111 protein-coding genes, 2 tRNA genes and 3 pseudogenes (2 of these 116 running past the window's edge) are annotated in these 111,483 nt (G+C 62.6%); 71 read left to right on the plus strand and 45 right to left on the minus strand.

Annotated features, from left to right (window positions below; translation table 11 throughout):
* On the minus strand, positions 1-363 hold the 5' portion of the coding sequence (locus EKH55_RS01585) for a response regulator (RefSeq protein ID WP_151610854.1). The gene continues 435 nt to the left of window position 1, outside the view; only the first 363 of its 798 coding nucleotides appear in the window; the start codon lies at positions 361-363; its stop codon lies beyond the left edge, outside the window.
* Positions 364-532: 169 nt separating this feature from the next.
* Here EKH55_RS01585 and EKH55_RS29280 point away from each other — a divergent pair, with 169 nt between their 5' ends.
* On the plus strand, positions 533-709 hold the full coding sequence (locus EKH55_RS29280; protein WP_165614726.1) for a NepR family anti-sigma factor: 177 nt from the start codon (positions 533-535) through the stop codon (positions 707-709).
* A 252-nt stretch (positions 710-961) separates the two neighbouring features.
* On the opposite strand, the gene EKH55_RS01590 is transcribed toward EKH55_RS29280, so the two are convergent.
* Positions 962-1,210, minus strand: coding sequence for a YMGG-like glycine zipper-containing protein (locus EKH55_RS01590; protein WP_069459429.1), 249 nt, complete (start codon positions 1,208-1,210; stop codon positions 962-964).
* A gap of 275 nt (positions 1,211-1,485) precedes the next feature.
* Positions 1,486-1,680: a hypothetical protein gene (locus EKH55_RS01595; protein WP_069459428.1), complete on the minus strand. Its 195-nt coding sequence runs from the start codon at positions 1,678-1,680 to the stop codon at positions 1,486-1,488.
* A 212-nt stretch (positions 1,681-1,892) separates the two neighbouring features.
* Here EKH55_RS01595 and EKH55_RS01600 point away from each other — a divergent pair, with 212 nt between their 5' ends.
* The 4 genes from EKH55_RS01600 (at position 1,893) to EKH55_RS01615 (ending at position 4,336) form a co-directional block, all read left to right on the plus strand.
* The gene (locus EKH55_RS01600) at positions 1,893-2,057 is read left to right on the plus strand and encodes a DUF1328 domain-containing protein (protein WP_069459427.1); all 165 of its coding nucleotides are present in this window, start codon (positions 1,893-1,895) and stop codon (positions 2,055-2,057) included.
* 178 nt (positions 2,058-2,235) lie between these two features.
* Positions 2,236-2,517: a YqhA family protein gene (locus EKH55_RS01605; protein ID WP_151610855.1), complete on the plus strand. Its 282-nt coding sequence runs from the start codon at positions 2,236-2,238 to the stop codon at positions 2,515-2,517.
* Positions 2,518-2,549: 32 nt separating this feature from the next.
* The gene (locus tag EKH55_RS01610) at positions 2,550-3,803 is read left to right on the plus strand and encodes an NAD(P)/FAD-dependent oxidoreductase (protein WP_069459425.1); all 1,254 of its coding nucleotides are present in this window, start codon (positions 2,550-2,552) and stop codon (positions 3,801-3,803) included.
* 251 nt (positions 3,804-4,054) lie between these two features.
* Complete coding sequence (locus EKH55_RS01615) at positions 4,055-4,336, plus strand: hypothetical protein (RefSeq protein WP_069459424.1); 282 nt, start codon at positions 4,055-4,057, stop codon at positions 4,334-4,336.
* A gap of 16 nt (positions 4,337-4,352) precedes the next feature.
* On the opposite strand, the gene EKH55_RS01620 is transcribed toward EKH55_RS01615, so the two are convergent.
* Together EKH55_RS01620 and EKH55_RS01625 are read right to left on the minus strand one after the other, a co-directional pair.
* The gene (locus EKH55_RS01620; RefSeq protein WP_069459423.1) at positions 4,353-4,907 is read right to left on the minus strand and encodes an MgtC/SapB family protein; all 555 of its coding nucleotides are present in this window, start codon (positions 4,905-4,907) and stop codon (positions 4,353-4,355) included.
* A gap of 100 nt (positions 4,908-5,007) precedes the next feature.
* On the minus strand, positions 5,008-5,310 hold the full coding sequence (locus EKH55_RS01625; RefSeq protein WP_151610856.1) for a hypothetical protein: 303 nt from the start codon (positions 5,308-5,310) through the stop codon (positions 5,008-5,010).
* A gap of 251 nt (positions 5,311-5,561) precedes the next feature.
* Between EKH55_RS01625 and EKH55_RS01630 the strand changes: the two genes are divergently transcribed.
* From EKH55_RS01630 to EKH55_RS01640, 3 genes are all read left to right on the plus strand, one after another.
* Entirely contained in the window at positions 5,562-6,698 is a 1,137-nt protein-coding gene (locus tag EKH55_RS01630) for a fumarylacetoacetate hydrolase family protein (RefSeq protein WP_069459421.1), read from the plus strand.
* A gap of 81 nt (positions 6,699-6,779) precedes the next feature.
* Entirely contained in the window at positions 6,780-7,145 is a 366-nt protein-coding gene (locus EKH55_RS01635) for a hypothetical protein (RefSeq protein ID WP_069459420.1), read from the plus strand.
* Positions 7,146-7,301: 156 nt separating this feature from the next.
* The gene (locus EKH55_RS01640) at positions 7,302-7,604 is read left to right on the plus strand and encodes a cupredoxin domain-containing protein (RefSeq protein WP_151610857.1); all 303 of its coding nucleotides are present in this window, start codon (positions 7,302-7,304) and stop codon (positions 7,602-7,604) included.
* Positions 7,605-7,987: 383 nt separating this feature from the next.
* On the opposite strand, the gene chrA is transcribed toward EKH55_RS01640, so the two are convergent.
* Positions 7,988-9,388 carry a chromate efflux transporter gene (gene chrA / locus EKH55_RS01645; protein ID WP_151610858.1) on the minus strand — a complete coding sequence of 467 codons (1,401 nt, stop codon included), beginning with the start codon at positions 9,386-9,388 and terminating at the stop codon, positions 7,988-7,990.
* Positions 9,389-10,210 carry a chromate resistance protein ChrB domain-containing protein gene (locus EKH55_RS01650; protein ID WP_151610859.1) on the minus strand — a complete coding sequence of 274 codons (822 nt, stop codon included), beginning with the start codon at positions 10,208-10,210 and terminating at the stop codon, positions 9,389-9,391.
* Between the two features lie 346 nt (positions 10,211-10,556).
* Here EKH55_RS01650 and EKH55_RS01655 point away from each other — a divergent pair, with 346 nt between their 5' ends.
* Complete coding sequence (locus EKH55_RS01655) at positions 10,557-11,729, plus strand: MFS transporter (RefSeq protein ID WP_192803732.1); 1,173 nt, start codon at positions 10,557-10,559, stop codon at positions 11,727-11,729.
* 22 nt (positions 11,730-11,751) lie between these two features.
* Here the strand turns inward: EKH55_RS01655 and EKH55_RS01660 are convergent, their stop codons facing one another.
* From EKH55_RS01660 to EKH55_RS01690, 7 genes and pseudogenes are all read right to left on the minus strand, one after another.
* The gene (locus EKH55_RS01660; protein WP_069459416.1) at positions 11,752-12,471 is read right to left on the minus strand and encodes a nickel/cobalt transporter; all 720 of its coding nucleotides are present in this window, start codon (positions 12,469-12,471) and stop codon (positions 11,752-11,754) included.
* A 5-nt stretch (positions 12,472-12,476) separates the two neighbouring features.
* A pseudogene (locus EKH55_RS01665) lies at positions 12,477-12,913 on the minus strand (YqaA family protein).
* Between the two features lie 31 nt (positions 12,914-12,944).
* Entirely contained in the window at positions 12,945-14,267 is a 1,323-nt protein-coding gene (locus EKH55_RS01670) for an MFS transporter (RefSeq protein ID WP_069459415.1), read from the minus strand.
* 10 nt (positions 14,268-14,277) lie between these two features.
* Entirely contained in the window at positions 14,278-14,553 is a 276-nt protein-coding gene (locus EKH55_RS01675; RefSeq protein ID WP_069459414.1) for a metal-sensing transcriptional repressor, read from the minus strand.
* 233 nt (positions 14,554-14,786) lie between these two features.
* Positions 14,787-14,900, minus strand: a tRNA-Ser gene (locus EKH55_RS01680).
* A pseudogene (locus tag EKH55_RS01685) lies at positions 14,901-16,088 on the minus strand (tyrosine-type recombinase/integrase); the annotation flags it as partial.
* Between the two features lies 1 nt (position 16,089).
* Positions 16,090-16,395: an Arc family DNA-binding protein gene (locus EKH55_RS01690; protein WP_151610861.1), complete on the minus strand. Its 306-nt coding sequence runs from the start codon at positions 16,393-16,395 to the stop codon at positions 16,090-16,092.
* Between the two features lie 104 nt (positions 16,396-16,499).
* Here EKH55_RS01690 and EKH55_RS01695 point away from each other — a divergent pair, with 104 nt between their 5' ends.
* The 7 genes from EKH55_RS01695 (at position 16,500) to EKH55_RS01725 (ending at position 19,995) form a co-directional block, all read left to right on the plus strand.
* Positions 16,500-16,697, plus strand: coding sequence for a DNA-binding protein (locus EKH55_RS01695; protein ID WP_151610862.1), 198 nt, complete (start codon positions 16,500-16,502; stop codon positions 16,695-16,697).
* A 116-nt stretch (positions 16,698-16,813) separates the two neighbouring features.
* Positions 16,814-17,083 carry a hypothetical protein gene (locus EKH55_RS01700; RefSeq protein WP_151610863.1) on the plus strand — a complete coding sequence of 90 codons (270 nt, stop codon included), beginning with the start codon at positions 16,814-16,816 and terminating at the stop codon, positions 17,081-17,083.
* Positions 17,084-17,344: 261 nt separating this feature from the next.
* Positions 17,345-18,151 (plus strand): helix-turn-helix domain-containing protein, encoded by an 807-nt coding sequence (locus EKH55_RS01705; protein WP_151610864.1) that lies wholly within the window; start codon positions 17,345-17,347, stop codon positions 18,149-18,151.
* Positions 18,090-18,617, plus strand: a complete 528-nt coding sequence (locus EKH55_RS01710) for a hypothetical protein (RefSeq protein ID WP_151610865.1) — start codon at positions 18,090-18,092, stop codon at positions 18,615-18,617. Before EKH55_RS01705 ends, EKH55_RS01710 begins: the two co-directional genes overlap by 62 nt.
* A gap of 12 nt (positions 18,618-18,629) precedes the next feature.
* Positions 18,630-19,121 (plus strand): hypothetical protein, encoded by a 492-nt coding sequence (locus tag EKH55_RS01715; protein ID WP_151610866.1) that lies wholly within the window; start codon positions 18,630-18,632, stop codon positions 19,119-19,121.
* Positions 19,122-19,156: 35 nt separating this feature from the next.
* Entirely contained in the window at positions 19,157-19,591 is a 435-nt protein-coding gene (locus EKH55_RS01720) for a hypothetical protein (RefSeq protein WP_246231756.1), read from the plus strand.
* A complete protein-coding gene (locus tag EKH55_RS01725; protein ID WP_151610867.1) occupies positions 19,588-19,995 on the plus strand; it encodes a transposase in 408 nt (135 codons plus the stop codon). Before EKH55_RS01720 ends, EKH55_RS01725 begins: the two co-directional genes overlap by 4 nt.
* Positions 19,996-20,411: 416 nt before the next feature.
* Here EKH55_RS01725 and EKH55_RS01730 read toward each other — a convergent pair whose 3' ends face one another.
* Both EKH55_RS01730 and EKH55_RS01735 read right to left on the minus strand, forming a co-directional pair.
* Entirely contained in the window at positions 20,412-22,157 is a 1,746-nt protein-coding gene (locus EKH55_RS01730) for a P-loop NTPase fold protein (RefSeq protein ID WP_151610868.1), read from the minus strand.
* A gap of 258 nt (positions 22,158-22,415) precedes the next feature.
* A complete protein-coding gene (locus EKH55_RS01735) occupies positions 22,416-22,931 on the minus strand; it encodes a hypothetical protein (protein ID WP_151610869.1) in 516 nt (171 codons plus the stop codon).
* An 88-nt stretch (positions 22,932-23,019) separates the two neighbouring features.
* Between EKH55_RS01735 and EKH55_RS01740 the strand changes: the two genes are divergently transcribed.
* From EKH55_RS01740 to EKH55_RS01755, 4 genes are all read left to right on the plus strand, one after another.
* Positions 23,020-23,466, plus strand: a complete 447-nt coding sequence (locus EKH55_RS01740; RefSeq protein ID WP_151610870.1) for a DpnI domain-containing protein — start codon at positions 23,020-23,022, stop codon at positions 23,464-23,466.
* 216 nt (positions 23,467-23,682) lie between these two features.
* On the plus strand, positions 23,683-24,912 hold the full coding sequence (locus EKH55_RS01745) for a hypothetical protein (RefSeq protein ID WP_151610871.1): 1,230 nt from the start codon (positions 23,683-23,685) through the stop codon (positions 24,910-24,912).
* 205 nt (positions 24,913-25,117) lie between these two features.
* The gene (locus tag EKH55_RS01750; RefSeq protein ID WP_151610872.1) at positions 25,118-25,318 is read left to right on the plus strand and encodes a hypothetical protein; all 201 of its coding nucleotides are present in this window, start codon (positions 25,118-25,120) and stop codon (positions 25,316-25,318) included.
* Between the two features lie 108 nt (positions 25,319-25,426).
* On the plus strand, positions 25,427-25,663 hold the full coding sequence (locus EKH55_RS01755) for a hypothetical protein (RefSeq protein ID WP_345790216.1): 237 nt from the start codon (positions 25,427-25,429) through the stop codon (positions 25,661-25,663).
* Positions 25,664-25,830: 167 nt separating this feature from the next.
* On the opposite strand, the gene EKH55_RS01760 is transcribed toward EKH55_RS01755, so the two are convergent.
* Both EKH55_RS01760 and EKH55_RS01765 read right to left on the minus strand, forming a co-directional pair.
* On the minus strand, positions 25,831-26,163 hold the full coding sequence (locus EKH55_RS01760; RefSeq protein ID WP_151610874.1) for a hypothetical protein: 333 nt from the start codon (positions 26,161-26,163) through the stop codon (positions 25,831-25,833).
* A gap of 224 nt (positions 26,164-26,387) precedes the next feature.
* The gene (locus EKH55_RS01765) at positions 26,388-26,843 is read right to left on the minus strand and encodes a hypothetical protein (RefSeq protein ID WP_151611927.1); all 456 of its coding nucleotides are present in this window, start codon (positions 26,841-26,843) and stop codon (positions 26,388-26,390) included.
* Between the two features lie 561 nt (positions 26,844-27,404).
* On the opposite strand from EKH55_RS01765, the gene EKH55_RS01770 reads away from it, so the two are divergent.
* The 3 genes from EKH55_RS01770 (at position 27,405) to ligD (ending at position 29,397) form a co-directional block, all read left to right on the plus strand.
* Positions 27,405-27,710, plus strand: a complete 306-nt coding sequence (locus EKH55_RS01770) for a sunset domain-containing protein (protein ID WP_151610875.1) — start codon at positions 27,405-27,407, stop codon at positions 27,708-27,710.
* 27 nt (positions 27,711-27,737) lie between these two features.
* Entirely contained in the window at positions 27,738-28,280 is a 543-nt protein-coding gene (locus tag EKH55_RS01775; protein ID WP_151610876.1) for a hypothetical protein, read from the plus strand.
* A 133-nt stretch (positions 28,281-28,413) separates the two neighbouring features.
* Positions 28,414-29,397, plus strand: a complete 984-nt coding sequence (gene ligD / locus EKH55_RS01780; RefSeq protein WP_246231759.1) for a non-homologous end-joining DNA ligase — start codon at positions 28,414-28,416, stop codon at positions 29,395-29,397.
* A gap of 46 nt (positions 29,398-29,443) precedes the next feature.
* On the opposite strand, the gene EKH55_RS01785 is transcribed toward ligD, so the two are convergent.
* The 3 genes from EKH55_RS01785 to EKH55_RS01795 form a co-directional block, all read right to left on the minus strand.
* Positions 29,444-30,121 (minus strand): trypsin-like peptidase domain-containing protein, encoded by a 678-nt coding sequence (locus tag EKH55_RS01785; protein ID WP_151610877.1) that lies wholly within the window; start codon positions 30,119-30,121, stop codon positions 29,444-29,446.
* Positions 30,122-30,439: 318 nt separating this feature from the next.
* Positions 30,440-30,799: a hypothetical protein gene (locus EKH55_RS01790; protein WP_246231761.1), complete on the minus strand. Its 360-nt coding sequence runs from the start codon at positions 30,797-30,799 to the stop codon at positions 30,440-30,442.
* Between the two features lie 216 nt (positions 30,800-31,015).
* Positions 31,016-31,089, minus strand: a tRNA-Gln gene (locus EKH55_RS01795).
* Positions 31,090-31,397: 308 nt separating this feature from the next.
* On the opposite strand from EKH55_RS01795, the gene EKH55_RS01800 reads away from it, so the two are divergent.
* From EKH55_RS01800 to EKH55_RS01810, 3 genes are read left to right on the plus strand one after another with little or no spacing between them, the layout of a single operon-like run.
* The gene (locus tag EKH55_RS01800) at positions 31,398-32,999 is read left to right on the plus strand and encodes a Ppx/GppA phosphatase family protein (RefSeq protein WP_069460280.1); all 1,602 of its coding nucleotides are present in this window, start codon (positions 31,398-31,400) and stop codon (positions 32,997-32,999) included.
* On the plus strand, positions 32,996-33,727 hold the full coding sequence (locus tag EKH55_RS01805; protein ID WP_069460281.1) for an RlmE family RNA methyltransferase: 732 nt from the start codon (positions 32,996-32,998) through the stop codon (positions 33,725-33,727). The genes EKH55_RS01800 and EKH55_RS01805 overlap by 4 nt, the downstream gene beginning before the upstream one ends.
* A gap of 3 nt (positions 33,728-33,730) precedes the next feature.
* Positions 33,731-34,138 (plus strand): VOC family protein, encoded by a 408-nt coding sequence (locus EKH55_RS01810; protein WP_069460282.1) that lies wholly within the window; start codon positions 33,731-33,733, stop codon positions 34,136-34,138.
* A 24-nt stretch (positions 34,139-34,162) separates the two neighbouring features.
* Here EKH55_RS01810 and EKH55_RS01815 read toward each other — a convergent pair whose 3' ends face one another.
* The gene (locus EKH55_RS01815) at positions 34,163-35,572 is read right to left on the minus strand and encodes a DHA2 family efflux MFS transporter permease subunit (RefSeq protein WP_069460283.1); all 1,410 of its coding nucleotides are present in this window, start codon (positions 35,570-35,572) and stop codon (positions 34,163-34,165) included.
* A 500-nt stretch (positions 35,573-36,072) separates the two neighbouring features.
* Here EKH55_RS01815 and guaB point away from each other — a divergent pair, with 500 nt between their 5' ends.
* The 4 genes from guaB to EKH55_RS01835 all read left to right on the plus strand — a co-directional run bounded on the left by guaB (position 36,073) and on the right by EKH55_RS01835 (position 40,443).
* Positions 36,073-37,575 carry an IMP dehydrogenase gene (gene guaB / locus EKH55_RS01820; protein ID WP_069460284.1) on the plus strand — a complete coding sequence of 501 codons (1,503 nt, stop codon included), beginning with the start codon at positions 36,073-36,075 and terminating at the stop codon, positions 37,573-37,575.
* Positions 37,576-37,671: 96 nt separating this feature from the next.
* Positions 37,672-38,088 (plus strand): MAPEG family protein, encoded by a 417-nt coding sequence (locus EKH55_RS01825; protein ID WP_069460285.1) that lies wholly within the window; start codon positions 37,672-37,674, stop codon positions 38,086-38,088.
* A gap of 180 nt (positions 38,089-38,268) precedes the next feature.
* A complete protein-coding gene (gene adhP / locus EKH55_RS01830) occupies positions 38,269-39,291 on the plus strand; it encodes an alcohol dehydrogenase AdhP (protein ID WP_151610878.1) in 1,023 nt (340 codons plus the stop codon).
* Positions 39,292-39,561: 270 nt separating this feature from the next.
* Complete coding sequence (locus tag EKH55_RS01835; protein ID WP_069460287.1) at positions 39,562-40,443, plus strand: dienelactone hydrolase family protein; 882 nt, start codon at positions 39,562-39,564, stop codon at positions 40,441-40,443.
* 44 nt (positions 40,444-40,487) lie between these two features.
* Here the strand turns inward: EKH55_RS01835 and oxyR are convergent, their stop codons facing one another.
* Both oxyR and EKH55_RS01845 read right to left on the minus strand, forming a co-directional pair.
* Positions 40,488-41,408: a hydrogen peroxide-inducible genes activator OxyR gene (gene oxyR, locus EKH55_RS01840; protein WP_151610879.1), complete on the minus strand. Its 921-nt coding sequence runs from the start codon at positions 41,406-41,408 to the stop codon at positions 40,488-40,490.
* 170 nt (positions 41,409-41,578) lie between these two features.
* Positions 41,579-42,529: a LysR substrate-binding domain-containing protein gene (locus EKH55_RS01845; RefSeq protein ID WP_069460289.1), complete on the minus strand. Its 951-nt coding sequence runs from the start codon at positions 42,527-42,529 to the stop codon at positions 41,579-41,581.
* Positions 42,530-42,737: 208 nt separating this feature from the next.
* Between EKH55_RS01845 and EKH55_RS01850 the strand changes: the two genes are divergently transcribed.
* Positions 42,738-43,028 carry a YjiS-like domain-containing protein gene (locus tag EKH55_RS01850; RefSeq protein ID WP_069460290.1) on the plus strand — a complete coding sequence of 97 codons (291 nt, stop codon included), beginning with the start codon at positions 42,738-42,740 and terminating at the stop codon, positions 43,026-43,028.
* A gap of 367 nt (positions 43,029-43,395) precedes the next feature.
* Here the strand turns inward: EKH55_RS01850 and EKH55_RS01855 are convergent, their stop codons facing one another.
* The 6 genes from EKH55_RS01855 to EKH55_RS01880 form a co-directional block, all read right to left on the minus strand.
* Positions 43,396-44,253, minus strand: coding sequence for a DUF937 domain-containing protein (locus EKH55_RS01855; RefSeq protein ID WP_069460291.1), 858 nt, complete (start codon positions 44,251-44,253; stop codon positions 43,396-43,398).
* Positions 44,254-44,346: 93 nt separating this feature from the next.
* Positions 44,347-45,720 (minus strand): glutamate--cysteine ligase, encoded by a 1,374-nt coding sequence (locus tag EKH55_RS01860; RefSeq protein ID WP_151610880.1) that lies wholly within the window; start codon positions 45,718-45,720, stop codon positions 44,347-44,349.
* A gap of 226 nt (positions 45,721-45,946) precedes the next feature.
* Positions 45,947-46,714, minus strand: coding sequence for a 16S rRNA (uracil(1498)-N(3))-methyltransferase (locus EKH55_RS01865; protein ID WP_151610881.1), 768 nt, complete (start codon positions 46,712-46,714; stop codon positions 45,947-45,949).
* Positions 46,715-46,753: 39 nt separating this feature from the next.
* The gene (locus EKH55_RS01870; RefSeq protein ID WP_151610882.1) at positions 46,754-48,259 is read right to left on the minus strand and encodes an inorganic phosphate transporter; all 1,506 of its coding nucleotides are present in this window, start codon (positions 48,257-48,259) and stop codon (positions 46,754-46,756) included.
* A gap of 107 nt (positions 48,260-48,366) precedes the next feature.
* The gene (locus tag EKH55_RS01875) at positions 48,367-48,873 is read right to left on the minus strand and encodes an NUDIX hydrolase (RefSeq protein ID WP_083265417.1); all 507 of its coding nucleotides are present in this window, start codon (positions 48,871-48,873) and stop codon (positions 48,367-48,369) included.
* A 197-nt stretch (positions 48,874-49,070) separates the two neighbouring features.
* The gene (locus EKH55_RS01880; protein ID WP_069460296.1) at positions 49,071-49,865 is read right to left on the minus strand and encodes a FadR/GntR family transcriptional regulator; all 795 of its coding nucleotides are present in this window, start codon (positions 49,863-49,865) and stop codon (positions 49,071-49,073) included.
* 206 nt (positions 49,866-50,071) lie between these two features.
* Between EKH55_RS01880 and EKH55_RS01885 the strand changes: the two genes are divergently transcribed.
* The 5 genes from EKH55_RS01885 to glcF all read left to right on the plus strand — a co-directional run bounded on the left by EKH55_RS01885 (position 50,072) and on the right by glcF (position 55,995).
* Entirely contained in the window at positions 50,072-51,346 is a 1,275-nt protein-coding gene (locus EKH55_RS01885) for a DUF3422 family protein (RefSeq protein ID WP_151610884.1), read from the plus strand.
* Positions 51,347-51,593: 247 nt separating this feature from the next.
* On the plus strand, positions 51,594-53,033 hold the full coding sequence (locus tag EKH55_RS01890; RefSeq protein ID WP_069460297.1) for an FAD-linked oxidase C-terminal domain-containing protein: 1,440 nt from the start codon (positions 51,594-51,596) through the stop codon (positions 53,031-53,033).
* Positions 53,030-54,241: a glycolate oxidase subunit GlcE gene (gene glcE / locus EKH55_RS01895; protein WP_151610885.1), complete on the plus strand. Its 1,212-nt coding sequence runs from the start codon at positions 53,030-53,032 to the stop codon at positions 54,239-54,241. Before EKH55_RS01890 ends, glcE begins: the two co-directional genes overlap by 4 nt.
* Before the next feature lie 40 nt (positions 54,242-54,281).
* Complete coding sequence (locus EKH55_RS01900) at positions 54,282-54,662, plus strand: DUF4870 family protein (RefSeq protein ID WP_151610886.1); 381 nt, start codon at positions 54,282-54,284, stop codon at positions 54,660-54,662.
* Between the two features lie 43 nt (positions 54,663-54,705).
* Positions 54,706-55,995 carry a glycolate oxidase subunit GlcF gene (glcF, locus tag EKH55_RS01905; RefSeq protein WP_151610887.1) on the plus strand — a complete coding sequence of 430 codons (1,290 nt, stop codon included), beginning with the start codon at positions 54,706-54,708 and terminating at the stop codon, positions 55,993-55,995.
* 216 nt (positions 55,996-56,211) lie between these two features.
* On the opposite strand, the gene EKH55_RS01910 is transcribed toward glcF, so the two are convergent.
* Positions 56,212-56,907: a L,D-transpeptidase gene (locus EKH55_RS01910; protein WP_069460301.1), complete on the minus strand. Its 696-nt coding sequence runs from the start codon at positions 56,905-56,907 to the stop codon at positions 56,212-56,214.
* 184 nt (positions 56,908-57,091) lie between these two features.
* A complete protein-coding gene (locus tag EKH55_RS01915; protein WP_069460804.1) occupies positions 57,092-57,838 on the minus strand; it encodes a L,D-transpeptidase in 747 nt (248 codons plus the stop codon).
* 211 nt (positions 57,839-58,049) lie between these two features.
* Here EKH55_RS01915 and EKH55_RS01920 point away from each other — a divergent pair, with 211 nt between their 5' ends.
* The 6 genes from EKH55_RS01920 (at position 58,050) to EKH55_RS01945 (ending at position 64,331) form a co-directional block, all read left to right on the plus strand.
* Positions 58,050-58,709, plus strand: coding sequence for a DNA-3-methyladenine glycosylase I (locus EKH55_RS01920; protein ID WP_069460302.1), 660 nt, complete (start codon positions 58,050-58,052; stop codon positions 58,707-58,709).
* 151 nt (positions 58,710-58,860) lie between these two features.
* Positions 58,861-60,384: a histidine--tRNA ligase gene (hisS, locus tag EKH55_RS01925; protein WP_151610888.1), complete on the plus strand. Its 1,524-nt coding sequence runs from the start codon at positions 58,861-58,863 to the stop codon at positions 60,382-60,384.
* The gene (locus EKH55_RS01930; protein ID WP_069460304.1) at positions 60,384-61,526 is read left to right on the plus strand and encodes an ATP phosphoribosyltransferase regulatory subunit; all 1,143 of its coding nucleotides are present in this window, start codon (positions 60,384-60,386) and stop codon (positions 61,524-61,526) included. The genes hisS and EKH55_RS01930 overlap by 1 nt, the downstream gene beginning before the upstream one ends.
* Positions 61,523-62,218, plus strand: coding sequence for an ATP phosphoribosyltransferase (gene hisG, locus EKH55_RS01935; RefSeq protein WP_069460305.1), 696 nt, complete (start codon positions 61,523-61,525; stop codon positions 62,216-62,218). The genes EKH55_RS01930 and hisG overlap by 4 nt, the downstream gene beginning before the upstream one ends.
* A 106-nt stretch (positions 62,219-62,324) precedes the next feature.
* Positions 62,325-63,032 carry a glutathione binding-like protein gene (locus tag EKH55_RS01940; protein ID WP_069460306.1) on the plus strand — a complete coding sequence of 236 codons (708 nt, stop codon included), beginning with the start codon at positions 62,325-62,327 and terminating at the stop codon, positions 63,030-63,032.
* Between the two features lie 84 nt (positions 63,033-63,116).
* Positions 63,117-64,331, plus strand: coding sequence for an NAD(P)/FAD-dependent oxidoreductase (locus tag EKH55_RS01945; RefSeq protein WP_083265435.1), 1,215 nt, complete (start codon positions 63,117-63,119; stop codon positions 64,329-64,331).
* Positions 64,332-64,627: 296 nt separating this feature from the next.
* Here the strand turns inward: EKH55_RS01945 and groL are convergent, their stop codons facing one another.
* Entirely contained in the window at positions 64,628-66,265 is a 1,638-nt protein-coding gene (groL, locus tag EKH55_RS01950; RefSeq protein ID WP_069460308.1) for a chaperonin GroEL, read from the minus strand.
* Between the two features lie 80 nt (positions 66,266-66,345).
* On the minus strand, positions 66,346-66,642 hold the full coding sequence (gene groES, locus EKH55_RS01955) for a co-chaperone GroES (protein ID WP_004675403.1): 297 nt from the start codon (positions 66,640-66,642) through the stop codon (positions 66,346-66,348).
* Positions 66,643-66,906: 264 nt separating this feature from the next.
* Here groES and EKH55_RS01960 point away from each other — a divergent pair, with 264 nt between their 5' ends.
* The 7 genes and pseudogenes from EKH55_RS01960 to EKH55_RS01990 all read left to right on the plus strand — a co-directional run bounded on the left by EKH55_RS01960 (position 66,907) and on the right by EKH55_RS01990 (position 75,035).
* The gene (locus tag EKH55_RS01960; protein ID WP_151610889.1) at positions 66,907-67,734 is read left to right on the plus strand and encodes a chromate resistance protein ChrB domain-containing protein; all 828 of its coding nucleotides are present in this window, start codon (positions 66,907-66,909) and stop codon (positions 67,732-67,734) included.
* A pseudogene (locus EKH55_RS01965) lies at positions 67,731-68,669 on the plus strand (chromate transporter). The gene EKH55_RS01960 and the pseudogene EKH55_RS01965 overlap by 4 nt, the downstream one beginning before the upstream one ends.
* Positions 68,670-68,792: 123 nt before the next feature.
* Positions 68,793-69,641, plus strand: a complete 849-nt coding sequence (locus EKH55_RS01970; RefSeq protein WP_069460310.1) for a TIGR01459 family HAD-type hydrolase — start codon at positions 68,793-68,795, stop codon at positions 69,639-69,641.
* Positions 69,642-69,655: 14 nt separating this feature from the next.
* Positions 69,656-70,639: a bifunctional riboflavin kinase/FAD synthetase gene (locus EKH55_RS01975; RefSeq protein WP_069460805.1), complete on the plus strand. Its 984-nt coding sequence runs from the start codon at positions 69,656-69,658 to the stop codon at positions 70,637-70,639.
* Positions 70,640-70,896: 257 nt separating this feature from the next.
* Positions 70,897-73,806 carry an isoleucine--tRNA ligase gene (ileS, locus tag EKH55_RS01980; protein WP_151610890.1) on the plus strand — a complete coding sequence of 970 codons (2,910 nt, stop codon included), beginning with the start codon at positions 70,897-70,899 and terminating at the stop codon, positions 73,804-73,806.
* A 134-nt stretch (positions 73,807-73,940) separates the two neighbouring features.
* Complete coding sequence (locus EKH55_RS01985) at positions 73,941-74,555, plus strand: hypothetical protein (protein ID WP_069460313.1); 615 nt, start codon at positions 73,941-73,943, stop codon at positions 74,553-74,555.
* Between the two features lie 3 nt (positions 74,556-74,558).
* Positions 74,559-75,035, plus strand: a complete 477-nt coding sequence (locus EKH55_RS01990) for a GNAT family N-acetyltransferase (RefSeq protein WP_069460314.1) — start codon at positions 74,559-74,561, stop codon at positions 75,033-75,035.
* A gap of 3 nt (positions 75,036-75,038) precedes the next feature.
* On the opposite strand, the gene EKH55_RS01995 is transcribed toward EKH55_RS01990, so the two are convergent.
* A complete protein-coding gene (locus EKH55_RS01995; protein WP_069460315.1) occupies positions 75,039-75,488 on the minus strand; it encodes a nucleoside deaminase in 450 nt (149 codons plus the stop codon).
* A gap of 72 nt (positions 75,489-75,560) precedes the next feature.
* On the opposite strand from EKH55_RS01995, the gene EKH55_RS02000 reads away from it, so the two are divergent.
* From EKH55_RS02000 to EKH55_RS02010, 3 genes are all read left to right on the plus strand, one after another.
* The gene (locus EKH55_RS02000) at positions 75,561-77,231 is read left to right on the plus strand and encodes a pseudouridine synthase (RefSeq protein ID WP_069460316.1); all 1,671 of its coding nucleotides are present in this window, start codon (positions 75,561-75,563) and stop codon (positions 77,229-77,231) included.
* A 3-nt stretch (positions 77,232-77,234) separates the two neighbouring features.
* Positions 77,235-77,804, plus strand: a complete 570-nt coding sequence (gene rsmD / locus EKH55_RS02005) for a 16S rRNA (guanine(966)-N(2))-methyltransferase RsmD (RefSeq protein ID WP_069460317.1) — start codon at positions 77,235-77,237, stop codon at positions 77,802-77,804.
* Positions 77,805-78,025: 221 nt separating this feature from the next.
* On the plus strand, positions 78,026-78,907 hold the full coding sequence (locus EKH55_RS02010; RefSeq protein ID WP_069460318.1) for a patatin-like phospholipase family protein: 882 nt from the start codon (positions 78,026-78,028) through the stop codon (positions 78,905-78,907).
* A gap of 9 nt (positions 78,908-78,916) precedes the next feature.
* Here the strand turns inward: EKH55_RS02010 and EKH55_RS02015 are convergent, their stop codons facing one another.
* Complete coding sequence (locus EKH55_RS02015) at positions 78,917-80,776, minus strand: monovalent cation:proton antiporter-2 (CPA2) family protein (protein WP_151610891.1); 1,860 nt, start codon at positions 80,774-80,776, stop codon at positions 78,917-78,919.
* A gap of 151 nt (positions 80,777-80,927) precedes the next feature.
* Here EKH55_RS02015 and EKH55_RS02020 point away from each other — a divergent pair, with 151 nt between their 5' ends.
* The 6 genes from EKH55_RS02020 (at position 80,928) to lpxK (ending at position 86,848) form a co-directional block, all read left to right on the plus strand.
* Positions 80,928-82,274 (plus strand): TldD/PmbA family protein, encoded by a 1,347-nt coding sequence (locus tag EKH55_RS02020; protein WP_069460320.1) that lies wholly within the window; start codon positions 80,928-80,930, stop codon positions 82,272-82,274.
* 108 nt (positions 82,275-82,382) lie between these two features.
* Positions 82,383-83,195 (plus strand): 3'(2'),5'-bisphosphate nucleotidase CysQ, encoded by an 813-nt coding sequence (locus EKH55_RS02025; RefSeq protein ID WP_151610892.1) that lies wholly within the window; start codon positions 82,383-82,385, stop codon positions 83,193-83,195.
* A 58-nt stretch (positions 83,196-83,253) separates the two neighbouring features.
* A complete protein-coding gene (locus EKH55_RS02030) occupies positions 83,254-83,490 on the plus strand; it encodes a DUF4170 domain-containing protein (protein WP_069460806.1) in 237 nt (78 codons plus the stop codon).
* Between the two features lie 36 nt (positions 83,491-83,526).
* On the plus strand, positions 83,527-84,852 hold the full coding sequence (gene waaA / locus EKH55_RS02035; RefSeq protein WP_069460322.1) for a lipid IV(A) 3-deoxy-D-manno-octulosonic acid transferase: 1,326 nt from the start codon (positions 83,527-83,529) through the stop codon (positions 84,850-84,852).
* 111 nt (positions 84,853-84,963) lie between these two features.
* Complete coding sequence (locus EKH55_RS02040) at positions 84,964-85,665, plus strand: HAD family hydrolase (protein WP_069460323.1); 702 nt, start codon at positions 84,964-84,966, stop codon at positions 85,663-85,665.
* Positions 85,666-85,801: 136 nt separating this feature from the next.
* Positions 85,802-86,848, plus strand: coding sequence for a tetraacyldisaccharide 4'-kinase (lpxK, locus tag EKH55_RS02045; RefSeq protein WP_069460324.1), 1,047 nt, complete (start codon positions 85,802-85,804; stop codon positions 86,846-86,848).
* A gap of 17 nt (positions 86,849-86,865) precedes the next feature.
* Here the strand turns inward: lpxK and EKH55_RS02050 are convergent, their stop codons facing one another.
* Both EKH55_RS02050 and mutL read right to left on the minus strand, forming a co-directional pair.
* Entirely contained in the window at positions 86,866-87,099 is a 234-nt protein-coding gene (locus EKH55_RS02050) for a DUF2093 domain-containing protein (RefSeq protein WP_069460325.1), read from the minus strand.
* A gap of 216 nt (positions 87,100-87,315) precedes the next feature.
* Positions 87,316-89,130 carry a DNA mismatch repair endonuclease MutL gene (gene mutL, locus EKH55_RS02055; protein WP_069460326.1) on the minus strand — a complete coding sequence of 605 codons (1,815 nt, stop codon included), beginning with the start codon at positions 89,128-89,130 and terminating at the stop codon, positions 87,316-87,318.
* Between the two features lie 370 nt (positions 89,131-89,500).
* Here mutL and EKH55_RS02060 point away from each other — a divergent pair, with 370 nt between their 5' ends.
* Entirely contained in the window at positions 89,501-91,222 is a 1,722-nt protein-coding gene (locus EKH55_RS02060) for a PAS domain-containing protein (protein WP_151610893.1), read from the plus strand.
* Between the two features lie 306 nt (positions 91,223-91,528).
* Positions 91,529-92,854: a putative bifunctional diguanylate cyclase/phosphodiesterase gene (locus EKH55_RS02065; protein ID WP_069460328.1), complete on the plus strand. Its 1,326-nt coding sequence runs from the start codon at positions 91,529-91,531 to the stop codon at positions 92,852-92,854.
* Positions 92,855-93,194: 340 nt separating this feature from the next.
* Here the strand turns inward: EKH55_RS02065 and EKH55_RS02070 are convergent, their stop codons facing one another.
* The 6 genes from EKH55_RS02070 to EKH55_RS02095 form a co-directional block, all read right to left on the minus strand.
* Positions 93,195-93,857: a PRC-barrel domain-containing protein gene (locus tag EKH55_RS02070; protein ID WP_069460329.1), complete on the minus strand. Its 663-nt coding sequence runs from the start codon at positions 93,855-93,857 to the stop codon at positions 93,195-93,197.
* 334 nt (positions 93,858-94,191) lie between these two features.
* Entirely contained in the window at positions 94,192-95,916 is a 1,725-nt protein-coding gene (locus tag EKH55_RS02075; protein WP_069460330.1) for an IlvD/Edd family dehydratase, read from the minus strand.
* Positions 95,917-96,051: 135 nt separating this feature from the next.
* Entirely contained in the window at positions 96,052-96,936 is an 885-nt protein-coding gene (locus EKH55_RS02080) for an SMP-30/gluconolactonase/LRE family protein (protein ID WP_151610894.1), read from the minus strand.
* Complete coding sequence (locus tag EKH55_RS02085) at positions 96,933-97,571, minus strand: 2-dehydro-3-deoxy-6-phosphogalactonate aldolase (protein ID WP_069460332.1); 639 nt, start codon at positions 97,569-97,571, stop codon at positions 96,933-96,935. Before EKH55_RS02085 ends, EKH55_RS02080 begins: the two co-directional genes overlap by 4 nt.
* A 13-nt stretch (positions 97,572-97,584) precedes the next feature.
* Positions 97,585-98,505 carry a 2-dehydro-3-deoxygalactonokinase gene (locus EKH55_RS02090; protein ID WP_192803733.1) on the minus strand — a complete coding sequence of 307 codons (921 nt, stop codon included), beginning with the start codon at positions 98,503-98,505 and terminating at the stop codon, positions 97,585-97,587.
* Positions 98,502-99,272, minus strand: a complete 771-nt coding sequence (locus EKH55_RS02095) for an SDR family NAD(P)-dependent oxidoreductase (protein WP_069460334.1) — start codon at positions 99,270-99,272, stop codon at positions 98,502-98,504. Before EKH55_RS02095 ends, EKH55_RS02090 begins: the two co-directional genes overlap by 4 nt.
* 126 nt (positions 99,273-99,398) lie before the next feature.
* On the opposite strand from EKH55_RS02095, the gene EKH55_RS02100 reads away from it, so the two are divergent.
* The 11 genes from EKH55_RS02100 (at position 99,399) to EKH55_RS02150 (ending at position 110,889) form a co-directional block, all read left to right on the plus strand.
* Complete coding sequence (locus EKH55_RS02100) at positions 99,399-100,211, plus strand: IclR family transcriptional regulator (RefSeq protein ID WP_069460335.1); 813 nt, start codon at positions 99,399-99,401, stop codon at positions 100,209-100,211.
* 351 nt (positions 100,212-100,562) lie between these two features.
* Positions 100,563-101,303: a helix-turn-helix transcriptional regulator gene (locus EKH55_RS02105; protein WP_069460336.1), complete on the plus strand. Its 741-nt coding sequence runs from the start codon at positions 100,563-100,565 to the stop codon at positions 101,301-101,303.
* A gap of 234 nt (positions 101,304-101,537) precedes the next feature.
* Entirely contained in the window at positions 101,538-102,293 is a 756-nt protein-coding gene (locus EKH55_RS02110) for a LuxR family transcriptional regulator (RefSeq protein WP_083265418.1), read from the plus strand.
* A 501-nt stretch (positions 102,294-102,794) separates the two neighbouring features.
* Positions 102,795-103,952 carry an Mrp/NBP35 family ATP-binding protein gene (locus EKH55_RS02115; protein ID WP_151610896.1) on the plus strand — a complete coding sequence of 386 codons (1,158 nt, stop codon included), beginning with the start codon at positions 102,795-102,797 and terminating at the stop codon, positions 103,950-103,952.
* Between the two features lie 597 nt (positions 103,953-104,549).
* A complete protein-coding gene (locus tag EKH55_RS02120; RefSeq protein ID WP_151610897.1) occupies positions 104,550-106,451 on the plus strand; it encodes a potassium transporter Kup in 1,902 nt (633 codons plus the stop codon).
* A 246-nt stretch (positions 106,452-106,697) separates the two neighbouring features.
* Positions 106,698-107,840: a cell wall hydrolase gene (locus EKH55_RS02125; protein WP_083265419.1), complete on the plus strand. Its 1,143-nt coding sequence runs from the start codon at positions 106,698-106,700 to the stop codon at positions 107,838-107,840.
* Positions 107,841-108,224: 384 nt separating this feature from the next.
* On the plus strand, positions 108,225-108,578 hold the full coding sequence (locus EKH55_RS02130) for an AtpZ/AtpI family protein (RefSeq protein ID WP_069460343.1): 354 nt from the start codon (positions 108,225-108,227) through the stop codon (positions 108,576-108,578).
* Between the two features lie 60 nt (positions 108,579-108,638).
* Positions 108,639-109,391 (plus strand): F0F1 ATP synthase subunit A, encoded by a 753-nt coding sequence (locus tag EKH55_RS02135; protein ID WP_069460344.1) that lies wholly within the window; start codon positions 108,639-108,641, stop codon positions 109,389-109,391.
* Between the two features lie 84 nt (positions 109,392-109,475).
* On the plus strand, positions 109,476-109,703 hold the full coding sequence (locus tag EKH55_RS02140; protein WP_012707029.1) for a F0F1 ATP synthase subunit C: 228 nt from the start codon (positions 109,476-109,478) through the stop codon (positions 109,701-109,703).
* A gap of 72 nt (positions 109,704-109,775) precedes the next feature.
* A complete protein-coding gene (locus EKH55_RS02145; RefSeq protein WP_151610898.1) occupies positions 109,776-110,390 on the plus strand; it encodes a F0F1 ATP synthase subunit B in 615 nt (204 codons plus the stop codon).
* Between the two features lie 13 nt (positions 110,391-110,403).
* A complete protein-coding gene (locus EKH55_RS02150; protein ID WP_069460346.1) occupies positions 110,404-110,889 on the plus strand; it encodes a F0F1 ATP synthase subunit B in 486 nt (161 codons plus the stop codon).
* Positions 110,890-111,281: 392 nt separating this feature from the next.
* Here EKH55_RS02150 and EKH55_RS02155 read toward each other — a convergent pair whose 3' ends face one another.
* A protein-coding gene (locus EKH55_RS02155) for a ribonuclease HII (protein WP_069460347.1) crosses the window boundary here: on the minus strand, positions 111,282-111,483 show its 3' end. The gene runs 449 nt beyond the window's last position; the window shows 202 of its 651 coding nt (coding positions 450-651); its start codon lies beyond the right edge, outside the window — the gene reads right to left on this strand; it ends in the stop codon at positions 111,282-111,284.

Genomic DNA, 111,483 nt, shown 5'->3' on the forward strand with positions numbered 1-111,483 from the left:
GCTCTGGTCAAGAGACATGATTTCGGCCGCCTCGTCCATCGAAAACCCTTCGACCGCGACGAGCAGGAACGCCTGCCGGGGTGCGGGCGCGATCAGCGACAGATTGGCCGCGGCCCTCCGTTCCCAGGCATACGACGACACCAACTGGGATCGGTCGACCTTCAGCTTGTCGAAAAGCGAGCAGAACAGCTTGTAGAGGCCGATTCGGTCATTGGAAGCCGTTGGGAAGAGGCTGACATCGTCGATGAGTTCTTCCAGCACGGCGGCGACATAGGCATCGCCTGCCGCTTGCGAGCCGGTGACGGCCCGAGCATAGCGTCGCAGATAAGGAAGATGGGGCGCAATTCTGGTGGAAAGTGACATTTAGACCTTCCTAAACTATTGTGCGTTACGATCCCGATTTTGCAGACGGTGGGGCATGCGGCGGGATACGTCAAGGTGTCGATCACGTCTTTGGGAATGCGGAGGGAATTGAGCAATCGATGACGGCATTTATCTCGACAGCGGCCGGCACGGTGCGTGGGTTCCCGCAATGAAGGGCTCCTCGAGGGGAGGTACGCGAGGCGCCGAAAGCCGGGATCCCCATGCCCACATCGTGTCGAAGCTGAAGGCGCTCTATGGGGCGGTCGAGGACGAGCCCGTGCCGCAGCATTTCCTCGACCTTCTTCGGCGACTCGACGAGGCCGAACGGAACCACTCGGGCGACTGACGCTCCGGTGCTCCAGGGGCGGGCAGGGTCGCGTAAAACACGCGACGGGCGGGTGCCTGCCTTGCGAAAACCGCTCTGACCCACGCCAACTTCATCCTCGGTTCCGAATTCGAGTAGGCCTTTACAACTTGAACGCACAAAGGTGCTTAATAGCAGATAGTCACGGGGTTACCCATGACTATCTGCGTAGATTCCTCAGGTTTGCGGCAGGCACTGATCGCGGAACCCTGGGACGCTTTCGCGGAAATCCGCTTAGCAGCGGGCGGTGTAGCGGCGGCCGTAGCGGTCGCGATAGATACAATAGCCCGGTTCGCTCGCGCGGCCGATCAAGGCACCTGCAACGCCGCCGACCGCTGCGCCGACCGCAGCACCTTCGACATCGCCGCCCACGACTCCACCGATGATCGCGCCTGAGGTGGCACCGACTGCCGCACCCTTTTCCGTCTGGGTGCAGGCTGCCAAGGGAAGGATGAGAGCTGCAACGAGAAGCATTTTCTTCATGACACGTTCCTATCCTTTGGTTCTACTGATTTAAGAGGATTCCGGATTTGCTTCATCCGGTTTACTGCGAGTCCAAGCCTGCTGTCGCTGAGTGCACGGCGTATACCCGTGGATGTTTGAAGTGACAGCGCAGCGAAGGCTCGCATCCTCTTCTCCCATGTGGATAAAGAGCGCCGCCGCGGCGCTTGTTATCGCCGTGCAAACGCCGAATGACGCCTTTTGTTCCGCGTGTCGAGCGACAGTGGCGCATGCTTGTTGTGAAATCCCGGTCAAGACTAGTTCTGTCTTTTCCGCTCGGCTGTCTCAAGTTCCTCAAGTAGAGCCTGGATCCGCTTGTTGGGCTTTCCTTCCGTATGCGTTTCAAGGTCGCGCATCGTCCTGCCGATATGCAGATTGTGCTTGCGCAAATCCGCTCGGTATCCGGCGATGGTCGCCACTGTCTTCCAGATATGGCGCGAAGGAATCACCATTTCATTTCCAGTGCTTGGTCATGGTCAAACGTCCCGACGAGCCGAAGGTTCCTGCCGCCTGGGTATGTCCTTGGAGCCCGAGAAGGGCATGTTTTGCCGCCATTTGCCCCTGATGTTCAGAAAATCCGAAGTGTCGAGCAGGAGTTTGCTCCCGGAACAAAGATGAGATCCCGCGCGTTTCGAGTTCAGCAACGCAGGCAAGGAGATGGAATATGCTCTACTATGCACTCATCTTTCTAGTTATCGCCATCATTGCCGGTGTACTCGGTTTTGGCGGAATCGCCGGCGCTTCGGCTGGTATAGCCCAGGTTCTGTTCTTCCTGTTCCTCGTGCTCCTGGTGATCTCGCTCGTCGCAGGATTTATCCGACGAACATGATGGAAAGCGTCCGTTTGTAAAGCTGCCGTCTTTTGATAAGCCGCAGGGGCGGTAAAGAAGGGCTAAGTGTGCCACTGCCCCTTTTTGTATTTTGTCGGCGGGCCCGTTCCCTTGCCCTTACCCGCTGGCTTGGCTATTCATGCGAATACCTTTCGCACGCATCCGAATGGCGAGCCCGATGCAGTTCCTGCAAATTATTGTCGAGCGACCCATCCTTTCGAGCCGATGGTCGCTGGCCGTGTTCTATCCCGGACTTGTCGCGGCCCTCGTGCTCTACGGCGTTTCCTTCCTTTTCAAGTTCCTGAAGGCGGTGATCGTTTATGACGGTGCCGATATGATCCTCGCGGTGTCCGGGCCAGGCGACACGGCGCTTGTTGCGGGTCTCGTCGGCGTGGAGATGATGTTCGGGTACGAGAATTTCCTCAGCCGCTTCGGTGAAGCGGAAATAGCGCGGCTATAGCCAATAGTTGAATGTAAGCGGGGCAGGTGTTCATGAAGACTGACATAGTGGTCCTCGGTGCCGGGATCGTCGGCATTTCCGCGGCGATTCATCTGGCGCGGCGTGGAAAGTCGGTGGTGCTTCTCGACCGGCGCGGCCCGGGGGAGGAGACCTCCTACGGCAACGCCGGCCTCATCCAGCGCGAAGGTGTCTTTCCCTACGGCTTCCCGCATGATTTCGGCGCTCTGTTCCGCTACGCGCTGAACAATACCATCGATGCGAGCTACCATTTCCGGGCTCTGCCGGGGCTGGTGCCGTTCCTGGCGCGCTACTGGTGGCACTCGGGCTTTACCCAGCATCGGCGGATCGCCAACCTCTACGCTCCGCTCATCGAGAATTCGATCGCGGAGCATGAGGATCTGATCGCAGCCTCCGGCGCGGGCGATCTCATCTGCAAGAACGGCTGGATGAAGGTGTTTCGCACGGAAAAGGAGCGCGACGCCGCCTACAAGGACGCCGAAGCGCTCTCCGCCGGCTTCGGCGTCAGCCATCAGAAACTTTCTGCCAGCGAGTTGAAGACCATGGAGCCATCCATCCAGGTGGAACTCGCCGGCGGCCTGCGCTGGACCGATCCGTGGTCGATCCGCGACCCGCATGGCCTGAACAAGGCCTATCTCGCCTATTTCCAGTCGCTCGGCGGTCGCCTCGTCTCGGGCGACGCGGCAACCCTCGAGCACATTCTCGAGGGTGCCGGCTGGCGCGTGGCGACACCCGAGGGTCCCATGGAGAGTCGCGAGGTCGTCGTCGCCCTCGGGCCCTGGGCCGATACCGTAACTCGCAAGCTCGGCTATCACTTCCCGCTCGCGGTGAAACGCGGCTATCACATGCATTACGGCACCAGGGACGGTGCTCAGCTCAACAATTGGGTGCTCGACGAGGAGATGGGCTATTTCCTGGCGCCGATGCTGCGCGGCATCCGGCTGACGACCGGCGCCGAATTTGCCCGGCGCGATGCGCCGAAGACGCCGGTGCAATTGACCCGGGCGGAGCGGGTCGCGCGCGAGTTTTTCCCGCTGGCCGAACGCCGCGACGAGGAACCGTGGATGGGGGCACGCCCCTGCACGCCCGACATGATGCCGATCATCGGCAGGGCGCCGAGGCACGAGGGGCTCTGGTTCGCCTTCGGCCATGCCCATCACGGCATGACCCTCGGCCCGGTGACTGGTCGGGCGCTGTCCGAGGCCATGACCGGCGAGAAGACGGTGATTGATATCCTTCCCTACAGGCCCGATCGCTTCCTCGCCTGAGCTTGCAGGGGCGGAATGATCTCGCCGCGCCCGTGCGACAAGCCGATTATGCGAGCGCGAACCGGGGCTTCCCGCGCTCTCCGGCCGCGGCATATCCGCCTCGGTGCGACCGGTCGAAATTTTGTTGATTTCCATCGGAACCAACGAGCGTGTGAGGTGTTTTACCATCGCTGAAGGATAGAGGCGGACGCTAGATCTGTGCCCAGCCGACAGCCGGTACGCCTTTCGAGGCGCAGGGAGGATCTCAAGGAATGCGCAAACACACGATCGAATTCGCCGGCGAGGCTGTCGCCGCGTTGGTGCCGGCGAGCGACCAGTTTCGTTTTATCGCCGTCAAGTACAGCGTCTGGCCACTGGACGGTAAAACCTTTGCGAAGCCGGAGGACGCGGTGCGCGCGATTGCGATGCTGCACGGTCATCGCCATAGGCAGCCGATCGTCAATGCGGGCGCACGGCCCATCGGCGCGCGAGTCCCGGCAAATTCTGCTGTCGTCCTTGGGACAAGTGAACTCGCCCGACATCCAAGAGCCTGACGCCCAAGAGACGGGCTCATTTTCTCTCGTCGTCGCTCGCCGGGGTCTCCGCGTCCCCCCGTTGCCCGTCCGCGGTTCCGGCGAACTCGTCCGGCGACTTCCAGTCCAGGGCGACCTCGAGCCGGCCGAGAACCAGGAGCACGACCAGGCTCGCAAAGGCGGCGAAGGCCGCGATCCACCAGAAGCCGAAGCCGATCGCCAGTCCCACGGCGCCGGCAAGCCACATGCCGGCACCGGTGGTCAGGCCCCTGACTTCGCCCCTGGAAAAAACGATCATGCCGGCGGCGAGAAATGCGACGCCCGCCGTCACAGCCTCGAGGACTCGGATCGGATCGATGCGGACCTCGGGCCCGGAGAGGCTCGCCATGTGGACGCTCTCGATCGCCAGGATCGCGAACACAGCGGATGCCAGGCTTACGAGAATGTGTGTCCTCAGACCGGCCGGGCGCTGCCGCCTTTCCCGTTCGACGCCGATCAGCGCTCCGAGCAGGATAGCGCCGCTGAGGCGCGCGAGGACGACCTGATAGGGCGTATGGGTCGCGGAAAAGATATCGGCGACGATCTCGTTCATCGAACCGCGCCACCCTCGCCCGGGGCGGCGGCGCACTTCCGCCGCTTCTGCGACCGGAGAAGCGCGAGACACCGTCCCGCGGACGCGAAGCCCAGCTGCATCATTGGGCCGTCGGTGCCGTTTCCGGCGACTCCGGTGCCGCTTCATCGCCCGGAGGGGTAAGGGTGGCCGGCTGCGCCGGCTCGACGGTCGTGGATGAGGTGGTTTCCGGAACGTCCTCGACGCCTCTCGTCAGTTCCGCGGGTAGCCAGGCAAAGAGCGCAATCACGATTCCGACGAGCAGCGCGGACAAGAGCAGCCAGGTGCCGCGAGTGATGCCCGTTTCGCGTTCGGCGAGCGGTTGTGAAGGCTGGATCTCCCGCTCTTCCGGCGATCTGGCTCTTGATTGTTCCTCTCGGGTCATGGCACTCATCCTTTCTACCGATGCCCTGTCGGCGGCAGTATTGGCAGCCATTTCAGCGTTGGCTGACGCAGGGCACTCGACCATCAGGTACTATTGCGGCCGCCAAGGACGGGCGGCCGAATGGTAAACGTTTCAGCTATTGCAGGGTTCCGACTTGCGTCGCCTGCAACAGGCGGTTGCCGATCGAAGGTGCTCTACAGTCAGGCGGTTCCGCTGCGAAAACCGCTTTCAAATGCAAGGGGAGACGGAGAATGACGATGGCTTATGAAACCGGCGTCTTTGTCGGCCGCGTCTGGCGCCCGGATGTCGGCCCAAGCCTTGTGGTCGTCCGCAACGGCGTGTTGATCGACATCACTTCCAGTGCCGTGCCGACGATGCGCGACCTTCTCGATCTCGACGATCCCGTGGCGCACGTCCGTTCGGCGCCGGGCGAAGCCCTCGCTTCCCTTGCCGATGCCATGGCCGGGGCGGAGCGGGGGGCGGGCGAGATCCACCTGCTTGCCCCATCGGACCTGCAGGCCATCAAGGCCTGCGGTGTCACCTTCGCCCGCTCGATGATCGAGCGCGTCATCGAGGAACGTGCCGCTGGCGACGCGGGGCGCGCCGAGGCGATCCGCCAGCGGATGGCGGCGATCATCGGCGACAGCCTCCGCAACCTCAAGGCCGGCTCTGCCGAAGCCGCGGGCGTCAAGCAGGCGCTGATCGAGGAGGGCGTCTGGTCGCAATATCTGGAAGTCGGCATCGGCCCGGACGCGGAGGTCTTCACCAAGGCGCAGCCGCTCTCGGCAGTCGGCTACGGGGCTGCCGTCGGGCTCCATCCGATCTCGCGCTGGAACAATCCGGAGCCGGAGGTCGTGCTCGCGGTCTCCGCCGACGGCCGCGTCAAGGGCGCGACGCTAGGAAACGACGTGAACCTGCGCGACGTCGAGGGCCGCTCGGCCCTGCTCCTCGGAAAGGCGAAGGACAACAATGCCTCCTGCGCCATCGGTCCCTTCATCCGCCTCTTCGACGAGACCTATTCGATCGACGACGTGCGCAAGGCCGATCTCGACCTCCTGATCGAAGGCCCGGATGGCTTCCGGCTCGAGGGCACGAGCACCATGCGCGAGATCAGCCGCGATCCGCTCGATCTCGTCGCCCAGACGATTGGCCCGCATCACCAGTATCCGGACGGGCTGATGCTCTTCATGGGAACGCTCTTCGCCCCGGTCGAGGACCGCGGCGAGCCCGGCCAGGGCTTCACCCATCAGATCGGCGACGTGGTGACGATCTCGAGCCCGGCGCTCGGCAGCCTCGTCAACAGCGTGCGGCTGTCGACCGACTGCCCGCCCTGGACCTTCGGCATGGCGGCGCTGATGCGCAATCTTGCAAAGCGGGGACTGCTGTAGCTGCGTATGAGGCGCGGCGGATTGCCTCCGGGGGCAGTCCGTCGCAATCTCGGGTGCAGTGAAATCGGGGCCGATCGATAGATGAAATTGCTTGTCGCCTGCGCCATGTCCGGCGCGCTTCTCCTCTCACAAGCGGGACCTTTGTTCGCGGAGCCGCTCCGCACCGTTGGCGAGGTCAGCGATGCCCTCGGCAGATGCTGGACCCCGCCCGCTGGCATCAAGGACTCCTTCGTCACCCTCAAATTCGCCTTCCGCGCCGATGGCAGCCTCATGGGCCCGCCCCAGCCGACCGCGGTCCGCGTGACCGGCGACGAGGCGCAACGCAAGACCTTCGTCGCGGCCGCGACCGCGGCCTTGGAGGGTTGCATGCCGCTCGAGTTCTCGCAGGAAGTGGCCGACGAGATCGCGGGGGTGGTGTTTACGCTGCGGTTCAATTCGGCGGAGTGAGGGGCGGCGCCAGCGCGCCAATTTGCGCGGCCTCGGTTCTCGGTTCACAGCAGCAGGTCGGGAATAAATCATCCATCTGAAGCGTCAGTGGTAGTAATCGCCCTCGCCGCAGAGCGCCGCTGCCACGTGGCATGGGAACCGGAGGAGGAATCTCACATGCGCATTGCCCTGACAGTTGCCATCTTTGCCCTTGCCTTGCCCGCCTATGCTGCCGGTCACGCCGTCCAAATCAAGGGCATGAAATTCAATCCGGCCAAGCTGAATGTCGCCGCCGGCGACACGATCACCTTCACCAACGGCGATTCCAGACGCCATACCGCCACGGCGCTGGACGGCTCCTTCGACACCGGGCGGCTTGCCAGCGGCAAGAATGCCACCGTGCGGATCGTCACCGCTGGTAGGCATGACTTCAAATGTGTGATTCACCCGTCGATGAAAGGCACCGTCACTGCGAAATAGTGGACGGGCGGCTATACGGCATTGATGTCGCCGCGTGCCCACACACGCAAATCGCGCTGTTGGCGCCCCTGGGCGGCGGCCGGGTATCAGCGCCGGAGATGCGAAACCCCACAGCTCGGCGAGGAGGTCGAGGGGCTCCGTAACAGTCGCCGGCTCCGAGCTTTCCCTTTGCGGCCAGAACCAGTCATGTCTGCTCTACAGCTAAGTGTGGACGCGGGTCTCGCTGGCGCGGTAGGTGTCACCGCATTTGCGCTCGAGATAGCTTCTTCGCGGGTGAGCACTCCGCAACAAATGATGAAGAAGAACGGTAGGAACGCACGGGGGCTGATCGAGCCGTGAGTGAGCCCGGCAACGTCAAGCGTCAAATGGTGGGAGGCATCAACCTAAATCACAGTCCAAACGAGTCCGGCGACGGCGCAGGCAAGCAACGTCGCGATGATAGAAGCTCGGAAGCGGAAGATCGCGACCGCGGCCGCCGCCGTCAGCACGAGTGATGGCAACACCAGTGAGGATGGATCGGGGACGTCGAGCGCAAGCCATCCGAGCCTCCAAGCCACCACCTCTGCAAACAGCGTGTGCAGGCCGAACCAGACGGCAAGATTGAGGATTACGCCGACGACAGCAGCGGTAATTGCCGACATTGCGCCGGTCAGCGCCACGTTGTTGCGAAGGCGCTCAATGAAGGGCGCTCCGAGGAAAATCCAAAGGAAGCAGGGAACGAAGGTCACCCAGGTCGTCAGGATCGCCGCAAGCGTCGCCCCCGTCATCGGGTTCAGCGAGCCCGGATCACGGTAGGCTCCCATGAAACCGACGAACTGGACCACCATGATCAACGGGCCAGGCGTCGTCTCGGCCATGCCGAGACCGTCGAGCATCTCGCCGGGCTCCAGCCAGCCGTAATGCTGAACCGCCTCCTGGGCGACATAGGCGAGCACGGCATAAGCTCCGCCAAAGGTGACGACGGCCATCTGGCTGAAGAACAGCCCGATCTTCGTGAAGACATCGTCCACGCCGAGGAAGGCTGTAAGCAGCATCAAGGGAACGAGCCAGAGTGCGAAGAACACCGCCGAAACGCGAAGGGACCAGGAAAGGTTCGGACGGGCATGGGCCGGAATTTCCTCTCCGAGCAGCGAATCTTCGTCCTTCAGGACCGGACTGGACCCTGCCTTGTGGCCGCCGCCAATCCGGAAGAGCGGCGAACCAGACCGGCCGCCGACATAGCCGAATACACCCGCGGCCAAGATGATCAGCGGGAAGGGGACGCGGAAGAAGAAAATGGCGACGAAGGCGGCCGCCGCGATGCCGATCATCAGCCGGTTCTTGAGCGCCCTGCCACCGATCCGGAAGACGGCATGAACGACGACGGCGAGCACCGCCGCCTTCAGGCCGAAGAACAGCCCTTCGACGACGGTGACATTGCCGAAGGCGGCGTAGATGTAGCTCAGGCCGAGAATGGCGAGGAACCCCGGTAGCACGAACAGCGTGCCGGCGACGAGGCCGCCGGCGGTGCGGTGCAGGAGCCAGCCGATATAGACGGCAAGCTGCTGCGCCTCGGGTCCCGGTAGCAGCATGCAGTAGTTCAAGGCATGCAGAAAACGGTGCTCGCCGATCCAGCGCTTTTCGTCGACAAGGATGCGGTGCATCACCGCAATTTGGCCGGCCGGTCCGCCGAAACTCAAGGCCGCAATTCTTGCCCAGACCCGTACGGCCTCGCCGAAGGAAATCCCGTGAGCGTATTCCTGCCGCGCCGTGCCCGGCGCGGCCCTGTTTGCAGTCTCGGTCATTCACGAATCCTTTTTCGGCGATGGCCAGTTATGCGTCTCGTTGGTAGCGTCCCGGCACCAGCGGTAAAAGGCGTCATAGAGCAGCATCCCGGCCTCCAGTTGCTCAAGATCGTCGGCATACATACGCGACAGGCCGAGTGATGCCGCCAAAAGACCGGGCGCTTCTGGGGCGAGATCGAGGCGGGCGGTGTCCGCGCCGCGCACGATCGTGGCGAGCCGCTGCAGCGGTTCGGTCGAAAGACCGAATTCCTCGACCATGACGTCGAAGGTGCAAAGCTCGCCCTCGTGGCTCCAGCGGATCGGGGCATCTATGTCAAAGGGCGTCGCGCCGAAGCGCTCGCCCACCACCTCGACCTCCGACGGCGACACGTACAGGAACACTGCCTGCGGATCGACGAAGCGGCGAATGAGCCATGGACAGGCGATGCGGTCGATCTTCGGTCGCGCCCTTGTCACCCATACCGTGTGTCCGCTCGCATCCCGCTTCGGTATTGCAGAAGCGGGTACGGCTGGATAGCCCCCCTCAGCCCAGCCTTCGAAGCCGCCTTCGAGCACGTCGGCGGCAATGCCATAGTGGCGAAGCCAGGCGGCGACACCGTAGCTGAGCTTCTTGCCGCGATGGCAGATGACCACCGCTGCGTCGCGATCGAGCTCCGCAACCCACTCCTGTACGTTGCGATAATCGCGCCGCATCGAGCCTGGCACCAAACGCGGATCGGCGTCGAAATCCTCGTCGATCCGGACATCGATAAGTGCGGGGCACTTGGGTGTGCCGACAAGGCGGACAAGTTTCTCGGGGGAAATTTCAAGAAGTGACGACATGACGCGTCCTCCCGTGTGAGCGGTTGATTGGACGCGATACTTCGGCTGTCGCCTCGTGGGGTGATCGCAACCCCATGCGCCGTGTTTTCCGCTCTTTGGCCGGCGCTGTCAAGCCGCTCGGCTCGAAGGAAACGCAGAGACCTGATCACCGTGGAAGACGTCGATAATCCGCCTAGAGCGGCGACTTGGTTGGCCCGGAAGGTTGAAGCAGGAGGGCCATTGGCAACCAAGACTCTATTTCGGCATCATATCTCAATTCGACTTTTCGTAAGCCGCTAGAGCCATAAGGCCGAAGCGAGCGACCAACGATCGAGAGACCAGATCGGTGCTGCGGATTCATCCGGCGATGTTCCTTTTCGCGGCGCGCGCCCTGCGCGACATCGGCGACGGCTTCGTCGCCGTGCTGCTGCCGATCTACCTACTCACCCTCGGATTTACTCCGCTCGAAGTCGGTGTCATCGCCACCGCGTCGCTCCTCGGTTCCGCGCTGCTGACGATATGTGTCGGCTTCCTCGGAGCCCGGCACGATCACCGCCAGCTTCTGCTGGCTGGCGCGAGCTTGATGATCGCGACGGGTGTGGCCTTTGCCATTGTCCACGACTACGCGCTGCTTCTGGTCATAGCGTTTGCCGGCACGATCAATCCGTCGGCCGGCAGCGTCAGCGTGTTCGTGCCATTGGAGCACGCCGTGCTCACGCGCGAAATGACGGAGCGTGAGCGAACCAGCATGTTCGCGCGCTACAGCCTCGTCGGCGCGTTCGCCGGAGCCATAGGTGGACTCGCTGCAGCGGTGCCCGACCTTCTCGGCCCCTTTGGTCTCGAACGGCTTGGCGGCATCAGGGCCATGTTCATCCTTTACGCGTTTCTGGGCCTGCTCGGCGGCTTGCTCTACGCGCGGATCCCACGCCGCCCGGCTCCAGACGCGAGGGCCACAGCCGCGCTCGGCCCGTCGCGCCACATCGTTTTCAAGCTGGCGGCCCTATTCAGTCTCGACGCCTTCGCCGGCGGCTTCGTCGTCCAATCCCTGCTGGCTCTCTGGCTATTTGAGCGATTCGGCCTGTCGCTTTCAGAGGCCGGTGTTTTCTTCTTCTGGTCAGGCTTGCTCTCGGCTCTCTCGTTTCCTGTGGCCGCATGGATGTCGAGACGCATTGGCCTGATCAACACGATGGTGTTCACGCACGTTCCCTCCAGCATCGCTTTGATACTTGCGGCCATTTCGCCCACACTCCCCCTCGCACTGGCCTTTCTGCTTGTCCGGGCGGCACTGTCACAGATGGACGTACCGACGCGCTCATCTTACGTGATGGCCGTCGTCACAGAGGCGGAGCGGGCCGCCGCCGCAAGCTTCACCTCGGTGCCGCGCAGTCTTGCCGCCGCGGCCAGCCCCGCCCTGGCGGGCGCTCTGTTCGCCGCCTCGTCCCGAGCATGGCCGTTGCTCATCTGCGGTGCATTGAAGATCGTCTACGATCTGCTGTTGCTGATGCAGTTCCGGCGGCTGAAGCCGCCGGAGGAATCCTGACGCAATCGGCGGCGAAACCTCGTCAGCGAACGAGGATCTCCCGCATTGCGACGATCACCAGGATCAGCCCTGTGAGGGCCTCGACAGCCTTCGAGATCTTGGCCAGTAGGGTGTGCCGGGTCGCCAGCAGTTTCTCCACCCGCGTACGGAAGAAGACAGTCGCGAGTGCCACCGTGGAGAGGGTGAGGGCCACGCCCGTCATCATGACGAGTGCAAACATGATCCCGGCCACGGGCACGCCGCGCGACATGGCGAAAGTCATGACGAACAGCGTCAAGGGGCAGGGGATCAGCCCGGCCATGAATCCGACCGCGACACCTTCCCCTTCACCGTGAACATGTGGCGGGCGGAAGAAGGCGCTCCACAGCATCCAGGCTCCGATCATGCCGAGCAGGCCCCGGCTCAGATCTTCGAGCACCGGCGCCGAGCCGGCGCTCCCAAGCATCACCGACACCAGTGGCAGCGAGAACAAGGCTATGGCTACGGCCATCGTCACATGCGTTGCGGAGAGTGCCAGGGAGACCATCAGCGCACGCCGCATGCCCGCCGAAGCGCCGGTCAGGTAGGTGGCAAGCACGGCCTTGCTGTGACCGGGCGTCATCGCATGCACTGCGCCAAAAACAATACCCATGGGCAGGAAGGCGAGGAAGGCCGTCCAGCCGCCGCCGTTTGCGAAGGTTTTGATATGTTCGGCGAAGGCGAGATAGATCTCCCGCTGGATGTCCAAGATCGCTTGCAGCAATGCCTCTATGCCCAGTTCATGGAATTGGCCGCCACCGCCAGATAGCGGCCGATATTGGCGATTGAGACCAGAATCAGGAATCGCGCCAACGGCTCCCTCATGATGCCCGCCGCAATGGTGAGCGGATCGCCGATCACCGGCATCCAGCTCAGGAGCAGCGACCACTGGCCATAGCGTCTATACCACCTTCCGGCGCGATCGAGCGTCCCCCGGCCTACCGGAAACCGGCACCTGTCGCCGAAGTGCTCGACGCCGCGGCCAAGCAGCCAATTGACGGTCGACCCAAGCACATTCCCAGTGCTCGCCACGCCGATCAGTACCGCAAGCGGATAGTCGCCCGTCAGGAGAAGGCCGGCGAGGACCGCTTCCGATTGCATCGGCAGGACCGTGGCGCTGCAAAGGACACGAGAAAGAGGCCAGCGTAAACGGCGAGATCAGTCATTTCATGGTCGAGGAGGTTGCTGATCCGTATTTCATGGCCTCGATGGCCATTCGGGATGGCGGCTGTCGATGACATAGGCGTGACTATGGCGATGGCCGTTGCCGACACGTTCGGCCCCGATCAGGTGCGGATGCCCATCGGCCAGTGTCACGTGGACGTGCTCAACCTCGTCTGGATCATGCGCCGGCCAGAGCCGCATCGCAATGAAAACCGCGGCCACGGCTATTGCTCCGAGCGCTGCAAAAGTCGCCGGCAAGCCGATCGTAGCGCCGAGCCATCCCGCCAGCGGATAGGTGATCAGCCAGCAGGCATGCGACAACGCGAACTGTGCGGCAAAGAGCGCAGGCCTGTCCTCCGGATGCGACGACCGACGCAGGAGCCGGGCGGTAGGCGTCTGCGCCAGCGAATAGCCGAAGCCGATCGTTAGCCACAGCGGCAGCAGCAGCGCAAAGCTCGGCACGAAGACGCCGATGAACAGCCCGGCGACGAGAACGACCGCCCCCGCCAGCATGGCGGTACGATCAGCCGTCTTATCGAGAAGACGCGGCAGCAGAAGTGCGGCGATCATCGAGCCACCGCCAAAGGCCGCAAGCGCAAGGGCGGTCTCACGCTGAGTAAGGCCGAATTGCGCCTGGACCAGCACCACGGTGTTGACGATGACCATCGATCCGGCCGCTGCGACCGCGAGGTTGAGCGCGAAGAGGCCGCGCAGCCGCGGCGTGGCGAGATAGATGCGCAGGCCACGCGTCGTCCGCTCGTAGATGCCGCGGTGTTCTGCCGCCTTCGGACTCGGCAGAACGACCGAAACGACCAAGGCCGCCGAGGCGAGGAAGCCGACGACCGTTCCGGCAAACAGGCTGTGGAAGCTGACGACCGTCAGAAGGGCAGCCGCCAGCATGGGGCTCGCAACGCTTTCGAGATCATAGGCGAGGCGCGAGAGCGACAGGGCGCGGGTATATTCCTCCTTGTCGGGCAGGACATCTGGAATCGTCGCCTGGAAGGTCGGCGTAAAGCCGGCGGACGCGGATTGCAGAATGAAGATCAGGACATAGACCTGCCAGACCTCGCTCACGAAGGGCAGCGACAGCGCGACCGCAGCGCGCACAAGGTCGAGGTAGACGAGCATCGCACGCCGGGGCAGCCGTTCGGCGAAGGCGGCCGCGACAGGGGCAACGCCGACATAGGCGATCATTTTGATGGCGAGCGCCGTGCCGAGCACCGCTCCGGCATCGGGTCCAGCAAGATCATAGGCGAGAAGCCCGAGCGCGACGGTGGCGAGACCGGTTCCGACGAGCGCGATCACCTGCGCCAGGAACAGGTGGCGGTACGTGCGATTGCGCAGGACGCCAAGCACGAGACGCCCCTTAGAGATACTTGGTGATCGACTTGAACTCGTCGATCGACTGGCGCTGGTCGCGCGGAAGCGCGCCCAGCGTCTCTTCGAGGCAGTGGTCGAGATGGTCCTGGATCAATGTCCGTTTCGCCTGCGCAATCGCCTTCTCCACTGCATGGAGCTGCTGGGCGATGTCGGGGCAGGGCCTGCCCGACTCGATCATGGCGATGACGCTTTTCAGGTGTCCCTCGGCCCGCTTCAGCCGCTTGACGATCTCCGGATGCCTTTCATGTCTGTGTTCCGTCATGCTTTCTCCTATCCTCCTGGAGGGGATATTTCAAGTCGAACAGCTCGTTTCGATTGACCTCGTGGCGCACGGCCATGATGAGTGCCCTGTCTTTCCCCGAGGGCTTGTCCATCGCGCTCGATCGGCGTGGGCATCACCTTTGGGCTACAGTTCTGGGCATCAGGTCGCCAATGACGCCAAAACGATATCCGGCACGATGGAAAATCAAGAAATTAAAGGCCTTTAGGGAGAATTGGCTGGGGAACCTGGATTCGAACCAGGACTAACGGAGTCAGAGACTTTTATCACCCCGTGTTTTTATTATATTTTCGCGCTTTTTGTGCCATCGGTGTGCCATTGATTCCCAACAGGAGGTTGCGCTCGGCGTCCGCAAGCATATCGGCATCGTCCGTGCTCGGGAAAAGGTGAGAATAAGTGTCCATCGTCACTTGGATCGACGAATGGCCCATGCGTTCCTGCACCATCTTGCCGGGAAGCTCTAACCCGCCATCCACGCGCCTGTTGATGCACCACGAGGCGAACCAGTGTCGCAAGGCATGCATCCCCGTGTACTTCGCGCCCACGACCGGGTTGCCCTCTTCATCTATCTCGCCGGTCGGCTTCACGACGCCGGCAGCGATTTGAACGGGGTGCAGCCCGCGCTTGATGATATTCGGGTGCCATTCGACGTTGCCCTCGCCGTTGGGGAAGACGAGGTTTAGATCCCCCTTAGGGCAGGTGAGTTTCCATTCCTTGAGCGTGTTGACGACAATCGGGGGCAGCGGAATCGTTCGTTGCCCGGCGTCTGACTTCGGCATGCCGATGACATGATATTTGTCGGCGCGTTGCCGCACGTGAACCTGTGCCTTTTCGAGATCGACATTATCCCAAGGTAAACCGCGAAGCTCTGAGGCGCGCAAGCCAGTAAAGATCGCCGTCAATAGCAACGGACGATAACGACCCTCAGCATGCTGGATAATGTTGCGTATCTCCTCAGTGGTCGGGATATCGGCGCCGACGCGCAACCGGGCCTTCTGTCGGCGTTCTCTCGTGACGGCGCCCTTCTTCCGGCGGCTCATCTCATGGACGGCATTGCGCATTACAAGCCCACGCTCCTGTGCGTCAGCAAGGATGCTGCCGAGGCTGACGGTGACGCGCTTGACCATTGCCACTGACCGGCCGTTTTCCCGCAACTGATCCTGAAACTGCCGGATGGTCGGCACGTTGATCTTCGAGAGCTTCAGGGTGCCCAAGAAGGGCGCGATGTGCAGATTGAGGTGTTGGCGATATTGATCGAGGGTCGAGCGCTCAAGCCCGGCCGCCTCGCCGCTGGTGATCCATTGCTGAGCGGCCTCCTTCACGGTGACGGTATCGGTGTCGGCGATATATGTACCTGCCCTTATCTCCACCTTGGCCTTCTCAACATAGGCGTCGGCATCCTTTTTTTTATCGAAGCTCTTCCGATGCCGACGGCCCTTGGCGTCCGTGTAATCGGCCAGCCACGCCTCTTTCTCGGTCCCATCCGGGCCTTTCCATTTTCGCTTGCGTACCGCCATATCACACCCCCTTGTTTTTAAGCATTTCGAGAAGTTGCTCATTGGTAGCCCGCTCCCTATCGAGCGCCGTCTTCAGCATTTCGATCATCTGTTCGTGGCCTTTCGCCAGTTCCTGCTGGTGGAGAATTCGCTCCTTGGCGAGCCGGAAGTCTTCGAGAAACCCCGAAACATTTTCCGAGTTTTCCAGCCGCGCCACTATTTCGGCATTCAGGGAGCGCCCGACTTTCGCGGCCTCGTCCACCAGGTGATCGCGTATGGTGGCCGGCATTCGCAGCGTCAGCCTGACCTCCTCTGATCCATCGTTCATTTTCTTGTCTCCGAAAAAAACTTACACCACATTGACATCACATTGACACTATAACTGACATGACACTACCATGGTGTCATTCTAGTTATAGGAGGCTGATTCAAATGGCAACGGATGACATGGCTGTACCCGCAAACTTTGAGCTTGTTTGGGGCGTGCATGAAATTGCAAAGCTGATCGGCCGTACACCGCGGCAGACCTTTCATATGCTGTCGAAAGGTGAACTGCCCGCACGGAAAGTGGGTGGGCGCTGGGTCGCAGAGCGCGGCAAGCTGATCGCCTTTTTTATGGAAGCCGCATGACCGCCGCGACTCGCACGGCGGCTACATGGGTGGGTCAGCGTCTTCGGGCACGTTCGAAAAAATGCTTCAACCCAGCAGCTTCGTGCAATTCGCGGCGTCACCACGAGGTGAATGCGATGAATCAACAGCGCACTATTTTGAAAGTCGCCGCCCTTCAGGCGCAAGGTTCGGATGATCTTCGCGACGGAGACGACACCGCGCCGCTCAAGGCGCGGATCGCTGAACTTGAGGCCGAAGTCAGTGACCTCGAAGATGAGGTTGCTGATCTTGAGATAGAGCTAGAGGCTGCGCCCGACCCCGACTTGCTCGCAGATATTCGCCGGGACCTGGAACAAGGCGATGTCGAGTACGCGCTAATCAGGATCGGCAGGGCGATTGGATGGTGATGACATGCCTAACGTCACTCGCCTCAACCGACAAACCAGCATTCCCATGCCGAAATGGCGGCCACCGCACGATACCACCGGAATGTCCGATGCAGAGGTTGCGAAATGGTGCCTCGACCATGGAACCGGCAGGCTCTCGCGGAAAGAACGCGAGTTCCTTTTTTTCGTGTCGACACGGTCTGAACCATTATCGGCCAATCAACGCCAACAGCTTGCCGGCCTGCATGAACGGCTGAGTATACGGACGTAGCGAGGGGCACGATGAAAGGTTTCGCCAGTTGGAAACTCGATCTTCTCGACCGTATGTCGGCTGACAGCCGCCTTTCGGCGACTGATTTCCGGGTAGCTTATCGCCTGCTTTCCTACATGGACGCGAAAACCGGCGCTTGCTTTCCGAAGCAAGAAACGATCGCCTCGGATCTAGATGTAACGGACCGCACGGTGCGGAACGCGCTCGCCAAACTCCGCGCGTGCGGTTGGCTCCAAATCGAAGAACGGCCGCTGGCTAAGGGCCGCGGCAAATCGAATCTCTATCATTTTGAAGATGCGACCACCGGAAGCACTTTTCCGGTGGTTGATATGACTATCGGAAACAGGGTTCCGGTAAACGACGCGACCACCGGAAATTCGGCGCGGGACTTCCGGAAGTCTGCTTCCGGTGCCTCTAATATAGAACCCGTTGAAAAGAACACGTTGAATCGAGAGAGTGCGAAATGCGTTCCGCGCGCTCGAACACTTCCTGATGATTTCAGACCCGATCTGAGTGTTGCTCTCGCGGCTGGTATGAGCCAGTCCCAGGCCGAGCGGCAGGCTGCGATCTTCCTCGACTACTACCGTGCCAACGGAAAGCCAATGCGCGACTGGAACGCCACCTGGCGCAACTGGATTCGCCGCGCACCCGATTTCGATCGCCGTTCGCAGGGGCAGGATCGCCAGCATATCGCCCACCAAGCTTACGAAGAGGCCCGCCAAGCCTTCGACAGAGAACATGAAGGAGGAGTTTTCGATGATGGCGTCGAACGTGCCGACGATCCAGCCGGATATCTACCGCCCGGCGTCAGACACTGAAAAACTGACCGTGCTGACCCGCCTGCTCGCCGCCTACCCATGCCGAGCGCCAAGCGACTTTAAGCTCATTAAACCCGCTTACCTGATGGCGCTCGAAGGGGTCAGCCGGTGGGCGCTTTTCACGGCGGAAAAACAGATCAATCAGGGCTCCCTCGGCCATGGCTTTATGCCGTCTCCGTCGGAGTTGCGGCGCGAAATCGACCGCGTGATGCAGCCGTTCCGAGAGCGCGAGCGGCGGGCCGCCGAGGAACGGCGACGCTACGGATGGCCGGAAGAACCAGCAGTGATCCATGATGAAGCGTCCCGAGAGCGCATCCTTAAGGGTTTTCGGCAGTTGCGTGCGAACCATCCGGTCTCACAGAAAACGCCACCGCCACCGCCGGCGCCGAAAATTCCCGACTATTCGCGGGAGCGGATCGAAATTAGTGCCGCGCTGCGCAGAACGCTGAGGGCAAAGAAGGATTGAAGGGAGACGCTGATGAAGGCCTTCGACTATTCCATTATGCCCGTCAAAGCCGCAGACGCAGCCCGCGCCGCGGCCAGCGAGACGCTCACGCTCGCCGACGTTAAGGCGATGAAAGCTGCATGGGAAAAGACGGAGAAGTGCAAGCGGACGCCAATCGAAAATTCGCAGAAGGAGGAGCAGGTCAAGCACCTGCTCGACGCTTGGAATGCCGCTGACGATAAAGCCCGCTGGGTATTCTTGCTGCGCACGACCTTACACCGCGAGCTTCAGTGGAGGAGGGGAACAGTGGGTCTCACCTCCCGAGAGCGCCAGCGCCGCTACCGTGAACGGCGCAAGGTCGGCCGCCGTGTGATCCGGGTAGAGATCGACGAGGTCGCACTTTGCGTCGTGCTGGAGGGGCTGAATTTTCTCGATCCGCAGGACGGGGATGACGGCGAAGCAATCGGGCGGGGGCTCACTGAAATGATCCAGGTCCTCTGCCGGGGGCTGGAAGGTGACGCGTAACGGCGCGCTCCCCGGGGATCTGGTAGGATTGGCCAATGAGCGAACCGATATCAAACGAAATTGCTTTGCACGAAGCCGCCCACTGCGTGGCGGCCCTCCGGCACGAGATCGGCGTCCGCCACGTGTCAGTTGACGGCGAGGTTGCCCTAAATCCGCCCGGCGACCTTCTGGAACAGGGGCGCCATCACGGAGCCGTCGCCCTGGGATACGCAGTCGTTGCGCTAGCCGGCCAAGCTGCGGCGCCTACCACGGAAATGTCGAAATCGGATCAACAGCTTTTGGAACATTCGGTTTTTTTGGGGTCGTGGGGCGACGATCCCGATACCATGCGCCGCGCGCTTTCTGCGCTGGCAGCTCTCTTCGTTCAGCACCATCGCAAGGAGATCGAAAAGCTGGCGCTTGTCCTACATGAACGCGGCAGCATGTCGGGCACCGAGGTCGAGGAGTATCTGGGGAGCGTGAGGAAATGACGGACAAGGACAACGAGGAACTCGCCAAGATCACGGCGCGTGCCACCGAGATCCAGGCCCGCCTCAATACCGCCTACTCGGCGGAAGAACTTCGTCGGCCGCTAAGCACGCGTGTTGTGCACTCGCTGATCGCAAGTTCAATCGCCAGCGTCGCTGTGAAGTTGGCGTCACTTTCTTCCCGTATCGCCTTACTTGAGGAAGGCGGGATCAGATACGCGGGCATTTACCAACGCGCGGTCGCGTACTCAAAAGGCGACGCCGTCACACACGCCGGCAGCCTATGGATCGCATTAAAGACTGTTCCTGTAGGCGCCGCGCCCAGCAGCGATCCTGTCTATTGGCAATTGGCGGCTAAGGGCGGCAAACCGGTGAAGTGCACTCCGCAGGGGTCGAGGTCGGTATGACTGTCATCGATTTACCTCCTCGAAAGGCCGATGCAATCGAAAGAGCTTGGGAGCTCGCTGCCGAGTACCTGCAAAGGCCCCTCACAGATGAGGAAGCTGCGATCATCGTTGCGGCCGTCTTTCGGTATTTCGACGAGCCCGATGCACCTACGACACAGCTCCAGTGACGCTGAGGGCGTTATGATCTTCGGATCGGCCGCTGGCGGGACTTTAGCGCGCAAACATGAGCCACGTTGAGCGGAGTCCACGAATGAGAAGAGGCGATGTCCAGCGCCTCGTTAGTGCAGAGGCGGGATACCGCTTCCGACCCCAAGGCGACATTTGCTGAGTGACCCGGAATGCGAAACCCTTCACCGTTGCGGACCTTCCGACGCCGATTTTCTTTCCCAAAACGGCGAGCGTTAAACCACAGCACACTAAGCGCTTTGTTCAACGTCAGCGATTTTCGCCGCTATCACCTTATCCTGGGTTGCGTCTCCACCGTCGGCGGGTTGAACGTCCACACCAAATCGGGCCACGCGTCGTGCGTTAATCGGCGACTCCGAGCCGATCTGCTCGAGCGCTTCCCTAGCGCGCCGTGGGACCTCTCGCATCTCCTCAGACGCATTCACTATCCGCTCAAACTGGAACACGTTGGCGAGCATTTGCCGTAATTCCTGGCCCGAGTGCGACTTAAATGCCTTCCGATATTCCTCAACGGGCGCAGCCGCTAGGACCCTCAACTGACCTTCACCCCAACCGCCCTTGATAGCCATCATTATTGCTGCAAGATCCGGCGCTTCTTCTATCTCAACAGCTCGCGCCTCGAATGCCGCGCGGACATCCCCATCATCGACGTTATCGCCAAACAGATTCTCCTGAAGATCGAAAAAACTCCGCTCCTCGTTCCGATTAGCCATATAGTGATCGAGCAACTCTTTCGCCTGTTCAGGCCGTCCTAGTTCCTTGAATAGCTTAACCGTCCCGTTGAGGTTGGTGGGGGAGATGTATTTAACGTTCTTCAGGAAAGACTGATAGATTCCATCCAGGACCTCGTCCTGATTGTTATCGAACGTATCATGGTAACTCCGCCATGCGTCCTCGAAGGACCCATCCGCCTTCGTGGCCACCACGCGTTCATGAACAACCTGCGCCGCCTTCTTCACCCGCATGGGATCGAAATGGCCATTGCAAACGCCATCGATAAGTACCAGATCAAGGTCGTCCGTCCACGTATATCCATAGGCTTCGAGCAGACTGTTCCATGCTGCTTCTTTGGTCGGAAGGTCATCTTCCGACGGCCATCCGAACGTGTTCATTGTCTTATTCTTAAGGAAGGCCAACGACGGCGCGTGCTCGGGTTGATCATGGGACCATGAAAATAGTGCAATCGAACTGATTGCAATCTTCAGAACCTCGGGATCAAGCTCCTTAAGCATAGGCTGAATCGCTGTTGCGAAACGGAGAATTCGCTTTATGACACGAATATTGGTTATGCCAAGCGCCACGCACCGGTCCCGAATCTCCTGACCGACGGGATCAGGAATGTCGATCGCGATGCCGGAGGAAACCTCGGGAGACGGCTCGTAGACAAGGGAAACGTCGACCACTTTCTCGAGGTTCTTTTCGAAGTCGCGCTTACCGTCCCCATCCAGTTGCTCGTCGTTCAGGATCAAGACGATCTTGCAGTTCCGTTGTTCCCGCAAATAGGAAATCAGGCCGAGTACATCACTGACATCGAGGTTCTGTCCGCGGCGTTCGAGATCATCTATGCAGACGATCTGATCCCGTATCGTCATGAATGAGACGAGTGATGTGGCATCAGTGCCCACTACATCTCTGATCACCGGCAATGATGACGCGATCCTCATCAGCTTTCGCCAGGAACCGAGTTTAGAAACGTATGCGTCGAGCGTTGCTAGGTCGGCCCTCCTGACCCCTTCGCTCAAGGTGATTACGTTCTCGAAGATCGCAAACCTCAGTTCATCGAGGGAATTCACACCAAAAAGCGAAACATACGAGTATCGCGCCAGACCAATCTTGTTGGCCTTTTGCGCCACTTCCAGTCGCTTCGTCCACGTATATGTCTTGCCGACACCCCATCTGCCTCGGATGCACAACACTTCTGGTTCAGCACGAAGTAGGAATTGCGAGATCTCCTCTTGCACAAGCTGTACTGACATAACGGTCCTCAGATCAAATCTCGTCTTTCTTTCATTCAATCACGTTAAGTAGCACCAATCTACACTTACGGATTGCCAGTTAGACACCCGTGCCCGAATGTCGGCTTGGGAGCAGCCGGGAACGACAGCAAATGACGCGCTCCAGTCGTTCCGTCGCGCGAGACGAACGTTAATCTTTCACCCGACGCGATAGTTCAGCCTCGCCGCGGGGGGTGTAACTTAACGTCGCGCAGTGCCGACTGACGGAAGACGTGGCTATCATTGTGGCTGCTTTAGAATGTAGAGGCCGTCCCAGTCTTTGGTGATCGTCTTTTGTAGCGTTTCGAGCCGCTCAGCGCTTGCATTATTGGTTTGCATGGCACGGTCGAATTTTTCCCTCAGGTCCAAAAACTTGTCGGGGTCTACGGCCGGCTTCAAAAGATCAGCACCCGGCTTAGACGCGTCGCTTTTCAGGACCTCTTGAATGGCGGTGATCTGTGACGACGTTTCCTCGAGCGCCGAGCTCAAGGTTTTCATACTCTCATTAAGGGAAACCTGCTCCTGGGCCAACTGTTTGACTTGGTCCGTAAGTTCAAGGGCAACCTCCTTGGTTGTGAGCTTAAAGCCGTCCTTCGTCCATTCGAAATTTGCGACAAAGGGCAAACAGAAGAGCACGGCGGCCAAGCCCATTATCACTGAATGGCCGGTAGATACCTCCACTCCCTTGAAGATCATCGTCAGTACGCCACCACCTAACAAAAGGCCGGCGATCACCACAATTGCTTCCAACACCATTGTTGCCCCTTCGAAAAACGACGCGTTCAACACATTAATCACTAAGACGATTTAACATGTCGCGTATTGAACGCGTAGGGAGCGCAAGATGGCCACTGTCCGACAGGCGCTTGGAACATTTGGAGAGGACCGGGTTGTCCGAGATTGCGATTGTCCCAGATGCAAGAGGGAGAAGACCCTCGTTCGCCTTCCCCCCAACTTCAAATGCGCGGACGTCATCTGTGATTTTTGCGGCTATTTGGCCCAGGTTAAGGCTTGTAGTGCGAAACGGTTGGACCGCCTGCCGAAAACAATCTTAGGCGCGGCATGGGGTCCCCAGCTGGAGCGTATGCAGGCGGCCATCTATTTTCCTCTTTATGTCGTTGTGGTCGGCCCGACCGCAGATTACTCAATCTTCTATCTTGCTGCGGATTTGCAGGAACCGGAGATGTTTAAGCCTCGTAAGCCTCTCTCGGAAACAGCTCGCCGCGCAGGTTGGCAGGGCTTTATCTACGACATGGAGAGTGTTGAAGATCGTGCCGTCCGGCTGCGATAGATCTTCGGTTTCACGACTCGCGGGAGGACCTACGCGCTGGTCTGCTTCCGACCGTTGCGGGCGGTGGCGACAAGCACGATGAAAGGCTGGAAAGGTACGCTCTTTATCGACAACAGCGTTTATGCCCCAAAAGGATCTGCCCCGTGATATCCATTATGGATGGCGCGATTCGCAACAGACTTGAGCCCCGCCGCGCTGCCGGCCACGTTTCGGCAGATGGCAGAGATTGTTGGCTGGTCAACTTGGCAACGACGTATTGAGTTGCTCAGGGCGGAGCTGGCCGGGAATCCTCTCTGGGAGCAATTCTTGCGGGAAAGGCATGGGCTCGAACTGGCCTTCGGCGATGTCCGTCAACATTTGCGCGCAACCGGGCGATACCGCTGGCCCCCGAAAACTGCCGAAGAGTACCGGCTTTACTCCTTCCTGGCAGGAGCTGTCGGCATATACGCGTACCTGAGCGCGCATGCGCAACGGAGGTTTGCGGGTGCCCTTCGCACTGCACTCGATAAGGAGTTCGGACTTGGCCCGTTGGCTTTCGAGGTCAAGGTTGCCGTACACCTGGTATCGCGCGGCTTTGATGTTGAGTTCCATGACCTGGAGAGCGGCGGCGGATTCGACTTTCTGGCCGCCTCGGGCACGACCCGGATTGAGGTCGAATGCAAGCACCTGTCCGCTGATGTTGGACGACAGATTCATCGACGCAAGCTTTACGCTCTGAGCGGGGTTCTGCAAGCGCCGATGGAAAGGGCTTTGCGTGAAGTAAGCCAGGGCCAGCTCGTGCGCGTGACGCTGCCCGGCAGACTCTCAGGGAACAAGGACGAACAACAGGCGCTGGCGGACAGGATCGGCGCGATTGTGCGCGGAAAGGCGGATATCATTGATGATCAGGTTTGTATTGCTACGGTGCAGCCGTTTGCGCTGGAAACCTCTCCGTTCACGCTAAAGCGTGGTCACAGTCTGGTCATGGAGGATGTACAGCATTACCTGCGGGAGGCATTTGGAATCGACGGTGCGAACGTGGTTTCGCATTGGCATCCAGGTCGTGCGGCAATCATCGTCTCAATTGAGAGCAGAGAGCGGGATCGGGTCCTTCATCAGATCTTCAGGCACCTGAAGGCTGACGCGAAGAAACAATTTTCCGGCGAGTTGCCTGCATTTTTGTGCGTGCATCTCGCGGACGTCACGGAAGCGCAGTTGCTGGAGCTTGCAGATGCGGAGCGAACGGGCACTGTGACTGGTCTTCAGCGGGTGGTGAGTGCTCTTCTGCAGCGTCGTCCCCACCTTTATGGCGTCGCCATCATGACGGACGGACATGTGCGGCAGTCGCGGCAGCGTGGACGAGGTGGCGTCACGACATCGGTGCGGGAGGTGGGACCATCTTACGTATTTCACAATCCCAATCATGCATTGGCTAGCGATCAGGTACTTGGCCAAGTTTTCCTTTAGACGGCTTTAAGATGACCGCTGTTGGCTTACGATAGATGGTGAATTCCAGCTAAAACTATAAGTTCAGAATGGAGGCGGCTTATTTCCTGCTAAGGGGGGCGGGTAAAAGTTGCCAAGGTCATCGCCAGCGGACCGGCGCCGTCGTCATGCGGAGAATTTTTTTGGCGCCGCAGAATAGCGGTGAGGTGGGCACGAAGGTTCAGATATGTGGAAGGCGCTCAAAGTCGTAGTTAATTGGGTGTGGGTGATCTCCCTTCTGGTCGCGGGAACCACTTTCGGTGTGATGGACGGCTGGGCGCATCATGGCTGGGTAGGTGCAGTCATGCTGGGCTTCGTTGGATTCGCCGCAGGAGCAGCTCTTGCAAGCTCGCCTGCGCTAATTCTGCAAATCCTCTCCGCCCTGTGATTCTGGCCGAAACGCGATTATTTTTCTACTGTCATGGAAAACGCGGCACGACCAAGAGGAAGGCCGGCGCATGAGCCGGATGCAACCAGGCGCCGCTTCGTCGAGGCGATGGCCGGTGCGGGCGTACCTCAAGCGCAGATCGCAGCCGTGATTGAGGTCACCGTGCCGACCTTGCGGCGACATTATCGGTGCGAATTGAACAGGGGCGCGGCCAAGGTCGAGGCCAAGCTAGTAGCCAATCTGCTGACCATCGCCAACGGAACGGACGGCACGGCGCTCAAAGCGATCATCTTCACTTTGCAGTCCCGGTTTGGCTGGTCCCGCTATGCGCCGAGACGCAGCTAAAAGCATGCCATCTCAGTTGGTCGCAGCTCACCATCGCGACGGCGCCGGGCGGATTTCGCCCTCGATTCACGGGACGAACCCGAGAGACTTCTCCGCACGACGCAACGTTTTGACGATCACCCTTCGCGAGCTGTTTCCGCTGTGGGACCATCAGGGACAAGGCGCCGCTATTTGCAGCCCTTGCTCTTGATGGTGGACTCGATTGCGTTGACCTTGCCCTTCGATACGGCAACTTGTCCTTCCTTATCGCCGCCGAATGTGCTGGATGCGGGTACTCCTATCAAGAACACACCGATTGCGTCTCCCGTCGCGGCTTGGTTCTGCTGCTTTGAAACGGCGGCGAGGTTCGCCTGCTCCTTGAGCAGTTCTTGGGCCAGTCCCGCGCAACTCTGATTGCTGTATGCAGCCATCGGAATATCGACCGGCACTATGGCATCGGGCCGCTTGGCGCACGAAGAAATTGCCAGCGTAGCCGCCAGAGCGATCAAACGAAATTTCATATTGCCCCTCTAAGAAGAATCTCAAACCCGCATGCAACTAAGCATGGCCAGACAGAGCAGGAAAGGGCTGAAGTAGTGAAATTCCACAGTTGAGTTTTATCTTCCGGTTGGCGTCAACCGGGCACGGCCAGAGGTCGGATGAGCCACCTTCCCGGCACCCGGATGTTCACGGTAGTGGACGCAAAGGAGCGTGTCCTGACGCGGCTTGCCGACGGCGCTCTGTCTCATCGCTCATCGGACTGCTTCCCTCGACGACGACCGAATTGCTCTTCGAACGCCCGCTCCCAATTGGAGTGACAGGACGTTCCCGCATGTTTCAGAGGCTCAAGGTGATATCGTTTCAGCAGTGCCGCGGCGATTATTTTCGCCATTGTATTGCGCGCTTGTTCGGCTTTCAAGCGATCCCGGTCACAGGCCGCGCGCCGCAACTCGATTGGTATCTCATAAAGCGTCCGCGCCAGGAAAGGGCTGATCGCTGGGTAGCGTAGCACCGTTTCGACGTCAAATATCGCGAATGCCTTAAAGGATTCGGCAATCGTCATGGCGACTTCTTGGACGCCGCGCACCTCGACCGGACGGCGATAATGATCCAGCCCCGCATAGCCGCGTCTTTGGTGAGGCGGCAAAACTGCCAAATCCACTGCAATCGCTGCTTCGATTTCATCTTCAAGTGTTCGCATGGCGCACCTTTCCTGACCGCGCAAAGGCGGTTGCCTCGGTCCCCTGTTGTTGTCGGATTGGCGCGCCGCAGCGCCGATGAGTGTTCTCATTATGTTCTCCCGGTGGAGCAAGTCAATATGTCCCGGCGCATCGGTGATGAGCGGCGCGGAGACGCCAAAACGCGGCCTACCTGCAGACTAAGGTCGACAAAATCGATGCGTTGACCACAATCGGCCATTGAAACGCTTTTCCATCAGCACACGCAAAAAGAATGACCGTTGTCGTCTGTTCTCGAAGCCGTCGCCTATAACGTTTGGTTTCTCGGTGGCGCCGCAATCGTGCTTGGCCTCGCCTACTGGCTTCGCCGCAATGGCTACACCCTCCAAGCCTTTCTCAGCCTAGTGGTCGCTTTGCTGTTGCTTCTGAATTGGTCCGGTTTCCGTAGGCCGCCTGAAAGTCGCCGAAGGCGGCAATGCTAAGGACTGACGCTGCATAGGCGGGGTGAGCTAACCCAACTGGGTGAATTTCGCTATGCGCTCGCGCGGCTACAATCAGCGCGCGCAAGATGGCGGAGGGTTGGCATGCTTCACGGTTATCGCAACACAAAAAAGAGGTCGTTGCTTTTCACGGCGCCGGGCTTGGTCATCGGGGCACTTGCAGTAGGTGCTGCCGGCGCCTCGACCGTGAGCGACCTTCTAGGTTCCGGCAGCTCGGGGGCAACCTGCAACATTAAAGGCAACATCAGCATTGATACGGGAGAGCGTATCTTTCATGTGCCCGGGCAACGATACTATTCGAGCACGAAGATCAGTCCTCAGTATGGGGAACGCTGGTTTTGCTCGGAATTTGAAGCGTGGGCCGCCGGCTGGCGGAAGTCGAAGGTATGAGGGTCAAGCGAGAGTATATTGCCAGGTATGACACAATCGGAAAACGCACGGATCTGGGCCAGCCGCGCCTTCATGGATTCAACACGCATAAAGGGATTTACCGCTGATCCATTGCCGACGGGGATGAGCCTCGGCCAGATGGCCGAAATGAATGAAGCTGGCGAACGGATGTCTGCTGAGCATTTCCCAGAGAAAATTTTCGCCAAGTATCCCGACAAGATGGAAAGGAAGCAGTCCGATCTCGTGCTTGCCGCAGGAGCGGTGGTGGTTTCGGCGGCCTGCGCGGATGTGCTGCGGCAATTCGATCTCGGCCATTCCTCGCTCTATCCGATCAAGCTTTTCCAGCATGACCGCAAGACGCCCGTGGAGGGCGAATATTTTTGTCTGAATATCGGCGAGCGCAAGGCTGCTTTCCTGCCCGAATACTCGCGGGGAGTCACTACGCTCGGCTCCGGAAAACTGCTTATGCCCCCAAATCTTCATGACGACGATGTGGCTATCAGCCCGGACGCACTCGAGGGGCCCGATCTGTGGGTAAGCCCGCCCTTAATCCGCATTTTTTTTTTCTGAGCGAGCGTCTTACGCAGGCCCTGCGGGCCGGAAAAATGGGCAGGGTATTTGGTTTTCGCTCCTGCCGCGTCGTAAAACCTCACTGATTTCCCCTGGGCGGGATCAACTTAGCCGACCTACGAGTTTCTGTTTCATGAACCGGCGCAAAGCAGAAACAAAGGCCGACCCGATGCCCGAGCGGGTCGAGCCGTGCCTCGCGCTTCTGGCATCCGAACCACCAAAAGGGCCGGAGTGGGTCCACGAGATCAAATGGGACGGTTACCGCGTCGCGGTCCATATCGAACCTGCTAGCGTCCGCATTCTCACGCGCAGGGGCTACGACTGGACACATCGTTTCCCTGCTGTCGAGAGAGCGGCCGAAGCGCTTCAGCCAATTACGATGATTCTAGATGGTGAGGTGGTTGTCCTGGACGACCGGGGCCGGCCGGATTTCGGGATGCTGCAACAGGCGCTCGGTGGCGTCGGCGGTATGAAGACAGCGGCCGCCGCGATCCTCTATGCATTTGACCTGCTGTACTACGACCGTCGCGACATTCGCGCTCTGCCGCAGAGAGAGCGCCGACAGATGCTCGAAGGCGTCTTCTCCAGCCAGAGGGGCGCGATCCTGCTCTCGGAGGAGGTGCAGGCCGATGGCGCGGAGCTGCTTCGTGTCGCGTGCGAGCACGGCCTTGAAGGCATTGTCAGCAAGAACCGGGAGAAGCCCTATCGGTCGGGGAGCCGCTCCGGCGATTGGCTGAAGATCACCTGCTCTCGGCGCGATAGTTTCCTAATCGTGGGTTTCGAACCATCGGAAGCCTTACCAAGTGCCATCGCAAGATTGCTGCTGGCCGCGCGAAGAGGAGGCGAGCTAGTCTATGTCGGCGGCGTCGGAACCGGCTTCAGCGACAAGGAAGCTTTCGCCCTGAGGAAGGTCCTCAACGAGATTGCTACCGACAAGCCAGCGGTGAGTTTGAAGCGCAAGGGCGTGATCTTCACCGAGCCCGTGCTCGTCGCTGAGATCCAGTATCGCGCTTGGACGCACGAGGGAAAGCTCCGGCACCCTTCCTTCAAGGGGCTACGCTCAAAAGCCGACGAAACAGATGTGTATGAAGTTGACGCCATCGGTGATTCAGAATGAGGGCAAGCATTACGTCTGCCCTCATCGTTTTGCCTTCCAACGCGCATCAGCGCATCACGAGTTCCCGCAAGAGCCAAGCGGGCAATGATGTGACGAGCCGCGGATGAAACGCAGTGCTCGCGACCACGCCGACAACGGTTCCACGAACCGTATCGAGGATTATCGGGCTTCCGCTCATCCCGGCCTCGCATCGCTCGCTGGTCCAAACGTATCGGGCGTTAACGTCCAAGCTGTGGCAAACCCATTTGCCTTCAAGCGTCAGCCACGCGCCTTTGCGATTGCCGGGGGGCAATGCCGCGTTCTGTTCGGCAGCAATAGGCAAGCCTTCCCGTTCCTCAACAAACGCGCGATAGGCTTCCGATTCATCCTCAAGTTCATGACCGTCTGGTTCGCCGAGCACTGCGACATCGGCTACAGGATCGACGAACAGGCATTCCACGGTAATCGTTGGTTCGTCCCCGAGCATGCCCACCAGGCGGGGGTAGGTCCTCTCCTCGGTCATCATTATGCCGCCGATTGCAGGCGGCATATGCGGTAGGCAATGCGCACAAGTGATGATGACAGGCTTATCGACTGTTTGTGCTACGAATCCCCGGCCGTCCCCGACCCGGATCACGGAGCTCTTGGCGTATTCAAGCGGATTGATGGCACCTGGCACTTGAGTGAGGCGCTGAGTGTCGCATTTCGGTTCAACCAGTTCTGCATGGGTGGTGTCTTCGGACACAGCGATGCCCTCCCATGTTTAGAGGTTGGATGGGAGGCGATACGACGGGCCTATCTGCTATGTGCCCTTTCCGCGCCAATCGAAACGGCGGCCGTTCCGACGCCCCACCATCTGGGACCAGATCGATGATGGAACTCGGTCTGCAACTGCGACCTATGCGATACGGTGCCACGGCAATCAAAGCTTTCAAACCCTTCAAAAAGAGGGGGAATGGCGAAAAGTGATCGAAAGAGATTGAACAGGCGGGTCCAGGATTGACAGCTCACCTCTGCTGCGACGCCAGCCGCCACATCGTCGCGAGATCATCCAGCCCCATTCTCAGCATGTCGGCCGCCACCAGCCTTGCCCGCTTTTCCTTGCCCGCGACTTCATGTCGGGACTTGCCCTCCCCACAGACACATTGATGAGCCGATACCGGGCTGGCGCCGAGGAGCGCCGGCACTTCGGCAGCCCGTTATCAAGCCCGCCACGGGTGTAGAACACGACCGCCGCGCTCTCCTTGATGTTGACGACGGCGTTGATCTCTTTGGGGTTCGTGGCGTCACCATCATAGGCCGGGCTGTAGTATGGGTTCGCGACTGTTACCGCCCGCAGGGTGCGATGCGGATCAGGAGCGGGCTTTCTTCTCGACGGCGCGGGCATGGCGGGAAGGATGCCGGATTCGCGGCAGAACGTCACTACATGTCGCACCTGTGTTTCTGGCGGGCCTTTTTCTGGTGCATTTCCATGCCCTTACGGCGGACTTCATGTGCCATTCATGTGCCATGGAGCTGCCGTCGCCACGTGCCAACCGTTGTAATCATTGGAAAATTAGACGCAGGATGTGCGAACTAGAATCGGCTACCTAGGGAGGCAAGGTAGCCGGTAAATACTTGTTTTTGTTAGAAAAGTCGATGGCTGGGGAACCTGGATTCGAACCAGGACTAACGGAGTCAGAGTCCGCTGGTCTACCGTTAACCTATTCCCCAAGGCCCGTCGGCGGAGTCTGGCCGCCGCGTCGGTGTGGCGGGCTTATAAACAAAAGAACGGCGGATGCAAATACCTTTTGGCAAAAAAAGTGCGGCCGGCTTGTGATCTCGGCGGTCCTCGTTGCGAGCGTCTGCGCGCCGCGATGCGCCGGTTGGGCGCTGTGCCCGAGGTGCCTTCTGCCGGTGGAACTGGAGCCGCAAAAACAATTTGGCGAAAGAGGGCGGCGCTGGTACAGTCGCCGCAACGCAAAATCGAGAGAGCGCCTTGAGCGGCCGCAAGGCTTCGCCCGGCGCCATGGTTGAGACACGTGAAGGACCCCGATCACGGCGAAAAGCCGTCTGAATCCGGGGCGTCGGCAGCAGGTCGTGGCGGGGCGCAGAAGCACGCGTCGCGCGGCGGCAAGGGCAAGCGGAAGAGGCGCAAGCCGTCCGGTTCGCCGTCTGCAATTGCCAGCGGATCCGGACTGACCGGAGAGGCAGGGCGCCCCGCAGCACTGGATGAAGCGGAGCCGGCGCGCAAGCGCAAGCGGCGCCGTCGCTCCAAGGCAGCAAGGCCCCAGGGCCAGGCTGCAGCCGCCTCCGGCGGCCTTGCCGCGCATTCGGACGCGGCGTCCACGGACAGGAATGGCCAGAATCGCGGTAAGAAGGCGCGCCATCGGCGCGGGCTTCAGGGCCGGCCTTTGGCATCGCGCGGCAAGCCGCTCGCTGCCGAGCGTGCCGGCGATCAGCCGCGGCCGCGCCCGGTCGAAGCCGCCGCGCCGCAGGCTCCACAGCCGGCCCGATCTGAAAATCTGCGCACCCCTTACGTCGCCCCCGGCGACCTGCCGGCGCCGCTCTATGCCGCGCTTGACCTCGGTACCAACAATTGCCGCCTGCTCGTCGCGCAGCCGACCCGACCGGGCCAGTTCCGCGTCGTCGATGCCTTTTCGCGGATTGTCCGGCTTGGAGAGGGACTCGGTGCGAGCGGGCGGCTGTCGGACGGCGCGATGGAGCGCTCCATCGAGGCGCTGAAGATCTGCGCGGCGAAGCTCAACCTCCGTTCGATCCGCCGACGCCGGCTGATCGCCACCGAAGCGGCTCGTTCCGCCGCCAACGGCGAAACCTTCCTGAAGCGTGTGGCCGAGGAGACCGGGCTCGACCTGGAGATTATCAATCGCGAGACCGAGGCGCGGCTTGCGGTTTCCGGCTGCTCGTCGCTCGTCGACCGCGAGACCAAGTCGGTGGTGCTCTTCGATATCGGCGGCGGCTCCTCCGAAATTGCCGTGATCCGCATCGGCGAGAACCGCTCGAGCCGTCTTGCCAACCACATCACCCACTGGACGTCGCTGCCGGTCGGCGTCGTCACGCTCTCGGAGCGCCATGGCGGCGAGCATGTGACGCCGCAGAGCTTCGAGACGATGGTGCGCGAGGTCGAGGCCATGCTCGCCAGCTTCGACAGCCCGTCTGTCGATATGCTGGCAAGCGGCACCTCAGACAGCGGCTTCCACCTGATCGGTACGTCCGGAACCGTGACGACGCTTGCCGGGGTCCATCTCGACCTGCCGCGTTACGACCGTCGCCGGGTCGATGGGCTCTGGCTCTCCGATGCGCAAGTCTCGGCCATGCAGGCGCGACTGCTCTCCTGGGATTTCGCCGCCCGCGCCGCCAATCCCTGCATCGGGCCGGATCGCGCCGATCTGGTGCTTGCCGGCTGCGCCATTCTCGAGGCGATCCGGCGACGCTGGCCGTCGACGCGCATGCGGGTCGCCGATCGCGGCCTGCGCGAGGGGCTGCTGACCGACATGATGGCAGATGACGGAGCCTGGCGGCGGTCGCGGCCGCGCCGCTACCAGCGGGGCCACAATGCCCCGCCGGCTGGCGAGGAACGCAATAGGACCTACGACAAGGTCCACGAAGGTACGAAGGCATGACGAAATCCCCGATCGGGAGCAAGGGCAGCGGCCGCAAACTCGGTCAGAAGGTGAAGAAGGGCAAGCTCAAGGCCTCCTCGCGCCGCTGGCTGGAGCGCCACATCAACGACCCCTACGTGCAGCGCGCGCAGCTCGAGGGCTACCGCGCACGGGCCGCTTTCAAGCTTCTGGAGATTGACGAGAAGCACAAGATCCTCGCCGGCGCCCGGCGCATCATCGACCTCGGCGCAGCCCCTGGCAGCTGGTCGCAGATCGCCGCCAAGGTTACGCATTCGACCGACACCGATCCGCGCGTCGCGGCAATCGACTTTCTCGAGATGGATCCGATCCCCGGCGTCCGTTTCCTGCAGCTGGATTTCCTTGATCCGGAGGCGCCGGAAAAGCTGAAGGAGGCGATCGGCGGAGCGCCCGGTCTCGTGCTGTCTGATATGGCGGCGCCGACCACCGGCCATCGCCAGACCGACCATCTGCGCACCATGCATCTTTGCGAGGTGGCGGCGCAGTTCGCCGTCGAAGTGCTCGCCGAAGGCGGGCATTTCCTGGCAAAGACCTTCCAGGGCGGCGCCGAGCGCGATCTCCTCAATATGCTCAAGCAGAATTTCCGCCAGGTGGTGCATGTGAAGCCGGCCTCGTCGCGCGCCGAATCGGTCGAGATGTTCCTGCTCGCCAAGGGCTTCAAGGGCCGGCGCGCAGAGGAGGAAGCGGCCGAAGACGATGAAGCGGAGTAGGGGATGCTCCTTTATGTGACGCTCGGAACCAATGATCTCCAGCGCGCCGGCGCCTTCTATGACAGAACGCTCGCAACCCTTGGGCTCAAGCGGCGCAAGGAGGACGAGGTCGAGATCGGCTATGGTGCGGAGGAAGATCTCCGTTGCCGCCTCTGGGTCGTGACGCCCTTCAACCGCAAGGCGGCAAGCGTTGGCAATGGCTCGATGGTTGCGCTCGAAGCGGAAAGCCGCGCCGCCGTGGACGCCTTCCATGCCGCGGCCCTCGCAAATGGCGGCACGGACGAGGGCGCGCCGGGGCTCAGGTCTTTCCATCCCGATTTTTACGCGGCCTATGTTCGCGACCTTGACGGCAACAAGTTGTCGGCGGTTTGCGAGCGGCCGTATGGGGGAGATGCCCGGCAGGGAAGATGAGGTTGGCGCGGACCAGTTCGACCCTCATTTCACCGCTGTGGTCTCCGCCTCCCTGATCGGCAGCCGGTGGCCGGAAACGGATGCGCCGGCGGTCTTTGCCATGGTGAGGAACGGGATCGCGGCCAGGAGATTCGCGGCGGCGACGATCGTGAAGGCGAGGTGGAAGTCTTCAAGGCTGAGCGCTTCGCCGCTGATCGTGGTCTCGACCTCGAGGATTGCCCCGGCGAAGGCGACGCCGAGTGCGAGGCTGATCTGCTGCAGCACCGCGCTCATCGAGGTCGCCCTGCTCGCATCCGCATCGTCGATATCGGCAAAGGAGAGCGCGTTGACGCTGGTGAAGAAGAAGGAACGGGCGAAGCCGGCGACCAGCAGGACCGACAGCAGCAGGAGATAGGGCGTCGCCGGCGTGAAGAAGCCGTTCGCGAAGGTGGTGACGGCCGCGACCATTGCGGCAATGATCAGCGTCGTGCGGAAGCCGGCAAGAGCGAGCACCCGGCGCGCAAGGAACTTGGTCGCGATGGCGCCGACCGCGCCGATGAAGGTGATCAGACCTGATTGCAACGGGTTCAGGCCGAAGCCGATCTGCAGCATCAACGGCATCAGGAACGGCACCGCACCGACGGAGATGCGGAAGATGGTGCCACCGATCTGGGCTGCCCGGAACGCACCGCCGCGGAAGAGGCGGAGGTCGAGCACCGGCGCGGGATGCCGGCGGGCATGAAGGATGTAGAGGAGGGCCGCCGCGACGCCCGCCGAGACCGAGGAGAGGCCGATCGCCGACGGCAGCGCCGGCAGGCTGATGACCGAAAGGCCGAAGACGACGCCGGCGGCGGCGATGCCGCCGAGCAGGAAACCGAGAATGTCGACCGGCGGCGGGTTCCGCTGTTCCATCTCAGGTAAGTAGACGCCGGAAAGCACGTAGCCGGCAATCCCGATCGGCACATTGATCAGGAAGATCCAGTGCCAGGAGAAATAGGTCGTAATGAACCCGCCGAGCGGTGGGCCCGCCAGCGGTCCGACGAGGGCGGGTATGGTCAGCAGCGCCATGGCCGAGACGAGCTCGCTGCGTGGCGTCCCGCGCACGAGGACGAGGCGCGCGACCGGCGTCATCATGGCGCCGCCCATGCCCTGCAGGAAGCGGGAGAGCACGAAGGCGACGAGGCTGTCGGCGACGGCGCAGGAGATCGAGCCGAGGATAAAAACGAGGATCGCCGCGCGGAAGATGCGCCTGGCGCCGAAGCGGTCCGCCATCCAGCCGCTCAGGGGAATGAAGATCGCCAGCGCCACCATATAGGAGGTCAGCGCCAGCTTGAGCGTGATCGGACCGACGCCGATATCCTCCGCGATCGCCGGCAGCGATGTCGAAATGACGGTGGAATCCAACTGCTCCATGAAGAGCGCGACGGCGAGGATCATCGTGACGATTCGATTCATGCGGGATCCTCGCGCACCGGTCCGAAAGTTGTGCCGATTTTCGGGAAGCTCGATGTAGCAGATTGAAAGAGTTGCAGCGACCTTTGCGCGTCTGAAAACACGCGCGGCGCTGTAAGCGTGCGTAGCGGTTGCGCCGGTAAACGCTCGAGACGGCTTTGTCGGGGCGAAGCCGGGGATTGCGATCAAAAGCGTGTGATCCGGGTTGCCTCAAGCCGCCGCCCCTCCATTATCACGCGAGGGAGGCTTCGAAAGCACTCCATTGTTGTAGGAGAACCGCTTCGTGCCCGTCAGCTATCACTTCGACATCTGACACCAAGCCGTATGTTGCTCCGCAACAAATATGTGCAAGGCCCGGGCGATTTCCGGGTCTCCACTATTTTCATTCCGTCATATCCGTGTTACCAGCCCTCGCCAACTTCCAAGTCAAAGCCTTGAAGTCACCCGGTGGACAAGCCGCTGAGCTCCTCCGGGGATTTTTGTATATTGAAGAGGAACTGGCCATGGCGCGCATCATCGAAACGGCAACCGGTCTCGAGGCTTTGACCTTCGACGACGTTCTGCTCCAGCCGGGACATTCCGAGGTGATGCCCGGCCAGACGAACATCGCCACCCGCATCGCGCGGGACATCGAGCTCAATCTCCCGATACTTTCCGCCGCCATGGACACTGTCACCGAGGCGCGTCTCGCGATCGCCATGGCGCAGGCCGGCGGCATTGGCGTCATCCACCGGAACCTGACGCCGGCCGAGCAGGCGGAGGAGGTTCGTCAGGTCAAGAAGTTCGAAAGCGGCATGGTCGTCAACCCGGTGACGATCGGACCGGAGGCGACGCTCGCCGATGCGCTGAGCCTGATGAAGGCGCACGGCATTTCCGGCATCCCGGTCGTCGAAAACGGCGGAAGCGGCGGCCAGAAGCAGGGCCGTCTCGTCGGCATCCTGACCAATCGCGACGTGCGCTTTGCCTCCGACCCATCCCAGAAGATCCACGAACTGATGACCCGGGAAAACCTGATCACGGTCAAGGAAAGCGTCGATCAGCAGGAAGCCAAGCGCCTGTTGCACAAGCACCGCATCGAGAAGCTCCTGGTGGTCGATCCGGACGGCCGTTGCGTCGGCCTCATCACCGTCAAGGACATCGAGAAGTCGCAGTTGAACCCCAATGCGTCAAAGGACGCCCAGGGGCGGCTGCGCGCAGCCGCCGCCGTCAGCGTCGGCGATGACGGCTTCGAGCGCGCCGAGCGGCTGATCGATGCCGGCGTCGACCTTATCGTCGTCGATACCGCCCACGGCCATTCGCAGCGCGTGCTCGACGCGGTCGCCCGCGTCAAGAAACTGTCGAATTCGGTTCGGGTCATGGCGGGCAATGTCGCGACGGCAGGCGGCACCAGGGCGCTGATCGACGCGGGCGCCGATGCGATCAAGGTCGGTATCGGGCCCGGCTCGATCTGCACTACCCGCATCGTCGCCGGCGTCGGCGTGCCGCAGCTCGCGGCGATCATGGCGGCGGTCGAGGCAGCTGAGGCCTCCGGCATCCCGGTCATCGCCGACGGTGGCATCAAATTTTCCGGCGACCTCGCCAAAGCGATCGCCGCCGGCGCCTCCGCGGTCATGGTCGGTTCGCTGCTCGCCGGTACGGACGAAAGCCCGGGCGAAGTCTTCCTTTACCAGGGACGCTCCTTCAAGGCCTATCGCGGCATGGGCTCCGTCGGCGCCATGGCGCGCGGTTCGGCCGACCGCTATTTCCAGGCGGAGGTCCGCGACACGCTCAAGCTCGTGCCGGAAGGCATCGAGGGCCAGGTTCCCTACAAGGGACCGGTCGCCGGCGTCCTGCACCAGCTTGCCGGTGGCCTTAAGGCGTCCATGGGCTATGTCGGCGGCGCGACCATCAAGGAGTACCAGGAGCGCGCGACCTTCGTGCGCATCTCCGGCGCCGGCCTGCGCGAGAGCCATGCGCATGACGTGACGATCACCCGCGAGAGCCCGAACTATCCGGGCGCCGCCTGATCTTCTACGGGGCGCCGACCGGCGCCCCTTCCCTCCTGACGTTTCCCACTTGCAGCGCCGTGCCGATGCGCCGGACATTCAAGTTCGAGAGTGCCGATGACCGGTTTCGAGATATTCTGGCCCGTGCTTGCCCATGTCGCACTGATCTTCTCGCTCTACGCGCTTCTATCGAGGCGCCGCGTGGCGCTCGTGCGGGCGGGCAAGGTCGAGGCCTCGCAGTTCCGCGAGAATCGCGAGGAACCGGGCGAGAGCCTGGTCGTGCGCAACAGCATCGCCAACCAGTTCGAGCTGCCGGTGCTTTTCTATGTCTGTTGCGTGTTGCTCTATGTGACCGAGGGCGACAACCTCGCCGCGGTCGGGCTCGCCTGGCTTTTCGTGGCGCTACGCTATGCGCATGCCTTTGTGCACGTGACCAGCAACAGGCTCAAATTTCGTCGCCCGCTCTTCATGGCATGCTTTGTCACGCTCGTCGCCCTATGGGCATGGCTCGCCACCTGGATGGCGATGAACTGACAATTGCTCCGATCGTCTCACCCTTGAGACAAATCTCCCGGCCGAACTGCCGGACCTTGACGCCCGTCAAGGGGCGGCCGCCCGCTCCGCGGCTAAGCTTTAACCGTCACCGCGCCTCCTCGGAGGAGGGGAGCGGGCGCTATTCGCAAAGCCAGCATCGAGCATCGGAGGAGAATCGATATGACTATGAAAGCCGCCGTCGTACGCGAGTTCGGCAAGCCGCTCGTGATCGAGGAGTTGCCGATCCCACGCCCCGGCCCCGGCCAGGTGCTCATCAAATATGAGGCGACGGGCGTGTGCCACACCGATCTGCATGCCGCCAAGGGGGACTGGCCGGTGAAGCCGAACCCGCCCTTCATTCCCGGCCACGAAGGCGTCGGTTATGTCGCGAAGCTCGGCGCCGGCGTCAAGGGACTGAAGGAAGGCGACCGGGTCGGCGTTCCCTGGCTTCATACGGCCTGCGGCTGCTGCACGCCCTGCCGCACCGGCTGGGAAACGCTGTGCGGCAGCCAGCAGAACACCGGCTATTCGCTCGACGGCACCTTCGCCCAGTACGGCTTGGCAGATCCGGACTTCGTCGGGCGGCTGCCCGCCAATCTGGAGTTCGGGCCGGCGGCCCCGGTGCTGTGCGCCGGCGTGACCGTCTATAAGGGGCTCAAGGAAACGGAGGTGAGGCCCGGCGAATGGGTGCTCGTCTCCGGCATCGGCGGCCTCGGCCACATGGCCGTGCAATACGCCAAGGCCATGGGCATGCATGTCGCCGCAGCCGATATTTTCCCGGACAAGCTCGCGCTTGCGGAAAAGCTCGGCGCCGACCTCATCATCGACGCGAGGGCGCGCGATGCCGTCGAAGAGGTGCAGAAGCGCACGGGCGGCGTCCATGGGGCGCTGGTCACGGCGGTGTCGCCAAAGGCGATGGAGCAGGCCTACAGCATGCTGCGTTCCAAGGGCACGATGGCGCTTGTCGGCCTGCCCCCGAGCCAGATCTGCCTGCCGGTGTTCGACACGGTGCTGAAGCGCATCACGGTGCGCGGCTCGATCGTCGGCACCCGCCAGGACCTGGAGGAGGCGCTGGAATTTGCCGGCGAAGGCAAGGTTGCCGCCCACTTCTCCTGGGACAAGATCGAGAACATCAACGCCATCTTCGAGCGCATGGAAGAGGGCAGGATCGACGGTCGCATCGTTCTCGACCTCAACGGCTGAATCGGACTGGTAACGCAGTTTTGACGTCGCCACGCCGTCCGCTGACCTATGTTGTTGGCGGGCGGTTGTCGTTGTTGTGCCGCCGAGGCGGGACAGGAAAGGTGCGCGCGGTTTTCCGCCCGCATCCCACCCCGCCTCTCTAGCGCATCGGCCCGAAAATCGTAGCCGATTTTCGGAAAGCTCGATGCGCAGACTCAAGGAGTTGCAGCGGCCTTTTCGCGTCTGAAAGGACGCGCGGCGCTGTAGGACAAACAGCCGAAGGAGGGCGCCATGAACGAGCCTGTCATCACCCAGGCGATGATCGATGCCTATGACGAATACACGCATCTGACCCTGGACCGCCGCCGCTTCATGGAGAGGCTGACGGCGCTTGCCGGTTCGGCCGCGGCCGCCGCCGCGATTGCGCCGATGCTGGCCGCCAATAGCGCCAAGGCCGAGATGGTCGCTGCGACGGATGAGCGGATCAAGGGAGAGGATATCACCTATCCGGGGGCCGAGAGCGACATGAAGGGCTATCTGGTGCAACCCGCCGACGCGTCGGGCAAGCTCCCAACGGTGATCGTCATCCACGAGAATCGCGGTCTCAATCCGCATATCCGGGATGTTGCGCGCCGGGTCGCTCTCGAGGGCTTCGTCGCCCTTGCGCCCGACTTCCTCTCGCGCGATGGCGGAACGCCGGACGACGAGGACAGGGCGCGGGAGATGATTGGCGCGCTCGATGCGCAAGAAACAAATGCAAATGCGGTCGCGACCGTCGCCTTTCTGCAGGGGCATGAGGCCGGCAACGGCAATGTCGGCGCGATCGGCTTTTGCTGGGGCGGCGGTCTCGTCAACAGGCTGGCGGTAAACGCGCCCGAGCTTGATGCCGGCGTCGCCTATTACGGCTCGCAACCCGATCCGGCGGACGTGCCGAAGATCGAGGCGGCAATGCTGCTGCACTATGCGGGGCTCGACGAGCGCATCAATGCGGGCATCGAGGCCTATCGCAAGGCGCTGACAGAGAGCGGCAAGGAATTCACGATCCACACGTATGAGGGTGTGAACCACGCCTTCAACAACGACACCTCTGCCGCTCGCTACGACAAGGCCGCGGCCGATCTGGCCTGGGAGCGAACGATGGCCTTCCTCAAGGAAAAGCTCGCCTCGAGCTGATCGCGTGAGTTATATATTGACCGGTATAGGAGGGGCACGCTCTGCTATTCCGCCTCGGCGGCTGCTCTCGTCGAAACCGTCCGCGCGCATGCGGCGATCGCTTCGGCAAGCGCGTCCATGTCGCGCCGGCGCGGATTGCTGCGTCGCCAGACGAGGCCGACATCGCGGGCCGGTTCGGGCGCGGCGAAAGGAACGATCCGGATCGCATTGCGGGCGGCCTCGCTCGGGACGGCAATCTCGGGAATGAGCGTCATGCCCATGCCGTTCGCGACCATCTGCAGGAGTGTGGCCATCGAGGTGGCGCCGAAGCTCGTCAGTTGCCGCCTGCCGGCGGTATTGCACACGGCCAGCGCTTGGTCTCGCAGGCAGTGGCCCTCCTCGAGCAGCAGCAGTTGCGAAAGATCCAACTGGTCCTCGGTGAGCGGCGACATCAGCACGGTCCTGTCGTTGTCGGCGACCGCCATGAAGAACCGGTCCGAAAACAGCGACCGCGTGATAATGCCGTCCGCGTCGATCGGCAACGCGGCAATAACCGCGTCGAGCCGGCCCTCGCCGAGATCGGCAATCAGCCGATCGGTCAGCGATTCCTTGAGTTCGATCTCGATCGACGGATAGCGCTGACGCAGATGCGGAATGAGCTGCGGCACGAGATAGGGCGCCAGCGTCGGGATGACCCCGAGGCGGAGGCGCCCCTCGAGTGTTCCAGGCCGCTGACGCGCGCTTTCCTCAAGCCTGTCGACATCCGCGAGAATGGCGCGTACCTGGGCCAGAACCTCCTCGCCCATGGCCGTGAGGAAAGTGCCGGCACGGCTTCTCTCCACCAGTTTGACGCCGAGATGCTCCTCCATCTCCATGATTTGCGCCGACAGCGCCGGCTGGCTGACATGGGCGAGCTCGGCCGCCCTGCCGAAATGGCGCGCGGTCGCGAGGGCGTCGAAATAGCGCATCTGTCGCAGTGTCAGCATGATCGGAAATCTCTATCGAAATTAATCGAGAATTCAATCGGAGATTATCATAAAGCCAAGCGGGCAGATCGCGGAGACGGGTCCGGCAGGGCAGGGCGAATTCATCTCCGAAAAGACGAAGGCCACGCCGGCAAAGTGCGTGGCCCTTCTCCGCCGGGAACCGCGATGCCTCACCAGCCCGGCAGCATGTGGCTCTGGCGCAGGCGCGGATAGCGGGGATAGCCCTTGATGTCGCCGTCGAGATCGTCATTGACGGCGATCGGCGTGATGTTGTCGAGACAGGCCGTGATGTGGTTGGTGATGGCGTTCGAAAGCGACGGCGACAGGCCGGGACGCTTCATGATGCCGATCTGCACCGGTGCCAGCGCCGGGAAGCCGTCGGCGAGCGTCAGCACCTTCATGCCCGGCCGCAGCGCCGATTCCGGCAGCACGGAAACGGCCATGCCGGCGAGTACCGCGGCCGCGACGACCGTCGACGACCAACTCGTGAACAGGATCTGATATTCCCGGCCGGTCGCATCGAGAGCCGCGCAGGCAGCCTGCCGCCACAGACAGTCGCGGCGTCCGACGGCGAGCGGTATCGGCGCGTTTTCAGGCAGCGGATGGTTGATCGAACTGACCCAGCAGAGCGGCTCCGTTCTGACCACGTCGGACGCCCTGGCCCGCGGATTGTGCGTGACGAGCGCGATGTCGAGGTCGCCCTTTGCCATCTTCTCTGCCAGATCGGCCGAGGGTTCGCAGACGATGTAGAGCTCGACATTCGGGTGCGTCTTGGCAAAGCGAACGATGATTTCCGGCATGTAGCGGTCGGCATAGTCGTCGGGCGTGCCGATCCGGAGCGTGCCCTCCAGGCGATTGTCATCGAAGGAGGCGATGGCTTCGTTGTTGAGGCGGAGCATCCGCCGGGCAAAGTTCAGCAGCCGGTCGCCCTCGACCGTCAGGCGGTTTCCGCGGCCATCCTTCATGAACAACGGCTTGCCGATGCGTTCCTCGAGGCGGCGCATCTGCATGGAGACGGCGGATTGCGTCTTGAAGACGCGTTCGGCTGCTTTGGTGAAGCTACCCGTGTCTGCAATGGCGACGAAGGTTTGCAACTGATCGATATCGAGCGGTGCGGACATGGTCGAGCATCCATAAGAGTGTTTGATGAATATCATTAAAAACATTCGTTGGACTGATCAATAAGGATTTGCGATTGATGGGTTGCAAATCACGTCGATCTCTCCGGCGAAACGATCGCCGAACTACCGAACCGTTCCCGCCTGCCTCCGCGTATGACCTCCCACGCGGGGACCGGCATCTGCGTGCCTTTAGAAAAGGAGCACCGCCATGCGCACGACCGAACACGCCCTCGACCTCATTGCCGGCAAGCCGACGCTTGTATCCCGCGCCGCAGGCATCGTCGGTGTGCTGACGGCTGTCTGGCGCCAGTACCGAAGCCGCTGCCAGATCGCACGTCTGCACGATCTCGACGATCGGCAATTGCTCGACATGGGACTGAAACGGCAAGACCTGAACGAAGCCTTGACCTCCGCGTTCTTCGAAGATGCCTCGAGCTATCTCACGCGTGCTTCGCGAAACCGGGCGAACCTCTATTACCGTGGCACCCGTCACGACTGACGTCCCCATGGCGCGTCTCGCCGGATGCGCCATTTGCGGCATGATCCGGCGCGAGGTTGCCGCCATTGCACGGATCATGCCGCAAAGTTCCAGGTACGGTGAAGAACCTAACCCTTCCCCGCAGGGTATGAGCCAATAGACCCTGCTGCTTGCCCGGTACATGCCAAGACATGTACCGGGCTTTTTTTATGCGGGTTCACCGATGGCCGTCAGCGTCCGAACCGGGCGGGCGAATTGCTCCCCATCCCGCTAGCCCGCAACCCGGCCGAGCAGATATTCAAGGGCTTACCCACGATGATCCGCTCGGATCCCTTCGGTTTGCCGCAGGTTCCGATCGGGCAACCGTGCGACACTTTACGGAACCTGCTCAGGAACCCTTGCCGTCAGACGCGCTCTTATAGCTCTCGAACAGAGCGTCGATGTTCTTCTGATATTCCTTTTGCATCTCCAGGCCGGTATCGAACATGCTGTTCATCGTTTTCGAGAACTGCGCGAAGGCGGCATTCTTCTCCGGCTCGGACCTCTCCGGCTCAGGCTTCTCCGGTTGGGGCGCCTTCTCCGGCGCTGCGCCGCCGCTGCGCATCATGTCCTGAAAGGCCTTGACGAACGGATTGTCGGCGAAAAGGTCCGGGGCCTTCGGCTCCTCCTTCGCCTTGGCAAGTCCGAAAAATCCCTGCATGGCCTGGGTGAAGGGGTTGTCGAACGGGTTCGGCGTCGGGTCCGGTTTCTTGGCGAAGCCCGTCGCTTCCATCCATTGCCGCATCAGCGTCATCATCGGATTGTTCGCAAGCGCCTCATTGGCCTGGCCCATGGTCTCCTTGAAGAGGCCGCCCATGAGCGTGGTCGCCATGACCGGCAGCATCTGCTTATAGATCTCCTGGCCGATCCCAGTCATTTGCGCCGCCTGCGCCGCGATCGCGCGCGACATCTCCTTCGAGCCGAAGAGCTGGCCGAGGACCTCGTTGCCGTCGGCCACGCCCGCGGGCGTGAAGGCCTTGCTCATGTCCTCGAAATACTTGGCATAATTGCCGGTGGAGATCGCCGTCATCAGCGATCCCAGATCGTAGGGATTGGTGGTGTTGCGTTTGAGACCCGCGGAGAAGGCGGGCATGAGCGCCGCCGTCGCCTTCGCCATTTGCTCCTGAGCAAGACCAAACTGTTTGGCCATCAGCTCGATGGCGTGGCCGTTCTGCGCCTGTACGAACATGTCAAAAAGCGGTGCCATTCCATTTCCTTCCCGGCCGAACGACGCATGTCATTGCACTATAACGGGAATCGATTGTCTGGGAACCGCTTTTTATGGGCGAGGAGCGTGCCGCTAGTACTGGTATTCCGTGAAGATCGGCTCGACCGATTGGTTCCAGCGGCCATGATAGAGCGCCAGCAGGTCTTCTGCCAGCGTCGACTTCTTGGCAAGCACCTCTTCGAGCGGTGCCAGGAATTGCCTTTCGTCGACGCCGTCGCCGTTCAGGCGGTTGCGTCGCTTCAGGCCGGCGCGCGAAATCGTCAGCACCTCGCGCGCGATGTCGAAGAGCGAAGTCGTGCCGAGCTTCGCCTTCAGCGCCTCGGCCGGCACTGCGTCGCGAAGCGCCTGAACGTCTTCGAAGCTCCAGTGGCGCGTCAGCGCCTCGGCCGCCGCCAGCGCCTCGTCGTCGTAGAGCAGACCGACCCAGAAGGCCGGCAGCGCGCAGATCTTCCGCCAGGGCCCGCCGTCGGCGCCGCGCATTTCGAGGAAGCGCTTGAGCCTCACGTCGGGAAAGAGGGTCGAGAGGTGGTTGGTCCAATCGCCCATACTCGGCTGCCATTCGGCGATCTCGCCCCTGAGGGCGCCGTTCATGAACTGCCGGAAGGTGATGTGCGTACAGTCGTGATAGTGGCCGTCGCGCACGACGAAATACATCGGCACGTCGAGCGCCCATTCGACATAGTCGGCAAAGCCGAAGTCGGGCTTGAAGGCGGCTGGCAGGAGCCCGGAGCGCCGGTTGTCCGTGTCGCGCCAGATGTCGCCCCGCCAGGACAGGAGCCCGTTCGGCTTGCCTTCGGTGAAGGGAGAGCTGGCAAAAAAGGCGGTCGCGAGCGGCTGCAGCCTCATCGAGACCTGCATTTTGCGCCGCATGTCCTCTTCGGACGAGAAGTCGAGATTCACCTGGATGGTACAGGTGCGGTACATCATGTCGAGGCCCTGCGTGCCAACCTTCGGCATATAGCGCGTCATGATCGCGTAACGCGATTTCGGCATGCGCGGGGTCTCGGCAAAGGTCCATTTCGGGCTGCCGCCGACGCCCAGGAAACCGATGCCGAGCGGTTCGGCGATTTCGCGGAGCACCGCCAGGTGCTGGTTCGATTCCTTGCAGGTCTGGTGCAGGTTCTCGAGCGGCGCGCCGGATAGCTCGAACTGCCCGCCGGGCTCCAGCGAAATCGCACCATTGCCGTGGATATCGGCAAGGCCGATGACATTGCCCTCGTCGATGATCGCTTCCCAGCCGTTCCGGGCGGCCATGCCAGTCAACAGGGCCTGGATGCTGGCTTCGCCGAAATAGGGCACGGGGCGGTTGTCCGCCTTGAAGAAGGCGAATTTTTCGTGCTCCGTGCCGATCCGAAACCTCTCCTTCGGCCTCGCTCCCGACGCCAGATAGGCGGTTAGGTCGGAGACGGAGGTGACCGGCGTCTGATCGGTGGTATCTCGGGCCATATTCGTCTACTTCGTTTGAGCGTCACCCGCCGGTGGGCAGGGCGGAATGGAGGGTGCTTGAACCGTAATCAAGTGCGGTGCAAGTCAAATTCTTTCAAGATGCCCTCAAAAAAACTTCGGGGAGCGGCGCGTGCCGGGAGCGCCTCGCGACCGGGACTGTTCGTGCGAGCAGTCGAGGTCGTGTTGGGTCGATGTAGCACTTTGAAGTGCTGCATGTCTTCGCCCTTTAATCGAGGTCGATTAAAGGAGACATGCAGTGGCGCCAGTCCCCGATCGTGGCCTGGATCACGGCCATGGCGGCGACCGCCGCTGTGTCGGCACGCAGGATTCGCGGTCCGAGCGGTATCGGCGTCACGAAGACCAGGCTGCGCAGGAGCTTTCGCTCGGCCTCGGAAAAGCCGCCTTCCGGACCGATCAGAAGCGCAAGCTGCCGCTCTGTGATGGCGCTGAGGATCGGCAGCGGGTTCTGGCCGTCACAGCCCTCGTCGCAGAAGACGATGCGCCGGTCGCGCGGCCAGGTCTCAAGCAGGTCTTCGAGTTTTCGCGGTGCCTCGACGGAGGGAATGCCGAGTACGCCGCATTGTTCGGCGGCCTCGATGACGTTCGCGCGTATGCGGTCGAGATTGCCGATCTTGCCCTGCACGTGTTGGGTCATAACCGGCTGCAGCACGCCGGCTCCCATCTCGACCGCCTTCTGCACGAGATAGTCCAGCCGGCCGACCTTGAGCGGCGCGAACAGGTAGACGAGATCTGCGGCCGGAGGCTGCGGTCGCGTCTGCTCGATCGCTGACAGGACCGCCTGTTTGCGCGTCGGCATTGAAAGCTCCGCCCGCCATTCGCCATCGCGGCCGTTGAAGACCAGAATCGGCGTGCCCTCGCCAAGGCGCAACACGTTGATAAGGTAGTTGAACTGCTCCTTCGTCGCCTCGTGCCTTGCACCGGCATGGAGCGGGCTCTCTACGAACAATCGCTGCAGACGGAAATTGGCGCGCATAGCAATTCCTTTGATTCGCCGTGCGGGTCCGGATCGATTTCAGAGAACCAGGCCGGAAAGCACGAGGTAGACGAGCGCCGAAAGCAGCGCGGATGCGGGCACGGTGATCACCCAGGCGCCGACGATCGTCAGCAGATAGGAGCGGCGCACCAGCCGCCGGCGGCGTATCTCGGCGAAATTCGTCTCGACGGCGTGCGTGGGATCGGAATGGCCGCTTTTCCGTCGGACATGCTCCAGTCGCCGCTTCGAATGGCGGGTGTACCACTCGCGGAAGAAACCGACGCCGAAGACGGCGCCGACCGCGGTATGGGTGGAACTGATCGGCAGGCCGAGCGCCGAAGCAAACAGCACCGTGGCCGCCGTCGCGAGCGCCACGCAGAAGGCGCGCATGGGATTGAGACGGGTGATTTCCTGGCCGACGACGCGGATCAGCCGCGGACCGTAGAGGAGCAGACCGAGCGAAATGCCAAACGCGCCGATCAGCAGGACCCAATATGGGGCCTCAGATTTCTGGCTGGAGATCATGCCGCCTTCGGCCGCGACGATCGCGGAAAGAGGGCCGATGGCATTCGAAACGTCATTGGCCCCATGGGCGAAGGAGAGCAGCGCCGCCGCCGCGATCAGGGGCAGGCGGAACAGCTTGCGAAGCGACTGGTTGCGGTTCTCGAGTCCCTCCGAGTGCCGGCGGATCCATGGCTTGCTGAGGACGTAGCAGGTGCCGCCGACCAGTGCCCCGGCGAGCAGGCTCGTCGGAAGCGAAATGATCGCGACACGGACGAGGGCGAAAACCAGCACATAGGCGGTGAAGGCCCCCGCCGTGACCCCGAGGACGACAGGCATCCAGAGCCGGGCGGCGGCGATCTTGTCGCTGCGATAGACGACGAATTCATTCAGGAAGGCGAGGATGCAGGCGGCGAGGATACCGCCGATGAGCGGCGAGATCGACCAGCTTGCGGTGATCCCGGCAATGGTCCACCACTTGACGGCGTCAGGCCCCGCCGCCGCAAGACTCGCGCCGACGATACCGCCGACGACGGAATGGGTGGTCGAGACGGGCGCACGGGCATAGGTGGCGATGTTGATCCACGCAGCCGAAGAGATCAGCACCGCCATCATCAGCCAGACGAGCGCATCGGGGCTGACCAGTCGGCTGCCGTCGACGACGCCTGCTTCGATCGTCAGCGCAACCTTGCGCCCCGCGATCAAGGCTCCAGCTATTTCGAAGACGGCGGCGATCGCCAGGGCCGTGGCCATGGTCATCGCCCTGGCGCCGACTGCGGCGCCGACATTGTTCGTCACGTCGTTGGCGCCGATATTCATCGCCAGGTATCCGGCAAAAGCGGCGGCCGCAATGACGGTGGCGAGGCCGGATGCGCCGGTGAAATAGCTTGCGGCGATCGCCATGCTGACGATGAGGAACAGGGCAGCGAGGCCGGGGGCTGCCAGGCCCCGCATGATGAACTGGGTCGCCTCTTCCGCAAGGCTCACCTTGTCGAGGTCCTTGTCAAGTGTCGGCGTTTCCAGGCTCGGGCGCAGCTTGGCCACTGATCGTTTCTCCCTTTCATGATCGCCAGTAGCGGCGCGAGCCGGCGCATTCAAGCGGAATCGGAGCGGAGGATGGGGCGTGGCGCAGAGAGCGCGTGCGCAGGCAGTCAGCCGTTGGCGGCTTTCGGCGCCTGCGCCGCTGGGGCGCTCATTCGTTTGCCGAAGTCGAGGATAAGCTCTTTCAAGGATGGCTCGGCCACGCGGCGCGCCGCCTCCCGGCAGTCAACCCATTCCAGCCGCCGGGCGCCCTTTTCGGGGAAGTTCTTGCTAAAGTCCGCGACTTCGAGCGCGTGAACCTGGACCTTGCAGGAAATCTGCAGGCCATGGTCCATGCGCTTCTGGTAGGTATAGAAGCCGAGCGCGGCCTTCCGGATCTTCCCGTTCACGCCGGCTTCTTCATAGGCCTCGCGTTCCGCCACTTCGTGGGCGCGCTTGCCTTGCATCGGCCATCCCTTCGGAATGACCCAGCGGCCGGTGTCGCGGCTGGTGATCAGCAGAATTTCCGGCTCTCCGGTCTTCTTGCGGATACGATAGCACAGCGCCGCGTATTGCATGCGCGCCGGGCGTCGCAGCATAAGATGCACATCAGAGGCAAGCCGGTGCAGCAAGCTCAAGGGGGGTCTCACTCCTATGCGAATCAGCGGCATTCGTCATTTCGAAATTATGTCTGGTCCACCTCGCCTGTAAATGGATCGGCTGAAGATAACCGACGAAATGCGTACAAGTTCCAGAATGGAATAGCCAATCGTCATTACATCTCATGCGTGCGTCATCCATCGGCCGGAAAGCGGCGTCGCAGGCGCCCGGGCACTCACGGCTCCCGGCTGCGGTCACGCTGCAGCAGGCGCATTTGAGCGATGCGTGCCCACTCACCGCTGCGCTCCGCCTCGCGGGCGGCGGCTGCGACGAAATCGATATGGCCTTGAGCGGCGGACTTCGCCGCCTGCGGGTCGCGCGCCATAATCGCGGCATAGATCGCCTCGTGCTGCGAAAGCAGCCGGTCGCGGGCGCCGGGGGCGCCGAAGACCGTACTGCGATGAAAGAATATGCCCCGGGTCAGGAGCCTGTAGCAGGCCCGCAGCGTATGCAGCAGAATGATGTTGTGGGCGCTGTCGCCGATCGCGTTATGCAATTCGATGTCCGCCTCCAGCTCTTCGTCGAAATTGCCGCTACGGTGCGCCTCGCGCATGCGTTCAATGACACTGGTCAGGATATCGCGGTCGAAGTCCGTGGCGCGGGTGGCGGCGAGCTCGGCGGTGAGGCCCTCGAGTTCGCGCCGAAATTCGAGGTAGTCCTGCGTCGCCTTGGAATGGCGCCCGATGAGCTCGACCAGCGGCTTTGAGAAGATCTGCCCGACCACGTCGGCGACGAAGGTGCCGCCGCCGTGCCGGCTCTCGACCAGGCCGCGCGTCTCCAGCTCCTTCAGCGCCTCGCGCAGGATCGGCCGCGATACGTCGAAACGCTTGGAAAGCTCCCGCTCGCCCGGCAGCCGGTCGCCGTCGCGAAGCACGCCTTCGAGAATGAGAAGCTCGATCTGCTGCACGACCTCGTCCGCCGTGCGGCTATGGCTGATGCGGGCATAGAGGTCGATCGGGTCTTCGGTCACGGCATGTTCTCCTTCAGCGGAAACCGCTTGTCTCAAGCCTGCCGCTCCTCGGAAATCTAGCAGCCGCCGCCAAGTGGTCAAATCAGTTGTCCACTTGGCGCCCCTGAGACTGATAAAAATCAAACTGCGTCAAAGCGCCCCGTTCTTTTTGCTTCACGGATTGATAAGAAAACGGTGATGAACGCGTGAGGGGGATGAAGCGCTTCATGCCAAAAGGCAGTTTTGCATTTCCGGTCGCACCCTTGCGTGCGCAGGCATTGGGCGAGGTTCACGCGCGGCCCTACGCATTGGTCACGACGCCGAGGGTGATTTTTCAGCTCGCCTTTCTCACCGATGGCGGATCGATCGTCGATCATGCGGTGCTCTCCGAGCTCTCGCGATCCTGCGGGATCGCGCCGCCCGGACGCGACGCCAGCCACCATGCCATCCCCTGGGGGAACGGAACGCTGCGCTGGGAGCGGCATACGGAATTCTCCACCTATTTCTGGGATACGCCGGCGCCGGAACGCTTCGGTGAAGAGGTGCCGGTTCACCCGTTCGGCGACGGCTTTTCGCCGCCTGGCCTGCTGATCGCCGGCATTCGCCTCGAGATTCGTCACGACACGCCGCAGACCCGCGACGCCATCAAGCTCTTCGATCCGAAGAGCCTTTGCTACAGCGAGAGCAAGAACGGCCAGGCAGTGATCGTGACCGACTTTCGCCAGAACGGAGACGGCCTCACCCAGATCCTTGTGATCGACAGGGGGATGACCGAGGCGGGAACGGGCGCCCTGGCGCAGCGCCTGCTCGATATCGAGACCTATCGCACGCTCGCCATGCTCGGCCTGCCGCTGGCGCAATCCTTGTCGCCGGAAATTCGCCGGACCGAGGACGGCCTGACGGCGATCACGCAGCGCATGAAGGAGAATGTCCGCGAGGAAGCCGACGAGATGCTTTCCGGGATTACGCGTCTTGCCGCCGACCTCGAAGCCGGCGCCGCCCTGAGCCTCTACCGCTTCGGGGCCAGCCGCGCCTATTACGGCATCGTCCAAGAACGTATCCGCACACTTTCCGAAACGCCCGTGCCCGGCTACGAGACGATCGGCACCTTCCTCGAACGCCGGCTGGCGCCGGCCATGAGGACCTGTCAATCGGTCGAGGAACGACAGAAGAACCTGTCGACCAAGCTCGCGCGCGCGACGACACTCTTGCGAAGCTGGGTCGACGTCGAGCTCGAACGCCAGAACAGTGCGCTGCTCAATTCGATGGACCGCCGCGCCAAGCTGCAGTTGCGCCTGCAGCAGACGGTCGAGGGCCTGTCGGTCGCCGCGATCTCCTATTATGTTGTCGGGCTTTTCGGCTACCTCGCCAAGCCCTTGAGCCACCAGATTCCCGTCGATCCCGGCGTGCTCACCGGGATTGCCGTGCCCATAGCCGTCGTCGGCGTCTGGATGGTGGTCAGGCGCATTCGCCGCCATCACGAGGAGGCGGCGCACAAGTAGCATCCGCTACAGTGCCCAATAGGAAGCGAGGCCGCATAGTGCGGCGAGACAATCGACGAAGAGGAAAATACGTTAGCATTTGCCCCGGGTGCCGCTCCAGTGGTAAACAAAAAATACCACCCTATGGCGCCATGCATGTTCTCTGAACGCGTCGAGAGCGCTATAGCATCTTGAATTTTCCGCGTGTTTCCTCAAGTCGGCAAGATTTGAGAGGCGCGCGTCAGGGCGCATCTGACTGGAGGTGCTCATGCCGGAGACGATCGGATTCCTGGAACCCAGACAGGCCGTTCTTGGCCGCCGGCGGGAGATCATCGCCGACCTCACCGATCTCCTCCCTGAGGGGTCGCTGATCAGTGACGAGCGCGGGCTGAAGCCGTTCGAGACGGACGCCTTTCTAGCCTATCGCCGCATACCATTGGCCGTGGCCCTGCCGGAGACGACGGAGCAGGTTGCCGCCGTGCTCAAATATTGCAGCCGATATGGCATTCCCGTCGTGCCGCGCGGCGCCGGGACCTCGCTGTCCGGCGGCGCCATTCCCCAGGAGGATGCCGTCGTCGTCGGCCTCTCCAAGATGTCACGCATTCTCGACATCGACCTCTTCAACCGCGCGGCGACGGTTCAGGCCGGCGTCACCAATCTCGGTATTTCCGAAGCGGCCGGGGCCGACGGCTTCTTCTACGCGCCCGATCCGAGTTCGCAACTCGCCTGCACGATCGGCGGCAATATCGGCATGAATTCCGGCGGCGCCCATTGCCTGAAATACGGGGTGACCACCAACAATCTGTTGGGCGTCAAGATGGTGCTCTTCGACGGCACTGTGATCGAGCTCGGCGGCAAGGCGCTGGATGCGCCGGGTTATGATCTCGTTGGCCTCGTCTGCGGCTCGGAGGGGCAACTCGGCATCGTCACGGAAGCGACTGTCCGCCTGATCGCCAAGCCGGAAGGTGCGCGCCCGGTGCTTTTCGGCTTCGATTCGTCCGAGGCAGCCGGGTCCTGCGTCGCCGATATCATCGCCGCCGGCATCATCCCGGTCGCGATCGAATTCATGGACAAGCCGGCGATCGAGATCTGCGAAGCCTTCGCCCAGGCGGGCTATCCGCTCGACGTCGAGGCGTTGCTGATCGTCGAGGTCGAGGGTTCCGAAGCTGAGATGGACACGATGCTTCGGAGCATCGTTGAGATCGCCCGCCGCCACGGGGTCAAGACGATCAAGGAATCGCAGTCGGCGCTCGAGGCGGCGCTGATCTGGAAGGGCAGGAAATCCGCCTTCGGCGCCACCGGTCGCATCGCCGATTACATCTGCATGGACGGCACCGTGCCGCTGAGCCAGCTCTCCCATGTCCTGCGCCGGACCGGCGAAATCGTCGCGGGTTACGGCTTGCGCGTCGCCAACGTTTTTCATGCCGGCGATGGCAACATGCATCCATTGATCCTCTACGACATCAACGACCCGAAGGATGCGGCGCGCGCGGAGGCTGCCGGCAACGACATCCTGAAGCTCTGTGTCGAGGCCGGCGGCTGCCTCACGGGCGAGCACGGCGTCGGCATAGAGAAACGCGACCTGATGCGGCATCAGTACAGCCAGGCCGACCTCGATCAGCAGATGGCGGCGCGGGCGGCCTTCGACCCGCACTGGCTCCTGAACCCGTCCAAGGTCTTCCCGCTCGAAGGACGGCCCGCAGCATGATCGTTCATTTCGAGCCGCCAAGCGAGGAGGGCATTGCCTCGGTCGTCCGCTCGGCATCGGCCGAGCGCGTCACGCTTTCGATCGTCGGCGGCGGCACACGGACGGGCCTCGGCAACCCCGTCCGGGCGGCTCGCACGCTTTCGACGCGGCGCCTCTCCGGCATCGTCACCTATAATCCTGCGGAGATGACGATGAGCGCGCTCGCGGGTACGCCGCTGTCGGAGATCGAGGCGGCGCTCGAGGCGAAAGGCCAGATGCTGTCCTTCGAGCCGATGGACCACAGGCCGGTCTTCGGCACCTCCGGCGAGCCGACCATCGGCGGCGTCTTCGCGGCCAACGTCTCGGGCCCGCGCCGCTATGTCGCCGGTGCCGCGCGCGACAGCCTGCTCGGCGTTCGCTTCATCAACGGCCGCGGCCAGGCGATCAAGGCCGGCGGGCGGGTGATGAAGAATGTCACCGGGCTCGACCTCGCCAAGCTGCTTGCCGGCTCCCACGGCACCCTCGGAATCCTGACGGAGGTCACCTTCAAGGTCCTGCCGTCGCCGCCGGCGGCCGCGACGGTGGTTGTTTCCGGTCTCAACGACGCGGAGGCCGCAGCGGTGATGGCCGAGGCCATGGCCCAGCCGGCGGAGGTGTCGGGCGCTGCGCATCTGCCGGAGAGCGTCCGCGGGCGCTTCATCGACGGCGCGCTGCCCGAGGGGGCGGCCACGGTTCTGAGGCTCGAAGGGCTTGCGGACTCGGTTGCCCTGCGGGCGAAAAGGCTCTCAGAGGCGTTCGCTCGCTTCGGGCCGGTTTTACGATTGGATACCGTACAAACCAAGCTGCTTTGGGCGGATATCCGCGACGTGAAGCCCTATGCCGACGGCACGATGCGGCCGCTCTGGCGTGTCTCCGTCGCCCCCTCCGCGGGGCACCAGCTCGTTGCCGCGCTTCGGTTGCAGACCGGCGTGGACGCCTATTATGATTGGCAGGGCGGGCTCGTCTGGCTGCGCATGGAGGCCGATCCCGAGGCCGAGCTGCTACGTCGCTATCTCCGTGCGGTCGGCGGCGGCCACGCGACGCTTCTGCGCGCCGGTGAGGACGAACGCGCGCGCATACCGGCCTTTGAACCGCAGCCACCTGCTGTGGCACAATTGTCCGAACGCCTGCGTGCGTCGTTCGACCCATTGCGGATTTTCAATCCCGGGCGGCTGGCGACCATCGCTTGAGGCATCGCCGCGAAGACGCCCAACGGCCAAGGAGACCTCAATGACAGATCCTGGTTCCCGCACGCATCTTTCCCGCGACACCGATCGCTGGCTGGAGCCTGGGAAGGTCAATATCCAGATCGTCTACGTCCTGTATCTGTTGGGCTTCGCCATCGGCATCACACCGCTGATCGGCCTCGTCATCGCCTATCTCAATCGTGACAAGGCGGAAATCTGGGCAAGGTCGCATTATGACTGGGCGATCCGAACCTTCTGGATCGCCTTGCTGTTCGTCCTGATCTCCGCGGTTCTGTCCGTCGTTCTGATCGGTGTGCTCGGTTTCGTGGCGACCGCGGTCTGGGTCGTGGTGCGCTGCGTCGTCGGGCTTCAGAAGGCCGCGCGCGAGGAGCCGATCACCAATCCGGAAAGCTGGTGGATCTAGGTTCAGGAGCGAATCCGCGTCCTGGCAGTATGGGAGTACTCGGTTGCAGACCAACTTTTCCCCCGAACAGCTTGCCGATCCGCATGTCGCGGAATCCGAGCAGATCCTGCGCAAGTGCGTTCATTGCGGCTTCTGCACCGCCACCTGTCCCACCTATGTGCTCCTCGGCGACGAGCTCGATAGCCCCCGCGGGCGTATCTATCTCATCAAGGACATGCTTGAAAACGGGCGTGCCGCCGACACGGAAACCGTTACCCATATCGACCGCTGCCTCTCATGTCTCTCCTGTATGACGACCTGTCCTTCGGGCGTCGACTACATGCATCTCGTCGACCACGCTCGCATTCACATCGAGAACACCTATCGACGGCCCTTCAAAGACCGTGTCGCCCGTTCCGTGATCGCCGCAACGCTGCCCTATCCGCAGCGCTTCCGGGCGGCACTCCGGGCGGCACGTCTCGCGCGGCCGATGGCCGGGCTGCTGAAGCGCGTTCCCTGGCTCAAGACCTTCGGCGTCATGCTCGATCTTGCGCCGGCAGCGCTGCCGCCGACGGTAGCCAAGCCGAAGGTCCATTCGGCGAAAGGTGCTCGCCGCGGGCGCGTGGCGCTGCTTACCGGCTGCGCACAGCCGGTGCTGCGGCCGGAAATCAACGAGGCGACGATCCGGCTGCTGACGGGGCAGGGGATCGAGGTCGTCCTCGCGGAAGAGGAAGGCTGCTGCGGCGCCCTGGTCCATCATATGGGCCGCGAGGAACAAGCGCTGAAGGCCGCCCGCCGCAATGTCGACGCCTGGCTGAAGGCTGCTGATGAGGGTGGCCTCGACGCGGTCGTCATCACCGCCTCCGGCTGCGGCACGACGATCAAGGATTATGGCCACATGCTGCGGCTTGATCCCGCCTATGCCGAGAAGGCGGCGAGGGTCTCTGCTCTGGCGAAAGACATAACCGAATATCTGGCGGATCTGGATCTGCCGGAACAGAAGGCGCGCGGCCTGACGGTCGCCTATCACTCCGCCTGTTCGATGCAGCATGGGCAGAAGATCACGACGATGCCGAAGCAGCTTCTGAAACGGGCGGGATTTTCCGTTCGCGACCCGGCCGAAGGCCACCTCTGTTGCGGCTCGGCCGGCACCTACAACATCCTTCAGCCGGAAATATCGGCGAAGCTCAAGGCCCGAAAGGTCGGGAATATCGAAGCGACGAAGCCGAATGTGATCGCGACCGGCAATATCGGTTGCATCACGCAGATCGCGACCGGAACCGCCATCCCCATCGTGCATACGGTCGAGCTTCTGGATTGGGCCTATGGCGGGCCGAAGCCGGCGGGGATTTGAGGCGAGAGGCGGCCTCCGTCCGGCCTGCCGGAACCATGTAGCGCGCCACACCACCTCGCTCTCCAGTGCGGTCGAACGGACGAACGCGGCGTTTTAGGGCACGCCCCGCCCGCAAATCGGAACCATGTTCGGAAAGCTCGATGCGCAGATTAAGAGAGTTACAGCGCCGCGCGTCTGCCAAGACGCGGCGATGTAGAGTGAGGGGAGTTTCGCTCGTCAGCCGCCGAAGATCTCGCGGAGAATGTCGACGCCGCGGTCGTCGAAGCTGATGTCGCCCTGCTTGTTGCCGGGGCCGATCACGATCACCTTGGTGCCGATCGGTGCCCGATCGTAGAGGTGCTCGACATCGTTGTTCATCATCCGGATGCAACCCGAGGACATGTTCTGGCCGATCGTCCAGGGCTGATTGGTGCCATGGATGCGGAAGATCGTGTCGCGACCGCCCTTGTAGAGATAGAGTGCGCGGGCGCCGAGCGGGTTGTCGATGCCGCCTTCCTGGGTGATCGGCAGGATCCGGCCCTTGGCCGCTTCGCGTGCGCGCATTTCCGCCGGCGGCGTCCAGCTCGGCCATTCGGCCTTCCGGCCCACTTTGACGATACCGGACCAGCCGAAGCCCTCGCGGCCGACGCCAATCCCGTAGCGGGTCGCGCGGTTCGGACCATCGATGTAATAGAGGAACTTGCTGTTGGTATCGATGATGATCGTGCCGGGCGCTTCTTCCGTGCGGAAACGAACCTTGGTGCGCCAATACTTTTTCGGCGGCTTCTTCTGCTGGGCGGTGAGGACGATGTCCGAGCGCTTGACGGCCCGACCGCCCGGCTCGGCAGGCGTGAACGCCGAAGCGTTGACGGCAGCAAAAAGAGTGGTGGCCGCGACGCCGAGCGCGACCAGTTTACCGGCGTGACATTTCATCTGCGATTCCCTCTGAACCCCGAAATCCGAAAGCCATGCGATTTACTGGCAAGTCGCGGCCTGAAACAACCGATAGAAGCAGACTGCGTTGGGCAATCAGCGTCGTGGATAGTGTTTGTTGCCTTTAGATCACGGTTCGGCGGGAAAAGTGCGGCGCCTCGTCGGAAGCGGACCGCAGCTGCCGCTACAGAACGAGGACCTTGGTGCCGACATTCACCCGCTCGTAAAGGTCGACGACGTCCTCGTTGCGCATGCGGATGCAGCCGGAGGACACGGCGTAGCCGATCGTCCAAGGGGCATTGGTACCGTGGATCCGATAGAGCGTGGAGCCGAGATACATGGCGCGGGCACCCAGCGGGTTCTGCGGACCGCCGTCCATGCGCGCCGGCAGGTAGTGACCCTTGGCTGCTTCGCGCGCGATCATTTCCTGCGGCGGCGTCCAACTCGGCCACTCGGCCTTGCGGGTGATCTTGTGCTCGCCTGCCCACTCGAAGCCCGGCTTGCCGACGCCTACTCCGTACCGCCGGGCTTCGCCATTGCCGGTCACGAGATAGAGGAAGCGATTGTTGGTGTCGATCACGATCGTGCCGGGCTTTTCCCCCGTCTCATAGGCCACCATCTGTGGCAGGAACTGCGGGTCGAATTTGGTTTTCACCGGTTTCTGGGCGCGCGTGGCGGCCACGGGCTGAACGGCGGGGGCGTAGGGCGTGCGCCTGACCTGGCGCCGTTCGACGGGTTTTCGGGAGGCCGTGGGCGCCTCTGGGCGGTAAACGACAGGGCGCACGCGCCCGCCGGTCAGCTGCATCACCCACGGGGCCGTCAGGTCCGGGCTGACGATGACCGGCGGCCGGTTCTGATAACGATCCTGCGCCCCCGCGCCGACGGGGAAAATGCAGAGGCAGGAGGTGGCAAGCAAGAGGAACTTCTTCATCTTCATCGGGCGGACTCGCTACATGACGCCCATTACAAGGCGGCTATTGGAGCCGCGATGCTCGCACCCGCCCGCCACCGAAAGGTAAACGGCCCTTCACTAAAATGCCGCGACCGCAAGAAAGCTTTGGGTAGGGTTATTTGCGGCTTTATGAATCTGGTTTGCAAATGGTAAATAGAACAAAAAGGAAACGGATGCGAAGGAATGGACGATGACGGAAAAGGGTCTGATCACGGGCGAGGACGGGCTCAGCCGTTGTGCCTGGCACAGCAATCTCGAAGACTACCGTCGCTATCATGACGAGGAATGGGGGCGGCCGATGGCGGACGACCACCGGCTGTTCGAGAAGATCTGCCTGGAAGGCTTCCAGTCGGGGCTTTCCTGGCTGACGATCTTGAGAAAGCGAGAGGCGTTTCGCGGGGCCTTTGCAGGCTTCGATTTCGAGGTCGTCGCCGAATTCGGGGAGGCCGATGTCGAGCGCTGCCTAGCCGATCCGGGCATCGTGCGTCATCGCGGAAAGATCGTCTCCGCGGTCAACAATGCCCGGCGGGCGAGGGAGCTGCGCGATGAATTCGGGTCTCTCGCCGCCTATTTCTGGTCGCACGAGCCCAACGGAAGCGAACGTCCCCCTGTCATGGACTACGACACGCTGGTGGCCAATCCGACGACGCCGGCTTCGGTCAGGATTTCGAAGGATCTGAAGAAGCGCGGCTGGACCTTCGTTGGGCCGACGACCGTCTATGCCTTCATGCAGGCCATGGGCCTCGTCAACGACCACCTGGAAGGCTGCTTCTGCCGTGCCGGTGTCGAGGAGATGCGGCGGCAATTCGTGCGGCCTGCCGCAGGTCCGTCTCGATCGGCCTCGATCTAGCGCATCGGCCTGCCGGTTTTCGCGTGTCGTTGTTCTGAGAAAGGCAGCAGTGATCCGGACCCGCCTTGAGCGCCTTTGTCGCTGCCGCCGCCCTTGCCGCCCTTGATATGATCCGGTAGGGAAGGCTCCGACCAAGCTTTGAGTAGCCGGAATGCCTTCCATGAACCAGAAAACCAAGAAAACGCAGAAGCTCAAGGCGCGCCTGCCGCGCGGCTTCGTCGACCGGTCGGCCGCGGATATCCGCGCCGTCGACGAGATGATTGCGAAGATCCGTGAGGTCTATGAGCGCTACGGCTTCGATCCGGTGGAAACGCCGCTATTCGAATATACCGACGCGCTCGGCAAGTTTCTCCCCGACAGCGATCGCCCGAACGAAGGTGTGTTCTCGCTGACCGATGACGACGACCAGTGGATGAGCCTTCGCTACGACCTGACGGCGCCGCTTGCCCGTCACGTGGCGGAGAATTTCAACGAGATCCAGCTTCCCTACCGCACCTATCGCGCCGGCTACGTATTCCGCAACGAAAAGCCGGGGCCGGGCCGCTTCCGCCAATTCATGCAATTCGACGCCGATACGGTCGGCGCCGCCGGCGTCCAGGCCGATGCCGAGATGTGCATGATGATGGCCGACACGATGGAGGCGCTTGGCATCAAGCGCAACGACTACGTGATCCGGGTCAACAACCGGAAGGTCCTCGACGGCGTGCTGGAAGCAATCGGGCTTGGCGGCGACGAGCAGGCGAATACCCGTCTGGCGGTCCTGCGCGCCATCGACAAGCTCGACAAGTTCGGACCGGACGGCGTGCGGCTCCTGCTCGCCGAGGGCCGTAAGGACGAGAGCGGCGATTTCACCAAGGGTGCCGGGCTTGACGAGCAGCAGATCCGCAAAATTCTGTTCTTCATCGGCATCACCGACTACGCCAAGAGTGCCGGCGAACTGGCCGAACTCGTTGCCGGCACCGCCAAAGGCGCGGAAGGCGTCGAGGAACTCAACACCATCCGCAGCCTCGTTCTCAGCGCCGGTTACGAGGCGGACCGCATCAAGATCGACCCGTCGGTGGTGCGCGGCCTCGAATATTATACCGGTCCCGTCTTCGAGGCCGAACTGCAATTCGCCGTCACCAATGAGAAGGGCGAGCGGGTCGTCTTCGGCTCGGTCGGCGGCGGCGGCCGCTATGATGGCCTCGTTTCGCGTTTCATGGGACAGCCAGTGCCGGCGACGGGCTTCTCGATCGGTGTCTCGCGCCTGATGACGGCGCTCAAGAATCTCGGCAAGCTCGGCGCCGAAGAGGTGATTGCGCCGGTCGTCGTCTGCGTCATGGACCGCGACCTCGATAGCATGGGCCGTTACCAGCGCTTCGTGCAGGAGTTGCGCCACGCCGGCATCCGCGCCGAGATGTATCAGGGAAACAAGAAGAATTTCGGCGACCAGCTCAAATATGCCGATCGCCGCGGCTCGCCGATCGCCATCATTCAGGGCGGCGACGAGCGCGCCTCCGGCATCGTCCAGATCAAGGACCTGATCGAGGGCAAGCGCCTCTCCGGCGAGATAGAGAACAACGTCGCCTGGCGCGAGGCTCGCGTCGCCCAGGTCTCCGTTCTGGAAAGCGAACTGATCGCCAAGGTTCGGGAAATTCTGGAAGGGCAGGCCGAGGATCGGAAAAGGTCAGGCTGATGCCGCTGATCGATCTCCCCGCCTTTGCCCCTGACCTTCTTGCCGATTTCGAACGGCTGAAGACGCTGCGTGTCGATACGCCGGTGATCCAGCCGGCCGAGCCTTTCCTCGACATGGCGGGAGAAGACCTGCGCCGCCGCATCTTCATGACCGCGAGCGAGACCGGCGAGAGCCTGTGCCTGCGCCCGGAATTCACCATCCCCGTCTGCCTCAGGCATATCGAGACGGCGACCGGCACGCCGCAGCGTTACGCCTATCTTGGCGAGGTCTTCCGCCAGCGCCGCGACGGCTCGAACGAGTTTTACCAGGCAGGCATAGAGGATCTCGGTGACCCGGACACGGCCGGCGCCGACGCGCGAGCAATCGGCGATGCGATGCTCGTTGCAGCCAACCGGCTACCTGGTCGGCGGCTCAAGGTGACGCTCGGCGATCAGTCCGTCTTCGAGGCGGTGATCGCCGCCTGCGGCTTGCCGGCCGGTTGGCAGAAGCGGCTCATCCATGCCTTCGGCGACCAGAAACAATTGCAGAGGCTTCTGGGGGAACTTGCAGACCCAAAGTCCTCCGGCGTCTTCGGTCCTGAGGTCGAGCGACTTGCCGGGATGGGGATCCTTGATGACGTCGACCGACTCGTGGCGGAGATCGCCGGTATCATGGAAGCGACCGGCTATTCTACCAATGCCAGCCGCTCGCCCGGCGACATTGCCCGCCGGCTCAAGGAAAAGATGGCGCTTGCGGCGACGAAACTCGACCCGGCCGCGCTTGCGGTCATGCGCGAATTCCTGGCGCTCGATCTGCCGCTCGCCGATGCGCCAGAGGCTCTGCGGCAGTTCGCCACCGAGTCGGGACTGAAAATAGGCGATGCGCTTGCACTCTTCGACGCCCGCGTTGCGGCGCTTGCAAAGTCGGGCGCCGATGTCGATGTCATCAGGTATCGCGCCGCGTTCGGCCGCCCGCTCGATTACTACACCGGGCTGGTCTTCGAGATCGAACTCGAGGGAACGCCGGCGGTTCTCGCAGGCGGCGGACGCTTCGACAGGCTGCTGACGCTGCTTGGCGCCCAGGAGCACATCCCGGCCGTCGGGTTCTCTCTCTGGCTTGACCGGATCGAACGGGCCATGGCGGCCGCAGGGGACGCGAAATGACCATTACCCTTGCGCTGCCCTCGAAGGGACGGATGAAGGACGACGCCTCGGCCATCTTCGAGCGGGCCGGCATGAAGATCGTCGCCGTCGGCAATGATCGCTCCTATCGCGGGCGCGTCGAGGGCTGGGACGACGTCGAGGTCGCCTTCCTTTCGGCCTCCGAAATCTCGCGCGAGGTCGGCAGCGGTGCCGTCGATTTCGGCGTCACCGGCGAAGACCTCGTGCGCGAAGGGCTGGCCGATGCCGATGGGCGGGTCGAATTCGTGGCCCGGCTCGGCTTCGGCCAAGCGGATGTCGTCGTCGCCGTGCCGGAAATCTGGTACGACGTTGATACCATGGCCGACCTCGGCGACGTCGCCGCCGATTTCCGCGCCCGCCATGGGCGGCGACTGGCGATCGCCACCAAGTATTGGAGGCTGACGCAGCAGTTCTTCTCCGGGAGCCACGGCATTCAGCTCTACCGCATCGTCGAAAGCCTCGGCGCCACCGAAGGCGCCCCGGCCTCCGGCTCAGCCGACATCATCGTCGATATCACGTCGACCGGCTCCACGCTCCGCGCGAACCATCTGAAGATTCTTTCGGACGGCGTGATCTTGCGTTCCGAGGCCTGCCTTGTCCGGGCCCGCAAGCCGGCTCACGCGGACGATCCCACGGTTGATCGCATCATCGCTGCCGTGCGAGGAGCGCTCTGAGCCGGTTGGCGCATCTCGTATTCGTCGGTCCCGGCCCTGACAAATGCAACCGGCGCTACCTATGTAGGGACGGCAGAGCTCCCAAGAACAAACTCGAGGCAACCTTATGGCTGATCTTTCCTCCTTCCCGATTACGCGCCGCTGGCCGGCGAAGAATCCTGACATTATCCAGCTCTACTCGCTGCCGACCCCGAATGGCGTGAAAATCTCGATCGCGCTCGAAGAACTGGGCCTGCCCTATGAGGCGCACCGTATCGCCTTCGACGCAAACGAGCAGAAATCGCCCGAATTCGTCTCTCTCAACCCGAACGGCCGCATTCCTGCGATCATCGACCCCAACGGACCGGACGGCAAGCCGATCGGGCTCTTCGAATCCGGCGCGATCCTGGTTTATCTGGCGGAAAAGACCGGAAAGCTCATCCCTGCGGATGCGGCCGGCCGTTATGAGACGCTGTGCTGGGTGATGTTCCAGATGGGCGGCGTCGGGCCGATGCTGGGCCAGTTCGGTCATTTCTTCAAGTTCGCGGCGGACAAGGTCGCCAACAATCCCTATCCGGTCGAGCGTTATCGCGACGAGGCGAAGCGTCTTCTCGGCGTTCTCGATGCGCGTCTTGAGGGCCGGCAGTGGCTGATGGGCGACGAATACACGATCGCCGACATCGCCACCTATCCTTGGGTGGAAGGCGCGCGCAAGTTCTACGGTGGCGCTGAGGTGCTCGACTATGAGAGCTTTCCGAATGTCCTGGCCTGGGTGGAGCGCGGTCTCGCCCGCCCGGCTGCTCAGAGGGGCTTGGAAATTCCGAGAAAGGAATAGCCGCTGCACCTACCCGGCCGCAGTTGACGAGCCGGCGGCCGGGAGCGTACCGGTTAGGAAAGAGAATCGTGACAGGTGGATAAGGTGTCGGGAAGGCTTGTTGTCATCGGTGGCGGTCAGGCCGCCTTCGCCCTGGTTGCCAAGCTGCGCGCGCTTGCCGACCAGCGTCCGATCACCGTCATTGCCGCGGAAGCGAGCCTGCCCTACCAGCGGCCGCCGCTCTCCAAGAAGTACCTGCTGCGGGAAATGAGCCTCGACCGGCTGCTTTACCGGCCGGAGGCCTGGTATGCGGACCATTCGGTCGACATCCGTCTGTCGACGAGCGTGACGCGCGTCGACCGCGCTGCAAAAGAGGTCACGCTGAGTGACGGATCAAAGCTCGACTATGAGACGCTGGCTTTCGCCACCGGGGCGACCCCGCGCCGCTTGCCGGTATCGATCGGTGGCGATCTCGCCGGCGTCCATGTCGTGCGCGATTACAAGGATGCCGACCGGCTTGCCGAGGAAATGCAGCCGGGGCGTCGGGCGCTTGTCGTCGGTGGCGGTTATATCGGCCTCGAGGCTGCGGCGGTCGCCCGCAGCCTCGGTCTCGAGGTGATCGTCCTCGAAATGGCCGACCGCATCCTCCAGCGTGTTGCCTCCGCAGCCACCTCGGCAATCGTGCGCGATATCCACCGCGCGCATGGGGTTGAAATTCGCGAAGGCATGGGGCTGCATCGTCTCATCGGTGAGAACGGCCGCGTCTCGGCCGCCGAGCTTTCCGACGGTTCCGTCGTCCCTGTGGACATGGTGATCGTCGGCATCGGCGTGACGGCCAACGACGCGCTCGCGCACGATGCCGGGCTTGAAACTGCGAATGGCATCCTGGTCGATAGCTACGGGCGGACGTCCGACCCGGCGATCTATGCCATGGGCGATTGCGCAGTCCTGCCCTGGCAGGACATGCGCATCCGCCTGGAGTCGGTACAGAACGCCGTGGACCAGGCAGAGGCCGTGGCCGCCATCCTCGCCGGCGGTTCCGCGCCCTACGATCCGCATCCCTGGTTCTGGTCGGACCAGTACGACGTCAAGCTCCAGATCGCCGGCTTCGGCCTCGGGCACGACGAAACTTTGGTTCGCCCTGGCCAGCGCGAAGGCAGTGTTTCGGTCTGGTATTTCCGCGAAGGCAAGCTGATCGCCGTCGATGCGATCAACGACGCCAAGGCCTATGTCACCGGAAAGAAGCTGCTGGAAGCGGGGAAGACGCCGGACCGCAAGATTTTGGCCGACCCGCGGAGCGATCTGAAATCGTTGATGTAACCGGCGAAATCGCCCCTCACCCTAGCCCTCTCCCCGCAGGCGGGGGAAGGTGGGCGGCAGGCCGGACGAGGGGCCTCCGCGACGATCGACTACCTCAACGAGACGATCATTTCTCGCTGAATAGCAAAAAGGGCAGCCCGAGAGCCGCCCTTCAGATCCGTATGGACCTGCTGTGTTAAGGCTGTCGCCTTATCACATCATGTCCATGCCGCCCGTTCAGCGCGCTTGACGCGCTGAACTGCTTTAAGTGCATGGGCGAAGCTTTATGGACCTGCTGTGCTAAGGCTGTCGCCTTATCACATCATGTCCATGCCGCCCATGCCGCCCATGCCGCCCGGCATTGCCGGAGCGTCCTTTTTCGGCAGTTCGGCGATCATGGCTTCGGTGGTGATGAGCAGCGAGGCAACCGAAGCTGCGTCCTGGAGCGCGGTGCGAACGACCTTGACCGGGTCGATGATGCCCATGGCGATCATGTCGCCATATTCGCCGGTCTGGGCGTTGTAGCCGAAGTCGTCCGTGTTCTTCTCGAGGATCTTTCCTACGACGATGGAAGCTTCGTCGCCAGCGTTTTCCACGATCTGGCGGGCCGGAGACTGCAGAGCGCGGCGAACAATGTTGACGCCGGCTTCCTGGTCGTCGTTTTCGCCCTTGGCGGTGATCTTGACGGAGGAGCGGAGCAGGGCAACGCCACCGCCCGGTACGATGCCTTCCTGAACGGCAGCGCGCGTCGCGTTGAGGGCGTCGTCGATGCGGTCCTTCTTTTCCTTCACTTCGACTTCCGTCGCACCGCCGACGCGGATGACCGCAACGCCGCCAGCGAGCTTGGCAAGGCGTTCCTGCAGCTTTTCACGGTCGTAGTCGGAGGTGGTTTCTTCGATCTGGGCCTTGATCTGGGCAACGCGGCCTTCGATGTCGGACTTCTGGCCGGCGCCGTCGACGATGGTCGTGTTTTCCTTGGAGATCGAGACCTTCTTCGCACGGCCGAGCATGTCGAGCGTAACGCTTTCGAGCTTGATGCCGAGGTCTTCGGAGATGACCGTACCGCCCGTCAAGATGGCGATGTCTTCGAGCATGGCCTTACGGCGATCACCGAAGCCCGGAGCCTTGACGGCGGCGATCTTCAGGCCGCCACGCAGCTTGTTGACGACGAGCGTGGCAAGGGCTTCGCCTTCGACGTCTTCAGCGATGATGAGGAGCGGCTTGCCCGTCTGGACAACGGCTTCGAGAACCGGGAGCATGGCCTGGAGGTTCGAAAGCTTCTTCTCGTGCAGGAGAATGAAGGCGTCTTCGAGGTCGGCGACCATCTTTTCCGGGTTGGTGACGAAGTAGGGCGACAGGTAGCCGCGGTCGAACTGCATGCCTTCGACGACTTCGAGTTCGGTCTCGGCGGTCTTGGCTTCTTCAACCGTGATGACGCCTTCGTTGCCGACCTTCTGCATCGCTTCGGCGATGTCGAGGCCGATCTGCTTTTCGCCGTTTGCGGAGATCGTGCCGACCTGGGCGACTTCATCCGAGGTGTTGATCTTCTTGGCCTTGGCGAGCAGGTCCTTGACCACTTCGGCGACGGCGAGGTCGATGCCGCGCTTCAGGTCCATCGGGTTCATGCCGGCAGCAACAGCCTTTGCGCCTTCGCGAACGATCGCCTGGGCGAGAACGGTTGCGGTCGTCGTGCCGTCACCGGCGATGTCGTTGGTCTTCGAAGCGACTTCGCGGACCATCTGGGCGCCCATGTTCTCGAACTTGTCTTCGAGTTCGATCTCCTTGGCGACCGAAACGCCGTCCTTGGTGATGCGCGGAGCGCCGAAGGACTTGTCGATGACGACGTTACGACCCTTCGGGCCGAGCGTCACCTTGACTGCATCGGCGAGGATGTCGACGCCGCGCAGCATCTTTTCGCGCGCAGAACGGCCGAACTTGACTTCTTTAGCTGCCATTTTTGAAAGCTCCTGGTTTCGAAATTCCGGAACAGGTCCGGTTTCAAATTACGGAAGGTTTTGGGAGGGTTGCCGGCCGATCAGCCGATGATGCCCATGATGTCGGCTTCCTTCATGATCAGAAGGTCTTCGCCGTTGATCTTGACTTCGGTGCCGGACCACTTGCCGAACAGCACGCGGTCACCAGCCTTGACGTCGAGTGCGACAACCTTGCCGCTTTCATCACGAGCGCCCGATCCGACAGCCACGATTTCGCCTTCTTGCGGCTTTTCCTTTGCGGTGTCCGGAATGATGATGCCGCCCTTGGTCTTCTCTTCAGACTCGACGCGGCGGACGACGACGCGGTCGTGCAGCGGACGGAAATTGGTGCTTGCCATTGTCTAATCCCTCGATCAAATGACATTGCGGATCGTTGGAGAGATCCGGTGGATGGTATTAGCACTCATGTCGAGCGAGTGCTAGCGTCGCCGAGATAAGACCGGCCAGCGGGCGAGTCAAGGATCGGCTGCGAGATTTTTCGGCCAGTCGGAAAGCGTTGACAGCTCTGCCGCTATTTTGTTTGATGACTATATGGGGTGAGCGAATACCCCACGAGGCGTCATGCCGGAATTCGCGTCCATCATAAGCAAGGACGTCGTATCATGGCCTCGTTCAATTCCATTTCATCCGAAAAACTTGCCCGGCTCGTCGGAACGCCCAACTGCCCCGTTCTCATCGATGTGCGCGATGACGACGATGTTGCGGCCGATCCCCATCTCGTGCCCGGTTCCTTCCACCGCACCCATGCCGACGTCCGGCAATGGGCGCAGCTCTACAAGGGGCATTGGGTCGTTGCGCTCTGTGAGCACGGCGGCAAGCTCAGCGAAGGAGTGGCCGCCTGGCTTCGCCATTCGGGCGCGACCGCCGAGATACTGGAGGGCGGGATCGAGGCCTGGCGGGAAGCAGGCCTGCCTCTCGTCCCCGTCGCGAGCCTTCCGAATGCCGATCCGTCCGGCGGTTCCGTGTGGGTGACGAGATCAAGGCCGAAAATCGACCGCATCGCCTGTCCCTGGCTGATCCGCCGCTTCGTCGACCGCCAAGCCAGCTTCCTGTTTGTCACGCCGGCCGAGGTCGAGATGGTTGGCGAACGCTTCGGCGCAACACCATTCGATATCGAAGGGGTCTTCTGGAGCCATCGCGACGAGGATTGCACCTTCGATACGATGGTCAAGGAGTTCGGTCTCTCCTTCCCCGCGCTCAAGCATGTCGCGCGTATCGTGCGCGGCGCCGACACCGACAGGCTCTCTCTCGCTCCCCAAGCGGCCGGCCTGCTCGCCATCTCGCTCGGTCTTTCCCGCATGTATGCCGACGACCTCGAACAGCTCGAGGCAGGGATGAGCGTCTACGACGCGCTCTACCGTTGGGCGCGCGATGCGACCCAGGAGAAGCATGATTGGGTATCCCACGGCGGCAAGGGGAAGCGGACGTGAACGAGCAAGCATCGGCGGGCCTCGCGCCCGCCCACCCGTCTTTTGCGGGGGCGACGAAGGTCTGGGCGAAGATCGGCCTGTTGAGTTTCGGCGGACCGGCCGGGCAGATCGCGCTCATGCATCGCGAACTGGTCGAGGAACGCCGCTGGCTCGGAAAGCCGCTTCCTGCATGCGCTCAACTACTGCATGCTGCTACCGGGCCCGGAGGCGCAGCAGCTCGCCACCTATATCGGCTGGCTGTTGCACGGAACGCGCGGCGGCGTGGTCGCGGGAACGCTCTTCGTCATCCCCGGATTTTTCATCATTCTCACCCTTTCCTCGCCCTATGCCCTGTTCCAGGAGACCGGCTGGCTCGCGAGCCTGTTCTTCGGTCTCAAGGCCGCGGTGCTGGCGATCGTGATCGACGCGCTGGTTCGGCTCTCGCGCAGGGCATTGAAAAGCGACTTCGATCGCCTTCTGGCGCTCTTCGCCTTTCTGGCGCTATTCGTCTTCGCACTGCCGTTCCCCTTGGTGGTGATTTCGGCTGGCGTGATCGGCTACGTCGCCGCCCGCCACGCGCCCACGCGGCGCCAGCGACGCTTGCAACCTGGGTGACCTTCGTTCCCTGCTTTCTCTGGATCTTCCTGGGAGCGCCCTATGTCGAGCGGCTGCGCGCGAATGTGGCGCTCTCGGGTGCGCTTTCGGCCATCTCGGCGGCGGTTGCCGGCGTCATCCTCAACATGGCAGTCTGGTTCGGCCTGCACGTCCTGTTCCGGCGGGTCGAGCGGCTGGAATACGGGCCGATTTCGCTTCCCCTGCCGGATCCCTCGACGTTGGATCCGGCCGCCCTGCTCCTGACGATCCTGGCGGCTGCATCGCTTTTGTGGTGGAAGCGCGGCGTCTTCTGGACTCTCGCGCTCTGCGCCGGAGCCGGGTGGCTCCTCATTCTTCTGTGATACCGCAGACGCTGCGCGGCCGCCGATTCCGTGGGAAGGGCGGTGATTTTCCATGCGCGAGGCTTGTATTCTTGCCCCTTCCTTGCGATGTCAGCCGGAAAGCCGAGTTTGCGGGAAGCCAGTATGGCCGTCAGGATCAACAGTTTTCGGGAAATCGCCAGCCGCTACGACGTGGTGCTTTGCGACGTCTGGGGCGTGCTTCACAATGGCGTCCAGGCCTTCGTATCCGCCGGCGAGGCGCTTGCCGAGGCGCGCGCGCAAGGGTTGACCGTCGTTCTCATCACCAATTCCCCGCGCCCCCACCCGGGCGTCAAGGTGCAGATCCGCGGCCTAGGCGTTCCCGACGAGGCCTATGACCGCATCGTCACCTCCGGCGACGTGACGCGAGCGCTGATTGCCGCCGCCGAGAAGCGGATCTTTTTCATCGGCGCCGATCGGGACCTGCCGCTGCTCGAAGGTCTCGGCACCGAGATCGTGTCGTCCGAAGAGGCGGAAACGATCGTCTGCGCCGGCTTCTACGACGACGAGACCGAGACCCCCGACACCTACCGGGCCACGCTGACCGGCCTCGCCAAACGGAAGGTGCCGTTCATCTGCGCCAATCCCGACCTGGTGGTGGAGCGCGGACACCGCCTGATCCCCTGTGCCGGTGCCATCGCCAAGCTGTATGAAGAACTGGGCGGCGAGGCGCGTATCGCCGGCAAGCCCTACAAGGCGATCTATCGGGCAGCTCTTTCGGAGGCACAGGCCGCCCGCGGTGCGTTCGATCTTGCGCGCGTCATTGCCATTGGCGACGGCATGCCGACGGACGTCAAGGGCGCTCAGGACACCGGCTTCGACCTGCTTTACATCAGTGCAGGCATCCACGCGCAGGAATACATGCATGAAAGCCGCACCGACGAGGCGAAGCTCGCCGCCTTCCTGAAGAGGGAAGGGGCGACGCCGAAGTGGTGGATGCCGCGGCTCGGCTGACGGGAAGCATGGAGATGACGGTTTTTCATCGCAACGAAACCCGCGACCCGCTCCCGGAGCGCCTTCATGGCGGCGTGGTTGCGATCGGCAATTTCGACGGCGTCCATCGCGGCCACCAGTCGGTGCTCAATCGTGCGCTGGACGAGGCAAGGGGCCGAGGCGTTCCCGCTCTGGTACTCACCTTCGAGCCGCATCCGCGCACGGTCTTCCGGCCCGACCAGCCAGTCTTCCGTCTGACTCCCGCGCCGCTCAAGGCGCGCATCCTCGAGGGCATGGGGTTCGGCGCGGTCATCGAATATCCCTTCGACCGGACCTTTTCGGAGCTTTCGGCCTTCGATTTCATTCACCGCATCCTGCGCGAATGGCTGCATGCCTCCCATGTGGTCACCGGGTTCGATTTCCATTTCGGGAAGGGGCGCGAAGGCGGCCCGGCCTTCTTGATGGCGGCGGGCGAGCGGGAAGGTTTCGGCGTAACCCTGGTCGATGCTTTCCGCGACGAGAATGCCGACGTCATCTCCTCGAGCGTCATCCGCTCCCTGCTCGCCGAGGGGGACGTTGCGCAGGCGGCGGGGCTCCTCGGCTACCGCTATATGGTCGAGGCGGAGGTGATCGGCGGCAAGAAGCTCGGGCGAGCGCTTGGCTATCCGACCGCGAATATGCGCCTGCCGCCGGAGGCGGAGCTCAAGAGCGGCATCTATGCGGTACGGTTCCGCCGGGCCGACGGCGTGCTTTACGACGGTGTCGCCAGCTTCGGCCGTCGGCCCACGGTTGACAGCGACGGCGAGGCGCTGCTCGAAACCTTCGTCTTCGATTTTGCCGGCGAACTCTACGGCGAGGTCTGCGCCGTCTCCTTCTTCGGCCGCCTTCGCGACGAGTTGAAATTCGATGGACTTGAACCCTTGATGGCGCAGATGAGAGAGGACGAGAGCGAGGCGCGAGCGCTTGTAGCCGGCGTCCAGCCCTTGAGCGAGATCGATCGAAGCCTGAACTTCGCATGACGTCGCCGAAAGAAATCGGCCGCCCGACAGCGGCGGACCTTTTCAAAAGGCCGAAAACGCCTTAAAGAACCGGCCACCATGACCCGGCACCGTCGATTGATTGTCGATCAGCGAATTATTGGCCCGGCTTTCCGCGCGCGCTAGGCGGCGCCGGAAGGTCCGGGATTTCGGCGTTTCGCGCCCCCACTGCATCTTCAAGAGACAGAATTCTTCCGCATGCGCGATGAATCCGCGCGGGAAAGACGAATGCAAAGACCATGACAGAAACCGCTGAAAAAATCGATTATTCCTCCACGCTTTATCTGCCGCAGACGGATTTTCCCATGCGTGCGGGCCTTCCGCAGAAGGAGCCGGAAATCGTCGCGCGGTGGCAGAAGATGGAGCTCTACAGAAAGCTTCGCGCCTCCGCCGCCGGCCGCGAGAAATTCGTGCTGCATGATGGCCCGCCCTACGCCAATGGCAACATCCATATCGGCCATGCGTTGAACAAGATTCTCAAGGACGTCATCAACCGCTCGTTCCAGATGCGCGGTTTCGATGCCAATTACGTGCCCGGCTGGGACTGCCACGGCCTTCCTATCGAATGGAAGATCGAGGAGAAATACCGCGAGAAGGGCCGGAACAAGGACGAGGTTCCGGTCAACGAATTCCGCAAGGAGTGCCGTGACTTCGCCAGCGGCTGGATCGGGGTTCAGGCGGACGAATTCAAGCGCCTCGGCATCGAGGGCGACTTCGAAAACCCTTACACGACGATGAACTTCCATGCGGAGGCCCGCATCGCCGGCGAATTGATGAAGATCGCCAAGGCCGGGCAGCTCTATCGCGGCTCCAAGCCGGTCATGTGGTCGGTCGTCGAGCGCACGGCGCTTGCCGAGGCCGAGGTCGAATATGCCGACGTCGAAAGCGACATGATCTGGGTGAAGTTCCCGATCACCGAGGGTCCGGATGCGCTCGCCGGCGCATTCGTCGTCATCTGGACGACGACGCCCTGGACGATCCCCGGCAACCGCGCCATCGCCTATTCGTCCCGTTACGCCTACGGCCTCTATGAGGTCGCGACCGCCGAGAACGACTATGGTCCGCAGCCGGGCGAAAGATTGGTCTTCGCCAAGCGTCTGGCGGAGGAGTCGGCCTCAAAGGCGAAGGTCACGTTTAGTTTCGTCCGCGACATCGAGGCGAGCGAACTGGCGGCTGTGGTCTGCGCCCATCCGCTGCACGGCCTCGGTGGCGGCTATGCCTTCAAGGTGCCGCTCCTCGACGGTGAGCACGTCACCGACGATGCCGGCACGGGCTTCGTGCACACGGCACCCGGCCACGGCCGCGAGGACTTCGAGGCCTGGATGGACAGCGCCCGGGCGCTTGAAGCGCGCGGAATTTCGTCGGCAATTCCCTTCACCGTCGACGACGCCGGCTATTTCACCGCCGACGCGCCTGGCTTTGGTCCGGATGCGGAAGGCGGCGCCGGACGCGTGATCGACGACAAGGGCAAGAAGGGCGATGCCAACGACCGCGTCATCAAGGCCCTGATCGCCCGCAACACACTCTTTGCCCGGGGACGGCTGAAGCATTCCTATCCCCATTCCTGGCGGTCGAAGAAGCCGGTCATCTTCCGCAACACGCCGCAGTGGTTCGTCTATATGGACAAGGACTTCGGCGACGGCACGACGCTGCGCTCGCGGGCGCTGAACGCGATCGACGCAACCCGCTTCGTGCCGGGCGCGGGCCAGAACCGCCTTCGCGCGATGATCGAACAGCGTCCGGACTGGGTGCTGTCGCGCCAGCGTGCCTGGGGCGTGCCGATCGCCATCTTCGCCGACGACGACGGCAAGATCCTTGCCGACGACGAGGTCAACGCCCGCATCCTCGAAGCCTTCGAGAAGGAGGGGGCGGATGCCTGGTTCGCGGAGGACGCCAAGGAACGCTTCCTCGGGAACGATCATGACCATGCCCGCTGGCACCAGGTCATGGACATTCTCGACGTTTGGTTCGATTCCGGCTCGACCCACACATTCACGCTCGAAGACCGACCAGACCTGAAATGGCCGGCCGACGTCTATCTGGAGGGTTCGGACCAGCATCGCGGCTGGTTCCATTCCTCGCTGCTCGAAAGCTGCGCGACGCACGGGCGCGCGCCTTACAAGGCCGTCATCACCCATGGCTTCACCATGGATGAAAAGGGCGAGAAGATGTCGAAGTCGAAGGGCAACACCGTCACGCCGCAAGAAGTGATGAAGGATGCCGGCGCCGATATCCTGCGCCTTTGGGTGATGACGACCGACTATTGGGAAGACCAGCGTCTCGGCAAGACCATCATCCAGACCAATATCGACGCGTACCGCAAGCTGCGCAACACGATCCGCTGGATGCTCGGTACGCTCGCGCATGACAAGGGCGAGGTGATCGCCCTTTCCGACATGCCGGAACTCGAGCAATTGATGCTGCATCGCCTTACCGAGCTCGACCGGCTTGTGCGCGAGGGCTACGACGCCTTCGACTTCAAACGGATCGCCCGGGCGCTCATCGATTTTTCGAATGTCGAGTTGTCAGCATTCTATTTCGATATCCGCAAGGACGCGCTCTATTGCGATGCGCCGTCGTCGCTGCGCCGGCGCGCCGCTTTGCAGGTTATCCGCACGCTCTTCGATTGCCTGGTGACCTGGCTTGCGCCGATGCTGCCCTTCACCATGGAAGAAGCCTGGCTGTCTCGCAATCCGAATGCGGTCTCGGTGCATCTCGAGCAGTTCCCCGCCGTGCCGGCGGAATGGCAAAACGCAGCACTCGCCGAGAAATGGCGGAAGATCCGCGAGGTGCGCAAGGTCGTGACCGGTGCCCTGGAGATCGAGCGCAAGGACAAGCGCATCGGTTCGTCACTCGAAGCGGCTCCGATCGTGCATGTCGCCGATCCGGATCTTCGCAAGGCGCTCGAGGGCCAGGATTTCGCCGAGATCTGCATCACCTCGGCGATCGAGGTCGATGGAGCCGAAGGGCCGGCGGGCGCCTTCACTCTGCCGGAGGTGGCCAGGGTCAGCGTCGTGCCGAAGCTCGCGGCAGGCCGCAAATGCGCCCGCTCCTGGCGCATTACCTCCGATGTGGGAACCGATCCGCTCTACCCGGACGTGTCCGCCCGCGATGCCGCCGCGCTGCGGGAACTCGGTTTCAAAGCGTAACCGATGTTTACCGGATGAATTGCGCTTGAGCCGTTCATCCGGTACAACCTGCCCGAAATTTGGCGGATTTTTCCGCCATGGGCGCTTGGATGACCGCGAGGGGCGCGGGTGGGGCTGGCTTGAAGGAATCTCAAATGACGCGAGAGTTGCGATTGTTCGTTGGCGTTGCCGCGGTCGTGGCGGGCAGCCTTGTTGTCTCGGGCTGCGTCGGCGGGCCGACCTACGGCACCGACAAGACGGCCGGCGAACATTTGCTCGACGATCTCGGCAGCGCCGTCAGCCTCGCTCCGCCGAAGCGGGACCCGGTCAAGTATCAGCCCCGCCCGGCACTGGTTCTGCCGCCGAAGGAGCAGGAGACTGCGCTGATCCAGCCGCAGCCGTCGCTTGCGAGCCGCGAGAACAATCCGGCATGGGTCGAGTCTCCCGAAGAGACGCGCGCACGTCTGCGGGAGGAGGCGGACGCCAACAAGAACAATCCCAATTACGTTTCGCCACTTGCGAAGGCGAGTTCCAATGGCCGCCGGCTCTCGTCAAAGGAACAGCAGCAGGCCTATCGCGAAGCGCGCAAGATCGAGCAGGGCGCCTATTCTGACAAGCGCCGCTTCCTGAGCGATCCGCCGCTCGAATATCGTCGCCTGCCTGAAGGGGCGGAGGTTGATTTGGGCGAGCCGGAGAAGGACAAGGAGCGTCGGCGCAAGAAGGAAGCGCAGATCGCCAACAGCGGCAGCAAATGGTACTGGCCGTTCTAAGCCATGATTAGCATCCGCGATGCCGTTGCTGAAGATGCAACGACGATTCTGCGTTTCATCACGGAGCTCGCCGTCTACGAAAAGGCGGAGCACGAGGTCGAGGCCACTGTGGAACTGCTTCAGGGGTCGCTTTTCGGACCGCGAGCGGCCGCCCGCGCCGCCATCTGCGAGATCGATGGCAAGCCTGCCGGCTTCGCCGTCTGGTTCTACAACTACTCCACCTGGCAGGCACGCAAGGGCCTCTATCTCGAGGACCTCTACGTCTCGCCCGAGCATCGCGGCTCCGGCGCGGGAAAGTTGCTCCTGAAGCATCTGGCGCGCGTCGCCCTTGCCGAGGGTTGCGGCCGCTTCGAATGGAGCGTCCTAGACTGGAACGAGCCCGCCATCCGCGTCTATGAGTCGATCGGCGCCGAGCCGCTGTCGGAGTGGACGCGTTATCGGCTCACGGGCAAGGAGCTCGAAGCTCTGGCGGCTGACTGAGAATCACCGCCGGGCAGCGAAGAAGTCGCGGAGAATTTCGGCGGCCTCCCGCTCGGCGAGACCGGAATAGACATCCGGAACGTGATGACAAGTGGGCGAGGCGTAGAAGCGAACTCCATTCTCGACCGCACCGCCTTTCGGGTCCTCGGCTCCATAATAGAGGCGGCGAATGCGGGCGAAGGAGATGGCGGCCGCGCACATGGTGCAGGGCTCCAGCGTGACATAGAGATCGGCGCCGGCAAGCCGCTCGTCGCCCACGGCGCTTGCCGCCTGCCGGATCGCCTCGACCTCGGCATGGGCAGTGACGTCGTGGAGTTCGCGGGTGCGATTTCCGGCGGCGGCGATCATTTCGCCATCGAGCACGACGACCGCACCGATCGGCACCTCGCCCCGTGCCGCCGCCTTGCGGGCCTCCGCGAGGGCCGCATCCATGAAGCGCGCTGTTTCCGCCATCACTTGCTCATAATTTCGCTTAACCGAAAGCCTTCGACCTGATAGGACAGCGGCAAAAGGCAGGCAATAGAAATGACATCCAAAGACACGCCCAAGGGGCCCGGCAAGGCCAAATCCCGGAACAGCAAATCCTCTTCCGGAGGCAGGAAGACTGGCGCAACGAAACCGGCCAGGAGCGGCACCGCCGCGGATTCCGTGGGTGCCGGCGAGCCGCAACGCATCTCGAAACTTCTCGCCCGTGCCGGGGTTGCCTCGCGCCGCGATGTCGAGCGGATGATCATGGAAGGGCGCGTGACCTTGAATGGCGTCCAGCTTGATACGCCGGTCGTCAACGCGACGCTCGCCGACAGGATTGAAGTCGACGGCCATCCGGTCCGCGGCATCGAGCGCACGCGGCTCTGGCTCTACCACAAGCCGGCGGGTCTGGTGACGACCAATGCCGATCCGGAGGGTCGCCCGACTGTCTTCGATGGGCTGCCCGAGGACTTGCCGCGCGTGTTGTCGGTGGGCCGCCTCGATATCAATACCGAGGGGCTGCTGCTGCTCACGAATGACGGCGGGCTCGCCCGCGTGCTCGAATTGCCCGCGACCGGCTGGCTGCGTCGCTATCGTGTTCGCGCCCATGGCGAGATCGACCAGGCCGCCCTCGACCGGCTGAAGGAAGGCATTGCCGTCGACGGCGTCCTTTACGGCGCCATCGATGCGACGCTTGATCGGGTGCAGGGATCGAATGTCTGGATCACCATGGGTCTGCGCGAGGGGAAAAATCGCGAGATCAAGAACGTGCTCGGCGCACTTGGCCTTGACGTGAACCGGCTGATCCGCATCTCCTACGGTCCGTTCCAACTCGGCGACCTGCCGGAGGGCGAGGTCCAGGAAATCCGCGGCAGAACGCTGAGGGAACAGCTTGGGCCCCGGCTCATTGAGGAAGCGAAGGCGAATTTCGACGCGCCGCTGTACAACGACCAGCCACCTGCCCGCGAAATGGAAGAGCGCGACGAGAAGGTTAAGGGGGATAAGCACGAACGCGGCACGTGGCAGAAGGAGGACAAGCGGGAACGCGCGCTTGCCCGGCTCGACACGCGCCGCGCCGATGGCCGTTCGCGCGAACGCGGCGAGCGTGGCGCTGGCAGAACCGAGGAGCGCCAGCCTCGCCCGACGCAGCGCCGCAGCCGCGCGTCGAATGTGTGGATGGCGCCCGGCGCCCGCCCCGTAGCCACCAAGAAATCGAAGGCGGCAGAGGATGATCCCGCGGCGAAGCCCGCGCGCGGCAAGAATGCGGAGGCGAAGCGTTCCGGCAAGCCGGATGCTCATGCGAAGGCGGCGGGCGCTCGCGACCCGGCCGCGAAAGGCCGCGCGGACAAACCAGCACGTCGAACGAGTGAGACGGCCGGCGGGTTCGAGCGGCGCCGCTCCACGGAGGGCGCCGCCGAGCGGAATTCGCGCGACCATGGTGATCGTCCGCCGCGCCGGGAGGTGGGCGAGCGCCAGCGCAGCGAACGCGCCGCGCGCCCGCAACGCCGCAGCGACGAGGATCGTGTCTCCGGCGATCGCTCGCGCACGAAGCCCGCCAATGCCAAACCGGCAGGCGGCAAGTCTGCGAGCACAAAGCCGGCCGGGGCGAAATCCTCCCCGCCGCGCTCTTCCGGACCGCGCGGCGGCAAGTCGGGCGGAGGCAAATTCGGGGGAAAACCCGGCGGCCGTACCGGTGGCGGCAAGCCCCGCGGCAAGGGGAAGTCGTAGGCCGTGCGCATCGTCGCTGGTGAGTTCCGGGGTCGCTCGCTTGCCACGCCGAAGTCAAACGATATCCGGCCGACAACGGACCGGGCGCGTGAAAGCCTGTTCAACATCCTCAGTCACAGCTATCCCGGGGCCCTCGACGATACGCGCGTGCTTGATCTTTTCGCGGGCACCGGCGCCCTCGGCCTGGAGGCGCTGTCGCGCGGCTGCCGCCAGGCGCTTTTCGTCGAACAGGGCGTGGAAGGCCGCGGGATTCTAAGGGTCAATATCGAAGCGCTCGGCCTGCAGGGGCGCGCAAAGATCTTCCGGCGCGACGCGACCGATCTCGGGCCCGTCGGAACGATGGAGCCGTTCCAGTTGGTTTTCGCGGACCCGCCCTATGGCAAGGGACTCGGTGAACGCGCGCTTGAGGCCGCTGCCGCCGGCGGATGGCTCGTGCCCGGGGCGCTCGCCGTGCTGGAGGAGCGGGCGGATGTTCGACCGCAGCTGTCGTTGGCCTTCGAACTGCGCGATACGCGCGCCTTCGCAGATACGCACATGCATTTTTTCCGCTATCGCGGTGCTGTAGCACTTTGAATTGCTGCATTCTTTGTTGCTCAATCGAGATCGACCAAGGACGTGCAGCAGCCTGCATTGCCGCGCCGCGCGTCGTTTCAGACATGCCAGGTCGCTGCAACTCTTTGAAACTGCGGTATCGAGCTTTTCGAAATCGAGTATGATTCTCGGATCGATGCGATAGAGCGCGGTGGATCGGGCGGGCTCGAGAGCAGACGGCCGCTGATGGAAGGGAGCTGTCGATGGAGCAGAACCTGTCGAGGCTGGACTCGGCAACGAAGAAAGCTGAGCCGACCGTGGCGCTCGCCCTTGGCGGCGGCGGCGCACGCGGCCTTGCCCATATTCATGTGATCGAGGCGCTCGACGAGATGGGCATCCGCCCCGTTGCAATCGCCGGATCCTCCATCGGCGCGCTCATGGGGGCCGCCATGGCAGCGGGCATGACCGGCAGGGAAATTCGCGAGCACGCGCTTTCGACGGTCGGCCATCGCGGCGAAGTGCTGAACCGGCTCTGGCAATTGAGGCCGAGCAGCCTCTCGGAGGCCATGGCGAACGGCTTCCGCTTTGGGCAGCTCAACATCGAGCGTGTGTTGAAGGCCTTTCTGCCTGAGGCGATTCCCGGCCGCTTTTCCGAGCTCGTAATTCCACTGAAAGTCCTGGTCACGGACTATTACGGCCAGACGGAGCGCGTCTGCGATGGCGGAGACCTGCGCAAGGCGCTTGCCGCTTCCTGTGCGCTGCCTGCGGTCTTCATGCCGGTGAAGATCGACGGCCGTGTGATGATCGACGGCGGCATCTATAACCCGATCCCCTTCGACCACTTGCGTCAGGCGGCCGACATTGTCGTCGCGGTCGACGTCGTCGGCGGCCCGGACGGCGACGGCAAGACAATCCCGAGTCGAATCGACAGCCTGTTCGGCGCAAGCCAACTGATGATGCAGTCGATCATTGCCATGAAGATGAAGGCCGGCGCGCCCGATCTCCTGCTGCGTCCCGATGTCGGCCGCTTCCGCGTCCTCGATTTCCTGCGTGCGCAAGAGGTGCTCGCCGCCACCATGCCGGCCAAGGACCAGATGAAACGCGCACTTTCCGACCGCATCGGCCATTGGCGGCCAGGCGACTGATGCGGGTTGCTAATCGGCGTTGGCCAGCGTGTCGTCGGGACGAGCCTTGGCGTCGGCGCCGAGCGCCGAGCGGACTCGCTCCTGCGTTTCGGCAGTGTGGCTGACGTCCCGTCGTGGTTTCACCAGCGGCTCCGGCCGCACCGGCTTTGAATGCAGCATGTGGCGGCCCGCGCTGATGCCTTCCGCCTCCTGCAGGACCAGCCGCGCCTCGTCGCGCCGGCGGATATCGTCCATGATGCCGATCGCTTCCTCGTCGGCGACTCCCAGCGCCTCGAGCGTCTTTCTGCCGAAGAGCAGGCCGGATTCGAAGGTCTCGCGCAGCTCGTAGTCGATGCCTTTGGAGCGCAGTTCCAGCGTATGCAGCCGATCATAGGAGCGGGCAAAGATGCGCGCCTTCGGAAATTCGGACTGCAAGAGACCGATGATCCTGTCCGTCGTTTCCTTCTTCTGGGTGCAGACCGCGACGATTTTTGCCTTCTCGATGCCGGCCGCGCGAAGTACATCGAGCCGCGTGCCATCGCCGAAATAGATGCGGAATCCGAACGTCGCGGCCTGGCGTACGCGCGCGGCGGAATGATCGATGATCGTCACGTCGCGTCCGCCGGCTAGGAGAATTTGCGCGGCGATCTGGGCGAAGCGCGAGAAACCGATCATCAACACATCGGCGCCTGCGCCTTCGAAATCCTCCTCCATCTCGTCCTCCATTTCGTCGCGCTCGCGCAACAGCCGCTTCGACAGGAGCGCGGCGACCGGCGTGAGCGCCATTGAGAGCGTGACGATGGCGACGAGCAGGGACGAAATCCCTTGCGAAAACACGCCGGCGGCGGCCGCTGCGGTGAAGAGCACGAAACCGAATTCGCCGCCCTGTGGCAGGAGCAGGGCAACGCGCACCGCGTCGTTGTGATGGGAACCGAGGGCGCGGCAGAGGCCGTAGAGGACAAGGCTCTTCGCCGCCATCAGCAGCGGCACTGCGATCAGGATCAGGAGAAGGTTGGCCGCGACGACGCCGAGTTGCAGCGACAGGCCGACAGCCATGAAGAACAGCGCTTGCAGGATGCCGCGGAACGGTTCGATATCGGCCTCGAGTTCGTGGCGATACGAGGATTCCGCCAGCAGCACGCCCGCGAGAAATGCACCCATGGCCATTGACAGGCCGGCAAGCTGCATCATCGTCGCTGCCCCGATGACGACGAGCAGCGCGGCGGCGATCATGACCTCACGGGCGCCGGTGCGGGCGATGACCTGAAAGAGAGGATTGAGCAGATAGCGGCCCGCTGCAAATAGAGCGGCAATCGCGGCGATCGCTATGGCGAAGTCCTGGAGCGGCGAAGTCGTGGCTTCCGGCGCCCGGGCAGCCAACAGCGGGATCAGGGCGAGGAGCGGAACGATGGCGATGTCCTGCAGCAACAGGATGGAAAAGGCGCGCTGACCGTATCGCGTGTTGGTGTCGTTGTTCTCGTCGAGGATCTGCATGGCGAATGCGGTCGAAGAGAGAGCCATGCCGAAGCCGGTAATGACGCTTCCGCGCCAGTCGAGCAGACCGAAGAACGCGATAAGACCGGAGAGAATGGCACCGGTAAGGACCACCTGCGCCGACCCGAGGCCGAATATGTCCCGGCGCATCTGCCAGAGCCGCGATGGCTTCAGCTCGAGCCCGATGATGAACAGCAGAAACACGACGCCGAGTTCCGCCACGTGCAGGATCTGCTCGCCCTCAGTGATGCGCTGGGCGATCGGACCGATGAGTACGCCGGCGGCGAGATAGCCGAGAATGGTGCCGAGACCGAGGCGCTTGAACAAGGGTGCCGCGACCACGGCACCGCCGAGCAGCATCAATGGCTCGGTGTAGATGAACGGTGTCGTTGCCATGCTCAATGTTTCCATGCTGGCGGCCTCTCCCGCCCTGGAAGGCCGGGCGATTGGCCGTACGTTCGTTTGCATGCGGGAAGGGGAATCGTGATGATGCCCTTGATGCATGCCTTACTGCACAATAAATGGGGCAGGAAGGAAAGGTCCAGCAATGTCCGAGACAATCGACTCCGCCATCCTTGAAACACGCGCCGCCGAACTCGTCGATCGGGCTCGCCAGGCCGGAGCCGATGCGGCGGACGCGGTGGTCGTACGCGGCCGTTCCCGCTCCGTGTCGGTGCGGCTGGGCAAGGTCGAGGCGACGGAATCCTCCGAAAGCGACGAGTTTTCGCTGCGGGTTTTCGTCGGACGGCGGGTCGCCAGCGTTTCCGCCAATCCCGGTTTCGACCTGAAGCTGCTTGCGGAACGAGCCGTGGCGATGGCAATGGCTTCACCCGAGGACCCATATGCGTCGCTGGCCGACCCTGATCGCCTGGCGAAGTCTTATCCGGATCTGGATCTGTTCGACGCCCGCGAGGTTTCGAGCGAGGCGTTGACGGAAGCGGCGCTCGCGGCCGAGGCGGCGGCGCTCTCGGTATCGGGTGTCACAAACTCGAGCGGCGCCGGTGCCAGCGCGGGCATGGGCGGGCTCGTGCTCGTCACCTCGCACGGATTTTCCGGCTCCTATATGGCGACGCGCTTCGGCCGTTCCGTCAGCGCGATCGCCGGCGAAGGCACGAAGATGGAGCGGGACTATGATTATGACAGCCGCCTCTATTTCAGCGAGTTGCGGAGCCCGGAGGACATCGGCCGTGTCGCTGGGGAAAGGGCCGTGGCCCGTCTTAACCCACGCCGAGTGGCAACTGCCAAGAACGTGCCCGTCGTTTTCGATCCACGTGTTGCGCGCGGCTTCGTGGGCCATCTTGCAGGCGCGATCAACGGCGCCTCGGTCGCGCGCAAGACCAGCTTCCTGCGCGACATGATGGACAAACGGATCTTGAAGTCCGGCATTACCGTCACGGACGACCCGCTGATCGTGCGCGGCGCCTCCTCGCGTCCTTTCGATGGGGAAGGGGTAACCGGTCAGAAAATGTCCATGGTCGAGGATGGAGTCCTCAAGCACTGGTTCCTGTCGACGTCGGCGGCTCGGGAACTCGGCCTTCAGACCAACGGGCGCGGCGTGCGCGGCGGTCCGACCGTCAACCCCGCCTCGACCAATCTTGCCCTCGAACCGGGTGCGATTTCGAGGGACGATCTGATCCGCAATGTTGGCACGGGTTTCTACGTGACGGAGTTGATCGGCCAGGGCGTCAACATGGTTACGGGCGAATACAGCCGCGGCGCCTCCGGCTTCTGGATCGAGAACGGCGAGATCAGCTTCCCCGTTTCCGAGGTGACGATCGCTTCCAATCTGAAGCAGATGTTCATGGCACTGACGCCCGCCGACGACATCGACAGGAATTTCGGCATCGCCTCGCCGACATTGGCCATCGAAGGCATGACCCTTGCCGGATCCTAGCGCATCAGACAGCGACCTTTGCGCGTCTGAAAAGGCGGGCGACGCTGTATGACCGACTGGACGGCCACGTTGAGCGCGCGGGTCCGATTCGCGCCGTTAGGGAGTTGAATGTCTGAAACGATCCCTTCGGCCACGCCCAACTGGGACGAGGACCTCGCACTGATCATTGCCGCCGCGGTCGCGGCCGGCGACACGGCACTCGGATATTTCCGCAGGGCGGTCGACGTTCGCTGGAAGAATGAAGGCCGTTCGCCCGTGAGCGAGGCTGACCTTGCCGCAAACGACATCCTCAGCACAAGGCTGCTCGGCGCCCGGCCCGGCTATGGCTGGCTTTCGGAGGAGACCGACGATGACGAGACGCGCCTCACGCGCGACACCGTCTTTGTGGTCGACCCGATCGATGGCACGCGCGCCTTCATCGGGGGCAAGGAGCTCTGGTGCGTCAGCGTTGCGGTCGTCCATCAGGGCCTGCCGGCGGCGGCCGTTCTTTACGCGCCGGCACTTGAAGAGCTGTTCCAGGCGACCCACGACGGCGAGGCTTGCAAGAACGGCGAGACGATCGCGGTTCGCGATCCCGGCGAGAGGCTGCATCTGGCGGTCGCCGAGGATCTCGTGAAAAAGCTTCACTCTCCCTATCGCGAACGGATCGAGCGCGTGCCGCATGTGCCGTCGCTCGCCTATCGGCTGGCGATGATCGCGGATGGCCGCATCGACGGCACCATCGTCAAGAAGAACGCCCACGACTGGGATTTGGCGGCCGCCGATCTCATTCTTGCGCGGGCGGGCGGCGCACTATGCGGTCTCGACGGTCTACCACTGTCCTACAATCGCCAGATTGTCAGCCATGGCTTTCTGGGCGCCGCATCCGGGCAGGCACTGCCGTCTTTGCTGGCCGCGACACGCGCGCTCGAGGACCATTGACCTTTGGGGGCGAATGCCGCAAATCAACGCCGACCGTTCAAAAGAAAATGGGAACATGATGGCTCACGACACCGACAAGAAACAACGCCTGCATCTCGTCTTCGGCGGCGAACTGACGACGCTTCAGGAGGTGCAATTCCGCGACCTGGAGCAACTTGATATCGTCGGGATCTATCCTGATTACGAGAGCGCCCTGGCCGCGTGGAGGGCCAAGGCGCAGATGACGGTCGACAACGCCCATATGCGTTACTTCATTGTGCACATGCATCGCCTGCTCGACCCGGAAAATGAATGACGCCGAGGATGTCGGCGCTGGAGAGGGCGCGCGTATATGAGTAGCCTTCGCGCGCGGCTTGCGCTTTCCGCCTATCGCTGGGTCGGTACCGCGATCTATCCCATGGTGGGTCCCTACCTGGCTCTGAGGGCGGCCAAAGGCAAGGAAGATCCCGCGCGGCGTCGCGAACGCTATGGGCACGCCAGTGCGCCGCGCCCCGATGGACCGCTCGTCTGGTTCCATGCGGCCAGTGTCGGCGAGACTGTCGCGGTAACCCCGTTGATCAGGGAGATCCGGCGCCGCGGCATTGCCGTGGTGCTGACCACCGGCACGACGACCTCGGCCCGGGTGGCGGCCGAGCGGCTGGGCGCGAGCGTCGTGCATCAATATGTGCCGCTCGATTTCAAGCCGGCGGTGAGCCGCTTCCTCGAATATTGGCAGCCGGATCTGGCGATCATTGCCGAATCAGAAATCTGGCCGATGACCATCGTCGAGCTCGGCCGCAGGCACATTCCGCAGGTCCTGGTCAACGCCCGCCTCTCCGACCGTACCTTCTCCCGCTGGAAGAAGCGCCCATCCCTGGCGGACGCCCTTTTCGAAAACCTTGCGCTCGTCATCGCCCAGTCGGATATCGATGCCGACCGGTTCCGCACGCTCGGCGCGCTGCCGGTCATGGTTTCCGGCAATCTCAAGGTCGATACCGATGCGCCGCCGCACGATCCGCAGGCGCTGCGCGAGTATCGGCAGCAGATAGGCAGCCGCAAAACCTGGGCGGCGATCTCCACCTTCGAGGGAGAGGAGAATGCGGCGGGGGTCGTCCATCGGGTATTGAAGGAGCGCAATGATCTGCTGACGATCGTCGTGCCGCGTCATCCGGAGCGATGCGACGCCGTCGAGGCGGCCCTGACGGCCAAAGGCCTCAAGGTCGCGCGCCGCACCCGGGGCGATCCGTTGACGTCCGACGTCGATATATTTCTCGGTGACACGATCGGCGAAATGGGTCTCTACCTCCGGCTGACGGAAGTAGCCTTTGTCGGCCGATCGCTTTTTGCCGAAGGCGGTCAGAACCCGCTCGAGCCGGCCATGCTCGGCTGCGCGGTGCTCTCCGGCGGCAATGTCCAGAATTTCCGCGAGACCTATCAGATGCTTGCCAAGAACGGCAGCGCCAAGATCGTGCGTGACGTCGAGATGCTGGCGAAGGGGGTGAATTATCTGCTCGCCAACGACGACATGCGCCGCTCCATGATCGACGCCGGCCTTGAATCCGTGCAACAAATGCGCGGCGCGCTGACGGCGAGCTTGAAGGGCCTGGAGCCCTATATCAACCCGCTGATCGTGAAGGCGCGGCTCACACCGCGCGCGGAAACCAGCGCATCGGCCTGAAAGTCGGAATCGATTTTCGGAAAGCTCGATGCACCGATTGAAAGAGCTACAGCGAACTTTGCGCGTCTAAAAGACGCGCGGCGCTGCAGAAACCCGTTGCGGATCAGGACCATGGCAACAGTCGCCATCGCCGGCATATTGTTTGACAAGGACGGCACGCTTCTCGACTACGTCAAGAGCTGGGTGCCGGTAAATTATGAGCTGGCGCGGATCGCGGCCAAAGGCGACGAGACGCTGGCGCGGGCGCTACTCGAGGCGGGCGGGATGGACCCGGACACCGGCCATGTCACGCCGGACAGCCTTCTGGCCGCTGGGAATACGGTGGAGATCGCGGCCGGGATGGTTGGTGCGGGCGCGCCTTTCACAGTCGAGGCGCTGACGACGCTGTTCGACGGGCTTTTCGCCCGGTCCGCTGATTATGCCGTGCCAGTCACCGACCTCGCCGCCTTCTTCGCCGGACTGCATGCCAGGGGATATCGCCTTGGCGTCGCCTCGAGCGACAATGAGTGCTCGATCCGGGAAACCGCCAGACGCTTCGGATTCGACCGTTTCCTGCACTACGTCGCCGGCTACGACAGCGGCTACGGCGTCAAGCCGGAGCCGGGAATGGTGCTCGGCTTCTGCGCGGCGACGGGGCTCACACCCGAACAGGTCGCTGTCGTCGGAGACAACAATCACGACATGCATATGGGCCGCAGCGCCGGCGTCGGGCTGACTATTGCCGTGCTCAGCGGCACGGGTTCACGCCAGTCGCTCGCCGCGGCGTCAGATCATTGCCTGACAGATATCACCGAGCTCGAAGCGGTGCTTTGAGGGTGCCCCGTCTGACCGGCTTGCCTTTTTTGCCGTTCTGACGTTTTTTGTGGCGGTCACGCCCATTTGCGGCGGCGATGGCGGGTGAATCGGAGATCGTCCGCGGTCAGAGAGCGACGGAGGCGGCACGTCAAAAATGGTTTCGGAAGCGCCACCCTTCTGGTGGACCAGGGCCGATTGGCGCGCCTATGCCCTTTGGCCCTTTTCCTGGCTCTACGGCCGCGTCGCCGGACTGCGCATGGACCGTGCGCGCCGCTCCATGCCGCCGGCGCCGCTCATCTGCGTCGGCAATTTCACCGTCGGTGGGGCCGGTAAGACGCCGACGGCGATCGCCCTTGCCCGGGCGGCCCGGGCACGCGGGCTCACGCCGGGTTTCCTGAGTCGCGGCTATGGCGGCTCGCTCGATGTCACGACGGTGGTAGACCCCGCCCATCATCGCGCCCGCGACGTTGGCGACGAGCCGCTACTGCTCGCGCGCGAGGCGCTGACGGTCATTTGCCGGCGTCGTGTCGAGGGTGCCCGCAGACTTGCCGCCGAAGGCGCCGACATCATCATCATGGATGATGGATTCCAGAGTGCGCGCCTGACCTTCGACTTCGCCCTGCTGGTCATCGATTCCGGCCGAGGCATCGGCAACGGACATCTCGTGCCTTCGGGTCCGGTGCGCGCGCCGATCGCCAATCAGCTCCGCCATGCCACGGCGCTTTTGAAGATCGGCCGGGGACCGGCCGCCGATCTCCTGATCCGCCGCGCCGCACGGGCGGGAAAGGCCGTCTATGTGGCCGACACGATGCGGCTCGACGACGGATCGCTTGCGGGCGTCAGGGTCCTGGCCTGGGCGGGCATCGCCGACCCGGAGAAGTTCTATCGCACGGTGCGGGAGACGGGTGCGATCATCGAAGAAACGCAGAGCTTCCCGGACCACCACCATTTCTCCGAAGATGAGATCGCCGACCTCATCGACCGGGCCGACAGCCGGGGCTGCACCTTGGTAACGACGGCCAAGGACATGGTGCGCCTGGAGCCGGGCCACGGCCGGGCGGCGGAACTGGCGGAGAAGAGCAGGGTCGTCGAAATCGAGGTGCATTTCGACGACCCGGAGGCCCCGCGCAAGATCATCGAGGCGACGCTCGATCACGCGCGGGCGCGCAAGCTGGGGATGACGAAAGAGCAGCGGCGCTGAGCAGCAGGCGCGGCGCTTCAGCGCCTCTGATCGGGTAGAGCTCCGGCGCGCCGCTCCGCCTCGAGCGAGGCTGCGGCATCCGCGTAAGGCTCCTGCCGGGCAACGCTCCAATAGCGCAACTCATCGACGGGTATTGGCTTGCCGGTCATGGCGCAGGTGACGTAGGAGCCCGCAAGGACGATCTGAAAGTCACCATCGAGGTAGCGAATCTTCGCCTCGCGGGAGGAATTTCCGTCGAAACGGTTCATCATTTGCGCCTCGTCACTACTACTGCATGTCTCCTTTAATCGACCTCGATTAAAGGACAAAGACATGCAGCAATTCAAAGTGCTACAGCGACCTTTGCGTGTTCAATAAGACGCGCGGCGCTGTAGTATCTTCCCGTCTATCCCGGCGTCTCGAAAAAGGCCAGCGGAATTCTGATATCCGCCACCGCCGCCAGCAATCCGGTCTCTCTCGTACGGATGTCAGCTCCTGCCGAAAAGCCGTTCGATATCGGCAAGCTTGAGCTCGATATAGGTCGGGCGGCCGTGATTGCACTGCCCGGAACCCGGAGTTGCCTCCATCTGGCGAAGCAGCGCGTTCATCTCCTCAGTGCGCAGGCGGCGGCCGGCGCGCACGGAGCCGTGGCAGGCCATTGTCGCAGCAAGATATTCGAGCCGGCCGGCGAGGCCGTTCGCCGTATCCCATTCCGCCAGTTCGTCGGCGAGCTGGCGGACCAGGCCGACGGCATCCATTTCGCCGAGCATCGCCGGGGTCTCGCGGACCGCGATCGCGCCGGGGCCGAAACGCTCGATCGCAAGCCCGAGCCGCAGGAACTCCTGCGCATGCGCCATGAGGCGATCGCAATCCTCCTCGGAGAGATCGACGATCTCGGGAATGAGCAGCGTTTGCGCCGGCACGGCCCGCGAACGCAGCGCCTCCCTCATCGTTTCGAAGACGAGGCGCTCGTGCGCCGCGTGCTGATCGACGATGACGAGACCATCCCCGGTTTGCGCGACGATATAGTTTTGATGGATCTGGGCACGGGCGGCACCGAGAGGAAAGGAGGGCTCGTGGCCGGTATTGGTGACGGGTGCCTCGACGGCCGCTTCGGCGCGTGCCGAAGGCTGCGCAAACTCCGAGAAGGCCGCCTGCGGCGGCTCCGCAAAGCCACGGACGGGTGCATCGAAATCCATGGGCCGGTAGGGTGAGGCGGCTGCATTCCAGGGCGCCTGTGGTCTTTGCTGCTCGGGCCGGTAAGCCTCGGGGCGGAAGGCCCGCATCAGACCGTGCGCCCCGGTGGTCGCCGCGCGGTCGCCCTCGCGTGCCAGGGCCTCGCGGATTGCTCCGATGATCAGTCCGCGGATCAGACCTGGATCGCGGAAGCGCACATCCGATTTCGCCGGATGTACATTGACGTCGACGAGGGCCGGATCGAGCGTGATCGACAGCACGGCGATCGGGTAGCGCCCCTGCGGAATGGTCTCGGCATAGGCCGCGCGGATCGCCGAAAGGATGAGCTTGTCCTGAACCGGCCGGCCGTTGACAAAGGCATATTGCTGCAGCGAGTTGCCGCGGTTGAAGGTCGGGACGCCGGCAAAGCCGGTCAGTCGCGCCTCTTCCCGCTCGGCATCGATCTCGATCGCGTTGTCACGGAACTCCTTGCCGAGCACCTGCGCCATCCGTGCGAGCCGGTCATCGCCCGTTGCCGGAAACTCGAGCGTCGAGCGGTCGGATCCGGAAAGCACGAAGCGTACTTTCGGAAAGGCGATCGCCATACGGCGCACGACTTCCGAGATCGCGGCGGCTTCGGCCTTTTCCGACTTCATGAATTTGAGCCGCGCCGGCGTCGCGAAAAAGAGATCGCGCACTTCGACGACGGTACCGCCATTGGCGGGCGAGGGGCGCACAGGTTCGGCCTTGCCGCCCGAGACGGTGATGGCCGCGCCTTCCCGTGCGCCGGCCGCGCGCGTCGTGATCGACAGCCGCGCCACCGACCCGATCGACGGCAAGGCCTCGCCGCGAAAGCCCAGCGTACGGATATCCATGAGGCTGTCGCTGATCTTCGAGGTGCAGTGCCGACGGACCGCCAATTCCAGATCGTCCGGCGCCATGCCGCAGCCGTTGTCGGTTATCCGCAGGAGCGTCTTTCCACCTCCCGCCGTGGCGATCTCGATCCTCGTCGCGCCCGCATCGAGGGCGTTTTCGATCAGCTCCTTGGCGGCGCTGGCAGGCCGCTCGATGACCTCACCGGCGGCGATCTGATTGATGAGTGTTTCGGAGAGTTGCTGAATGGCCATTGCCCATTTTCGCGGATTCGCCGGACAAGGGAAAGAGGGATCCCGGCTTTGCGCCGGCGGGGGGGGGGGAGAGAATGCCAGCTATCAGCGCTCCAGGGGAAAAACGCCCTATCGATTTAATCCCACCTTAACGTTCTGCTGCGATTTTCCACAACAGCCTGAATGATCACGGGTTTGTTCTTTGGAGGACCGCAGCGTTGCTGGACGCTGCTCGCACGGCCCGGAGAAATGCCGTTTTAAGGCCAGCCAGCATGTCCCAAAATGAAAACCGCCGCGACAGCGCCGTTTGCCGCAGAGACGCGCAACGGATGCCGTGACACTTTGGGTTTGCTGCACGGTTCCAAGCAGCGACCGAGATGAGGGCAGTGCAATGGACGATGTGGCGCCGGTCGGCGCGGACATCATGAGGATGGTGCTGGAGTCGGGCTGCGACGCGCTTGGCCTCGCTTTGCTCGTCTGCGGCAGGGACGACACGATTCTCTTTGCCAGCGCGGCAATGATGCAATTTTTCCCCGTACCTGCCCGCCTGCTGAGGCCGGGCACGCGGCTTCGCGATTTCCTGGGTGCAGTCTACGACACGGGGGCACGTCCTGGAACCTTGCCGGAGAACAGCCGGCGCCGCGCCAACCGGGAGGACTGGATCGCCGAACAGATGGCCCTCCACTGGCGCGAACGCTACGAAGGCGTCGAACGGGTCGGCCGCACGCGGTGGATCTGCCTGCGCACGCGCCGCCTCCCGAGCGGCATCGGCATTCTTTCGCTTACCGACATCACCGAGCAGAAGAAGCGCGAAGAGCAATTGCAGACGGACATTGAGCGCATCGAACTCACGGAAGAGATCCTCGACGCCCAGCCCAATCCGATCTGCGTCAAGGACCGCAATCTTCATTATATCGCGGTCAACAAGGCCTTCTGCAGTCTCTACGACCTGCCCCCGGAGGCGATACTCGGGCGTTCGGCCTGGGACCTCTTGGATGCGGATATCGCCGAGCGATTAGACCTGTCGGACCGGCAGGTGCTGGCAACCGGACGGCCGCATTCGGAGGCTGAGCACATGGTGCGCGCCGATGGTAGCGACCTTTGGGTGGTGACGCGCAAGTACCGCGTCGGCATGCCGGGCCGCCAATTCGTCGTGACCTGCATGACCGACGTTACCGACATCGCCGCCTGGTACTGTGGCGAGGGCGGTGGCAGCCCCTCCGGGCTGCAGATCCGCGACTACAGCATCTTCAGTCCCGGCCAGAACTTCTATGACCCGTTTCGGGCGCTGAATGTCCAGCAACTCGTCGAAACCGGATCGATGATCGAGACTTTGCCGGCGCGCGGCCTGCGCGTACTGCTGGCAACGTCCGACCGCGACCTGGAAGAGGGCATCGTCGCGCGCCTGCGCGGCTCGGGGCTCGATGCCTGCGCCGTTCGCAACCTCGAGGAGCTCGAATCCTTCGCGAGCACCGCCGAAAGCCGCGGCGTGAAGCTCGACGTCCTGTTGCTCGATCGCGCGCTCGCCCAAAGGGATGCGATCCCTGCCTGGTGGCGGGACTGCCCGCTCGTCGAGGTGACAGGCAGTACCAATATCGCGGCGCTTCTTACCGAAATTTTTCGGGCTTGCGCCGAGCGCCGGCCGGGACGGTCCTTGTTTCCACAGGGGGATTTCGAGATCTCCTTCGAGGACGCAGCAGGCCCCGGTGCGATTGCGACCAGGTTGGACGTGCTGGTGGCCGAAGACAATCAGATCAATCAATTCGTCTTCGCGCAGATACTCGAGGGCCTTGGGATTTCCTATCGGATTGCCGCTGACGGCCGCGAGGCGGTGGAGCTTTGGCAAGAGCTCCGCCCTGTAATCGTCCTGATGGACGTTACCCTGCCCATTCTGAACGGTTTCGAGGCTGCCGCCGCTATTCGGGAAGCTGAAAAACGGACCGGATACCGCACGCCCATCGTGGCCGTGACGGTGCAGGCTCTCGACATCGATCTCGATCAATGCCAGGCCTCCGGCTTGGACGGCCACATCATGAAGCCGATCAGCCCGGATATGATCGAGGCAGTCCTCAGGAAATACATGCCGGCCGGGACACTACGCGCCAATGGCTGACAGGGGATAGCCCTCAACAGATTTGACGGTGCCTCGCTATGGGATTGTTAACCCGAGATTGTCATTGTCCGCAGGTTGGTGCCGTAGATCGGCGTCGATTGGAGGGCAAACCCATCGGCCGCCCCCAACAACAGCGACCTTTGTGCGCATGGCGCCGCAGGTGAACGGGCGGGAAAGTGGCATGATGACCTCGGTCGAGCAGATTTTCTCCCGTGTGCCGGACATGTGCTCCGGCAGGAGGGGGCTGCGGGCTGATCTTTCCTGCGTCGGGCGTCGGCGGAGGCACGACTGCTGGAACCCGCCGCGATGACGCTCTTCGCGCTTGATCCGCTTGGTGGCAATGCGCCGACCGATCCGCTGACGGGCCTCGGCAACGCCCAACAATTGCAGCGGAGTGTGCTGGCACTTGCAGCCGAACGAGCCGCCGACCCGGCGCCATTCACCATCGGCCTCGCAAACCTCGATGGCTTCAAGCCCATCAACGACCTGTTCGGTCGGGAGGCCGGCGACCGGATACTCTGCCAGGTGGCGCATCGCTTGACGGCCTGCGTGCCGGAAGGCGCGGCGGTGATGCGGACCGCAAGCGATGAATTCGCTCTTGTTCTGCCGTTGGTCTTCGAACGAAACGGCGCCGAAAGGATCGGCCAGATGCTGAGAGAGGCGCTTTCGGCGCCTGTCGACCTCGGCGACCGCACGGTCCGGCTCTCGGCATCCTTCGGTTTCGCCGTCTTTCCTTTCGCGGGCGACACCTTCGAAAACCTGTTGAAGAGCGCAGATACGGCTCTTTACCGCTCGAAGCGGCGGGGCCGGGGGCAGATCACCGTCTATTCGCACGAGATCGCCCAGGAGATGAAGCGGGCGACCCAGCTTGAACAGGCGTTGCGCAATGCCATCATCGCGGATGAAATCGACGTGCATTTCCAGCCGATCGTCGATCTGTGCACTGACAGCGTCGTCGGATTCGAAGCGCTCGCCCGCTGGTGCGACGCGGATCTCGGCTATGTGTCTCCTGCGCTGTTCGTTCCGCTGGCCGAGGAGCGCGGCTTTATCGATCCGCTCTCGGAAATGCTGCTGCACAAGGCGGCTCAGGCAGCGCTTTGCTGGCCGAAAGAGCTGTTCCTTTCATTCAACCTGTCCTCTGCGCAACTGACCGATCCGACGACGAGCGGCAGACTGCTCGCGATCATCAACCAGGTCGGACTCGACCCGCGCCGGCTGGAACTCGAGATTACCGAGACCGCGGTCATGGCAGATGCCGATGTGGCGCAGAAGATCGTCACAGATTTGAGGGCGGCCGGGGTGCGCGTCTCGCTCGACGATTTCGGCACCGGGCAGTCGAGCCTCGGCCGCTTGCGGGATTTCTCCTTTGACAAGGTGAAGATCGATCGGGCCTTCGTTTCCCGCATTGCCGCAGACCGCGCGTCGGAGCATATCGTCAGGGCGATCGTCTCGATGTGCGAAGGGCTAGAACTCGAGGTCGTTGCCGAAGGCATCGAGGATTTCGCCGAGGCGGTCAAACTGAAAGCGCTCGGCTGCGGCATGGGGCAGGGCTATTTCTATGGCAAGCCAGCCGACGCGGTCGCAACCATGCGCTATCTCGCCGGCCGCCACCGCGCGAATGCGTTGCTCTAGGATACCCCAGCTAACCGGTGATTGGCGGCGGAACGGTAGCCCCCTCCTCACGGACAGGCCGCGCCGCCGTCTTGTCAGACGCGAAAAGCCGCTGTCGTCCTTTGATTTGCAGGTGATGCAAAAACGCGTGGACGAAGGAAGCGTGGGAAGTGCGCGTCAATCGCAAGTCAAGGGTCTTCTCGCCGAAGATGGAGCGCCGCCGAGACAGGCTGAAAAGGTGAGGGACTATTTGGCCCCACGCTGACAGCTGACACTACCTTCAGCTGCGGCTGCGCGCCGGCTGTCAGGCGAGAAAGCAGGGGCCGGGAGATGCGCCCCTGCCTTCTCAGCCCCGCTCAGCTTACTGCTGCGGAGCAGGTTCCGGTTCTACCGGGGTCGCCGGCGTCACGCCGGACGTTGTTGTCGTGTCGGTCTGCTGGGCATTACGCTCGGCCATCACCTGCGACCTGTTCTTGAACTCAGGTGCGGCCTTCAGAGAATCAGCCGTTTCGGTGGTCATCAGCTTGAGCGTCAGGCCGTCTTCCTGCATGTTCGCTTCGATGTTGGCGAACGGAACCGCGACATTCTTTTCACCAATGCCGAGGAATCCGCCGACGCCGATCACGGCCGCTTCTACGCCGCCGTCCTTTTCGATGATCAGGTCGTTGATCTGGCCGACATTTTCATCATTGGCGTTGTAGACCGTTTGCCCGATATAGCTGTTGGCTGAAATCTGATCTTCAGCCTGTTCGGTCAAGTAGCCCGCACCGGCATCCGCGGTGGCGGTCGTGGTGTCCGTCGCCGCAGCATCCGGGGTCTGCGCCTGCTGGCTCGCATCAGGCATCGCCGGAGCGTCCGGAGTCTGCGCCTGCTCACCAGCATCCGGCGTGACCGGGGCCGGTTCCATCGTCTGCGTCTCCGGCGTGGCCGGCGTTGTGGTGTCCTGTGCGAAACTCATCGGGGCAAGGGCAACGCCCACGACCAGCGCGCCAGCGGCAACGGAAGATTTAAGAATCTTGGTCATCTCACAGTGCCTTTCGTTGACGTTGTCGATTGAGGCGCAGTCCTCTCACTCCAAGCAATTGAACTGCGCCGATGACGTTCAGGCAACGCGCGAGAATGAAAACGGTTCCCGAGCGGGCGCTTCTTCAAAGCTGATGATTGTAGATATGAGGCTTGTCCAATCGGCGGTGGCGGGCGCCGGCGACCAACTAGCCGTGCACGTGGTTGCCATCTGTCGCGCTCATGACAGAAAAGACACGGAGGCGGCGCTCGCTTGTCAAGGACGAACCGGGGCGTGCTGCAGCCCGCCCCGGTTCGGTCTGTTACGTCGCAGGTTACCGTCCTTACGACAGGCTTCAATGGCTTTCGCGTTGCACATCGCTGCCGCTCATGCCGACGAGGAAATCGAGGTCGGCGCCCTTGTCGGCCTGCAGAACCGTGTCGTAGTAGAGCTTATAGTAGCCGCGCTGCCACTTTTGCTCCGGCGGTTGCCATGCGGCCATGCGGGCCGCGAATTCCTCTTCGCTCACCAGGAGGTTCAACTCGCCCTTCATCGCGTCGAGGCGAATGCGGTCGCCGGTTCTGACGATCGCGAGCGGGCCGCCGGCATTGGCTTCCGGGCTGACATGCAGGACCACGGTGCCGAAGGCGGTGCCGGACATGCGCGCGTCGGAAATGCGCACCATGTCGCGAACCCCTTTTTCAACGAGGCGACGCGGGATCGGCATGTTGCCGACTTCCGCCATGCCGGGATAGCCCTTGGGGCCGCAGCCCTTCAGCACCAGGATCGTATCCTCCGTCACCGGCAGGTCCGGGTCGTCGATCTTTGCCTTGAGCTCTTCGATCGTTTCGAAGACGAAGGCGGGGCCCTCATGGGAGAGCAGGTGCTCGCTTGCCGCCGAGGGCTTGATAACCGCCCCGTTGGGGGCGAGATTGCCTTTCAAGACACGGATACCGGCCGCAGCGCGAAGCGGATTGTCGAGCGGTCGGATGACGTCGTCGTTGTAGACCTCCGCGCCTTCCCAGTATTTGCTGATCGGCACACCGAACACCGTCGGCGCGTCGGCATGCATGAGGTGCTGGATTCGGTTCATCACCGCCGGCAGCCCGCCCGCATAGGCAAGGTCCTCGATCAGATACTTGCCCGACGGCATGCAGTTGACGATGCAGGGCACCTTACCGCCGACGCGATCGAAGTCGTCGAGACAGAGGTCGACCCCGGCGCGTCCGGCAATTGCCAGCAGATGCACGACGGCATTGGTCGAGCCGCCGACGGCGGCGTTGGCGACGATGCCGTTTTCGAAGTTTTTCGTCGTCAGGATCTTAGACAGCCTCAGATCCTCATGCACCATCTCGACGATCCGCTTGCCGGTCATGTGCGCAAGTGCCATGCGGCGGGCGTCGACCGCCGGCAGGGCCGCGTTGGTCGGCAGTGACAGGCCCATGGCTTCGACGATGGAGGCCATTGTCGTCGCGGTGCCCATCGTCATGCACACGCCTGGCGAACGTGACATGCCGCTTTCGGCCGCCATGAATTCCTGCATGCTCATTTCGCCGGCCCGCACGGCCTCGGAGAATTTCCAGACGTCGGTGCCCGAGCCGATGTCCTTGCCTTTCCATTTGCCGTTGAGCATCGGTCCAGAGGAAACGACGATCGTCGGCAGGTCGACGGACGCCGCCCCCATCAATTGCCCCGGCGTCGTCTTGTCGCAGCCGCCGAGCAGCACGACGCCGTCAATGCCATGGGCCCGGATCGCCTCTTCGACGTCCATCGCCAGAAGATTGCGGAAGAGCATCGCCGTCGGGCGCATCTGCGTCTCGCCGAGCGAGGAGACGGGAAACTCCACCGGGAAACCGCCGGCCTCCCAGACGCCGCGCTTCACACCCTCGGCGAGGACGCGCAGATGGCTGTTGCAGGGGGTAAGCTCGGACCAGGTGTTGCAGATGCCGATGATCGGCCGGCCGTCGAAGACATGGTCCGGAAAGCCCTGGTTCTTCATCCAGGACCGGTGAATGAAACCATCCTTGTGTGTGCCGCCGTACCAGTGGCGGCTTCTTAGTTCTTTCATCTTTTCGCTCATCCGAGCACTCCCTTTCCATGGCGATGAATCCCATGGATCAATTGTATGACTTTTTCTCGGCGCCGTGCCAGCTTTTGTTGACGCAAGCTGGTTCAGCAAAAGTGTCCCCACGAGGAACCTAAGCAGAGTATCTGCCTAGAGCAGGAAAGCCGGCTCAAAGCGGCCCCTGACCGCAATACCGAGCTCGAAGGTCTTGCCGGCATGGGGGTCGGCTGCTCGCGCGGCGTCGTCCATGTCCTGCCATGCAGAGGTTACGAGCAGCCGGTCGGCATTCGGGCCGATGAAGGCCGGGCAACTCGGCTGCCTCGTTGGAACGGCGTGGCATGCAACCTTCTGGCCGTCGGGCTTGTAGACCTCGACCGCGCCAGCACCCCAGCGAGCATTCCAGATCAGCCCATCGGTATCGCAGACCGCGCCGTCGACGCCGCCCGGGGCAGTGCTCTCGTCCGAGAGAAGAATGGGGTCGCCCGTCGGAAGCGCGGTCGCCGGATCGATGTCGACACGCATCAGATGGTTGACGTCCGTGTCCACGAAATAGGCGGTGGCGCCATCCGGTGAAAAGCAGATCGCGTTGGGGATCGTCACGTTGCTGAAGAGCTTCGTAGTGCGGTTGCCGGCGACGTGGTAGATTGCACCGGCATGCTTCTCGGCCTGCCGTCCCATGGTGCCGATCCAGAGCGCGCCGCAGGCGTGGACGCGGCCGTCATTCGATCGGTTGCCCGGCTTGTCCTCAAGTGTCGCGAACGGACTGAGCTGATAGCTCGCCGTGTCACGGATGAAGAGCCCCTGGTCCGATGCGATCAGTTGCCGGGCCGGATCGATGGTGGCGAGTACACTGCCGAGAAAGGGCAGGGGGTGGATCGTGTTCCGTCCGCTTGCAACATGGAGCTCGTGCAGTTCCTGGCCCTTGATGTTGAACCACCAGGCCGTGCCTGTGAGTGGATCGTAGGTCGGGCCCTCGCCAAGTTCGGACGCGAAGTCGCAGAGGATGCGGCCGGAAAAAGGAATGAGGTCGATCATCGCTCGCCCCCGTAGACTGCGTCGTAGGCTGCCAGCGTGGCGGCTGCGCGCTGCCTGACCTCCCCAGCGCTCATCCCCGGCTTGTAGAGGCTCGATCCGAGGCCGAAACTGCGGATGCCGACCTTCGCATATTCGGCGAAATTCGCTTCCGAAACGCCGCCGACGGCGGCGATCTCGATATCCTTCGGAAGCACGGCGCTGATCGCCTGTATGCCCGCCGGGCCGAGCACGCTGGCCGGAAAGAATTTCAGCCCGCTCGCGCCCGCACTTGCCGCTGCCAATGCTTCCGTCGGCGTGAAAACGCCGGGCATCGTCACCATGCCTTTGGCCGCAGCGAGACGAATGACCGCCGCCTCGACATTGGGGCTGACCATCAGCCGACCGCCGACGTCGAAAAGCTGTTCCACCTGCGCCGTCGTCAGCACGGTGCCCGCGCCAATCAGGCACCCGGCCGGCGCCATCTTCACCGCGGTTTCGATCGAGCGGAACGGGTCCGGCGAGTTGAGCGGGATTTCGATTGCGGTGAAACCCGTTTCGATGAGGGCACCGACCACGCTCTCCGTCTCCTCGGGCTTCAAACCACGCAGGATGGCGATCAGCGGATGTTTCATCGGGGGCAAGAGAATGCGTTCCATGTTCGTCTTTCCGTCAGAGTGGCCAGATCAACCGGGCGGCGGCCGAAAGCCCTCGCCGAACCGCGTCGTCGGCATCCACGTAGCGCGGCGCAAAGCCCAGGCTTTCCAGCGCCGAACGATAGAGTGCGCCGAGCCGGCCCGAAGCCACGAGGCAGATGCCCTCCACGGAACCGGCGGTCGTAATCGCTCCGGCAATCTCGAGGCCGATCAGCATGCCCGACAGTCGCGCCCTGGCGTCGGCGGCGCTCAGGCTGTTGAGCAACTGGCCCGCCCGGACGGAAAAGAGCAGGTTCGTGGCCAATTCCGGCTTCTCCCGCGCCTGCGCCACCGCATCGGCAAAGGCCGGACTGTCGGCGGCGACGGCATCGGATTCCCCCATGGCATGGCTCAGGATCGTGTGATGCGAGATGACGTCGAACAACTCGCCGGTCATGAAGGTGGAGAAGCCCTCGACCGTTTCACCGGAGAGCCGGACCCATTTGCTGTGGGTGCCGGGCATACAGACGAGATGGCGGCCGCCGCCGAGACCGTCCGCTGCGCCGAGGAGTTGCGTTTCCTCACCGCGCATGACATCGGGCTGCCGCTTGTCACGCTGGGCGAGGCCCGGAAGAATGCGTATGTCGCGATCGACGTTCGGGACGGCGATCGCCTGGCCGGGGATTGCCGCAAGCCTTGCCGGCGTTTCAAGATAGCCGGCTTCCTTCCAGCCCTGGCGGGCGCCAGCCATGCCGCAGATGACGATCGGCAGATGGGTGGGCGCCTCGACGGCGGCAAGGTGCGCATCGAGAATAGCATGGAAACCGGCTTTCGCCGCGGTCGTCATGCCTTCGCCGCTTCGGCGCTCGGCAAGCACGCTGCCATCCTCGCCGATGATCCAGAGCCGGAAACTCGACGTTCCCCAATCCGCCGCGGCGTAATAGCCTCGCCTCGTCAAAGCACGCCTCCATCGATAATCATGGTCTGCGCCGTCATCGCCGCCGAGCAGTCGGACGCCAGGAAGAGGCAGGGCCCGACCAGGTCCTCGGCGGTCAACATGCGCTTCAGGCATTGCCGCCCCTGCATCCGTGCGATCGACTCGTCATCGAGCCATAGCCGTTTTTGCCGTTCCGTGACGATCATGCCGGGCAGAACGGCATTGACGCGGATCTTGTCCGGGCCGAGCCTTCCCGCGAGCGACTTCGTGAGTCCGACAATTCCGGCCTTCGCCGTGGCATAGGCCGGAATTTCAGGCATGTTCAGCATGAATGCGATCGACGAGAAGTTGATGATCGATCCGCCGCCCGCCTGTCGCATATGGGGGGCCACAGCCTGGCTTACGAAGAAGAGATGGCTGAGGTTGACGGACAGGCTTTCGTTCCAGCTTTCCTCGGTGACGTCTTCGAGGGCCTGGCGGTCGTCGCGCGCGGCGTTGTTGACGAGCACACTGATCGGGCCGAGGGCTGCGACGGCGGCGGCCACTGCCCTTTTGACCGCCTCGATGTGGCGCAGGTCTGCGGCGATATATTCCGGCCGGGTCCCCGTTTCGGGGGTAAGCTTGTCGCAAAGCGCACGGCTCTGTTCTTCGGCTATATCGATGAATGCCACGCGCGCGCCTTGGCGCAGGAAGCCTTTCACGAGCGCGGCGCCGATGCCGGACCCGCCACCGGTGACCAGCACGCCGCGATCGCGCAGGTCGGGAAACTGGCCGCTCGGCAAGCTCATGGGGCAGGGTCTCCTGGTAGCGGGTTGGTAACTGTTCCACTATATGGAACAGCATTTTATTTTCTGGAATTATCGCGCCACTGGCTTTAACCTGTCAAGGTGACGCGATGGCGGAAAGCGAGTGGAATGGACCGGAGCAAACTGGACAATCCGGAAAAGCAGGGTGCCGGGACTGGTACGCTCGGGAAGGCCTTGGCTGTGCTCGAGGCCGTAGCGATGGCCGATCGACCGCAACGCTTCACCGACGTCCTTCAATTGGTGGGCCAACCGCGCGGGACTTTGCACCGGCTGCTCGGCCACTTGGTCGATGAGGGACTGCTGGTGCAGCGGCAAGATCTGTCCTACGAGCCCGGGCTTCGCCTGCTGAAGCTTGCCTATCGTTCCTGGTCCGGCAGTCGCTTCCGCGACATCGCGGAACCCTATCTCCTGCGCCTGCACGACCTGACCGGCGAGACGGTTCATCTCGGCGTGCTCCAGGAAACGGAGATCATCTATGTCGACAAGGTCGAAAGCCGCCAGACAGTGCGCATGAGTTCCCAGATCGGCAAAGCCTCGCCGGCCTATTGTACCGGCGTCGGCAAGGCGGCACTTTCCTCGCTCCCTCCAGACGAACTCAGGCGAATAGCCGCGCGGATGGAGTTCCGCCCGTTCACCGCACGCACCCATCGTTCGGCCGCTGCCTTGCTTGCCGAAATCGAGGAAATTCGCCGCGACGGCCATGCCTTCGACCGAGAGGAGCACGAGGGGGAAATCTGCTGCGTGGCCGCGCCGATCGCCGTTCCGGAGCACGATCTGGTTGCTGGTGTTTCGGTGACGGGTCCTTCCTATCGCGTCAGCATGGCACAGTTGGCAATCTGGGCGAAGGATGTGCGCAAGGCTGCGGCACAAATCGAAGAGGAGGTCAGGATTCGGCTCGGCCCTGGCCGCGGCGAGCGCTGAGCAGATTTCGCAGAAACGCACATGGTCTTCAGGTCGGGCCCTGCGACCCGCAATTTGCAAGGACCCAGCGTATCCCACGAAGGTCTGGCTGGCAATTGCTTTACGGTAAATTAGAAGTTTCAACTGGACGAGACGGCAGGAGACCGTTAGCTTCCGGTCAGTCCGTTTCTACGGGGGGTTGCACCGTCGTATGGGCGCCGTTTGCGGACCGCAGGTCCTGGTGCCTTTTATGACGACCTGTTTCCTCGAGATCGGTTTCGATGGATGAAGCCGGCAGTTTCGACAGAAGGTCATGATGGCGAAGACATTCAGCAGTCCCTACGGGGTGCAGGTGCGGGAGGAGAGCGGAAGATGATTGATTTCAACGCTGATATTTCCTCACTGATGCTCCCGAATGGGCGTTCCGTGGTCGGATCGCTCGACAGCGAAGATGAAGTCAAGCGCGTTCTCGGCCTGATATCTGATGCCTATGGTTTCCGAGGCTTCACGGTGTTGGGCATTCCGGAACGGGGATGCCGCAGCCTTGCCGCGCAGGCACAGCTGACGACGTGGCCGTCGGAATTCTTCCGACGCTATGACGACGCTCGCCTGATGGACGGCAGCCCCGTCGTCCAGAAGCTGCGGCGCAGCACGATTCCCTTCACTTACGATGCGCATGAGCTGGCGCGCAGGCGGCTGGACGGCAAGGGCGATGCCGCTGTCAGCGTCTTCGAAGAAGCCAACATACCGCGCGGCGTCTACCTGCCCGTCCATGATGCCGCCGGGCATCGTGGCGCGATCGCCTTTGGCGGCGAGAGGCCCGTCGTTTCCAATGACGAGCTGCAGGCACTCAATCTCTGGGCCGGATTTCTATATTGCAGGTGGACCGAGGTCAGAAGCCGCGACAGGCGAGGGTCGGGCAGCCTCTCCCGGCGCGAGATCGAATGCCTGCGCTGGGCCGCTGCCGGCAAGACGACGGTCGAGATGGCCCGGATCATGGCGCTGTCCGAATATACGGTAAACCACTACCTGAACCGTGCGACCCGAAAATTGGACTCGGTCAATCGCGTCCAGACGGTCGCCAAAGCAATGCGCGCCGGCCTGATCAACTAGGGTCACTATCTGTTGGATTTTCGGGACTCGCCACGCGAGTGGAAAAAGAGACAGGTCCTGGGCTTGGCCCAGCGGCCGTCTCGGTGCGCCCCCTGAAAAAAGTGGGGATGTTTTGGCCGCAATCGCGAAATACACAGCCTTTTGCCAGGGAACGGCGATGATTGTAGATCTGCAGTTGGCATTGGCCGCGGGCTCGGGCTATTTGATAATTGATGATTGTCATGGAACGCGCGAATGCAAGACACAATGACGACCGGGATGCGTGACATCGATCTGCCCCGGGGCGGCGATTTCGCGCCCGAAATCGCAAGGCTTGAGACCCAGTTTGACATCATCCGCTATATGCGGCGGATCACGCAGATCTTCGGTTTCAAGACATTCCTCATTTGCTCGATTCCCGCCATCGACATGGAGCGGCTGTCCGCTGCCATGGTGATCTCCAATATGCCGGCCGAGTTGCTCAACAAATATGACAGCCTCTCGATGCTGCGCTTCAGCACGGGCGTGCGACGTTTGCGGGAGACGACGACGCCATTCGAGGTCACGCTGGAGGAGTGGGAGCGGGAGAGCGGCAAGCCGGATTCGGCCGCAGATTACATTGCCATGCTACGCGAGAATGGCATCTATCAGGCCAATTATTTTCCCGTGCACGATGCCGAGGGCGGTCGCGGCGCGGTTATCTTCATGGGGCCGGACCTGGATCTGCCGATGACGGCGACGATGGAACTGCAGATGATCGCAATCCACGTCTATAATCGTCTGGCCGAAATCGGCTCCGTTTGGAAGAGCGCCAACACGGCACTTTCCGAGCGGGAAATCCAGTGCCTGAGCTGGACGGCGGCCGGCAAGACGAGTGCGGAGATCGCCGGGATACTCGGCCTTTCGGAGCACACGGTCAATCACTACCTCAATCACGTTACCAAGAAGCTCGACGCCGTTAACCGCACGCAGGCGGTCGTTAAGGCGATGAAGAAGGGCTACATCAGCTGACGCGGGTTTCCGACGCAGCCTCCCCGGGGACGCCGCACGCAACGGCTCTGGTGTGAACGCTGCTCAATTGCGCGAAAGTTGTGCCTAAACGGTGCGCATGCCTGGAATTTAAGCGCAGAGCCTTCCATTTTCTTGCGGCGAATCTGTGTTAACGCTTTGAAATGATTACGTCTCTTGTGTCCAGATAAAACTGGCACGCATCCTGCATTCTCATTGTCGTGTCCAGAGGGGACCATAATAAGACAGCGCCCAGGAAGGTTGCGAAGACGGGGCCGCCGCTGATCGCCTGTGATTCCGGATGTACGGACGCAAGGCGCTCGACTGGCGGCCCCATTTTGTTGCCTCTCGCGATTGGCGAAGCGCCTCGCCTCGACTATCTGTTGCATGGTCCTTAAATCGACTTCGATTTGGGGATAAATTGTGCAGGAGTTCAAAGCGTTACAGCGGCCTTTGCGCCCGTCGGGCGCCGCGCTGTTCGCCAGGAAGAGACGAGAGGGCGACATGCCGGACGTAACCAGGGAAATGATTCTTGAAAAGCTGCGGAGCGTTCGCGGTCCCGACATGGAGGGCAACATCGTCGACCTCGGCCTTGTCTCCGATGTCTTCATCTCGGACGGCAAGGCTTATTTCTCTATCACCGTGCCGGCAGAGCGGGCAAAGGAACTCGAACCTATGCGCGTCGCCGCCGAACGGGTGGTGCGCGAAATCCCGGGCGTGAAGGCCGCAATGGTCGCGCTGACTGCCGATCGCAAGGCGGCCCCGAAGGCTGCACCCGTCGAGCGGCCACGACCGGCGGCCCCGTCCGGACAGCCGCATGGTCATCGGCCAGCGAGCGGAACGCCGGCGAAGCCGGGAATTCCCGGCGTCGGCGCTATCATTGCCGTTGCATCGGGCAAGGGCGGTGTCGGCAAGTCGACGACCTCGGTGAACCTCGCCTTGGCGCTCAAGGCGAATGGCCTCGAGGTCGGCCTGCTCGATGCCGATATCTACGGCCCGTCGATGCCGCGCCTCTTGAAGATTTCCGGGCGGCCGCAGCAGATTGAGGGCCGGCTCATCCGGCCGATGGAAAACTACGGGCTCAAGGTGATGTCGATGGGCTTCCTCGTCGATGAGGAGGTCGCGATGATCTGGCGCGGGCCGATGATCCAGTCCGCGCTCTTGCAGATGTTGCGGGAAGTCGCCTGGGGCGAACTCGACGTGCTCGTCGTCGACATGCCGCCCGGCACCGGCGACGCGCAACTGACCATGGCGCAGCAAGTGCCGCTTGCCGGAGCCGTCATCGTCTCGACCCCCCAGGACCTTGCGCTCGTTGATGCCCGCAAGGGACTGGCCATGTTCCGCAAGGTCGAGGTTCCGGTGCTCGGCATCGTCGAGAATATGAGCTATTTCATCGCTCCCGACACCGGCAAACGTTACGATATTTTCGGCCATGGCGGTGCACGCAAGGAAGCCGAACGCATCGGCGTGCCTTTTCTAGGGGAGGTTCCCCTGACCATGGGCATCCGCGAAACCTCCGATGCCGGAACGCCGCTGGTGGCGTCCGAGCCGGACGGCGAGGTCGCCCGCATCTACCGCGACATTGCTGCAAAGACCTGGGAGCAGGTATCATTGGCGCGGCAGGACCAGAGCCGCGCCATGCCGAACATAGTTTTTGAATAGGGAGCCTTGGCGCGCGGCGCCGCTCAACGCCTTGATTTAGAAAAACTTTTACGGTTGCAGAACGGCCCGGTCGTCCGTCTCTCGCGATGGGGGAGTACTGCGGCGCAGCAAATCATCGTTGATTTTGCGCTGGTATTGCGTCATATGCCTTGCCGCTGCCCGCGAGGGCAGTTGGTACGGCACCGGTCGCTGGAGACATTCTTTGCGGCATTCCGCCGAGCGCCGCGGCGGCGGTTTTTACGGGTGCATCGGCGTTGTGAAGGTCGTGGTGGCTGATCGGCCCGATCCCATTTGGTTGGTCTGGTCGGCCGCATCGAAGAGGCGGCTCTATGCTCACAGGATATTGCGCCTGCGGAAAGGCCGTCGCGCTCGCGACGGTGGAACCGCCGGGATCACTACGCAAACGCAAGACACGTCGAACCGCGTGGTCGCTTCCTGCAATGTTTCCCTGTTCTATCGGTGGAAAGGCTGGCTCTACTGCATGTCTCCTTGAATCGACCTCGATTCAAGGACGAAGACATGCAGCAATTCAAAGCGCTACAGCGTCCTTTGCGCGTCTGATAGACGCGCGGCGCTGTAGGAGCCCGTTCATCGCCCATGTCTGAATTGTCCGCGCCTTCCGTGTCCAGATCCGAAAATATGCGCCGACTGCTCGCGCTCGCACTCGGATCCATCGGCGTCGTCTATGGCGACATCGGCACGAGCCCGCTTTACGCCTTTCGCGAGGCGCTGCGTCCCGTCGCGCATGATGGTGTCACCGGTGTGGAGATCATCGGCCTCATCTCCTTGATGATCTGGTCGTTGACCATCATCGTGACGATCAAATATGTGCTCTTCCTGCTCAGGGCGGACAATGACGGAGAGGGCGGGACGCTCTCGCTGCTGGCATTGCTCATGAAGACCGCGACCGGCCACAGGGCGGCCCTCTTCTTCATGGGGATCGCGGGCGCGGCACTTTTCATCGGTGACGCAATGATCACGCCGGCGCTTTCGGTTCTCTCCGCCGTCGAAGGTCTGAAGCTCGTGACGCCGGCGCTAACCGAATACGTGCTGCCGATTGCGGTCGTGATCCTGGTGGTCCTGTTCGCCGTGCAATCGCATGGGACCGGAGCGGTCTCGAGTTTCTTTGGGCCGATCACGCTCGTCTGGTTCGTGGTCATGGGCGCGATCGGCCTTGTGCACATCGCCGACGATCTTTCGATTTTCGCCGCCTTCAATCCGCTTTACGCGGCTACCTTCATGATCAATGAAGGATTTGTCGGCATTGTCGTGCTGGGGGCCGTCTTCCTGACGGTGACGGGCGCAGAGGCGCTTTACGCCGATCTTGGCCATTTCGGCCGCCGGCCGATCCAGTGGGCCTGGTTTAGTGTCGTCTTTCCCGCACTCACCTTGAATTATCTCGGGCAGGGCGCCTTTATCCTCCATTACCCCCAGGCAATGTCCGACCCGTTCTTCCTGATGTTTCCGAAATGGGCGCTGCTTCCCGTCGTCATCCTCGCGACCGCGTCAACCATCATCGCCAGCCAGGCGGTGATCACCGGAGCCTTTTCGCTGGCACGCCAGGCCATCCATCTCGGCTTCCTGCCCCGCATGGCGATCTTCCACACGTCAGAGACCCACACGGGGCAGATCTACCTGCCCAGTGTCAATTCGCTCTTGATGTTCGGCGTCCTGGCGTTGGTCTTCCTCTTCGGCTCGTCCGAGGCACTCGCCACCGCCTATGGAATATCCGTGACCGGCGCCATGGTCGTGACGTCGTTCCTGGCCTTCGAGTTCCTGCGTGTCCGTTGGAATTGGTCTGCCTTGGCGGCGGCGACTGCCCTGTTGCCGCTCTTTGCGCTGGAGTTCACCTTCCTCGGCGCCAATCTGCTCAAGATTGGCGACGGCGGTTATGTGCCGATCATGATCGCTGCGACGTTCATCGTGATCATGTGGACCTGGAAACGCGGCACCGAGATCCTGCACGCCAAGACGCGCCATATCGAGGTCCCCTTGGCCACCTTCATCAAATCGCTCGAGCGCAAGAGTGAACACGCGCCGGTCTCCGTACCGGGCACAGCAATCTTCCTGACGAGCGATCCGGGCTCCACGCCCGCGGCGCTTTTGCACAACTTGAAGCACAATCATGTGCTGCATCAGCAGAACTTCATATTGACCGTGCGCACGGCCAACACACCAAGAGTACCCAAGGAGGAACGCGTCAACGTTCGGCAATTGTCGGAGCGCTTTACTCTGCTCGAGATGAAGTTCGGCTTCATGGAGACTCAGAACGTCTCGCAGGCGCTGGGCCTCTTCCGCAAGTCTGGCATCAAGTTCGACATCATGTCCACGTCCTTCTACCTCGGCCGCCGCAAGCTCGTGCCGGACGCTGAATCCGGGATGCCGTATTGGCAGGACCGGCTGTTCATTGCCCTCGCCAATGCGGCCATCGATCCCTCGGACTATTTCCGCCTGCCGACGAACCGCGTCGTCGAACTCGGTTCGCAAGTGATCATTTGATCGCTCTTGCCGAAGCGAGTGTCCCATCCGGACCGACTGCATTAACCAAACATCAAGGTTAATGCTTCAACTTCAAGGCTCGAAGGAAGCGGTCCCGGCCAGCCGTCCGATCGCTTCGAAACTTTAGCGTCCCCGCGTGGAATCGTGCCGTCGGCCTCCGGCCGGCTTGCGAGAACGCGCGCCCGAGTGAGAGTTGCGTGGAGCCGTACGGTGCGTGAGAGTCGACAGTCGAGCCGCAAGTTTCGCATGTCCTTCCCGGCCTGGCGCGCCCCGGCTATCTTCGGGCTTGCGATTTTCCTCTGCTTTCCCTCGGCCGCTGCCTATTCGGATCTCGCCACTTTCCTGGCCGGTATCAATCGCGGCGGCGAGCGCTGGCGCATGTACATGACGCGGTCGCCAGCGGGCTCGGTGCACCAGGCCGAGATGATATTCTCCGATCCGGTCACGACCGGCGCTCTCGACGGAGGTGCGGGCATCACGCTGGCCGATGGCAGCCGCGTGGCACTGACGGCGGAATCAAAGCGGCAGGAAGGAACGCCCGATGAGGATCGCGTCACCCGGAAGTTGAAGAAGGGCCGCGTCGTTGCCGTCAGCCCCGTGACGCCGCCGAAGGACTTCAGCGCCGGATCGATCCTTCAGCGCACAAGCTCGCTGGTCGAGCCCCAATTCGACGGTGCGGAGAGAATGGTCTTCGCTAAGCCGAAGATCAAGGGCAAGGAGATCGAGATTGCCACGGCCTTCTACCGGAAGATGCCGCCGAAGCCCGATCCGGGCGTTTCGCCGATGCTCGCCAAGCTGGTGACGAACGACAAGGCCGATATTCTCGCCACCGCTTACGTCCGGACCGACCCGGACTATGCACGCGAATCGCCCTTCGATTCGATTCTGAGCGACGACGCACACGGCGGGCGCTTCATCCCGGACATAGCCCCGGATGATCATGCCTGGGCAGCGACGGCCCTGCCGCCGACCGTCTTCAGCAAGGACGAACAGACCTGCCTGGCAGAAGCCATTTATTTCGAGGCCCGCAGCGAGCCGCTGAAGGGGCAAGCGGCGGTCGGCCAGGTGATCCTCAACCGCGTCCGCAACCCCACCTATCCGAAGAGCATCTGCGGTGTGGTCTACCAGAACAAGAACTGGCGCAACCGTTGCCAGTTTTCCTTCGCCTGCGACATGATCCGAGATCTGATCTATTCGCGCTCTCACTGGAAGGCAGCCAGGGAAGTGGCCATGGCCGTGACCGCGGGCAAGATCTGGTTGCCGGAAGTCGGCTCCGCAACGCACTACCATGCCACCTATGTGAACCCCGCCTGGGCCAAGACGATGAAGCGCGTCGGCCGCATCGGTCTGCACATCTTCTACCGGACCTATGGCGGCGGCTGGAGCTGATTGATTCGCGAGATCGCGGACGCCAGCCTGCTGGCCGTCTCCAGAGATCGGGGCTCAAGGACAAAGGCTCGCAGCGATTCAAAGTGTGAGCGTGACCTGTCGCGTCCGTCAGGACGCGCGGCGCTCGGTGCTCCGTTGCGACCAAGACCCCCGAACGGCGACAATTCCCAGCGCCGCTTTGCCGCAGGCATTCCAAAATACAGCTAACTAATTGAAAAGCCTAGAAAATATTGTCCACCCTCAATACTCTTCCATGCCTTGACTATGCGGAAGCCTAAAACTATGTTGCGCGCGACTTCAAAAGGGGCCGAACGTGGCATGGTTGCCGGCCGTTTGTATGACCGTGATCGCGTTTAGACCGCGTGAGGCTGCAAGGGGAGCCACGTGACGGAGAAGCCGGAAGAGAGTTTGGAGGCGCGGCTGAAGCGTCTTGGCGAGGACCTCGCGTCCAGGCGGACGGATCCCTCGGACAAGGCGGAGATGCGCAGCGCGGAAAGCCGCAAGGGCTATGCCGAGGCGATGAAGCTTTCGAGCGAATTCATCGCCGGCATCGTTGTCGGGGCGTTTCTGGGCTATCTTCTGGACCATTTTGCGGGTACAGGGCCGTGGGGCATGATCGTCCTCCTGCTGCTCGGGTTCTGTGCTGGCATATTGAACGTGCTGCGCTCTGCCGGTCTGGTGGCTAAGCCCGACCAGCATGGGCCTGGGAATGAAAAAAAGGACGGGGACGGCGCCTGAGGCGCCGTCTGGAAGAGCACGGTTTCCGCTTGCGGGCGGGCAGAACGAAAGAGAAGCGCGGTGTCAAACGATCCGACCCACCAGTTCCTGGTCAACAAGATTGTCCCGATCGAGATTGGCGGAATTGACTTTTCCTTCACCAATGCATCGTTGTTCATGGTTGCGACCGTCGGCGCTGCTGCGGGCTTTCTCTACCTCACCACCTCGCAGCGCGGCCTGATTCCGACGCGCATGCAGTCGGTATCGGAGATGTCCTACGAGTTCATCGCGTCGATGCTTCGCGAGGGTGCCGGCAGTCACGGGATGAAATTCTTCCCGATGGTCTTCTCGCTGTTCATGTTCGTCCTGACGGCGAACCTGCTCGGCATGTTTCCCTATTTCTTCACCGTCACCAGCCAGATCATCGTGACCTTCGCTCTTGCCATGTTTGTTGTCGGCACGGTGATCGTCTACGGCTTCTACAGGCACGGTCTGGGTTTTCTGCAACTTTTCGTGCCGCACGGTGTGCCGGGCGCTCTTCTGCCGCTGGTGGTCTCGATCGAAGTCATATCGTTCCTCTCCCGTCCCATCAGCCTATCGGTCCGTCTCTTCGCCAACATGCTGGCCGGCCACATCACGTTGAAGGTCTTCGCAGGCTTCGTCGCCTCGCTCAGCGCTCTCGGTGCGCTCGGCATCGGTGGCGCGATCCTGCCGCTCCTCATGACCGTAGCTCTCACCGGTCTTGAATTCCTGGTTGCCTTCCTTCAGGCCTATGTCTTTGCGGTGCTGACTTGCATGTACCTCAACGACGCTGTCCATCCCGGAAGCCACTAAGGAATAACAGTCGCTGGCTTCCGGGCGGGCAACGGCCGGAAGCGCAAATCCAAAGCCGCAACATCATTTCGAAGGAGTTCAATCATGGAAGCGGAAGCAGCAAAGTTCATCGGCGCAGGTCTTGCATGCCTTGGTATGGCCGGTACGGCTCTCGGTCTTGGCAACATCTTCGGCAGCTATCTGTCCGGCGCTCTGCGCAATCCGTCGGCTGCTGACGGCCAGTTCGGTCGCCTCGTATTCGGCTTCGCCGTTACGGAAGCTCTGGGCATCTTCTCGCTGCTCGTAGCTCTTCTCCTCCTCTTCGCCGTCTAATTCCGGCTGGAGCTTTGGCCGCGGTCCTAGGGCCGCGGCTGCGCATATCTAGAAGTGCACCTGGAGGTGAGCATGTTTGTGACAGCGGCCTATGCCCAGTCAACCACCACCGAAGGCGCCGAAGCGCACGATGCCGCTGCTGCCGGTGAGGTGCACACCGAAACGGGTGTGGCCCACGAAGGCGAGCATGGCTCCGGCGTGTTCCCGCCTTTCGATTCGAGCCATTTCGCATCGCAGCTGCTTTGGCTTGCGATCACGTTCGGACTTTTCTATCTCCTCATGTCGAAGGTCATCATTCCCCGCATTGGTGGAATTCTCGAGACGCGGCATGACCGGATTGCGCAGGATCTCGACGAGGCGTCCCGCCTGAAAGGCGAAGCCGATGCCGCCATTGCGGCATATGAGCAGGAATTGTCCGACGCGAGGGCCAAGGGCCATTCGATTGCAGATACCGCCCGCGAAGCGGCCAAGAACAAGGCGAGTGCCGACCGTGTTGCGGTCGAGGCCGATCTCGCGAAGAAGATCGCTGCCGCCGAGACGCGCATCGCCGACATCAAGGCCAAGGCGCTTTCCGACGTTGGTGCGATCGCCGAAGAGACGGCAACTGCCGTCGTTACGCAACTGATCGGCGGAACCGTCACCAGGGCCGAGATTTCCGCCGCCGTCAAGGCGTCTGCGGGCAACTGAGGAGCAGGTAATTATGGCTCTTGATGCGACTTTCTATGCCTTTGTTGGCCTGATCCTTTTCCTGGCACTCATCGTCTATCTTAAAGTTCCGGGCATGGTCGCCGGCGCACTCGATACCCGCGCCGACAAGATCAGCAATGAGTTGGCGGAAGCCAAGCGACTGCGCGAAGAGGCGCAGGGTCTCGTCGCCGAATACCAGCGCAAGCGCAAGGACGCCGAGGCCGAAGCGGCCAGCATCGTTGCCGCGGCGCAGCGCGAGGCGGAGATGCTGACGGCGGAAGCCAGGCAGAAGACCGAGGAATACGTGGCGCGCCGCACGGCACTTTCCGAGCAGAAGATAAAGCAGGCCGAGAGCGACGCGATCAACGCGGTTCGCGCGGCCGCCGTCGACCTAGCGATCAGCGCCGCGGAGAAGGTTCTGATGGCGAAGGCCGATGCCGGCGCACAGGAAGCGCTCTTCAGGAAGGCCCTCGGCGAGGTCAAATCGCGCCTCAACTGAGATCGCTCCAAAACGCTAAACGGGAGAGCCCCGCTTCGGCGGGGCTTTTTTGTCGGATGTCACCTACGCTGGGCATTGCCGACATTGGTCATGCGCAATCGAGACGTGTTTATTTCGATCGCGAATATCGGAATTGAACTTCCTCGGGCCGCCCGAAACCTATGGTGCGCCAAGTCCACCTTCCACTGTTGCACATTGAACGGCCCGAGCCCGCGGCAGATGGCAGTCGGCAATGATGCCAGTTGAAGATCGCTCTGTCTCCGCAAGCCACAATATCCCTGGGCGGTATTGCCTCTGCTGCAGCGAACTTACGTCGCCGTCGACAGATCCCGGATCGAGAACCTTCTTGCCGGCCCTTCTCGGAAGATCGGTTGTGAGGACGTCGCTTGGTCTCAGACCTGCCGGAAGGGGCGGAAGCTCATGCGGTGCAGCGAGCACGGACCATGGCTGTCGATAGCGGTGCGATGCTTCACTGTCGCATAGCCCGCATGCAGGGCAAAGCCATAGGCGGGAAAGGTAGAATCGGCGCGCGCCATCATGCGGTCGCGCGTGACCTTGGCGACGATCGAGGCGGCAGCAATTGAAGCCGACCGC

The organism is Sinorhizobium alkalisoli, assembly GCF_008932245.1.
In the GTDB taxonomy this organism is placed as follows: Bacteria; Pseudomonadota; Alphaproteobacteria; order Rhizobiales; family Rhizobiaceae; genus Sinorhizobium; species Sinorhizobium alkalisoli.

Excerpts from the sequence above, each read along its gene's own strand:
- EKH55_RS02015 (WP_151610891.1), bottom strand. The coding sequence starts at position 80,776 with ATGGCAACGACACCGTTCATCTACACCGAGCCATTGATGCTGCTCGGC.
- EKH55_RS02070 (WP_069460329.1), bottom strand. The coding sequence starts at position 93,857 with ATGACCAAGATTCTTAAATCTTCCGTTGCCGCTGGCGCGCTGGTCGTG.
- mutL (WP_069460326.1), bottom strand. The coding sequence starts at position 89,130 with ATGGCCATTCAGCAACTCTCCGAAACACTCATCAATCAGATCGCCGCC.
- EKH55_RS02095 (WP_069460334.1), bottom strand. The coding sequence starts at position 99,272 with ATGAGCTTGCCGAGCGGCCAGTTTCCCGACCTGCGCGATCGCGGCGTG.
- EKH55_RS01890 (WP_069460297.1), top strand. The coding sequence starts at position 51,594 with ATGCCGGAGACGATCGGATTCCTGGAACCCAGACAGGCCGTTCTTGGC.
- EKH55_RS01725 (WP_151610867.1), top strand. The coding sequence starts at position 19,588 with ATGACGGACAAGGACAACGAGGAACTCGCCAAGATCACGGCGCGTGCC.
- EKH55_RS01605 (WP_151610855.1), top strand. The coding sequence starts at position 2,236 with ATGCAGTTCCTGCAAATTATTGTCGAGCGACCCATCCTTTCGAGCCGA.
- EKH55_RS02145 (WP_151610898.1), top strand. The coding sequence starts at position 109,776 with ATGTTTGTGACAGCGGCCTATGCCCAGTCAACCACCACCGAAGGCGCC.
- EKH55_RS01620 (WP_069459423.1), bottom strand. The coding sequence starts at position 4,907 with ATGAACGAGATCGTCGCCGATATCTTTTCCGCGACCCATACGCCCTAT.
- waaA (WP_069460322.1), top strand. The coding sequence starts at position 83,527 with ATGAGTAGCCTTCGCGCGCGGCTTGCGCTTTCCGCCTATCGCTGGGTC.
- EKH55_RS01655 (WP_192803732.1), top strand. The coding sequence starts at position 10,557 with ATGTTCCTTTTCGCGGCGCGCGCCCTGCGCGACATCGGCGACGGCTTC.
- oxyR (WP_151610879.1), bottom strand. The coding sequence starts at position 41,408 with ATGCTGACACTGCGACAGATGCGCTATTTCGACGCCCTCGCGACCGCG.
- EKH55_RS01915 (WP_069460804.1), bottom strand. The coding sequence starts at position 57,838 with ATGAAGAAGTTCCTCTTGCTTGCCACCTCCTGCCTCTGCATTTTCCCC.
- EKH55_RS01775 (WP_151610876.1), top strand. The coding sequence starts at position 27,738 with ATGACACAATCGGAAAACGCACGGATCTGGGCCAGCCGCGCCTTCATG.
- ileS (WP_151610890.1), top strand. The coding sequence starts at position 70,897 with ATGACAGAAACCGCTGAAAAAATCGATTATTCCTCCACGCTTTATCTG.
- EKH55_RS02075 (WP_069460330.1), bottom strand. The coding sequence starts at position 95,916 with ATGAGCGAAAAGATGAAAGAACTAAGAAGCCGCCACTGGTACGGCGGC.
- EKH55_RS01615 (WP_069459424.1), top strand. The coding sequence starts at position 4,055 with ATGCGCAAACACACGATCGAATTCGCCGGCGAGGCTGTCGCCGCGTTG.
- chrA (WP_151610858.1), bottom strand. The coding sequence starts at position 9,388 with ATGACCGAGACTGCAAACAGGGCCGCGCCGGGCACGGCGCGGCAGGAA.
- EKH55_RS01825 (WP_069460285.1), top strand. The coding sequence starts at position 37,672 with ATGACCGGTTTCGAGATATTCTGGCCCGTGCTTGCCCATGTCGCACTG.
- EKH55_RS01765 (WP_151611927.1), bottom strand. The coding sequence starts at position 26,843 with ATGCGAACACTTGAAGATGAAATCGAAGCAGCGATTGCAGTGGATTTG.
- glcE (WP_151610885.1), top strand. The coding sequence starts at position 53,030 with ATGATCGTTCATTTCGAGCCGCCAAGCGAGGAGGGCATTGCCTCGGTC.
- EKH55_RS01850 (WP_069460290.1), top strand. The coding sequence starts at position 42,738 with ATGCGCACGACCGAACACGCCCTCGACCTCATTGCCGGCAAGCCGACG.
- EKH55_RS02125 (WP_083265419.1), top strand. The coding sequence starts at position 106,698 with ATGTCCTTCCCGGCCTGGCGCGCCCCGGCTATCTTCGGGCTTGCGATT.
- EKH55_RS01715 (WP_151610866.1), top strand. The coding sequence starts at position 18,630 with ATGAAGGCCTTCGACTATTCCATTATGCCCGTCAAAGCCGCAGACGCA.
- EKH55_RS01985 (WP_069460313.1), top strand. The coding sequence starts at position 73,941 with ATGACGCGAGAGTTGCGATTGTTCGTTGGCGTTGCCGCGGTCGTGGCG.
- EKH55_RS01995 (WP_069460315.1), bottom strand. The coding sequence starts at position 75,488 with ATGGCGGAAACAGCGCGCTTCATGGATGCGGCCCTCGCGGAGGCCCGC.
- EKH55_RS02140 (WP_012707029.1), top strand. The coding sequence starts at position 109,476 with ATGGAAGCGGAAGCAGCAAAGTTCATCGGCGCAGGTCTTGCATGCCTT.
- guaB (WP_069460284.1), top strand. The coding sequence starts at position 36,073 with ATGGCGCGCATCATCGAAACGGCAACCGGTCTCGAGGCTTTGACCTTC.
- lpxK (WP_069460324.1), top strand. The coding sequence starts at position 85,802 with ATGGTTTCGGAAGCGCCACCCTTCTGGTGGACCAGGGCCGATTGGCGC.
- EKH55_RS01650 (WP_151610859.1), bottom strand. The coding sequence starts at position 10,210 with ATGTCGTCACTTCTTGAAATTTCCCCCGAGAAACTTGTCCGCCTTGTC.
- EKH55_RS01885 (WP_151610884.1), top strand. The coding sequence starts at position 50,072 with ATGCCAAAAGGCAGTTTTGCATTTCCGGTCGCACCCTTGCGTGCGCAG.
- EKH55_RS01930 (WP_069460304.1), top strand. The coding sequence starts at position 60,384 with ATGCCGCTGATCGATCTCCCCGCCTTTGCCCCTGACCTTCTTGCCGAT.
- EKH55_RS01900 (WP_151610886.1), top strand. The coding sequence starts at position 54,282 with ATGACAGATCCTGGTTCCCGCACGCATCTTTCCCGCGACACCGATCGC.
- EKH55_RS02050 (WP_069460325.1), bottom strand. The coding sequence starts at position 87,099 with ATGATGAACCGTTTCGACGGAAATTCCTCCCGCGAGGCGAAGATTCGC.
- groES (WP_004675403.1), bottom strand. The coding sequence starts at position 66,642 with ATGGCAAGCACCAATTTCCGTCCGCTGCACGACCGCGTCGTCGTCCGC.
- EKH55_RS01975 (WP_069460805.1), top strand. The coding sequence starts at position 69,656 with ATGACGGTTTTTCATCGCAACGAAACCCGCGACCCGCTCCCGGAGCGC.
- EKH55_RS01805 (WP_069460281.1), top strand. The coding sequence starts at position 32,996 with ATGACGAAATCCCCGATCGGGAGCAAGGGCAGCGGCCGCAAACTCGGT.
- EKH55_RS02115 (WP_151610896.1), top strand. The coding sequence starts at position 102,795 with ATGCCGGACGTAACCAGGGAAATGATTCTTGAAAAGCTGCGGAGCGTT.
- EKH55_RS01990 (WP_069460314.1), top strand. The coding sequence starts at position 74,559 with ATGATTAGCATCCGCGATGCCGTTGCTGAAGATGCAACGACGATTCTG.
- EKH55_RS01920 (WP_069460302.1), top strand. The coding sequence starts at position 58,050 with ATGACGGAAAAGGGTCTGATCACGGGCGAGGACGGGCTCAGCCGTTGT.
- EKH55_RS01735 (WP_151610869.1), bottom strand. The coding sequence starts at position 22,931 with ATGGTGTTGGAAGCAATTGTGGTGATCGCCGGCCTTTTGTTAGGTGGT.
- EKH55_RS01720 (WP_246231756.1), top strand. The coding sequence starts at position 19,157 with ATGAGCGAACCGATATCAAACGAAATTGCTTTGCACGAAGCCGCCCAC.
- EKH55_RS01640 (WP_151610857.1), top strand. The coding sequence starts at position 7,302 with ATGCGCATTGCCCTGACAGTTGCCATCTTTGCCCTTGCCTTGCCCGCC.
- EKH55_RS02100 (WP_069460335.1), top strand. The coding sequence starts at position 99,399 with ATGGACCGGAGCAAACTGGACAATCCGGAAAAGCAGGGTGCCGGGACT.
- EKH55_RS01810 (WP_069460282.1), top strand. The coding sequence starts at position 33,731 with ATGCTCCTTTATGTGACGCTCGGAACCAATGATCTCCAGCGCGCCGGC.
- EKH55_RS01700 (WP_151610863.1), top strand. The coding sequence starts at position 16,814 with ATGAATCAACAGCGCACTATTTTGAAAGTCGCCGCCCTTCAGGCGCAA.
- ligD (WP_246231759.1), top strand. The coding sequence starts at position 28,414 with ATGAACCGGCGCAAAGCAGAAACAAAGGCCGACCCGATGCCCGAGCGG.
- EKH55_RS01755 (WP_345790216.1), top strand. The coding sequence starts at position 25,427 with ATGGCCGGTGCGGGCGTACCTCAAGCGCAGATCGCAGCCGTGATTGAG.
- EKH55_RS02030 (WP_069460806.1), top strand. The coding sequence starts at position 83,254 with ATGGCTCACGACACCGACAAGAAACAACGCCTGCATCTCGTCTTCGGC.
- EKH55_RS01730 (WP_151610868.1), bottom strand. The coding sequence starts at position 22,157 with ATGTCAGTACAGCTTGTGCAAGAGGAGATCTCGCAATTCCTACTTCGT.
- EKH55_RS01695 (WP_151610862.1), top strand. The coding sequence starts at position 16,500 with ATGGCAACGGATGACATGGCTGTACCCGCAAACTTTGAGCTTGTTTGG.
- groL (WP_069460308.1), bottom strand. The coding sequence starts at position 66,265 with ATGGCAGCTAAAGAAGTCAAGTTCGGCCGTTCTGCGCGCGAAAAGATG.
- EKH55_RS02020 (WP_069460320.1), top strand. The coding sequence starts at position 80,928 with ATGTCCGAGACAATCGACTCCGCCATCCTTGAAACACGCGCCGCCGAA.
- EKH55_RS02065 (WP_069460328.1), top strand. The coding sequence starts at position 91,529 with ATGACGCTCTTCGCGCTTGATCCGCTTGGTGGCAATGCGCCGACCGAT.
- EKH55_RS02105 (WP_069460336.1), top strand. The coding sequence starts at position 100,563 with ATGATTGATTTCAACGCTGATATTTCCTCACTGATGCTCCCGAATGGG.
- hisG (WP_069460305.1), top strand. The coding sequence starts at position 61,523 with ATGACCATTACCCTTGCGCTGCCCTCGAAGGGACGGATGAAGGACGAC.
- EKH55_RS01630 (WP_069459421.1), top strand. The coding sequence starts at position 5,562 with ATGACGATGGCTTATGAAACCGGCGTCTTTGTCGGCCGCGTCTGGCGC.
- adhP (WP_151610878.1), top strand. The coding sequence starts at position 38,269 with ATGACTATGAAAGCCGCCGTCGTACGCGAGTTCGGCAAGCCGCTCGTG.
- EKH55_RS01610 (WP_069459425.1), top strand. The coding sequence starts at position 2,550 with ATGAAGACTGACATAGTGGTCCTCGGTGCCGGGATCGTCGGCATTTCC.
- EKH55_RS01745 (WP_151610871.1), top strand. The coding sequence starts at position 23,683 with ATGGCAGAGATTGTTGGCTGGTCAACTTGGCAACGACGTATTGAGTTG.
- EKH55_RS01855 (WP_069460291.1), bottom strand. The coding sequence starts at position 44,253 with ATGGCACCGCTTTTTGACATGTTCGTACAGGCGCAGAACGGCCACGCC.
- EKH55_RS01750 (WP_151610872.1), top strand. The coding sequence starts at position 25,118 with ATGTGGAAGGCGCTCAAAGTCGTAGTTAATTGGGTGTGGGTGATCTCC.
- EKH55_RS02000 (WP_069460316.1), top strand. The coding sequence starts at position 75,561 with ATGACATCCAAAGACACGCCCAAGGGGCCCGGCAAGGCCAAATCCCGG.
- EKH55_RS29280 (WP_165614726.1), top strand. The coding sequence starts at position 533 with ATGAAGGGCTCCTCGAGGGGAGGTACGCGAGGCGCCGAAAGCCGGGAT.
- EKH55_RS01760 (WP_151610874.1), bottom strand. The coding sequence starts at position 26,163 with ATGAAATTTCGTTTGATCGCTCTGGCGGCTACGCTGGCAATTTCTTCG.
- EKH55_RS01675 (WP_069459414.1), bottom strand. The coding sequence starts at position 14,553 with ATGACGGAACACAGACATGAAAGGCATCCGGAGATCGTCAAGCGGCTG.
- EKH55_RS01910 (WP_069460301.1), bottom strand. The coding sequence starts at position 56,907 with ATGAAATGTCACGCCGGTAAACTGGTCGCGCTCGGCGTCGCGGCCACC.
- EKH55_RS02025 (WP_151610892.1), top strand. The coding sequence starts at position 82,383 with ATGTCTGAAACGATCCCTTCGGCCACGCCCAACTGGGACGAGGACCTC.
- EKH55_RS01815 (WP_069460283.1), bottom strand. The coding sequence starts at position 35,572 with ATGAATCGAATCGTCACGATGATCCTCGCCGTCGCGCTCTTCATGGAG.
- EKH55_RS01960 (WP_151610889.1), top strand. The coding sequence starts at position 66,907 with ATGGCCTCGTTCAATTCCATTTCATCCGAAAAACTTGCCCGGCTCGTC.
- EKH55_RS02080 (WP_151610894.1), bottom strand. The coding sequence starts at position 96,936 with ATGATCGACCTCATTCCTTTTTCCGGCCGCATCCTCTGCGACTTCGCG.
- EKH55_RS01690 (WP_151610861.1), bottom strand. The coding sequence starts at position 16,395 with ATGAACGATGGATCAGAGGAGGTCAGGCTGACGCTGCGAATGCCGGCC.
- EKH55_RS01635 (WP_069459420.1), top strand. The coding sequence starts at position 6,780 with ATGAAATTGCTTGTCGCCTGCGCCATGTCCGGCGCGCTTCTCCTCTCA.
- EKH55_RS01625 (WP_151610856.1), bottom strand. The coding sequence starts at position 5,310 with ATGACCCGAGAGGAACAATCAAGAGCCAGATCGCCGGAAGAGCGGGAG.
- EKH55_RS02010 (WP_069460318.1), top strand. The coding sequence starts at position 78,026 with ATGGAGCAGAACCTGTCGAGGCTGGACTCGGCAACGAAGAAAGCTGAG.
- EKH55_RS01940 (WP_069460306.1), top strand. The coding sequence starts at position 62,325 with ATGGCTGATCTTTCCTCCTTCCCGATTACGCGCCGCTGGCCGGCGAAG.
- EKH55_RS01770 (WP_151610875.1), top strand. The coding sequence starts at position 27,405 with ATGCTTCACGGTTATCGCAACACAAAAAAGAGGTCGTTGCTTTTCACG.
- EKH55_RS01970 (WP_069460310.1), top strand. The coding sequence starts at position 68,793 with ATGGCCGTCAGGATCAACAGTTTTCGGGAAATCGCCAGCCGCTACGAC.
- EKH55_RS01740 (WP_151610870.1), top strand. The coding sequence starts at position 23,020 with ATGGCCACTGTCCGACAGGCGCTTGGAACATTTGGAGAGGACCGGGTT.
- EKH55_RS01835 (WP_069460287.1), top strand. The coding sequence starts at position 39,562 with ATGAACGAGCCTGTCATCACCCAGGCGATGATCGATGCCTATGACGAA.
- EKH55_RS01590 (WP_069459429.1), bottom strand. The coding sequence starts at position 1,210 with ATGAAGAAAATGCTTCTCGTTGCAGCTCTCATCCTTCCCTTGGCAGCC.
- EKH55_RS02060 (WP_151610893.1), top strand. The coding sequence starts at position 89,501 with ATGGACGATGTGGCGCCGGTCGGCGCGGACATCATGAGGATGGTGCTG.
- EKH55_RS01860 (WP_151610880.1), bottom strand. The coding sequence starts at position 45,720 with ATGGCCCGAGATACCACCGATCAGACGCCGGTCACCTCCGTCTCCGAC.
- EKH55_RS01865 (WP_151610881.1), bottom strand. The coding sequence starts at position 46,714 with ATGCGCGCCAATTTCCGTCTGCAGCGATTGTTCGTAGAGAGCCCGCTC.
- EKH55_RS02040 (WP_069460323.1), top strand. The coding sequence starts at position 84,964 with ATGGCAACAGTCGCCATCGCCGGCATATTGTTTGACAAGGACGGCACG.
- EKH55_RS01710 (WP_151610865.1), top strand. The coding sequence starts at position 18,090 with ATGATGGCGTCGAACGTGCCGACGATCCAGCCGGATATCTACCGCCCG.
- hisS (WP_151610888.1), top strand. The coding sequence starts at position 58,861 with ATGCCTTCCATGAACCAGAAAACCAAGAAAACGCAGAAGCTCAAGGCG.
- EKH55_RS02120 (WP_151610897.1), top strand. The coding sequence starts at position 104,550 with ATGTCTGAATTGTCCGCGCCTTCCGTGTCCAGATCCGAAAATATGCGC.
- EKH55_RS01845 (WP_069460289.1), bottom strand. The coding sequence starts at position 42,529 with ATGTCCGCACCGCTCGATATCGATCAGTTGCAAACCTTCGTCGCCATT.
- EKH55_RS02150 (WP_069460346.1), top strand. The coding sequence starts at position 110,404 with ATGGCTCTTGATGCGACTTTCTATGCCTTTGTTGGCCTGATCCTTTTC.
- EKH55_RS02110 (WP_083265418.1), top strand. The coding sequence starts at position 101,538 with ATGCAAGACACAATGACGACCGGGATGCGTGACATCGATCTGCCCCGG.
- EKH55_RS01600 (WP_069459427.1), top strand. The coding sequence starts at position 1,893 with ATGCTCTACTATGCACTCATCTTTCTAGTTATCGCCATCATTGCCGGT.
- EKH55_RS01705 (WP_151610864.1), top strand. The coding sequence starts at position 17,345 with ATGAAAGGTTTCGCCAGTTGGAAACTCGATCTTCTCGACCGTATGTCG.
- EKH55_RS02085 (WP_069460332.1), bottom strand. The coding sequence starts at position 97,571 with ATGGAACGCATTCTCTTGCCCCCGATGAAACATCCGCTGATCGCCATC.
- EKH55_RS01595 (WP_069459428.1), bottom strand. The coding sequence starts at position 1,680 with ATGGTGATTCCTTCGCGCCATATCTGGAAGACAGTGGCGACCATCGCC.